The sequence below is a fragment of the Paraburkholderia sp. GAS348 genome, assembly GCF_050434205.1.
Taxonomy (GTDB): Bacteria; Pseudomonadota; Gammaproteobacteria; order Burkholderiales; family Burkholderiaceae; genus Paraburkholderia.
In genome coordinates this window covers 230687-346029 of record NZ_JBNPVT010000006.1, presented here as the reverse complement: position 1 = coordinate 346029, position 115343 = coordinate 230687, and the positions used below count along the sequence as shown (strand labels likewise).

Below are 115343 nucleotides of genomic sequence, written 5' to 3'. Positions count from 1 at the left end.
GAAGCAGCCCGCCTTTCCGACACAACGGACGCGCCTTAGATCGCTCCCGCGACAACAAGCGCGATCGGTGCGTGCATGACGACGAGCACCGCATCGGCGAGCCCGATCGCGAGTTACTTTTGGCTATCCACGGAGGCCATTCGAAAGACTGAGATGCCCTCCATAGGGTCCAGTGTTTCGCGCCAGGGTGCACGCTCCAGTAAGCGGATCGTGTCTTCATACCCTACGGCCCAGCGCCGCTCGATGCCATGCGACGAAAAATCGATATCCCTGTTCAAATCGTCGTTATCGAATGCCGGCGCGTCGAGTTCCAATACTTGCATCGTCGTGCCACAGCCCCAGCCGAGGAGCGCCTGAACCTCCGGCGTAGCGCGCTTTTCTTCCGGAATGTGCTGGCTGAGTTCGCGAATCACGTGACGCAGCCGGTGAATCTGCTTCTGTCGATCGAGATGGCTTTCCGCACGGCTTGAATACTGAATGTCGCGCTGCCGGCTCATGACCTGCAAGATGGATTCGGGTTCCGGCCCGCTTGATGGCCACAACTGCACCGAAAAAATCACCGAGCTGCATCGCGGCCGATCATCGAGCACGGCTTCGAGCGGCGTATTCGAGTAGATGCCGCCGTCCCAGTACGATTCGCCTTCCAGTCGCACCGAAGGGAAGCCGGGCGGAAAAGCGGCGGATGCCATCACGTGCTCGACATCCATTGGCGCGTCGCGATTGGTGAAATAGCGCATACGCCCGCTGCGGACGTTGACCGTGCCAACCGTCAATCGCGTCGCCTTGCGGTTCAGGTAATCGAAATCGATCAGTGAAGACAGGGTGTCACGCAGGGGCTCCGTTGAATAGAATGCCGCCCGCTCCGAGCCGACGCGCGCCTGAATATTCGCCCATGACCCCAGCTGTGGGGTGAAGAACGACGGCACGCCGTGTGTGACGATCGCCAGGTCGCGCGACCAGTTTGCAAGCCCCGGCAACAACCAGCTGGCCGCATCGACGCCACGACGCGCCACGCCGTTCCAGAACTGGGTTAATCGCGCAATGCGGTTCTCCGGCGGATTGCCAGCGATGATCGCGCCGTTTATCGCACCGATCGACGTGCCGATCACCCAGTCGGGGTCGACCTTGCGGTCATGCATCGCCTGATAGACACCAGCCTGGTACGCTCCGAGGGCACCGCCTCCCTGAAACACAAGGACAATCTGTCCGGGAATGTCCGGTGCGGCCTCTGACCGGCCGGCCGCGTTGGCCGCGTTGGCCTTATGCTCGCCGTGCGTCTTCTTACCCATAGCAGGTCTCCCGGACGAATGCCGCGGTGCCGGTGATTTTGCCACGGGTGGGGGCGAACTGGCACGAAAACCGATTCTGCGCTCAGAGGCGCGGCCACAAGCGAACGCATCGCATGAGGAGGAGGCCGCTTACCGTTGGGGCGCGACCGACTGAACCCGATTGCGTCCAGCACGTTTCGCGTCGTAGAGCGCGGCATCAGCCGCCTGAACGAGCGCGTTGGGCGTGCCGGGCGTGTTCTGCTCGTTCGTTGCGCACCCGGCACTGATGGTGACCTGACCGCCAGGTATTGGCCCCGTCATGCCCAGATCCATGACCGCGAGCCGGGCCTGCTCGGCAATGACCGATGCTTCTTCCAGTCCCGTGTCGGGTAACACCAGCGCGAACTCTTCGCCGCCATAACGGGCGACGAAATCGCTTGACCGACGTGCTGTTCCTGCGAGCGCTTTCGCAATGGCGCTAAGGCAGCCATCGCCCCGAAGATGGCCGAAGGCGTCGTTGTAATCTTTGAAATTGTCGACATCGACCATGACGAGCGAGAGCGGCTGGCCGGTGCGCCTCGCCCGATCGAATTCCCTGTGAAACTGGTCGTTAAAGTAGCTACGGTTGTAAACGCGCGTCAGGGCGTCGTGTGCGGACGTATGCAGCAGGGAAGCGTGCGCCTCGGACAACTCGCGGTAGAGCACGGTCACTTCCCAGACCAGCACGCATACCAGGACGCCGGGCGCCAGCATGCTGAAGACCCGTGCGACGTACCAGCCAAGGGTGAACTGGGCCATGCTCAATAGATTCAGGCTGGCGTCCGCAAAGGAGGCCAGCAGGGCAATGGTGACCCAGAGATCGAGCACGGTCCGCAGGCGCCCTTTGAACAGGACTACGACGATCGCGAGCAGGTCGAACAAGCAGATGGCGAGTCCGGTTCGGCTGCCCGAAAGCGGGTTCGTCTCGGTCGCCGTTTGAAAAGGCATCGACAGATTCGCATGAATGGCGAGGACGCCAAGCGCTGCAGCAAGCGCAGTTGGAATACCGATAAACGCCCACGTCCAGCGATCGATATAGGGCAGCGCGATTGGCTTGCTCGGGAAGCGGTCGCGTATGAGCGCCGCCAGAATGACGAGCAGCGGAAATCCCGCATGCCAGAAAACCCACATCCACGCCGCACTGTCAGGCTCGGCGCCTAACAGGCCGGTGCGCGTAAAAACACCCGGGAACATCAGCAGTTGCAAAGCGACGGTAATTGCCGTGAATGCGTACGCACCGCCGAGCGCGCCGAGTATCGGTTGTGGCGTTACGGTAAAGCGGGCGCCGAGAAGGAACGCGGCGATGCACGACGTGGTGAACACCGTGAGCGCACACATCGGCATGAAGGGCGTGATGGCCGGCAACGCATGGTGCGCGCGCGGACCCGCGATCAACAACGTGAGCAGAATGAACAACGCACATGACCCAGCAAAAACGACCTGTTTGCGTGTCGTCGGCCCTATAAGCAAGCTGTTCATTCTGACCCGTTCGGTTGGTGTTCGGTCGTCCCGGCGTGTCGGTATCGCCAACGGCACACAGTGTATGCCTCGCCGGACGATACATCGCGGAGTTTGCTACGCACCACATTGATGCTTTTCCGGCAAAGCGCGATGGAGCGTTGCAGCCGGTCGGAACATATTGTCCTACAAATTTTCTCCGATGATTGCGTGATCACCGTTCGCGATAGTGCTCGACCGTATGGTCGGTGAAAGCTCGCCGCCTGGATGTTACATATCGCGTTTGCAGGTCACCCGCGTGTCGCCGGTGGCGCGGCGGCTTGAGCACGAACGTCCCATGATGTGTCGGTGCGCATGGCGGCGACAATCGGTCCAAGCATGGCTTCGTCTTCGAGGTCGGCGAGCGCAAGGACCGCGATGCGGCGCACTGCGGGCCTGTCCTCGCTCATAAGGTTATGAGGTTTGCTTGGTTGCCGCGTGCTCCGCGGCGCGCTAACGTCGACCCGTTTGGCATCTGGCACGCCCGACCGTTCATCGGGCCGATCGGCGCAGTGCGGGATCTACCCGTCAATTCTCCTTCGCGAACTTCCATGAGCAAACGTAGCGGGCACCTGCGCCTCGGCGCCTTTCTTTACCCTTCCGGGCACCACATTGCGGCGTGGCGGTATCCCGAGGCACAGGCGGACGCCGGCGTTAATTTCCGTCATTACGTACAGCTCGCGCAAGCGGCCGAGGCTGCGAAGTTCGATCTGATCTTTCTCGCCGACGGCGTGGGTACCCGCGGCGATAACGTCGACTTTCTCAGTCGCACGGCGCACAGCTACGTCGCGCAGTTCGAGCCGATCACGTTGCTTTCGGCGCTCGCCGCAGTGACTGAACGTATCGGTCTGGTGGGCACGGCCTCGACGAGCTTCAACGAGCCTTATCACATTGCCCGCAAGTTCGCGTCGCTCGATCACATTAGCGCGGGACGTGCGGGTTGGAATCTGGTCACCTCGTCAAGCGAGCATGAAGCGAAGAACTTCAACCGCGACCGGCATTTCGATCACGCCGAGCGCTATTCGCGTGCTGCCGAGTTCGCGGAAATCACCGGGGGCCTGTGGGACAGCTGGGAAGACGACGCGTTCGTTCGCGACAAGGCCGAAGGGCGTTTCTTCGACCCGGTCAAACGGCACGTGCTGGATCACAAGGGACGTTTCTTTCAGGTCAAGGGGCCGCTAAACGTTGCCCGTTCTCCGCAGGGCCATCCGGTCGTCGTGCAGGCCGGGTCGTCGGAAGCTGGCCGGGACCTTGCCGCGAGGACAGCCGAGGTGATTTTCACGGCACAGCAAACGCTGCAGGACGCGGTGGATTTCTACGCGGACGTAAAGGGCCGCATGCAGCGCTATGGCCGTCATCCGGACGATCTGAAGATCATGCCGGGCGTGTTTCCGATTGTCGGCCGTACCGAAAGCGAAGCTAGAGAGAAGTTCGAGCACTTGCAGTCGCTTGTCGATCCGAAGGTCGGACTAGCGCTGGTATCCGGGCTGACCGGCGGGTTCGATCTATCAGACTATCCGCTCGACGGCCCAATCCCGGAACTGCCCGAAACAAATGCGAGCAAGAGCCGGCAGGCGTTGACGCTTGAACTGGCCCGCCGCGAAAACCTCACGATCCGCCAGATCTATTTGCGGGTCGCGGGTGCGCGCGGTCATTGGCAACTCGTCGGTACCGCGGCCCAGATCGTCGATCAACTCGAAGAGCGATTCGTCAATCATGGCGCGGACGGTTTCAACGTGATGCCACCGGTACTGCCCGACGGTCTCACCGATTTCGTCGAGCTGGTCGTGCCTGAACTGCGGCGACGCGGGTTGTTCCGCGAGGACTATGAAGGACGCACGTTGCGCGAGAATCTGGGTTTGCGGCGGCCTGAAAACCGCTATGCGCGGTCGTCGCCTACGCTGAAACGATAGGCGCATGCGTTTACTGCCGCCACGCGAGCGTGCCGCACCCACACCGGCACGCTCGAAGTGGCAATTTTCAACGCCGCTGGCGCGACGCGTGCGCCTGCGCTCGAACTGGGCGCGGAGCAGTTCGAGGCGGCATGGCGTGTCACTCAGTTCAACGCGACTGCCGCGGCGGCGCTCACCGGCGAGCCTTCGATCGCCACTGATGGCGCACTGTCCGGGCCAACGGGCACGTCACCGACAAGCGTCGTGCGATACAGTTGCCGGTCGAAGTCGAGATCGAAAATATCCGTGGGCGCGAGGTGAGCTGTCGCGCGGTTGTCCCAGAAGGCGACGCTGCCGGCCTCCCATTTGAAACGCACCGTGAACTCGGGCCGCGTGACATGTTCCCAGAGCAGTTCGAGCAGTACCTGACTTTCGCGTGGCGTCACGCCGACAATCGACTTCAGGAAGCTCGGGCTGACATAGAGTGCCCGCTCGCCCGTTTCCGGATGAACTCTGACAAGCGGATGTTCGGTGACGAGAGTACGTTGCTCGACGGCTTTAACGAATGCTTCCGTTCCACTTGCGCCGGCAGGTGGCGTAAAGCGATGAAGCCCGCGCAGGCCGTCGGCGAACGCGCGCAACGGCGCCGAAAGCTTCTGATAGGCGGCCACGAGGCTGGTCCACTGCGTGTCGCCACCGTAAGGCGGAATCGTCACCCCGCGCAGGATCGACCCCCAAGGCGGATTGACTGCGGCCGTCACGTCCGTGTGCCAGCCCGTCCACGGTCGTAACAGCGCCTGCCCCTCGAAACGCGTCGCCTTGCGGTACTTCGAGATCGAATAGATCTCCGGATGACCGTCGACGTGGCCGAATACCGGATGTCCCACGGTCAGCTCACCGAACTGCGCCGAGAAAGCGACGTGCTGCTCATGCGTCAGGAACTGCTCGCGAAAGAACACGACGCGCCACTTGAGAAGCGCCGCACGAATGTCTGCGATCTGGCGTGCGTCCAGCTTTTGCGTGAGGTCCACACCCTGAATTTCAGCGCCGATGTGCGCGGAAAGTGGGGTGACCTGAATGGACTGTATTTCCTGTAAAGCTGCTGCACTCATGAGAGGCTCCTGACGAAGAGAACTGAAGGTTTGGTGCGCATGAGGGATGCCGTGCGCGTCACCACGCAAGCCGCCATTCTGTGATCGGCGGACTCGCCACTGGAATGCGCGTGCCGCCGTGTGGCGCATCGTCTTTGCGAGGGTCGCGGCGCTCGCCGTCGTGCTCGGCGAAATCGGCCAGCACTTCATCGCGCAAACGAATGAAACGGGGATCGTTGCGCTCGCGTGGACGCGGCAAGGCGACATCGACGATCCGTTTGATGCGGCCCGGTCGCGGCGCCATCGTGACGACACGGTCGCCGAGGTAAAGCGCTTCGTCGACGTCGTGCGTGACGAGAATCATCGTGATGCGTTCGTGTTCCCAGATGCGTTGCAACTCGTTTTGCAAGCGGCCACGCGTGAGCGCATCGAGCGCACCGAACGGTTCGTCGAGCAGGAGCACGCGCGGGCGGTTCACGAGACCGCGCGCGATCGCCACGCGCTGCGCCATGCCACCCGACAGGTGGTGCGGATAGGCATGTTCAAAACCGTTCAGGCCGACGAGTTCGATGTGCTGTGCGACCGCATCGCGCTTTTCGCGCGCCGAAAGTGGCGCATTGCGCAACGCGGCGAGAATGTTTTGCGATGCCGTCAGCCACGGAAACAGGCGGTGGTCCTGAAAGACGATCCCACGTTCGAGCGACGTATCGCGCACCTTTTCTCCGGCGACGACGATATCGCCGGTGTAATCGGTATCCAGTCCCGCGATCAGCCGCAGCAAGGTCGACTTGCCGCAACCGCTGGATCCGAGCACGCTGACGAATTCGCCGGGACGCACCCGCAGGCTGATGTCGTCGAGTACCGCGAGCGACGCACCGTCTTGCTGCGCATAGCGCTTGCTGACGTGAAGAATGTCGATGCTTTCGGAAAGCGTGGAAGAAGTCATGAGCGGATCTTGATCTGTATTCAGTGCAAATTCAGAGCGCAGCCGATGAATATCGGGTGCGTGTTTATCGTGTGGCCACCTGCGAACGGCGCGCAAAGATCGCTCGTTCCACCGCGCGCGCCAGCGCGTTCAACGCCCAGCCAGTGACACCGACCACGATTACGCCGAACAGCACCAGATCCATGCGGAACTGCTCGCTGCCGTCGATCAGCGTATTGCCGATCCCGCTGCCCGCCACCAGCAGATATTCCGCGCCGAGCGTGGCTAGCCACGAATAGATCAGCGCGAGATAGATGCCGGTGAAAATCGACGGCAGCGCGGCCGGCAGAACGACGGCACGGATCAATTGCCAGCGCGAATAGCGAAAAGTGCGCGCGACTTCGATATAGGCGCGCGGCACGGCGTGAATGCCGTCACACGTGTGCGCGGCAACCGGCAGCAACGCCGCGAGCGAGAGGAATACGATTTTTGCCGCATCGCCGAGACCGAACCACACCGAGATCAACGGGATCCATGCGAACAGCGAGATCTGCTTGAACGTGTCGAAGCCTGGGCCGATCATGCGCGTGGCGAGCCGCGAAAAGCCGAGCACGCTGCCGAGCAGCAGGCCGCCTAGCGTGCCGATCACGAAACCGCTCGCTTCGCGCGCGAGCGAAGCGGAGAGTGCCTTCAGTAGCGCGCCGCTGACGATCTGTTGACACGCCGTGGCGAAAACCTGTTCAGGACTGACCAGCAAGCCGCTTTTGACGACGTGCGCCTCCGAGGCGGCCCACCAGATCGCAATGGCGACGGCGGGTAATACGGCGCCGCGCCAGTCGATGCGTGCGGACAGTGGCCGGCGCGGTCGCGCCGCGCGGCGGAAGGCGGCGGGCACGTTGCAGTCGCAGGATGCATCGGCCGACTGCTTCGATCCGGCGGAGCGCTTGAAAAGAGCAAGACTCATCGTAGATTCCTCCTGGGCGGCGCGTAGCACGCGTTGGCGAGATCACTCGCGAAATGCCGACGGTTGACCGCGCCGCAAACGCGCTTCGAGTGCGTCGAGTGAACGATTGATCGCGTAACCGATGGTGCCGACAACGACCACCGATGCCATCACCAGGTCGAGCTGAAACAGTTGCCGGCCGTAGACGATCAGATAGCCGAGCCCTTCGGACGACGCCACCAGTTCGACAACCACTAGCGCAAGCCAGGCTTTGGTGAACGCGAGCCGCACGCCGGTGGCGAGCGTCGGCACCGCAGCGGGCAGCACGAGGTAGACGATCCGCTGCCAGCCGTTGTATTCGAATACGCGCGCGACTTCATCGAGCGAAGCGGGCGTTTGCCTGAATCCTTGCAGCGTGCTCAACGTGACCGGAACAAGCGCGGCATGCGCGATCAGGATGTATTTGAGCGGCTCCCCAACGCCTACGAGCAGCAGCAGAAACGGCAGCCAACCGAGTACCGGAATCTGCACGAGCGCATTGAAGCTCGGCAACACGTAGGCTTCGAAGGTGCGCGACAGACCGAGCGTGGCGCCGAGCACAAAACCGAGCAAGGTGCCCGCAGCGAAGCCGAGCAGCACGCGTTGCAAACTGATCAGCGTGTTGCTGGCGAGATCGCCGCTTTTCGCCAGTTCGACGAAGGTGTCGAACACGCGCTCGGGCGGTGGCAGGATCTGCGGCGCGATCCAGCCGCGCTCGCAACCCGTTGCCCACATGGCGAGCAGGACAGCGGGCAATACCCACGGTGCGAGGTGCCAGGCGAGCGTGCGCAATCGCGCATTGCGATAGAGCGGCGCCGCTCGGACCTCAGGTGCCGCGGCAGCGTGGCCGAGCCTTTCGCTCTCGGCCGGGAGTACGGTTTCGCTCATCGTGATCGCTCCTGTGTTAGCTGAGCGGTTTGCCGGCGGCGTCGTAGCGCGTCCAGTAGTGGTCGAGTTTCTGGGCGCGCAGCGCGTTGTCGAGATACTTCGTTTCGAACCAACCGTCGACCTGGACCGGCTGACGGATCAGTTTGAGTTTCAGTGCGTCCGCCGCGACCGCTTTATAGCGCGCGACGATGAACGGGTCGATTAACGGCGAATTGCGGTCCTTCAGACTTTGATTCGCGAACTCGGCCTGCCATGAGGAATAGGGCACGCCGCTTTTAGCCCACAGCTTGAAGAGCGCATCGCGGTTCGCTTCATCCGACGACCATTGCGAGCCCTGGACGAACACGTTGACGACGCGTTGCACGATATCCGGATGCGCGTGGTCGAAATCGTCGAGTACCAGCAGATGCGATTGACGGGTGAATTGCGGCCCATCGTTCTGCGATTCGTAGACGACTTTCGCCAGCCCCTGGTCGCGCAGCTTGTACACGTGGTAATCGTTGACCGATGCGTCGATCCCCTTGGACGCCAGTGCGGCGAGCGAGCTGGCGGTGTCGAGATTGATCACGCGCAGGTCGCGCTCGTCGAGCTGATTGGCGGCAAGCGCGTTGTCGGCGACCAGTTGCAGATTGGTGCCGCGAAAGATGGATACGCGACGGCCTTTGAGATCTTTGATCGAACGCACGTCCGAATCCGGAGGGACGGCAACCTTGATGCCGGTGCGCACGCCCGAGGCGAGTAGAAGATGCGTCTTCAGGCCATTGGCGCGGGCCAGTACAGCGGGCAGATCGCCCTGAAAGGCGAAGTCGAGCGCGTTGTCGGCGATCGCTTCGTTGACCGCGGGGCCGGCGCCTTTGAAGAACAGCCATTCGACCTTGATGCCGTCGGCGGCGAATTCCTTTTCCAGCGACTGCTGCAATTGCACGGTAGCCGCAGGCGACCCGCCGAAAGAAGGGGGATCGCCGGTACCTTGTTGTGCGACGCCGATGCGAATCACCGCGGGCTTATCGGCATACGCGTGAACCGCGGCGAACGACAGGGCCGCCACGGCGACGAAAGATTTCAGCAGACGAAAATAGCGCATGCGGCAATACCAGTCGAGGGAAGGAATGGGGTGCAAATGCTCAGGTAGACCAATAGCTGGCACTACACGTTAGATTCGCAAGCGCTCGAATCCAACCAATCATTGCTGATAAGAAAATCTGCAGGAGTTCGAACCTGCTGCCTGGCTTGCTATGGCGTTCGACATGCAGGTTCGGCGGGGTAACGGTTAGCGCGATCTTTCTCGTACGCAGCCGCTATACAATAATGTCGCCGCCACATTGTTAATGGTCGCTTGAAACGGGACCGGAATTCGAGGCATAAGGATCCAATGAATCCATCGGAAAGCATTGACCAACTGATCGCAGGCATCACAGACTGGCGTGGCAAAACGTTCGCCAGCATCCGCAAGGCCATCCTTGAGGCCGACCCGGAGATCATCGAGGAATGGAAGTGGATGGGAAGCCCGGTGTGGTCTCGCGACGGAATGATTGCGGTCGCCAACGCCCACAAAGGGAAGGTGAAGCTGACCTTCGCCCACGGGGCGAATCTCCCGGATCCCGACAGGCTCTTCAACGCGGGTCTCGAAGGCAACGCGAGACGGGCGATCGATTTTTTCGAGAGCGATAAGATTAATGAGCGTGCGCTAAAGAATCTCGTCCGTGCCGCTATCGAACACAATCAGACCAAGTTGAAGAAGAACGCGCCGGCGAGTGCCCGAGCGAAAGTGCCTAGTAGGAAAGAGACGTGAAGCTGTAGCGCTATCGTTTTTTGCTCGCGCATTTTCGCGTCGAGATATTGCCTGGTATCGCCTCGATGCATCCAGCGATCGAGCGTTTTTCAGCGCGACAGCAACGAAACAGTTGCGATGCCGAGGATAGTCATCACGAGCGAAGCCGTCACGTGAATGACGATCTCGCCTGCCGCCCAGCCGAGCCGGCCGTCCTGCAAGCGCTGCACGACTTCCGCCGAGAACGTCGAGAACGTCGACAGGCCGCCCATCAAACCCGTGATAACGAAGAGCCGCCATTCGGGTGCGATCTGCGGCGCCCGCGCGAACCCCGCGACCGCGACGCCGATCACGTAGCCGGCGATCACGTTAGCGGCGAAGGTGCCGAGCGGCAGACCCGTGAACAGGCCGTTCAGACGGATACCGAGAAACCAGCGGAACAGCGAACCGAGTGCGCCGCCAATGCCGACCGCGAGAATGGACAGATACATGCAAAAGTACTCTGGCGTAGCCAAAAAGGTCGACAAACCGGGCTCAAGCGGGAGGCGCGATGCCGCGTCCGCGGTTGTCCGGGCGAAGCAGGCATCACCAGCCATCAAGGGCGGCGAATGGAGCATGTGGAGAATGCCATCCCCAGCGCGCAAGTCTAGCATCGGCGGGGCATTGGGGCCAGGTGAGCGCAGTTGCGGCGCGCGTGCGGGCGGCATGGCTTGGGGCGTGATCTAGAATAAACAGAGGGCCTGCGAGCGTTTGCCGTGGGTTTATTGCAACCGCGCGGGAGGCCGACATGACGAAGGGCTGCCAGCTTACGTTCTATACCGAGAAGAACCGGCGCCACGGCCATCAAACGGTCGTGGAATGTTTGCTGTCGATCGCGAAGCTCGTCGGCATCCATGGCGCGACTGTCGTGGCGGCGGCCGAAGGGGTCGGCCACGCGGGCGCGCGGCATGCAGCGCGCTTCTTCGAGCTGGCGGATCAACCGCAGCAGGTGATTTTCGCGGTCACTGAAGGGGAGGCGGAAGCCTTGCTCGAGGCGGTGCGCGCGGGCAGCGTCCCAGTGTTCTACACGCGTTGCCCGATCGAATTCGGCCTGATCGGCGAGCACGGGGACGCGAAACATCCGGCGCGCCGCTAACCCTGTTTTCGGCTAATCCTTCAGCCGACGCGTTCGCGCTGCAGCGTCGCCGTTGTGCGCGGCCAGCGACTCGGCGCTGCCGAAGAATTGCATGCCATAGGCAATCGTGTAGCCGATGAAGAAATACGCGATCGTCGAGACCGAGAAGTCCAGCAGAATTTTGACCAGCGCATTGACCTGATTCTTTTTGCGTACCGTGCCGAGTTCGAGAAACCCGAATCCCGCACGCATGGCCAGCACCATGGCGCCGCCCAGCCATAGGCAAAATATTCGCTTTTGTTTACGTTTAATTCAAAAGCCTGACGTTATATGCGCATTCGTTGTGCGCGGCTCCGAATTTGACGGCAGATGCGCGGTCCGCGGCGCTTCGTCTTTGTCTTCCTGCGCAAACGCCGACATAATGTGCCGTCCCCGTGCACGATCTGCCGGCCATCGACCTCCAATGCGTACGCATGAGACTGACCACCAAAGGCCTGTTGCTGATCGCAATTCCGGCCCTCTTCGAACTGGCGCTGCTGTCCGGCCTGGTCAAAGCGCAGTCCGACGCGGCGCAAGCCGAGCGGTGGGCCATCCATAGCGAAGACGTGCTGCGCGAGACCACCGCGATTCTCGATCCGGTGCTGGGTGAGTCCGTGGCGCTGCGTGGCGCGGTGCTCGCCAACGATACCCGCTTTACGACGCCGGTCACATTGTGGATGGACGTCGACCGTCGCATCGATCAACTGGCCGAGCTGGTTGCCGACAACCCGGCGCAAGTCGAGCGCGTGGCGCAGGTGCGCGAGGCGGTGCAGGGGTATCGCCAATGGTCGGACCGCGTTCAGGACATGCTGCATTCGGGGCGGCGGCGCGATCTGCTCGATCGCTTCCGCGAACTGGCCCAGGCCGACGTGCTCGATCGCTTCCGTCAGCAGGTGACGGCGTTTCAGACCGAAGAGCGGCGCCTCGACACGTTGCGCTCGAATGCTGCCGACGCCGCGCGTGAACAGCAACAGACGCTGGTCGTCGCGGCGGTGTTCGGCTCCCTGCTGTTCGTTGCGCTGGCCGTCTGGTTGTACACGCGCGGCGTGCGCGGCCGGCTCGCGCTGCTGTCCGATAACGCCGGGCGCCTCGCGGGCAACGAGCCGCTGGCGCCGATCGGCCCGGGCGGCGACGAAATCGCCCGGCTCGATCTGACCTTGCATGAAACGAGCCGGCGCCTGCTCGAAGCTGAGCGCATCCAGGCGCGCTTCCAGTCCGATCTCGCGCGTCGCACCGGTGAGCTGGCGCGCATCAACGAGACCTTGCGGCAACAGACCCAGGAAAACGAAATGTTTATCTACAGCGTGTCGCACGACCTGCGTGCGCCGTTGGTGAATCTGCAAGGCTTCTCGAAAGAACTGACCCGCGCCTGCGACGAATTGCGCGCAGTGCTGCGCCAGTCTTCGCTCGCGGCGGAACCGCGGCAACGCATCGAACGGGTGGTGGACGAGGATATCGGCGAGGCGCTGCACTTCCTGCAGACGGCCGTGCTGCGGGCGTCTCATATCATCGACGCGTTATTGCGGCTGTCGCGCGTCGGCCGTGTCGAGTACCGGCGGCAAAAGGTCGAGGTGCGCGATATCGTGCCGCGCGTGGTCGATGCCATGCAAGGGTCGATCCGGGCGCGCCGGGCACATGTGATCGTCGACGAATTGCCGGCGGTGTGGGGCGACCCGACCGCGCTTGAGCAGGTGTTCGCGAACCTGATCGGCAATGCCGTCAATTATCTGGACCCGGCGCGCGAAGGCCAGATCGAAATTGGGACGACACCGGCGCCGCCGGGCGTGCATTCGCTACGGATTTTCTACGTGCGGGACAATGGCCTGGGCATTCCGGCGGTCGCGCTGCCGCGGCTTTTCAACGCGTTCCAGCGGCTGCATGGCAATGTGGTGGCGGGGGAGGGTATCGGCCTTGCGCTTGTGCGGCGCGTGGTGGAGCGGCACGGCGGGCGCGTGTGGGCAGAGTCGAAAGAGGGTTTGGGCACGACGTTTTATCTGTCACTGCCCGAAGCGGAGGCGCGGACGGCGCAACGGGCTGTCGAAACGCATGTCATGCCGGCTGATGGTGTTCCGGCGGTTCGTGGCGCGCGCGAAGTGCGCGCGGCTCCTGGTGATCGTGATGGCCCTGACCTGAACGGCGGTGCGGCGGCGCATGCCGCCAATGCTGCCGATGCCGCCGATGCCGCGCCCGGCATCAATACGCGGTAAAGAGCCGGCGCGGCTTGAGCAGTTTGCTGCCGCGAATCGACCAGTAGCAGCCGCAGGCGAGCAGGACCGCAACGCCGGTCAGCGCCTCGAGCGGCGCCGGGTGCAAGCCGGGCAGGCCGTCCAGCACGAACAGCCCGCGCGCGACGATCAACAGCGCCGCCCACAACGAGCACGCCGCTTGCGCCAGCATGCGCGCGCCGGCCAGGCGTCGCGCGCGGTTTTCTCTCGACCAGCCGGTCGGCGTGCGGGCGCAGAAAAAAACAATTGCCATCAGCGTGACGGCGAGAATGACGATCCAATCAGTCAGTTCCATCGAAAAGGCTCCCAAGTCAACCGGCGACTATAGGAAAGCCTTGCGCTGTGAACTATCGGACTAGTCTCAAATGCGAATGTGTTTTGGCGAGCGCGTATTGCCGCGAAGGCAAGGCGCTCGCCTTGGGATCAGAGTTCGATTCGCGTGCCGAGCAACACGAGGAATTGACGCAGCCACTCAGGGTGAGCCGGCCATGCGGGGGCGGTGACGAAATTGGCGTCGGTGATCGCCGCGTCGACTGGAATGTCGGCATACTCGCCGCCGGCCAGCTTCACTTCGGGCGCGCAGGCCGGGTAGGCGGAAATGCGTTTGCCGCGAATCACGTCGGCGGCAGCCAGCAGTTGCGCGGCGTGGCAGATCGCGGCGATCGGCTTGCCCGCTTCGGCGAACTGCCGCACGAGTTCGATCACCTTGTGATTGAGCCGCAGATACTCCGGCGCGCGGCCGCCTGCGATCGCCAACGCGTCGTATTGACGGGAATCGGCGTCGTCGAAGCTTGCGTTGAGCGTGAATTGGTGGCCCGGCTTTTCGGTGTAGGTCTGGTCGCCTTCGAAATCATGGATCGCGGTCTTGATCTTCTCGCCCGCTTTCTTGTTCGGACAGACCGCGTCGACCATATGGCCAACCGCCTGCAGTGCCTGAAACGGCACCATCGTTTCGTAATCCTCGGCGAAGTCGCCGGTCAGGAACAGAATCTTCTTTGCTGCCATCGCATGCCTCCAATTGATCAACGGAACACATCGAAACGCTCCGGGAGTCTACTCCAACGCGTTTGACAGAACCGCGACGGCGTATCATGGGCGCGTTTTCGCATGCGGAAGCCGCTCGGTGCGGCTCACACCCAGACATGACTTTATCTATACGTTCACCGTTGTTGCGCCGCGTCGCGGTTGTCGCCCTCGTGTTCGGCGGCCTCGCGGCTTGTCAGAAGAATGATGCATCGGCAGGGCAGGTCGCCGGCAAGCTCAACGATGCAGCGCAAGCCGCCGGTCAGAAGCTCGATCAGGCGGCCAGTTACGTCGACCAGCAGGTCGATGCGACCAAAGACGCCGCGCAGCGGAATCTGGAATCCGCTGCCTCCGCACCGTCGATCAAGATCGATCCCGCCGCGCTGGCATCGACCGCGCAAGCCAACCTGCAAGGCGCGGCGAGCGCCACGAATGCGCAACTCGGCAAGGCGGCGGCGCTGACTGGTCAGGGCCTCGAGACGGCCGGGCGCAAGCTGCAGGAGTGGTCGGCGCAGAGTTCGGCCTCGTCGGCTGGCGGGTCGGCTTCCGCGTCGGCGTCCAGCGATTCCGGCGACGCGCAAAAGCAGATGGACAAGTGAGGTGGCGGCCCCTGCGGCCGCTCGGGTGACGAGGCCGGCTCGCTAATCGATGAATTCGCGCAAGCGTCCTAACAATCGGTTACGCATGTTCGGTCGCAGGCGGTAGAACTGCGGCTACACTGGCGTCTCCCGTTTTCTTACGGATCGCCATGCAGTCATGCCCAATGCGGCGTGAGCCAGGGGCCGCGCCGTCTAACGGCGGGCAACCGGCGACTCACGCAAGCTTTCATTTTTCTTCCAGTCATGTCGGATGCAACGCTCGACGCGGCATGCGCGCTCACGTCGCGGCGTGGCTTGGCGCGTGGGTGGCCACGGCCTGCCTCGCGCTGATTCTGGGCATTGGATGGATGCCCGCGAGTGCCCAGGCCGCCGGCACGGGCACGCCAGTCATTCCGGCCTTGCAGAGCCTGATCAATAGTGCCACGGCAACGCCTGCGTCTGCCGCCTCGGGCGCCTCGGCCGCGGAAGCGGCCTCCGCCCCGTCGCCCGCGAGCCAGGCGGAACTGGCGCGCTCGCTCGACAGCGTGATCGCCACGCTCGACAACGACCGGCAGCGCACCGCGCTCGTCGTCCAACTCAAAAAGCTGCGCGAGGTCTCGCAAAACGTCGCGCCGCCCGCAGCCGCGCAGCCGAGTCCCGGCTTGCTCGGGGCGATCGCATCGGGCATCGCGTCGTTCGAATCCGGCGTGCATCAGGGCCGCACGCCCATGCGCTATTGGGCCGGACGCTTCAACGCGGCCGGCAACGAGCTCTACACGATCATTTCGGGTCAGGGGCAAGAGAAGTTCGCGCGCATCGTCTTTTCGATGATTGCCATGCTGGCCGGCTGGGGCGCGTGCGCCGGCGCGCTGATCTATGTGCAACACCGGCTGTACCGGCGCTTCGGTATCCTCATGGGGCTCAACCCGAATCCCACCACGCGCGAACTGCTGATCTTCGCGCTGCGCCGCGTCGGCCCGTGGATCATCGCCTTTCTCGCGGCGGTGCTGTTCGTGCGCGCAATGCCCGACGCGCTCGGCCGCACGCTCGGCCTCGTGGTCACCTACGCGATCGTCGCGGGTGCGGTGTTTTCGGCGATCTGTCTGATTATGTTTTCGCTGTTTGGCTCAGGGCATCGGCGGGTGGCGGTGCGCCTGCTGATCGATTACGCGCGGCGCGTGCTGTTCGTGGTGGGCATATGCGCTGCGCTCGGCGATGCGGCCGTCAACTATGACGTCGCGCATCAGCTGGGGTCGAATCTCGCCGCGCTGATTTCGACGGCCGCCAACATGACGGCCGCCGTGCTCACCGGCTATTTCGCGCTGGCGTTCCGCCGGCCCGTCGCGCATCTGATTCGCAACCGGCCTTACGAGCAGCGCCACGATCACAGGGCCGCGACCGACGCGTTCGACGTGCTCGCCTCGCTCTGGCACGTGCCGGTGCTGGTGCTCGCCGGGGCGTCGGTGGTGGCCACGCTCGGCGGCTCGGGTTCTAGCGAAAACGTGCTGCAGATTTCGGTGGTGACCGCGCTGTTGCTGGTGTTCGCCTTCTTTCTGTCGGCCATCGTGCTGCGCATGACGCGCCCGCGCAGCGCGCGCTCGCGGCGCCGCTCGCCCTATCTGTCGCGCTTGCTGCGCTTTTGCGGCACGCTGCTGACGTTGTTCATCTGGCTGTTCTTCTTCGAACTGGCGGCGCGTTTGTGGGGGGTGTCGCTCGCGGCAGTCGTGGAGGAAAACGTGGCGGCGCGCGGGATTGCGCACGCAGTGACCGCGATCATCGCGACGGTGTTCATTTCGTGGCTGCTGTGGATTCTGGTCGACACCGCGATTACCGAGGCCCTCAATCCGGGGGGGCCGCGCAACAAGTCGCGCAATCCGAGCATGCGGGCGCGCACCATGCTGCCGCTGCTGCGCAACGTGCTGCTGGTGTCGATCATGACGATTGCCGGCATCGTCACCGCGGCAAACCTCGGCATCAATGTGACGCCGCTCTTGGCCGGCGCCGGCGTGATCGGCCTCGCGATCGGCTTCGGCGCGCAGTCGCTCGTGACCGACCTGATCACGGGCCTGTTCATCATCATCGAAGACACGATTTCAGTTGGCGACTGGATCGACGTGGACGGTGGGCATGCGGGCACCGTCGAGCATCTGTCGATCCGCACCGTCCGTTTGCGCGATGGGCAAGGCGCGATTCACGCGATCCCGTTCTCGCAGATCAAGATCGTCAAGAACCTGTCGCGCGACTTCGCCTACGCGGTGTTCGAAGTGCGGATGTCGTTCTCGACCGACGTCGATCAGATCACCCAGCTGATTCGGGAAGTCGGCGCCGATCTGATGGCCGACTTCCGCTATCGGCGCGAAATGCTCGGGCCGATCGAGGTGTGGGGGCTCGACCGTTTCGATCCGAACTGGATGGTCGTGAAAGGGCAGATCAAGACGCGGCCGTTGCAGCAATGGAGCGTGGCGCGCGCCTTCAATTTGCGGCTCAAACGCAAGATGGACGAAGCCGGCATCGAGATTCCGGTGCCGCAGATGCGTGTGTACACGTCGTCGAAGGATAGCGAAGGACAGCCTTTGCAGGACGATGAGCTGCGCGAGACCGGTCCGCATGGGCATGGGCACGCGCGTGCTGCCGAGACGGGCGCCTCGGCGCGGTCCGCGCACGCTGCGGTGGCGATGGCACGCGATGTGTCGCACGAACCGCGTCCGGCGCCGCCGCCAACCGGGCAGACCGCGCCGATTCCGCCACAGATTCCGACGGCGGGCGAAGCGGGTGGCAAAAGCTGATTGCGCTACAAGCCGGGTGAGCGGACCTTCGCGCGGTTTGCGTCTTTACGCAGGATGAACGGGTCTCAGGAGATTGCCGGTGCGTTGGCTGCGCGTACGATGTCGTTGACATGCGTGGCCATCTGCGCGCCCGCGACACCGTAGATATGCAGCGAGACGGCGGGCGCGTCGCTGCCATTGCCCAGCTGGTGAATGCCGCCGCCCTTGCCGCCGCGCGCAAACGACACGGCTCCGGCATTGCGCGCTTGTGTACGTGTGGCGCTTGCGCAGTGTTGTGCGCCGTTCCATTCGAAGACCGTTTCGCTCAGTGTGCCGTCGAGTACCGCGTAGCCGCACCACGTGTGGTGCGCATGCACCGGGCTTGCCTGGCGCGGCAGCCACACCAGCGAGGCGATCGCATAGCGGCCCTGCGGATCGGCGGCCAGCAGATGACGCCGGTAATTTTCAACGGAGCCTTCGCGTTGCGCCGGCGTGAGCAACGCGGGACTCGCCGCGGCTTCGGCCAGCGCGAGGCGCATGCTGCGCGCGAAGAAGGTCGAATCCGACGGTTTAGGGAGTTCCACGCAGGCTTCGAACAACGCGTCGAGCGCGTCGCACAGGTGCGCGAGCGGCGCGCTGCGGTGCGCGCGCGAGGGCATTTCACTCGCCCCGGCAAACTGCGCGGCGTGGACGGAGGAACGGGCGACGGGTCTGGAAGGAATGTCTTGGCTCATGATCGCGGCGCAGCGGTGTGGCTGCTTATCGGCTATTTTTGGATAGACACATTTATACCCGTTTGCCTGGAGAAAGAGTTTCCATATAATTCCACTCAAAGTCTTAAAAGTAGAATAATTTCCTATGGGGGTGTGACGATGGGAATGGATATCATCGATCGGCGGCTGCTCGAACTGCTGCAGGAAGACGCAACCATGCCGATCGCCGAACTGGCGCAGCGCGTGAATCTGTCGCAAACGCCGTGTTGGAAGCGGCTGCAGCGTCTGAAAGAGACGGGCGTGATTCGCGCCCAGGTGGCGTTGTGCGATGCGCGCAAACTCGGCGTGGGCACGACCGTGTTCGTGGCGGTGCGTACGAATCAGCACACCGAGGCTTGGGCGCGGACCTTTACGCGTGCGGTGCAGGAGATTCCGGAGGTGGTGGAGGTGTACCGGATGAGCGGCGAAACCGATTACCTGCTGCGCGTGGTGGTGTCCGATATCGACGACTACGATCGCGTCTATAAACTGTTGATCGCCGCCGTGCCGCTGTATGACGTGAGCTCGAGTTTTGCGATGGAACAGATCAAATACTCGACGGCGCTGCCGGTGCGGCCTTCGGCCGTGGTAGAGGGGCGCTGATTGCAAGCCGTGTGCAAGCTCGGTGGGCGTAGAATGCCGCCTTCCCAGACACTATCCGCGACCGCCTCGCGAACCGAGCCCGCCTCATGAACAAACCGCCGCGCAAGAAGAACCCGACCTTTGGCATTGCTGTTTTCATCGTGGTCGCGGTACTGCTGGTGATCGCCACGCTTTTCTATAACGCCATCACGGAAAAGCGCGATTTCGACCGCCAGAACGCGCCGGCGCCGACGATTTCATCGGACGCGACTGCGGCGGCGGCTGCGGCTGCCGAAGCGAAGCCCGCAAGCGGCGCCGCGCAATAAGAGGGCGCGATCGTTTTCACTCTTCTGGCAGGCGAATCAGGCTCGCATCCTTGCGAATCTGCGCCGACGCCGTCAGCATCTGTTTGCACTGATGGGCGAGCAATTTCATGTCGTGGACGGTGTCCGCCGAGTGGCTCGGCGATTTCTCCGTCTCGACCACCATCGCATCCAACTTGCGCATCAATAGTTTGACCTGCTCGCCTTGGTCGGCGGGCGGCGCGCTACCGGCTTCGGCTTCGGTCAGATTGTCGCGGACCACGCTCAGGGCGCGTTGCAACGGCTGCAGCGAGACGCTGTCGGCCTGCTGCGCCGAGGTGCGCAGCAACGGCGCGGCTGCTGTGATCTGCGAGGCGAGCACGTGGCTGCGCACCAGCAGGTCGTTCAATTCCGGCACGAACCTCTGCGCGGACTTCGGCTCGAGCATCATGCGCTGGAACGCCTGGCCCAGATTGGCAAACGCGACGTGGACGTTCTTGCGCGCAAGCCGGTAGCGATAATCGCGATCGAGCGCGGTTGCAGCGGCTACGGCGGCAGGGGACGCGCCGCCGGCCGGCTTGCTGGATTCGATCGCCGGATCGGCCATTGCCGCGACGGGCGCAAACGCGCCGGCCTCAGTGACCGTGGCGACCACCGCGGCGGCCGGCTTGCCGCTCCACCACCAACTCGCCTCCAGATATTGCCGCGTCGCATTGATCATGTTGTTGACGAGCTTGCCCATCAACCGGTATTCCCAGTAGGGGAACAGATGGCTCGCCGCAATCGCGATCGCGCAGCCCACCACGGTATCGATTGCGCGCTCGCCGATGATGCGCATGCTGCCCGGCGCGAGCAGGTGGAACATGAGCAGCACATACGAGGACGTGAACACCACGCTCGCCGTGTAATTGAACAGCAACAGGCTGTAGCTCATCACCATCGACGCGAACATCACCACCAGCAGGATATGCGGCTCCTTGACGAAGATAATCAACGCGATGCTCGCCGCACAGCCAATCAGCGTGCCGACTATCCGCTGGCCGTTGCGCTGCTTGGTCAGCGAATAGCCCGGCTTCAGGATGATGACGGTGGTCATCACGATCCAGTATGCGTTGGTGAGCGGCAGCAGACGGCCGAGCCAGAAACCCACGGCGACCGCAATCGTCACGCGCAGCGCATGGCGGAAGCTCGGCGAGGCCATGGTCAGATTCGAGAAGATCTGCCCGAGCGGCACGCGGCGGCTCGATACGAAGCGGGAGAGCGCCTTGTCGAGGCGCAGTTCGGTCTCGGTCTCGGTCGCGCCGGGATCGCTCGACAGGCTTTGGTGCATCTTGTCGATCAGGCGCGTGGCGCTCCAGATACGCCGGAAGGTGGACGATATCGCCGAATAAGCCTCAGGATTTTTGGCAGCCAGGTCCTGCTTGCGCATTAGTTCGATCTCGAACTCGATGGCGCGCAATTCGGCTTTAACATTCACGCGCTTACGCGGCGGCTGATTTTGCAATACCGCGAGTCCGATTTCTTCGAGATCGGCTGCGCATTTGCGAATCAGATCGCGATAGAACACCACCAGGTCGGAGGCGCCAAACGTGTTACGTACCAGCGAGTAATCGACATGCGTGCCAACAAACAGTTCGTGCAGATCGACCGTATTGATGAACAGATTGAACAGCATCGCCCGGCGCGGCTCGAGCCGGCCGGTTTTCAGCTTCGGCAGATTGCGCAGCACGATGTCGCGCGCGGCATCCTGACGATCGACCGCAGCGATCTGCTTGTCGACCAGATTGCGATAGCACTCGTCGAGATCGTTATCGAGATCGTAAAAGGCGGCGCGCGCGAGCAGGTAATCCGCGCATGCGAACACGCTTTCGGCGAGCGCCTGCTGTTCGATGCGATGCATCATCCAGTGGCTCACGAAAGTCGACCAGTACGTGTACCAGAGACCGCCCACCAGAATCCATGACGCATTGACGAGCGCTTGCATCGGCGTGAAATGCTCTTCCAGCGTCATGATCATCATGAACAGCGTGGCGAAGCTGATCTGCGGCCAGCGGTTGCCATACACGACGATCAATGAGAGCACAAACGTGAGCGGCACGACCGTGCACCATAACGCCACCGGGTTGACCGTGGCGAGACCGGTGGCGAGCGCGGACAGGAAGCCGATCACCGAGCACGCCAGCATTTCGTTGTGCTTGTACTTGAGCGGGCCCGGCATATCGACCACACATGCGCCGAGCGCGCCCGTCGCGATCGTGAAGCCGAGTTCGTGATCGTGAAACACGATCAAACACAATATGGGCGGCAACGACACGCCGACTGCGATGCGCAGGCCGCCATAAAAGTATTGGCTGTAAAGGAATTTTTTTATTTCAACCGAATAGCGCATCGACTGCCTGGATTCCATTCACTGAGAGAACGCGGTTGAAAAGGTCGACCCGGGACAGACCCAAACTGCCGTCGAGTCTAACTGATTTTGTGCCTGATCTGACCTCGTCCATTCGGCCAGGTTCTGCCCTGGGAGCGCGTTTGTTATGCTGTCGCCTCAATGTCTGTTGCGGCCCGGGCGTTCCGCTCGCGTCGCCTGCTTCCTCGAGATCCATGCTCCAGCTCTTCTACTCGAACCGCTACGAAACCCTTGTCGGCGCACTGCTCGACGATCTGGCGCAAGCGCCGTCCGATCCCTGGACCGCGCGGCCCGTGATCGTCCCGAGCGCGGCGGTGCGGCGCCGGCTCGAGCTCGACATCGCGGTGCGCCAGGGTATCTGCGCGAATGTCAATTTTGGTTATCTCGCGCAGTGGCTGTGGGCGCAAATCGGCGGCGTGATCGAAGTGCCCAGGCATTCGCCGTTCGCGCCTGACCGCCTCGTCTGGCGCTGCTACCGGCTGCTTGGGGAGGCGGATGAAGGATTGCCGTGGAACGCCTCGCCGCGTCTTCGTACCTATCTCGATGCGGCGGATGCGTCGATGCGTTACGAACTGGCGCGCCGCGTGGCCACCGTGCTCGACCACTATCTGACCTATCGCCCGGAATGGCTGCTGCAATGGCAGAAGGGCGGTTCGATCTTCGCAAGCGGCGCTGCGGACGACACCGGTCCGCGTCTCGTCGGCGCGAGCGTTGCGGCGCGTGAGGACGAGCGTTGGCAAGCGGCACTGTGGCGCGCCGTGCTTGCCGAAGTGGCGGGCAATGCGCAAACGCCCGCGGTCGCCTTGCCGCCCGCTTATCGCTTTCTCGAAGAAATCGGCAAGCTCGATCTGGAAGCCATCTCGAACGCGCAGTGGCCCGAAGCCGTCAGCGTGTTCGCACTGCCGACCATGCCGCCGTTGCACGTTGCGTTGCTGCGCGCGTTGTCGCGCTGGGTCGATGTGCGTCTGTATGTGATGAATCCGTGCCGCGAGTTCTGGTTCGACGTTGTCAGCGCGGGCCGCGTCGAAGCGCTCGATGCCGCAGGCCAGCTCGACTATCAGGAAGTGGGCCATCCGCTGCTGGCCGAGTGGGGCCGCCAGACTCAGGCGCAACTGCACATGCTGCATGAGCTGACCGAGAGCGCCGCGTCCGGCGAGACTGGCGACTTCACCGAGAATCCGGAACCGAGCTGGCTCGCCGCCGTGCAGAACGGCATTCTCGATCTGCGGGCGGAAACGGACACGGACGAATTGCCGGTCGAGAACGGCATCGAAGTCCATGTGTGTCACAGCCTGTCGCGGCAGCTTGAAGTCCTGCATGACCGCCTGCTCGGGTGGTTCGACGAGTTCGGCGATCTGCAGCCGTCCGACGTGCTGGTTGCCGTGTCCGATCTCGCGGCGGCCGGGCCGTTGATCGATGCGGTGTTCGGCACCGCGCCCCTTGGCGATACGCGCCGCATTCCGTATCGCATTACCGGCTTGCCGCCCTCGCAGGCCAATCCAGTCGCGCGTTTACTGCTGGACTGGCTGGCCTTGCCTGAGCGGAGCGTGGGTGCGCCGGATCTGATCGAATGGCTGCGGGTCGATGCGATCGCCGCGCGCTACGGGATCGATGCCAGTGCGCTCGAAGCCGCGCAGGAATGGCTCGCGGCCGCCGGTGCGCGGCGCGGGCTCGTGCCCGGCGAGCCGACGGGCGAGCACGTGCCGGTGGCGCGTCATACGTTCGCCGACGCGCTGACCCGGCTGTACCTCGGTTATGCGATGCCGGATGGCGGCGAGCCGGTCGATGCGTGGTTGCCCGTTGAGGGCGCCGATGGATCGGCCGCGGAGCTGCTCGGCCGCCTGTCACGTTTCGTCGACGATATCGAGACCTTCGCACAGCGCTGCGCGGCCGAACAGACACCTGCCGAATGGACGCAACTGCTGCTCGAAACACTCGCGCAGTGTTTCGACGGCGGCGTGGAGTTTGCCGATTCGCTGGCGGCGGTGCGTGACGCCATTGACAAGATGGGCGACGCGATGCAAGCGGGCGCAGAAGACGTCGTACTGCCGGCCGCCGTGGTGCGCGGCGCACTCACCGAGGCGCTCGACGACCCGGCGCGTGGCGGCGTGCCTTGGGGTAGCGTGACGTTTTCGTCGCTGACCAGCTTGCGCGGGTTGCCATACCGGATCGTCTGCCTGCTCGGCATGGACGACGGCGTGTTGCCGAGCCTCGCCCGCGCCGACGAATTCGACCTGATGGCCGCGTTCGGCAAAGCAGGCGACCGGCAGCGCCGCGACGACGAACGCAATCTGTTCCTCGATCTGCTGCTGGCGGCGCGCGACCGGCTGTTTATCGCCTATACGGGCCGCAGCATTCGAGACAACGCGCCGTTGCCGCCGGCTGCGCTGGTCGACGAATTGCTCGATCACCTCGCGCAAGTGTCGGCGGGGGAAGGGGCGAGTCCCGCGGAAATCGAAGCCGCACGGCATGCGTTCATTGTCGGTCACCCGCTGCAGGCGTTCGCGTCGGACTATTTTTCGTCGCAGCGAGGCCTCTTCACTTACGACATGGATCGTGCGGAACTGGCCAGTTTGCTGGCCGCACCGCAGCATCCGGTCGCGGCGCCATTCTTCGATCAACCGTTGCCCGCCGAAGACGCGGCCCCCGTTGCATTCGACGAATTCGTGCGCTTCTGGCGTCATCCCGCGCGTGCGCTGTTGCGCGACCGGTTGGGTATCGTGTTGTCGGATGCGCAGGGCGAATTGCTCGACACCGAACCGTTCGAACTTGACTGGGCCGGCCGCGATGCCCTGGCGGAACGGCTCCTGCCTGTCCTGTTGAATAGCGAAACCGAAGACGAGGGCCTGTTCGAGCGCGTGCGCCGAGTCGCCGCAGCCAGTCCCGAGCTGCCGGGTGGCGCGACCGGCGCGGTATGGCGCTCGCGCGAACTCGGCGCGCTGCGCCAACTCGCCGACAGCGTGCGCCGCGAAGTCGCTTCAGGTGTCGAGCGTTTGCCGTTCGTGCTCGATATCGTGCCGCGCTGGCCCGATCGTGCCGACATCGCCGATACGCTTTTCGGCCCTCACGACGCGGCGCTCCGCAAAGCGGCCGAAACACCGCTGCAACTGCACGGCACCTTGAATTTGCTGACCGAAACAGGACAAGTGATTTTCCGCTACGCCAAACCTACTGCACGCGACTATCTGTCGGCGTGGCTTGCGCATCTGGTCTATTGCGCGGCGCAGCCGAACGGCCCACGCCGCACGGTTTGGCATGGCAGCGGCGAGAGCTTCGAGCTTACGCCGGTCGCCGCGCCACTCGATGAACTGGCGCCGCTTGCCGCATTGTTCAGAGCCGGGCGCATGCTGCCGCTGCGCTTTTTCCCGAAGAGCGCGTGGGCGAAGGTCAGCGAGAGTGATTCCGCGGCGCAGGGCGTATGGATCAACGATCGGGTGCGCGGCGAATCAGATGACCCCGCTTTGCGCATCGCGCTGCGCGGCACGCCGCTTTCGCTCGACGAACCGTTCGGCAGTCTTGCCTCGATCGTCTTCAAACCGCTCGTGCAGCATCTGCGGAGCGCATCATGAGCGGCGCCGTTCACCATCACGCGCTGGTCGCGCAAGAGCTCGACGTCTTCGCCTGTTCGCTCGACGGCGTCAATCAGATCGAGGCGTCGGCGGGAACCGGCAAGACCTGGAACATCTGCGCGTTGTACGTGCGCCTGCTGCTCGAAAAGAACCTGAACGCCGATCAGATTCTTGTCGTGACCTTTACGAAGGCGGCGACCGCGGAGTTGCACGAGCGGATTCGCGGGCGGCTCGCGGAACTGGACCGGGCTATCGATACGGACGACGACGGTGGCGATCCGTTTATCCGGCGCCTCTTTGAAACGACCCTTGCGCCGGAGCGCGGCATCGATCGCGAGACCGCGTTGAAGGTCGTACGCCGCGCACTGCGCACGTTCGACCAGGCCGCGATTCACACCATTCACGCGTTCTGTCAGCGTGCCTTGCAGGAGGCGCCGTTCGCCGCGGCCATGCCGTTCGCCTTCGAAATGGAAGCCGACGACGCTGCCTTGCGTTTCGACATGGCGGCCGATTTCTGGCGCGAGCAGGTAGAACCAGTGGCCTACGCGCATCCTGCGTTTGCCGCATGGCTGGTGGCCAAACGCGCCGGCCCCGCGTCGCTCGATGAGCAACTCGCGCGGCGCCTGAAGAAGCCGTTGGCGCAGTTGCGCTGGGGCAAGATCGATTCAGGTGGAAACGATGCCGATCCGCAGGCGGGTTTCGATGCTGCCTGCGCCATGTGGCAGGCGGAACGAGACGCGATCGTCAGTCTGCTTGGAGAAGCGCAAGACCGTTTGAGCAAGACCTCGCACAAGCCCGACCTCGTGAGCGCCGCGATCGCCGCGTGGACCGAATACTTCGCCCAGGGCGATTGTCATGCGCCGCCGCCCAAGGCTGCGTTGAAGCTGACGGCTTCGGCGTTGAAGAAGGCCACCAAGGTCAAGTTCGAACCGCCTGAACATCCGTTCTTCGAGCACGCGGAAGCGCTGGCCGCAGCCGTGGTTGCCGCCGAAGCCGCGCAACGTGCGCGCTGGCTCTCGCTCGTAGAAACCTGGCTCGACTACGCGCCCGCCGAACTGGTGGCGCGCAAACGCACGCGCCGGGTGGTGTCGTTCGACGATCTGCTGTCCAACCTGTATCGCGCGCTCGCCGCCAACCCCTGGCTTGCCGATGCTTTGCGCACGCGTTATCCGGCCGCGCTGATCGACGAGTTTCAGGATACCGATCCGTTGCAGTTCGCGATCTTCAGCCGCATTTTCGCGCCGGCCGGCCCGTTGTTTCTGGTCGGCGATCCGAAGCAGGCGATCTACAGTTTCCGCGCGGCGGATTTGCATACCTATCTGGCGGCACGTGCGGCGGCTTCGGCGTGCTACACGCTCGCGGTCAATCAGCGTTCGACCGCGCCGATCGTCGAGGCCTGCAACCGGCTGTTCGAAGCCAATCCCCAAGCGTTCGTGCTCGACGGTCTCGACTATCAGCCGGTGCGGGCTGGCGAGCGGCGCCGTCCTCCTTTTTCCGAACCCGCGGCGAGCGCGGGCGACTTTCGCATCTGGACCCTGCCACAAGGCGACGCCGCGTCGACCAAACGCGAAGCACAGCGTGCGGCGAGCGAAGCCTGCGCCGCGGAGATCGTGCGGCTCCTGCGCGGTGCGCGCGAAGGGTCGGTGACGATCGGCGACGCGCCGCTCGCGCCGGGCAATATCGCGGTGCTCGTGCAAACGCATAAGCAGGGCAGTCTGATCAAGCGTGTGCTGGCGTCGTGGGGTGTCGGCAGCGTCGAACTGGCGCAGGCCTCGGTGTTCGCGACGCTCGACGCCGAGCAGATCGAACGCGTGCTGGCCGCGGTCGATACACCGGGCGATCTGCGCCGTTTGCGCGCCGCGCTCGCCACCGACTGGCTCGGCCTCGATGCCGCCGCGTTGTGGCACCTCGAGCAGGTCGCCGACGCGCCGGCGCCAGCCGGCGATCCCGCGCATGCCGCGGACGCGATGGGTTGGGTCGAACGTTTCTCGCGCTATCGCACGCTATGGCACGAGCGCGGCTTCGCCTTGATGTGGCGCACGCTGATGCGCGAACTGCGAGTCGCACAACGCCTGGTGGCCGGACCGGACGGCGAGCGCCGTCTGACGAACGTGAATCATCTGGCCGAACTCGTACAGGCGCGTGCCGCCACGCAACCCGGCATCGCACCGACATTGCGCTGGCTTGCCGCGCAACGTACGCAAGGTGGTGGCGAAGATGCGCAATTGCGGCTCGAGTCGGATCGCAACCTTGTGCAGATCGTCACCGTGCACAAGTCGAAAGGGCTGGAATATGCGGTTGTGTTCTGTCCGTTTCTGAACGACGGTGCGCTGCGCGAGCCGCCATCCTCCGGTTTGCCCGATGCGCGCGAGTATCACGACGAAACGGGCGGCGCCGTGCTGCACTACGGTTGCGATGACGAAGAGGCCGAACGCGCGTCACGTTACGCCGCGCGCGAACAGGCGGCGGAGCGGGCGCGGCTCGTCTATGTGGCGCTGACGCGCGCGGTGTATCGCTGCTATCTGGTTGCCGGTACTTATCTTTCGTCGCGCTCCACCAAGGAGTCGCGCCGCAGCGTGTTGAACTGGCTGGTGGGGGGCGGCGGTCACAGCTTCGACGATTGGCTCACCGATCCACCCGACGAAGCCGCCTTGTCCGAGCGATGGCGCGCATTGGCGGGCGGCCCGATCACGTTGCAGGCGTTACCGAAAGTGGAGCGCCGTGTGCCGTTGGAAAGCCTTCAGGATAGCGGCGCGCGGATGCAGGCGCGCGCCAGCCGGCGGCTATTGCGCGATCAGTGGCGCATGGCGAGCTTCAGCGGCTTGATCGCCGCCGGTGGCAAAGCCGAAGAGGCGCATACGCCGGTGGAAGAGGTGCGTCCCGATCACGATGAGATCGCCGATGCGCTAGTACCTGTGCCGTTGCCGGTGCCGCAAGCGCCGACCTACGCGGAGGACGACATTCTCGCGTTTCCACGCGGCGCGGCGGCGGGCGACTGTCTGCACCGCATGTTCGAACTCGCGGATTTCACCGATCCGCATACGTGGCCGGATGCGATCCGGGGCGCTTTGCGCGAGCGCCCGGTGCCGGCCGTGTCCGAACTCGCGGCACGTTTGCCCGCCATGATGCATAAGCTGATCGCGGACGTCGTGACCACCGAGCTCGTCCCCGGCATGGCGCTCGCCAGGCTGAATCCGCGGCGGCGCCTGAATGAACTCGAATTTCTGTTTGCCGCGCCGTCGCTCGATTTTCCGGCGTTGCGCGAGCTGCTGATCGAACACGGCTATCCCGACGTTGCGCTGGAACCCGGCGTGTTGCGCGGTTTCGTCAAAGGATTTATCGACATGATCGTCGAGCACGACGGACGCTTCTGGATCGTCGACTGGAAGTCGAACCATCTGGGCGACACCGCCGCCGACTACGCCGCGGCGCCGCTCGAAGCGGCCATGGCGAGCCACGCGTATCACCTGCAGGCGCTGCTCTATACGGTGGCGCTGCATCGCTATCTGAAAACGCGGGTGCGCGATTATGCGTACGACACGCACATCGGCGGCTATCTCTACCTGTTCGTGCGCGGCGTTCGTCCGCACTGGCGCGATGCCGACGGGGCGGCGGGCGTGCATATGCGGCGGCCTGCATTCGAACTGGTGGCGCTGCTCGATGCGGCGATGATCGGAGGTGTCGCATGAGCACGTTCGAGCGGAACTCTTCCGCGCCGCCGGAGCTGGATGACATCGGGGTGAATTTACCGGCGCCGGCCGACTTCAGCACCGCGCTTGCCGAAGGGTTCGCGCGCCGCATCGGCATTTTGGCGCGGCGCGGCGGCGCGTCGGGCGAGGCGGTGAAGTGGGCGGCGCGGGCCGCCTTCGCGGCGAGCCGCGCGACGGCCGAAGGGCACGTGTGCCTGCCGCTTGCCGTGCTGGCGCGACGCTTCGATGCGCCGAGCGCACAAGTGCGCGCGGCGCTGTTCGCGAGCGGCATGGTCAGCGACGGTTCGCAAAGCGCCGCGGCGTTGCGGCCGCTGGTGATCGATGGGCAACAGCGGCTGTATCTGGCGCGCTACTACGACTACGAGCGGCGTCTCGCGCGCTCACTGGTTATGCATGCGGACGGGGGCTCCGGCGCAGGTGTGAGCACGGACACGGACACCCAAACGCTGCACGAGCGTCTGCTGCGCTACTTCGGGCCGCCGCAGGACGACGAGGTAGACTGGCAACGCGTCGCGGCAGTCATGGCGCTGTCTGGGCGGTTGACCATCGTCAGCGGCGGGCCGGGCACCGGCAAGACTACGACGATAGTCGGCGTGCTCGCCTGTTTGCTCGATGCGCGGACCGATCTGCGCATTGCATTGGCGGCGCCCACCGGCAAAGCCGCGCAACGGATGCAGGAAGCCTTGATCGCACGTGCCGGCGATTTGCCCCCCGAACTCGCCGCGCGCTTGCCGCAGACGTCGTACACCTTGCATCGGCTGCTCGGTTCCGGGCCGGCCGGGCGCTTCCGGCATCATCGCGACAACCCGCTGCCTTACGACGTTGTCGTGATCGACGAGGCGTCGATGATCGACGTCGCGATGGCGGCGCATCTGCTCGATGCCATTGCGCCGCAGACCCGTCTGGTGATGCTGGGCGACAAGGACCAACTTGCCGCCGTCGAGGCCGGCGCGGTGTTCGCCGAGCTCAGCGCACGGCCTGCTTTTACGCCGAATGGACTGCAGCGGATCGCCGAGGCGCTTGGCATTGAAGCGGCGCGCTTGTCGCAAGCACTGCCGGGCGTATCGAGCGGCTTTGACGGGGAGGCTGACGATCTTTTCGCGCATGCGGATGCGCCGGACGATTTCGATACACTGCCTGACGACTTGTTTGTCGACGCCGATGCACGGCGCGCATTCGGCGGACTACCCGGCGACGATCTCTTTGCGAGCAGGCCGGCGCCGGCTACCGGAGCGCAATTGTCGCGGTCGTCTTCGCGATCGTCATCGGGATCGCCTTCGCCGGCTCAAAACCCACTCGCCGATTGCGTCATCTGGCTCGAGCGTAACTATCGGTTCGGTCTCGAATCGCCGATCGGTCGCTTGTCGCTCGCGATTCGCAACGGCGCGGCCGGCGTGGCGCTCGAAGTCCTGCGCATCGATCCTGCCGAACCTTGCGCAGCGGCGTTGTACGAAGACACGCATGCGACGCTTGCCGAGCGCACCGTCGCGCGGCTTGCCGCCGGTTTCGCGGCGTACGCGGAGGCGCTCGCCGAAGCGCTAGCCGCTGAAACACCGGACCCATTGCCGCTCTTCGATGCGCTGAACCGCTTTCGAATTCTGTGTGCGACGCGTTCGGGGCCGCGTGGCGTCGATCAGGTGAATGCCGCAATGGCCGCGCAGGTGCGGCGCTCGGCGAGCGTGACACTGGCTGTAGGCGCGCATTGGTTCGCCGGACGCCCCGTGATGGTCACACGCAACGATTACGCGCTCGGGCTGTTCAACGGCGACATCGGTATTGCACTGCCGGGTGTGGGCGGTGCGTTGCGCGTCTATTTCCGTACCGGCGACGGCGGTCTGCGAGCCGTATCGCCTGCTGCGCTGCCGCCGCACGATACGGCATTCGCGCTCACGGTCCATAAGTCGCAGGGTTCGGAGTTCCAGCATGCGGTGTTGATGCTGCCGTCGGTGTTCAGCCGCGTGTTGTCACGCGAACTCGTGTACACGGCAATTACCCGCGCGCGTGAGCGGGTGGAGGTGATCGGCGCGCGCGCCGTGCTGGCGCAAGCCATTGCGACGCCGACGCAGCGTGATTCGGGTTTGGCCGCGCGAATTGCGGAGGTGTGGCGCGCCGCCTAGCAGCATGGCGTGGGCAACGCGCGTGTTCGTTCGCGGGCTCAGCAAGGAGTGCGGGCGAGTCGGACAGTCCGGGTGGCGCGAGCAGGCGAGGCAACGTGGGCAACCGGGCAACCGGGCAACCGGGCAACCGGGCAGCCAAGCAGCCAAGCAGCCAAGCAGCCAAGCAGCCAAGCAGCCAAGCCCCCTCAGCTCGCGATCCCGCCCGGTTGCACGCGCACCTCGACCCGGCTGCGCATGGTCTTGCGGTACCACAGCGTCCATAGCGCCAAGGCGCCGTAAATGCCATAGCCGATGAACGGCGAGACCACCAGAAAGCGCTCGATCGGCCAGGTGAGCGCCATCCATGCGCGCAGCGCCGTTTCACCGGTCAGGCCGACGCCCCATACCAGCGTCATGAACCGCATTGCACTGACGAGAGCCGGCCGCTCGCGCCACAACGTTTCGAAGCGCGCGGCGCCGCCTTCCATCTCACGGGCGACGGTGGCGCGTGCGAGATAGAAGATCAGCGGGCGGCGCATCGGCAACGACAGCAGAAACACAACGCCCACCGCGCCGGACACCAGCGACTCGCGCAGCAACAGCATGCGGGGACTGCCGCCCAGCGCCATTGCCGCGACCGACAGCACGATGCCTGCCACGACCATCACGCTGAGCGCGTCGACGCGTCGAAAGCGAACCAGTTCGATCAGGCTCCAGGCGATCGGCGGTACAGCGGAGGCTATCAGCGCGCCGGTTTCGCCCAGGTGCGGCAGCGCAAGGCGGTAAGCCAGCCACGGCAGCAGAAAGTTGACGGCCAGTTCCAGCACAAGACCCGGACGGAGCTTCATATTAATTTACGCTGTAAGCGAAAACTGCAGTATCGGTGAACCGGCTGGGCCGAGGCAAATAGTTTTTCGCATCGACGGGCGCGCCCGATAGTCCGTAGTCGGTAATCGGCTACGCCCTGTGTACACTTGTGTCTCCTAGCTCAATCCAGTCATGACATCCCGCTATCCAATCCCGCCCAACGAAATCGAATTGACCGCAGTGCGCGCGCAAGGAGCGGGCGGTCAGAACGTCAATAAGGTCTCAAGTGCCATCCATCTGCGTTTTGACGTGCAGGCGTCGTCGTTGCCGGAGGTGCTGAAGATGCGCCTGCTCGCGCTGTCCGATCATAGGCTCACGCGCGACGGGGTGGTGATCATCAAGGCGCAGGAGCATCGCACTCAGGAAATGAACCGTGCGGCGGCGCTGGCGCGGCTCGATGAACTGATCGAAAGCGTCAGCGTGACGAAGAAGCCGCGCGTCGCGACCCGGCCGACGCGCGCCTCGAATCGGCGCCGCCTCGACAGCAAGACCCGGCGCAGCGAGATCAAGTCCGGCCGCGGGCGGGTAGAGGATTGAAGGGACTAAAGGGACTAAAGGGGCTAAAGGGACTAAAGGCGGCTGACCCGGTCAGGCTCAGCGTTTGCCGCCGCGTTCGCCAGAACGCGTATCGGCCGGCGCCGTCGCCGGCACAAAGTCGACGCAAAGCACATGCGTGCCATCACGGTCGAATGCGATTGCCGCGGTATAGCAGTCCTGGCCATCCGCGAGCGAATAGTGCGGCCCCATCATGGCGACGCGCCCCGGCGCGGCGAGCGCATGCTTGAAATACGCCCGCCGCGACCAGTTGCAGTGCGTATCGGTGTAGAGCGGCGCGAGCCGCAGCGGAGGGGGAGGCACCGAGGTGGCCGTAATCGACGCTTGCGTCTGTTCGCCTTGACCGTCGGTGATGAACACCCGGCGCGCTTCGCGCAGATGCCACACTTTTTGTGCCGCCTGCCGTAGATCGCCGGTGGCTTTGAAGGCGTCCGCGGCGGCGAGCACGGCTTCGGCGAACCCTTCGAAGCCAAGCCGCTGGTGGCCGGCATGGTCGAGTTCAAAAGCGGCGAATTTGCTCCACATCGACCCGATCAGCGCCGGTACCCTGGCGCACGCAGCCTGCACCGAACTCTGCGGCTGGCCGAGCCAGAAGCCCTGCACGAAATCGACGTCGGCCTGCATCAGAATCATCAACTCTTCGTCGGTTTCGACGCCTTCGGCCAGCACCAGCGTACCGGACTGATGGAGCATCGCAATCAGATGGCTGATCATCGAGTCGTCGCCTTCACGCTTGCCCGCACGGGCGACCAGCGAGCGGTCGAGTTTCACGATGTCGGGACGAAAGCGCCACACACGGTCGAAGTTCGAAAACCCGGTGCCGAAGTCGTCGATCGCAATCAGGAAATCGCGTGGCTGTGACGCCGCGAGCATGCTGGCGACGGCGGATTCATCGTCGGCAGGTTGTTCGAGTACTTCGATGACAATGCGCTCCTGCGGCAGGCCGAAGTGCGCCGAGAGCTCATCGATGAAGGTGCGCTGCGGCCAGCCGGTTTCGAACACCTGCGGACGCGTATTCAGAAACAGCCACCCGGTACTGATGCCTTGTTCCATGAAATTCGCCACATGCAGGCAGCGCGCGATGCGGTCGAGTTCGCGTGCGTCGGCGGCCGAGCGTGTGCCGGAGAAAAGCACTTCCGGCGACACCGGCAAGCCGACCGGATCGAACGCGCGCAGCAGGCCCTCATAGCCGACCACACGCTGATACGTGACGGACAGCACCGGCTGGAACACGCTGTGCAAGGTCAGCGCGCGCCATGTCGCGGTCCAGCCGGACTTGTCCCGGACCAGATGTGGGAGCAGGCCGCTCAGGGTCAATTCGCTGACGGTTGGCATAAAGGCGGGCATGAGAGCGGACATAGTGCCATCGCGGCAAGCGGGTGACGGGGCGCGCGAACCGATTCAGCGCGCAACGGATGCACAGCCCGGGCGTCGGCAGGGTAAGGTAGGTACAACCTGGGAACGCGGAGAGCAATGCCAGCCATGCTGGACTCCGGCGGGATTAGTCAAAACCAGTCTAGCAGTTTGCACTTTGCATGAATGTGCGGGCTATCACAGACGCGGGACGTGGCCGATTGCCCGGCAAACCGGCCGTAGCGCGGTAGCCGGCCTGGGCGTCGCGGGTGTTTCGCGTGAGCTTCGCACCCGTTTGCGGCGCGCAGGATCGATCATTTCGAACGCAATCAATCGCGCATATGAAGCCGAGGGTAGCAGGGCGGTGAGTGGCCACCCGCCAAACTCCAGGCAAGGACGGTGCACAGACGTTTCTCGCACGCGAAAGGCTTTGCATCAGGGTAAGCCAGCCGCCACGCTCGCTTGCCCGCCGCGATTGCCCGCCGCGCGTGGCCGCCTGCAGGTTTGGCGGGGGGCGCGTATGCTGCTGCTTTTCGTGAAAAAAACGGACGGCAGGCATGGCGGAAATCGCGGTGGTCGCAATCTCGGTGGCAAAGCCGGGCTATGAAGAGCAAGTACGCGAAGCGCTTGAAGGCATCGTGGGCCCGACGCGCAAAGAGCAAGGTGCGCTTCAATACGATCTGCATCGTGACGTGCAGGAGCCGCGCCGGTTCGTGTTTGTCGAGCGTTGGGAAAGTCAGGAAGCGCTGGCCGCGCATGCCCGATCCGCGCACATTGCGGCTTATATGGAAACGGTGGCGGATTGGGTCGAACACGCGGAAATCCGGGTCGTGTCGAAGATCGCGTAGGCGCTTAAGGGGTGAACAACGGGAGCGAACAGCGAGGGGGAATAGCGAGGGGCGAACAGCGGGGGGCGAACAGCGGCGAGCGCCGCACAGGCCGGATCCGGCCTGTGCGGCGCTCGCCGTTTATCTTTAGTGCGTGGCCTGCGGGACGTCGAGGATCAGGATGATGGTCCAGTCGGCATCGCCATCGTGGTGATACTGGCGCTCCGCGACGATGAACGGTTGCTGCTTGCCGTCCGGGCCAAGAAACAGCACGTCGCCTTCCATCGGCAGGCATTCGACGGGCGGCAGCGCGAGGAACGCTTCCTGACCGCCGCGCGGCATCAGTTTTTCGATTTTGCGAGATGCTGCTTCAGTCCATTCGATATCTAGCTGAATGTTGCTCATGCTGTCCTCCGCACCAAGGTGCGCACAGGTTAGGGGGATGCCGGCTGGGCGCCGGCCGGTGCGCGACTTTAGCATAACGTCAGCGGTGCGCAGCGGGCCTGCAGCAAGTTCATTAGACAACAAAAAAGCCGAAACCGGCGGTGCCAGCTTCGGCTTTTCACCTTCGCGGCGAGACAACGGGTGATGCTGTCAGTTGCGCTTACGAACTGGCGGCCATCGGTTTGGCGGCCTTCTTGTGATGCGGCGCCATCTTGTGATGTTTTTCCGGCATAGCCGGTGCGCTTTCCATTGCTTGCTGGCGGTTTTGCAAATCTTGCGCGCGTTGCTCGACGTCGGCGGCCTTAGCCGGATCGGTGCTCATCATGACGCCGCTGTCCTGCGCATAGGCCGCGCCCGTTACGGCACCGAGGGAAACCAGGATCGCCAGGGACACTTTCTTCATTGTTACCTCCGCAGAGTGGTTATGGACCCGAATATGTGCCTGTCCAACAGGAAAGACAATGCATTCTAGCCAGCAATATCCGCCCCAGCGGACGTTTTGTAACTGCAATGACAATTAGTTACATCTTGTTACGTTCAATCCACAGTCGTTGTCGATAACGATCTCGCGTCGAGCCGATAGTGCGTTGTCGATAGAAAGAATATTCGTATCTCTAAATAAATTGATTCGTCACGGCGTGTGAGATTCAGAACCATCCGATTGCACGATAGACATGAAATTGCGCGATTCCAATCAGTTCGTGTAGCGCAATCTCCGCACTCGCCAGATTGTCATAATGCGGTAGTACACCGAGACGTGCGCGCCGCGCGTTCGAGATCAACGGCTGTGGCGAGAGGCCGAAACAATGGAAGTCGAGCAAGGCGCGCGGCATCTGATACGCGGAAGTGACGAGGATCAGGGAATCGTAACGTGACCGTTCGAGAATAGCCGAGACGTTGCGCGCGTTTTCGTAAGTCGTGCGGCTGCTGTTTTCCAGCACGATGTCCGTACGCGGTACCTGTTTGCGCAGCAGGTAAGGCAAATAGGTATCCGCTTCGGTGGCGGCACGCCGCTGCGGATTGCCGCCGCTCACGATCACCTGACACGTGGCTGCCGTACGCTTGCAGGCTGCATAGTTCTCGGCGCTCACTGCGATGCGCGCGAGCACGTCGGGCGGCGGCACGAGGACGTCGTTGGCGTCGTAGATGGTGCCGCCGCCGAGCAAGATGATCGCGGTGCGCGGCGCGAAGCTGGCAGGCGTGTCGGTCTGCCGATACGGCTGCGCCAATTCCAGCAATGGAGCAGTCAGCCAGCCGGCGGCGAGCAGCCAGAACAGGGCGATCGTGACAATGGCGAGAGGCCGGCGAGCGCGTTTCCATAGCACGATTGCTGCAAAAAAAAGCGCTAATAAAGTGAATAGAATCAATTTAAATGGGGTAACGTATGACTTTCGGGATGAATCTATGGGCCTGCTATCGCGCCGCAGCGGTTGCATCGCCGGCCTGTAGAGAGAACGCTAACATGCCGTTCAGACGGGGGTTCCGAAAACGAGACGAGGCAGCACCTGGCGGAATTCGGCGGCGTGGCACGCCGCCTGCTACCAGCCAAGGGCGGGTGCCATGCGCGTCACTGGTGGCGCGGTGATGCGTTGGGCATTGATGTGTCATAGCTGCACTTTAAGAAAGAAGTGAGATGACCACGTATTCCAACGAAGCGGTACTTGAAGCGCTGCGGCGGGCGCAATATCGCCAGGTCCCATGGGCCAGACGGCCGAGTGTATTCCAATATCTTCGCGCGTTAGGCCTGATGGACACTGTTCGGCAGCGAACTGTCGCTCCGGCTCCGGGTTTTCACGCGCCTGTCGATATCGCCGTGCTCACCGAGCGCGGCAGGGCCGAGTTTGCGAGACTCGCGCACGACGAACGCCAGCTGAGCTGGACCGCACAGCGAATGAACGACTACGTCGTTGCGACAGCCGAAGCGCGCCCCGCGGCCGCTCTCGAAGCCCGGCCTTAGGACGGCGGGCAGCTGGCGCTATTTTTCCGGCCGCTTTACGCGGCTGGCGGTGATTTTATTGCTCCGCTTATTGCTCGGCTTATGCGCCTCGGGGCAGTGCGCATCGGCCGCCCGTTGATGCAAAAAAAAGCCCGTATCGCAAGGATACGGGCGTACCGGAATTACTACTGCCACGCTGTGCTAATGGCGTTTAATCAGACTGACGTTGCGCCGGGTGGTTCCCCCGATCGTTCAATTCGCCATGCAGCGGTTTGTTTCGCGGTTATGGTGAACGCTAGCGCTAGCGGACAACAGGAGCGGTCTCCGATACACGCGATCATCTGAAGCACGCCGCCGCTAGGTATGCGCTAGCACTCGCGCGTGTTAGCGCATATCTAGCGGCGGCGCGCGGGATCTTCGCGCGGCGGTTCCTGGCGCGTGCGTACATTGCTCGCGATATCGCCGCGCAGGTCGCCACGCGGCGCCGGCGGCGTGAAGTCGCGGCTGCGTGGATTGCTTTGCTGCCAGGCTTGCATCGTGACCGTGTGGTCCGGACGCCAGTTCCCGCCTTGTGGGCGCTGCTGTGCGAGCGCCGGTGCGGCCATTGATGAAACGACAATGCCGCACAGAAGCAGTGACATTGGTTTCATGTGAGCTCCCGTCAAGCCGATCGACTCAAGGCCTGTTTGCATACATATAAGGTATGCCGAGTAACGAAAGCACGCTGTAAGCAATAGTAAATGGATGTTTCGCCGGCGCCCATCGAGCCGCTTCAGGCGTCTGAAGCGACTCGGCAGTGAAGTCGGCGAAGCGGGGAGAGACGACTGCGCTGGGCGCGCCGAGGAGCGGTGCCCATTGCAGGCCGGGCGGGCGCCCACCTATGGCGCACGGCGGCCCAGATACTGCCTGGCGCCCGCAGGCGCCCGGAGGCAAAATTCGCGTCAGGCCATCTTGATCGGCGCGCGCCACGATTCCGGATTGGTCCAGAATGCGCCACGCAGGCGGTCGCGGCTCGGCGGTGCCGGCGGTTTCGCCGCGGTCGCGCCAATGCGGCCGCGCAGCGAAATTTCACGGCCGCTCGTGCCGAGTCGCTTAACTATTTCGGCGAGCGTACCATCGGCTTGCCATTCGTCGAAGCGACGGCGGCAAGTCGGCGGCGACGGATAGCGGCCCGGCAGTTTGGACCAGCCTTCGCCCGTCGACAGCACCCAAAGCACAGCGTTGACAACCGCGCGTGCTTCCACGCGTGGCCGACCGCGCCGTTCGCTCCGTGCAGGTTCCGCACAGAACAACGCCTCGACCAGCGCCCACTCGTTGTCTCTCAAATCGTCGAACAGCATCATGTTTCACCTCAGCGAAGCTAACTCCGGTGCGCTGCCCCGCGCCGCGCACTCTCCATGCACTCGATAGGCGAGTGCCAAGGGGGTCGGGCTTGCCACGGTTTCATGTCAGTCAGAAGTCATGGCGCCGACCCTGTGTGCATGTAAATGCAGGAAGTGTGCCAAGTCGAGTCCAACACCTGAAAGTCCCGTGACAGCGGGCCAGCGCGGGCGCTAGCTAGGGGCGTATAAGAATCCAAAAAACCCGTCTCGCAAATCGGGACAATCACCAATCTTGTGCAATCAGGCCCGGCCAGCGTGCGTTTGCGCCTTATTGCTGCATTGCAGCGAGGCCGTTCAATACGACTGTGGTGCGCATTTCGCCGTACAATACGCATCAAACGAGGTTATTGATGAGGTCTGTGAATGAATGTGACGCTGCGTCAGCTAAGGGTTTTCATTGAGGTCGCCCGTTTGCAGAGCTTCAGCCGGGCCGGCGATGAGATCGGTCTGACGCAATCCGCGGTCAGCCGCTGTGTGCGCGAACTGGAGGGGGAGATCGGTCTGAAGTTGATCGACCGCACCACGCGCGAGGTGCAACTCACGGACGTCGGCGGCAACCTGGTATCGAGCGTGTCACGCCTGCTGACGGATCTGGACGACGCGCTGCGCGAGATCCGCGAAATCGGCGAGCAGCGCCGCGGACGCGTGGTGGTGGCCGCGAGCCCGACAGTCGCCTGCCGGTTGATGCCTGGCGTAGTGGCGTCGTGCGGACGCCAGTTCCCCTACATCGTGTTGGGTCTGCGCGACGATGTGCAAAGCGACGTGGTGCGCAAGGTGAAGTCGGGCGAAGTCGATTTCGGCGTGATTATCGGCCCGTTTTCCGCCGACGACCTGCTTTGCGAATCGCTCATGACGGACTCGTTTTGCGTCGTTTCGCGCGACGACCACCCCTTGGCGGCGCAGGAGCGGGTGGCATGGACCGACCTGCAAGGTCATCAGCTCGTCATGCTCGATTACGCGTCAGGCAGCCGGCCGATCATCGACGCCGTGATGCAGGAGTACGGCGTGAGCGCCACCGTGGTGCAGGAGTTGGGGCATTCCGCGACCGTTTTTGGGCTGGTCGAAGCGGGTGTCGGCGTGAGCGTGTTGCCGTGGCTGGCGCTGCCGCTGCCGGCGGGCGCCTCGCTGGTGGCGCGGCCACTCGTGCCGCGCGCCGAGCGCACGGTCGAACTGGTGCGGCGGCGCGACCGCTCGCTGTCGCCGGCGGCGGAGGCGGTGTGGAGCCTGATTCGTCAATTGCCGGCGCGGGCGGAGGATCTGGGCTGATGACCCGGCCGCGCGTCGTCACCCGGTGACTTCGCCGTTCTAAAAACAGGTGCCGCGCTAAACTGTCGGCTCTGCCGGGCGTCAGCCTTGACTCATTACCCGTCCATCACCGTCTGGAAGCCTCGATGAGCGAATCGGATCTGCCTGTGTCCTCCGTCCCCAATGCGCGCGATGCCGTGCGCGCACTACGTCCTTCGCAGATTCGCGAAGTCGCGAACGCGGGTTTCGGCGTCGCAGACGTGCTGCCGTTCTGGTTTGGCGAGTCCGACCGGGTGACCCCGGCCTTCATCCGCGACGCCGCCAGCGCTGCGTTGGCCGCCGGCGCTACCTTCTATACGCATAACCTGGGCATTGCGCCGCTGCGCGAGGCGCTCGCGGGCTATGTCAGCGAGTTGCACGGGAGCACGTCGCCTGAGCACATCGCGGTGACGAGCGCCGGTGTCAACGCGTTAATGCTGGCTGCGCAGCTAATCGTGGGCGCGGGCGACCGCGTCGTCGCGGTCACGCCGCTGTGGCCGAATCTGGTCGAGATTCCCAAGATTCTAGGTGCGCATGTGGAAACCGTCGCGCTGGGCTACGGCGAACGCGGCTGGCAACTCGATATCGAGCAGTTGCTGGCGGTGTTGACGCCAGACACGAAGATGCTGCTGATCAACTCGCCGAACAATCCGACCGGCTGGGTGATGAGCCGCGACGAGCAGCGCGCCGTGCTGGCGCATTGCCGTCGCCACGGCATCTGGATCGTCGCCGACGAAGTCTATGAACGTCTTTACTATGCGGGCGACGATTCCGCTGCGCGCGGCGCCCATTCGCGCACGGCGCCGTCGTTTCTCGATCTGGCCGCGCGCGACGAGCGCGTGATCTGCGTAAATTCGTTTTCCAAGGCGTGGCTGATGACCGGCTGGCGGCTCGGCTGGCTCGTTGCGCCGGCCTCGCTGATGGACGATCTGGGCAAGCTGGTCGAATACAACACGTCGTGCGCGCCGGCTTTCGTCCAGCAGGCAGGCATCGCGGCCGTCCAGCAGGGCGAGCGCTTCACGCAGGAGCTGGTGCTCGACCTGAAGGCGTCGCGAGACCATCTGATGCATGCGCTGTCCGTCGTGCCTGGTGTCGACGTGAAGGCGCCGCCCGGAGCGATGTATCTGTTTTTCTCGATGCCGGGTGCGTCGCGCAGTCTCGAGCTATGCAAGGCCATGGTGCGCGAAGTGGGCTTGGGCGTGGCGCCCGGCAGCGCCTTCGGCCAGCAAGGCGAGGGCTTCGTGCGCTGGTGCTATGCCTGCGACACGGCCCGGCTCGACGCGGGTGTCGAGCGGCTGAAGACGTTTCTGGCGAAACACGGTACGCATTGAGCCGCAGCGGAGCGGGCCGGCGGCCCGGCTTATGAGGCGGTTTCGGGCCCATTCCGCTCCGATTCCTGTTCATTTCCGCCAGCTTTCCCTTTTTAGCGGGTGACTTGAGGCAGCGCTGAAAAATGCGCCGGGGATTTCGTCTTTACGCACCGATTGTTTTTGCGTAATATGGCGCTCAGTCACGCGATTCCTTTCAGGAACATCGCTGCTCCGTCCGGCTGGGTTTGGCTCGATTGCCTGTTTCGCCTCCCCCCGGTGCGTGCTCCCATCAATATGACCGATCAGAATCGGGCGAGCGCGTCTTCAGTTCCACATCGTCTGTTTGATCCGGTTCTTTGACCACAGGGTCTGACCTAGCTGCATGAATACCCAAGAGGCGAAGATCGTCCTCGAGACTGCCTTGATCTGCGCGCAGGAGCCGTTGAAGCTCGGCGATTTGCGCAAGCTCTTTGCCGACGGCGTGTCGGCAGACACTGTTCGGAATTTGCTCGAAGACCTCAAGCAGGATTGGTCTGGGCGCGGTGTGGAGCTGGTCGGGCTGGCGTCGGGCTGGCGATTTCAAAGCAAGCCCGCGATGCGGTCGTACCTGGATCGTTTGCATCCTGAGAAACCGCCGAAATATTCGCGCGCGGTACTCGAGACGCTCGCGATCATTGCGTACAGGCAACCGGTCACGCGCGGCGATATCGAAGAGATTCGCGGCGTCACGGTGAATACGCAGGTCGTCAAGCAACTCGAGGATCGCGGCTGGATCGAAGTGATCGGCCATCGTGATGTGCCAGGCCGTCCGGCGCTATATGCGACCACGCGGCAATTTCTCGACGACCTCGGTTTGAAGGCGCTCGACGAATTGCCGCCGCTCGCCGATCCGTCGGCGCAGCTGAATGCGGATTTGCTCGGTCAGCATGCGATCGAATTTTCCGAGGTCGAGGCCGCACAGGCTTTGGCTTCGGATGATGAGAACCCGCTCGAAGGGCCGTCGGAATCTGCCTTTGGCGAGGCAGGTGCTGAAGCAGGTGAGGCAGTTGAACTTGCCGAGGCAAGGCATGATCCGGCGGATGCCGCGCCGGCGCCTGAGTCCCATCAGGACGCTTCTGCAGCGCCGAATGGGCAAGAACATGCCGAAGCGGCAAACATTGAACCGCAGGCCGGCGCTGCCGAGCCTGCACTGAATCACGATCCGGTCTCCCAGGCCGATCCGGCAATACCCGCGCACGACTTGGGCGTACTCCGCAATACGGAGCGCGCCGCCGAGCCGAACCCGACCACGGCATCGCGGCGATCCTGAGGATCGCCGCGATGCCGCGCAGGACGCAGGCATTCTGACCGACGACGAACCCGAGTCGCGCAGCGCCTGACGTAATCGAACTTTTTTGCCACGCCCGCAATGGGCGTGCGCGACCTGACATTTTGAGGTTGTTTTGACACATACCCACGACACCGATTCGTCCGAATCCGAGCGCGCCGTGCCGTCGGCACGCGCCGACGAAGCGCGCACCAAGCAAGCGTCGGCAGGCGAGGGCGAGCGCCCGGCGCAGACCACGGAAGCAGACGGCGAAGACCGTCCGCGCCGCGGCCTGCGTCGCGGACCGCGCAGCCTGATCGCGCGGCGCCGCGCCGGCGCGAAGACGAAGGGCGCCGAAGGCGCGCCCGCGCAAGGAGCGCCGGTCGTCACCGAAGCGCCGCCGGACGGCGAGGTGGTCGCGCAGGTGCGCATGCCGCGCAAGGATGCAGGCGCCAAGGGCCCGCGCCGCAATGCGGGCGGCGCGAAGCGCGAGGGCGGTCAACGTGAGGGGGCGCCCCGCGAGGGCGGACCTCGCGAAGGTCAGCGCGATGGCGGCCCTCGCGAGCGTCAGCCGCGCGAAGGCGGTCAGCGTCAGAATCGCCGGGGCGGCGAAGCACCGGTGGCAGCCGCGACCGAAGCGAGCCCGGACGACCTGTTCTCGTACGTCACCTCGCCCGCCTTCGACGCGGACAACAGCGCCACCGGCGGCGTGCGCGCGCCGATGCTGCGCCGTGGCAAGCCGGCTGCGCCCAAACGCGTCCTCGCCGCGGACGACGACGCGCCGAAGCTGCACAAAGTGCTGGCCGAGGCCGGCATGGGCTCGCGCCGCGACATGGAAGAACTGATCGTCGCCGGCCGCGTGTCGGTGAACGGTGAGCCAGCTCACATCGGCCAACGCATCATGCCGACCGACCAGGTCCGTATCAACGGCAAGCCGGTCAAGCGCAAGCTGGCCAGCAAGCCGCCGCGCGTGCTGCTGTATCACAAGCCGACCGGCGAAATCGTCAGCCACGCCGATCCGGAAGGCCGCCCGTCGGTGTTCGACAAGCTGCCGCCCATGAAGACCGCCAAGTGGCTCGCGGTTGGCCGCCTCGACTTCAACACCGAAGGTCTGCTGATGCTGACCACCTCGGGCGATCTGGCCAACCGTTTCATGCATCCGCGTTACAGCGTCGAGCGTGAATATGCGGTGCGCGTGGTCGGCGAGTTGGCGGAAGGCATGCGTCAGAAGCTGTTGCACGGCGTCGAGCTGGAAGACGGCCCGGCGAACTTCCTGCGCATCCGCGATGGCGGCGGCGAAGGTACCAATCATTGGTATCACGTCGCGCTCGCCGAAGGGCGTAACCGTGAAGTGCGCCGTATGTTCGAAGCAGCCGGCTTGATGGTCAGCCGCCTGATCCGCACGCGTCATGGCCCGATTTCGCTGCCGAAGGGCCTGAAGCGCGGTCGCTGGGAAGAACTCGAAGACAATCAGGTGCGCGCGCTGATGGCATCGGTGGGCCTGAAGGCGCCGTCGGAAGAAAAGGGCGGCCGCAGAGAGGCGCCGGAGCGCAAGCAGCCGGATCCGATGCAAACGTCGATGGGCTTCATCAGCCGCGAACCGGTGCTGATGTCGCATGGCCGTTTCGATCAGCAGCAGCCGCGCGGTCAAGGCCGTCGCGGTGCGGCGGGTGGTGGCTTCGGCGGCGGTGCGGGCGGTGGTTTTGGTAGCGGTGGCGGCTACGGCAATCGCGGCGCTGGCCGCAGCGTCGGTGGCTTCAGCGGCCCAATGGGCGGCGGCGCGCCTGGCCCGCGTGGCGGCCGAGGTGGTGACGTCGACGGCAATCGCGCGCCGTCGGGCGGTGGCAATCGTGCGGCTGGCGGCGGTAAGCGCGCTGGCGGTCCTGGTGGCAATCCGGGGAGTGGCGGTGGCAGCCGCGGGCCGGGCGGCAATCGTGGCGGTAACGCCAACCGCGCCGGTGGTGGCAACGCCAACGCGGGCGGCGCCAATCGTAGTGGCGGCGCGCCGCGCGGCCGCTCGCGTGGCCGTTAAGCAGCAAGCGCTGTAAGCATGACGGTGGGCGGCTGATCGTTTCTCAACGATTCACGCCTCGCCACCGTCGGAATCGATCGACGGGCGTTGCGGATTCATCGCAGGTTTCATAGAACGCATAAAACCGCGGTGCGTGCATAAATAGGGGCGGCGTTTCCTGGCCCTGCTTGCCCGGCGCGGGTCCGAGGCCGTGCAAGCCGCCTTGCAAAAGGCCCGCAGCGCTGCTATTTCGTTGAAAGATTCCCATGAAATCAAGCGGAAATGCGCTTCGCGCGGCGTTCTGCGGTTTGCGTTTGTCCCGAAAAATGGCTACAATCGCGGAGTCGCTGGGCGTGCGGCTTTTCATGTGCGGCTCAGGTGCGACCACCGGCAATAAGATGATGGGCGTTTAGCCCATTTTTTTTTGCCGCTCAGTTCTCAGTGGTTCGGCATCTCGGGTAGCACGAACGTGCGCCGGCTTGGCGCGCGGCCCGCATTGGTGTTTGCAGACAAACCCGGCAGGTCTCGCCGCGCGAACATCTTAGAGGGCACTGTGCAACTGACGGAACTGATTGAAACCACGGTCGTGGGACTCGGCTACGAGCTCGTCGATCTCGAGCGCACCGGGCGCGGCATGTTGTGTATTTATATCGACCAGCCGGCCGGCATCGCGATCGAAGACTGCGAGAAAGTCACGCGTCAGCTCCAGCACGTTCTGACGGTCGAAAATATCGATTACGAGCGGCTTGAAGTGTCGTCGCCGGGTCTCGACCGCCCGCTGAAAAAACTGGCGGATTTTGAACGCTTCGCAGGCAGCGAAGTGGTAATCACATTGAAAAAGCCATTGGACGGACGGAAATCGTACCGGGGCATTCTGCATGCTCCGCAAGGCGAGACGATCGGTCTGGAATTTGAAGGGAAGGAAGGCGCCGCGATGCTCGATTTCACCGTCGCGGATATCGATAAGGCACGCCTCGTTCCGAAAGTTGACTTTAGGAGCCGCAAACAATGAGTCGCGAAGTGTTGATGCTGGTGGATGCGCTGGCACGCGAGAAGAACGTCGATAAAGACGTGGTATTTGCCGCGCTCGAGGCGGCCCTCGCTTCGGCCTCCAAGAAACTCTTCGAAGAAGACGCGGACATCCGTGTCCAGATCGACCGTGAAAGCGGCGAGCACGAAACGTTTCGCCGCTGGAAGGTGGTGCCGGACGAAGCCGGCCTGCAAGAGCCGGATCAGGAAATCCTGCTGTTCGAAGCACGCGAACAGAAGCCGGAAATCCAGCTCGACGAATACATCGAAGAACCGGTGCCGTCGATCGAATTCGGCCGTATCGGCGCGCAGGCCGCCAAGCAGGTGATCCTGCAGAAGGTGCGCGACGCCGAACGCGAGCAGATCCTGAACGACTTCCTCGAGCGCGGCGAGCACATCATGACCGGCTCGGTGAAGCGCCTGGATAAGGGCAACTTCATCGTCGAAACCGGCCGTGTCGAAGCGCTGCTGCGCCGCGACCAGCTGATTCCGAAGGAAAATCTGCGCGTGGGCGACCGCGTGCGCGCCTATATCGCCAAGGTCGATCGCACCGCTCGCGGTCCGCAGATCGAGCTGTCGCGTACGGCGCCCGCATTCCTGATGAAACTGTTCGAAATGGAAGTGCCGGAAATCGAACAGGGCCTGCTGGAAATCAAGGCGGCGGCCCGCGATCCGGGCGTGCGCGCCAAGATCGGCGTGGTCGCTTACGACAAGCGCATCGATCCGATCGGCACCTGCGTCGGTATCCGCGGTTCGCGGGTACAGGCCGTGCGCAACGAGCTTGGTGGCGAAAACGTCGACATCGTGCTATGGTCGGAAGATCCCGCACAGTTTGTGATCGGCGCGCTCGCGCCGGCAGCCGTCCAGTCGATCGTCGTCGATGAAGAAAAGCATTCGATGGACGTCGTCGTAGACGAAAACGAACTGGCGGTCGCGATCGGCCGAAGCGGCCAGAACGTGCGTCTTGCCAGCGAACTCACCGGCTGGCAGATCAACATCATGACGCCGGACGAATCTGCGCAAAAGCAGAATCAGGAGCGCGGCGTACTGCGTGACCTGTTCATGGCGCGTCTCGATGTCGACGAAGAAGTTGCCGACATCCTGATCGACGAAGGCTTTACGAGCCTCGAAGAGATCGCCTATGTGCCGCTCAACGAGATGCTCGAAATCGAAGCATTCGACGAAGACACCGTTCACGAACTGCGGAATCGCTCGCGCGATGCATTGTTGACGCAGGCGATCGCGAATGAAGAAAAGGTTGAGAATGTTGCACTCGACCTGAAGAGCCTGGACGGCATGGACGCCGACCTGCTCGCCAAGCTTGCCGAACATCAGATCCAGACGCGCGACGAACTCGCCGAGCTGGCTGTGGATGAACTGGTCGAGATGACCGGAATGGAAGAGGATGCCGCTAAGGCGTTGATCATGAAAGCACGTGAACACTGGTTCCAGTGAGAAATGACCATGGCGCACTAAATTGAACGCGGCCGTCAGGCCGCATGACCCGATGCTAACCGCAAGGAATCGGTCCTTGCATTAAGAGGAATGAATGGCGAGTAACAACGTAGCCCAATTTGCCGCGGAACTGAAAATGCCTGCAGGCGTGCTGCTCGAGCAGCTGCAGGCGGCGGGCGTCACCAAAGCGAGCGAAGATGACAGCTTGTCCGAAACGGACAAGGCGCGTCTGCTCGACCACTTGCGCAAGTCTCACGGCTCGACTGATGCGGACAAGCGCAAGATCACGCTGACGAAACGGCATACGTCGGAGATCAAGCAATCCGACGCGACGGGCAAAGCTCGCACCATTCAGGTCGAGGTGCGCAAGAAGCGCACTTTCGTCCGCCGCGACGAAGCCGCCGGTGAAGGCGGCGATGCATCGAATCATGTGGCCGAGGCCGACGTCGACGTCGACGATCTCGAACTCCAGCGCCGTGAAGAGGAAGCTCGTCACGAAGCCGAACTGCTCGAACAGCAGGCTCAGGAGTTGAAGGCGCGTCAGGAGCAGCTCGAGCGCGAAGAAGCCGAACGTCAGGCGCGCGAACAGGCTGCTGAAGCCGAGCGCCGTCGTGCGGAAGAAGAAGCGGCGAAGAAGCGCGCGGCGGCTGCGGCCGAAGCGGCGGCTCGCGAGCAGGCTCAAGCTGCGAAGCCGGCGCAGGCTGCCCAGCCGGCGGCGGCCAAGGCTGAACCGGTCGCGGCCAAGGCTGCGGAGCCGGCGGTTGCCAAGGAAAGCGAGCAGGACGACGAGCGGGCTGCGGCAGAACGCGCGGCGCAACGCGAAGCGGCGAAGAAAGCGGAAGACGCAGCGCGTCAGGCGGCCGAGAAAACGCGCGCCGAGCAGGCAGAAATCAGCAAACGCCGTGCTGCGGCGGAAGCCGAAGCGCGTGCGATTCGCGAAATGATGAACACGCCGCGCAAGGCGCAGGTGAAGGCGCCGGAACCGGCGCCGAAGCCCGCTGAGCCGGCCAAGGCCGCGGAAGCCAAGGGCACGTTGCACAAGCCGGCGCGTCCGGCGGGCGAAGCGCCGGCACGTCCGGCAGCCAGGAAGCCGGCGGCTGCGGCTCCGGCTGCCACGACCACGCCGTCGGCTGGCGACAAGAAGAAGCCGGGCGGCGGCAAAGGCGGCTGGCAGGACGACGCAGCGAAGCGCCGCGGCATCAAGACGCGTGGCGACACGAGCGGCGGTGTCGATCGCGGCTGGCGCGGCGGCCCGAAGGGTCGCGGCAAGCATCAGGATCAGAACACCACGTTCCAGGCGCCGACCGAACCGATCGTGCGTGAAGTGCACGTGCCGGAAACCATCACGGTCGCCGATCTGGCGCACAAGATGGCGGTGAAGGCCTCGGAAGTCATCAAGTCGATGATGAAGCTCGGCCAGATGGTCACGATCAACCAGATGCTGGACCAGGAAACGGCGATGATCATCGTCGAGGAACTGGGTCACCACGCGGTTGCGGCCAAGCTGGACGATCCGGAAGCCATGCTGGTCGAAGGCGAAATCACGGACGCGGAAGCACTGCCGCGTCCGCCGGTCGTCACGGTCATGGGCCACGTCGACCACGGCAAGACCTCGCTGCTCGACTACATCCGCCGCGCCAAGGTTGCAGCGGGTGAAGCAGGCGGGATTACGCAGCACATCGGCGCCTATCACGTCGAAACGCCGCGTGGCGTCATCACGTTCCTCGATACGCCGGGCCACGAAGCATTTACGGCCATGCGTGCTCGCGGTGCGAAGGCAACCGACATCGTGATTCTGGTGGTGGCAGCCGACGACGGCGTGATGCCGCAAACGAAGGAAGCCATTGCTCACGCGAAGGCAGGCGGCGTGCCGCTCGTCGTCGCGATCAACAAGATCGACAAGCCGGATGCGAATCCGGAGCGCGTGAAGCAGGAACTCGTCGCGGAAGGCGTCGTGCCGGAAGAATACGGTGGCGATTCGCCGTTCGTGTCGGTGTCGGCCAAGACCGGCGCGGGCATCGACGACCTGCTCGAAAACGTGCTGCTGCAAGCCGAAGTGCTGGAACTGAAGGCACCGGTCGAAGCGCCGGCCAAGGGTCTGGTCATCGAAGCGAAGCTCGATAAGGGTAAGGGTCCGGTCGCAACGATCCTGGTCCAGTCGGGTACGCTGAACCGCGGCGACGTGGTGCTGGCAGGCAGCGCTTACGGTCGCGTGCGAGCCATGCTCGACGAAACCGGCAAGCCGACCAAGTCGGCGGGCCCGTCGATCCCGGTTGAGATTCAAGGTCTGTCGGAAGTGCCGCAAGCTGGCGAAGAAGTCATCGTCATGCCGGACGACCGCAAGGCGCGTGAAGTCGCGTTGTTCCGTCAAGGCAAGTTCCGCGACGTCAAGCTGGCCAAGCAACAGGCCGCGAAGCTCGAGAACATGCTGGAACAGATGGGCGAAGGTGAAGTGGCGTACATGCCGCTCATCGTCAAGGCCGACGTGCAAGGTTCGCAGGAAGCTTTGGTGCAGTCGCTGCTCAAGCTGTCGACCGACGAAGTGCGTGTGCAGATCGTGCATGGCGCAGTGGGCGGGATCAGCGAGTCGGACGTCAACCTGGCTACGGCTTCGAAGGCGGTCATTATCGGCTTCAACACCCGTGCGGATGCACAGGCGCGCAAGCTGGCGGAAAGCAACGGCGTCGATATTCGCTACTACAACATCATCTATGACGCAGTAGATGATGTGAAGGCCGCGATGTCGGGCATGCTGGCACCGGAGAAGCGCGAAGTCGTGACGGGTACGGTCGAAGTCCGCCAGGTCTTCAAGGTGCCGAAGATCGGCGCGGTGGCCGGCTGTATGGTCACGGACGGTTTCGTCAAGCGCTCCTCGTCGGTACGCGTGCTGCGCAACAACGTTGTGATTCATACGGGCGAGCTCGATTCGCTCAAGCGTTTCAAGGACGACGTGAAGGAAGTCCGTCAGGGCTTCGAGTGCGGTATGTCGATCAAGAACTTCAACGATATCGTCGAAGGCGATCAGTTCGAAGTCTTCGAAGTTACCGAAGTCGCGCGTACGCTGTAATTCACGCGGCATTGGCTCAACGGGCGGAGCGGGCTTAAGCGCCCGCCCCGCCCGTTGTTTTTGGGCCGGCGCATTTGTCGCGTAGTGCGCCCCGCGGTGGTGTGCAGTCGCTATCAAGCCGCTTCATTGCCGTCCCGGCAACCACCACCACGGCTCGCGCGAACAACTTTTTTGCATCCGTCAGAACGGATCACACAAACACCATGCCTAAAAAACGTTCTTCTCCCAATCGCAACGTGCAGATTGCCGATCAGATCCAGCGCGATCTGTCCGAGCTGCTGCGCGAGGTCAAGGATCCGCGCATTGGCCTCGTCACGATTCAAAGCGTCGAGCTGACGCCCGACTACGCGCACGCGAAGGTTTACTTCACGACGCTGACCGGCGACCCGCAACAGACGCTCGAGGCGCTCCAGCACGCGGCCGGCCATTTGCACAATCAGCTGTTCAAGCGGCTGCACATCCATACCGTGCCGACGCTGCATTTCCATTACGACCAGACGATCGAACGGGCCGTCGAAATGTCCCGTCTGATCGACGAGGCGAATGCCAATCGCGCAAAAGAAGACTGAGCGCGCCGTGGCAATGCCTCAGGCGCAGTTTATCTAGCGCTGTTTCCGACCACTTCGAAGACCCTGTCTTTCTGACATGACCGCACCTCAACGCCCCCGCGTGCCGCGTCGCGCGCTCGACGGCGTACTGCTGCTCGACAAGCCGCTCGGCCTGTCGAGCAACGACGCGCTGATTCGCGCGAAGCGTCTCTACCTGGCCAAAAAGGCGGGCCACACCGGCACGCTCGATCCGCTCGCGACAGGGCTCTTGCCGCTGTGTTTCGGCGAAGCGACCAAGTTTTCGCAAGATCTGCTCGAAGCCGACAAGACCTATGAGGCGACCATGCGCCTCGGTATCCGCACGACCACCGGCGACGCCGAAGGCGAACCGATCGACACGCGCGACGTGACCTGCGATCAGGCTGCTGTCCAGGCGGCGATGCAGACATTTCTCGGCGAGATCGTCCAGGTCCCGCCGATGTATTCGGCGCTCAAACGCGACGGCAAGCCGCTGTACGAATATGCGCGCGCCGGCCAGACGGTCGAGCGGGAAGGGCGTCTGGTGACGATTCACGCGCTCGAGATGCTGGCCTGTGCATTGCCCGATGTGACGTTTCGCGTGACGTGCAGCAAAGGCACGTATGTGCGCACGCTTGCCGAGGATATCGGCGAAGCGCTCGGCAGTGGTGCGCATCTGGTCGCCCTGCGGCGTACGGGCGTCGGCGCGCTGACGCTGGAGAATTCGGTGACGCTCGACGCGTTGTCCGATGCGACGGAGAGCGAGCGTGATACGTGGCTGCAGCCGGTCGATGCATTGCTGTCCACCTTCCCGCTCGTGACCCTGGACGAAGACGCGACCCGTCGCTTCCTGCACGGTCAACGTCTGAAACTCTCGGAGTTGACCGTCACCGGCGACGCTGTGAATGCACCCCGCGTGCGCGTGTATGCAGCAGAAGGGCGTCTGCTGGGTGTCGCAAAGCAAGGCGAGGGCGTATTGGCGCCCGAGCGGCTGGTCGTTACCGCGGCGAGCTAGCCCGAAGATCGGCATCGTCGCCGCGACGAGCGGTATCTGCATCGCCGCGGCAGCAAGCTGAGCATCGGCCTCATCACCGCAACGGGTCAGGCCGACACATCAGTGGCAACAAAAAGGCGGAACCGCTCAACAGCGGTCCCGCCTTTTTTCCTGCACCTGCATACAGCCCGCGTCGCGGACGGAAGCTAAAACTTCAATGCGCCGCCGCCGCCGCTGCGCCAGCATCACCACTGGCGCGTTCTGGCCTCGCCATCCAGATCAGTGCGATCAGCGCGACGAAGATCCCAGCCGATACGAAGAACAGATCGTTCACGCCCAATTGCGCGGCCTGCTGCGTAGTCATCGTATTGAACAGACCATACGCCTGCGGCTGACTGAAGCCCGCCGCACCCATCTGCCGGATCGACTGATCGAATACCGGGTTGTACGCGCTCGCCTGTTCGGCGAGTTGCGCGTGATGCATGATGGTGCGGTGATCCCACACGGTCTGGAAAATCGACGTCCCAATCCCGCCGCACATGATCCGCACGAAATTCGACAAGCCCGACGCCGCCGGAATCCGGTTGCCCGGCAAACCCGATAGCGTGATCGACACCAGCGGGATGAAGAACCCCGCCATGCCAATCCCCTGAATCAAGGTGGGCAGCAGCAGCGAATAAGTATCGACGCCGGTCGTATAACGCGAGCGCATCCAGAAGCACAGCGCGAACACAAGGAACGACAAGGTCGCGATATAGCGCGGATCGGTACGCGGCAACACCTTGCCGGTGATCGGCGACAGCAGCACGGCGAACAGGCCGACCGGCGCCATCACGAGACCCGCTTCCGTGGCGGTGTAGCCGATATCGGTTTGCAGCCACAACGGCAACAACACGAGGTTGCCGAAGTAGAGCCCGTAGCCGATCGACAATGCAATCGTACCGCTCGTGAAATTGCGCCGGCTAAAGAGCGACAGATCGACCACCGGATGCTCGGCCGTCAATTCCCACACGATGAAGAACGCGAGCGAAATCATCGCGACCAGCGCCAGCACGACAATGGTGGTCGACGAGAACCAGTCGAGGTCCTTGCCCTTATCGAGCATCACCTGCAACGAGCCGACCCAGAGGACCAGCAGGCCGAGGCCGACGCCGTCGATCGGCGCTTTTTTGACGACCGAATCGCGGTTGCGGAAGATCGTCCACGTTGCCACGGCAGCGATCGCGCCGACCGGAATGTTGACGTAGAAAATCCACGGCCACGAGATGTTGTCCGAGATCCAGCCGCCGAGAATCGGGCCGGCCACCGGCGCGATCAGCGTGGTCATCGCCCACATCGAGAGAGCCATCGGCGCCTTGGCGCGTGGATAGCTGGCAAGCAGCAGCGTTTGCGACAGCGGAATCATCGGGCCGGCCACGGCGCCCTGCAGCACGCGCGAGGCAAGCAGGAACGGCAGGGTGGGCGCGAGGCCGCACATCCACGACGAGATCACGAACAGGATGATCGACGCCATGAACAGGCGCACCTGGCCGATCCGGTCGGTGAGCCAGCCGGTCAGCGGCACGGAGATCGCGTTCGCCACCGCGAACGATGTGATCACCCATGTGCCCTGGTCGGACGAGACACCGAGATCGCCCGAAATGGACGGGATCGATACGTTCGCAATCGACGTGTCGAGCACGTTCATGAACACGGCGAGCGACACCGCGAGGGTGCCGATCACCAGTTGCGCGCCCTCGAGCGGCGGATGAGGGACTTGCGCCTGAGCCTGAGCCATTAAAAAAGCCTTCTATGAATCGTTTCGCCGCTTACATCAGCTTCGCAGCGGGCTTGGGGGCGCCGGCTTGAGTCGATTTCTGCGAGCCGCCGTTCGGACCCGCGTTTTCCGAAATGATGCGGGCGATTTCCGCGTCGGCTTCGTCGCCGTACTTGTCGAACACATTGGTCTGATAAACCGTGTTCGGCGCCTGGCCGAGCTGGCCGCCGTTGTCGTCCTTGATGCTGACGTCGGCTTGCATCGACAGGCCGATGCGCAGCGGATGCTTTTCAAGCTCTTGCGGGTCGAGCGCGATCCGTACCGGCAGACGTTGCACCACCTTGATCCAGTTGCCGGTTGCGTTCTGCGCGGGTAGCAGCGAGAACGCCGAACCCGTACCCGCCGAGAAGCCGACCACTTTGCCGTGGTACACCACCGATGAGCCGTACACGTCGGCCGTCAACTCGACCGGCTGGCCGATGCGCATGTGCTTCAGCTGCACTTCCTTGAAGTTCGCGTCGACCCACACACCGCCCAGCGGCACGATGGCCATCAGCGGGGTGCCCGGCGAGACGCGCTGGCCGACCTGCACCGAGCGCTTCGCCACGTAGCCCGTGACCGGCGCCGGCAGGTTGTTACGCGCGTTGGCCAGATACGCGTCGCGCACCTTCGCGGCCGCAGCCTGCACGTTCGGGTGATTCGCGATCGTGGTGTTGGCGGTCAGCGCACGGTTCGACGCCAGTTGTTGCTGGGCGGCGTCGACGGAGGCTTGCGCGCTCTTCACGGCGTCGCGGGCGTGCGAGATTTCTTCCGCCGACACGGCGCCGGTTTGCGCGATCGTCATGCGGCGCTTCAGGTCGTCCTGCGCGCGCGACAGATCGGACTGACGCTGGGCGACTTGTGCCTGGTATTGATTGTCGTCGGCGAACAGGCCGCGCACCTGGCGCACCGTCTGCGCGAGATTCGCTTCGGCTTGTTGGAGCGCGACGCGCGCGTCGGCCGGATCGAGCACGACGAGCGGGTCGCCGGCCTTCACGGTCTGCGTGTCGTCCGCGTTCACGGCAATCACCGTGCCGGTGACTTGCGGCGTGATCTGTACGACGTTGCCGTTCACATATGCGTCGTCGGTGTCTTCGTGGAAGCGCGCGTCAAGGAAGTAGTAGAGGCCGTAGGCGAGCGCGGCGATCAGGATCACGATGACGAGCAGCGTCATCATGCGCTTGCGTTTGCCGCTGTTCGCCGGCGGTTGTTGTGCCGGTTGCGTCGGCTGTGGGGCCGGCTGAGTCGGCTGTGTAGTAGCCGCGGGCTGCTGGGTGGTGCTCATTGATGTGCTCCGGGTTCTCTCAAGCGTCGTCATTTATTCGTATGTTCGTGCAAGTGTGGGTCGCGTCGATGTGGCTTCAGTTTGCAGCGGCGGTCGCGGCGGTGGCCGATGCCGCGGCGGCCGATGCCGGGGCATCGGCCGGCACCACGAGGCCGGTCTGCGTTGCATCGAAACCGCCGCCGAGCGCCTTGATGAGGCCGATCTGCAGATCGCGGCGGCGCATCTTCAGGCCCGTGACCGTCTGTTCGGCGGCAAGGCGGTTCTGGTCGGCGGTCAGCACCTGCAACTGCTCCGACAAACCGGCCTTGTAGCGGATCACTGCCAACTGATAGGCCTTGGTCGACGCGTCGAGCGCGCGCTGGGCGTCGCCCGATTGCTGGTCGATCGAGCGGATCGACGACACTTGCGTCGCGACATCCGAAAGCGCATTGATCAGCGTCTGGTTGTAGTTCGCCACATCGAGGTCGAAGTCTGCGTAGCGGCCCTTCAGCTGCGAGCGCAACGCGCCGGCGTCGAAGATCGGCAGGTGAATTGCCGGGCCGAACTGGATCTGCCGGCTTGCCGAGGTGAGGAAACGGCCCCAGCCGAACGCATCGAAACCGAAGCCGGCGGCAAGATTGACGTCCGGGAAGAATTCGGCTTTTGCTTCCTTCACATCGTGCATCGCGGCTTCGACCTGCCAGCGTGCGGCGACGATGTCCGCGCGGCGTGCCACGAGGTCGGCAGGCAAGTTGTTCGGCAGCACTACCGTGTCGCCGGTGGTCAGAACCGGTTTGGCGATCTGCAGGCCGCGATCCGGACCCTTGCCGAGCAGCGCGCCCAACTGATAGCGCGCCACGGTGATCTGGCCGTCGAGATCGGTCAGGTTCGCCTGGCTGGTCGCGATGTTGCCGTTGGCGGTTTCCCGTTCGACGTTGGTGTCGAGCCCGGCGGTTACGCGGCCGTTGGTGATGCGGCTGATGTCCTGGCGGTTGGCGATTTCGCGCGCGGCGATGTCGCGGAATGCGTACAACTGGGCGAGCTGGTTATAGGTGCTCGCCACGGAGGAGGCAAGCGTCACGCGCGCTTGCTGCATATCGGCTTCTGCGGCCTTTTCCTGCGACACGGCCTGGCCGAGGCGCTGGCGGTTCTTGCCCCACAGGTCCAGATCCCATGACGCGCTCGCCAGCACATTATTCTCGCTGTACCAGGTGCCGCCGTACGGCGGCGGGTAAAGCGCGTTTGCCGAGAACAGCTCGCGGTTCCATGAGTAGCTGCCGTTGACCTTCGGGTACAGCGCCGAGCGCGAGCTTTCAATGTACGACGAAGCCTTGGCGAGGCGTGCCTGCGCCTGCGCGATCGAGGGGTTGCCGTCCAGCGCTTCCGCGATCAGCTTCGGCAGTTGCGGGTCGCCGAACTGGTTGGCCCAGTCGAGCGACGGCCATTGGCCACCCTGGCCGGGCAAACTCTGGCTTGACTCGTACTGAGCCGGCGACGAGATCTGCTTGTCGCTCTTCATACCGAAGTAGTTCGCGCACCCCGTGAGGGCGAGCGCCGTCACCGCGGCGGCGACAGCGGCCCGGCTCGAAAACGCGGGCGCGGACAGGGAAAGGGATTTCATCGCTCGACTCTTGAGTGGAATGTAATGATGGACGCTGCAAGCAAGTTATTACGATTTGCTGTCAGGATTGCTTGCCGCATCACGGGTTAGACCCGTTGCCTGTTCACCGGAATTGACAAGCACGCGGCGCAGCATGCTCTTCAGGAAGCCCACCTCTTCCGGGGTGAAGCCGCCCAGAAGACTGTCCAGCACACCGTTGAAAATGGCCGGCATTTTGGCCGCGATCGCATCGCCTTCCGGTGTCAGCGCGAGTCGTACGACCCGTCGGTCCTCGTTGCTGCGCACCCTTGTCAGCAGGCCGCGCTTCTCCAGCCTGTCGACCAGACGCGTAACGGCGCTTGCGTCAATGCCGTATTCACGCGCCAGTTCGGCCGCCAGCAAGCATTTGCCGCTGGCCACCATGAACAGGATGCTGCCTTGCTGGCTGGTGATGCCCAGTTCAGCCATGCTGCGCTGGGTGACCAGGTTCGACACGGTCGATTTCACCCGCGAGATCAGATAGCCGACGCTTTCGCCTAACTGGTATTCGCTGACGACTGAGTCGGGTGTGGAGGACGGATCCGTCATGATTCTCGTGCGAATGCAATGGTTGACTAGGCAGGATTATAGACAGCGGTTGATTGACGCGGCAAGCGTTATTGCAGCTTAGGCAAGGAACTCTTGCCGCTCAAGACACAATGCGCGCAGTTTTGCGTAGGGTATTGCTGAGGTATGGCGAGTTCATTTCCTACGCACCGCTGCATGGAGGATGGCGGGGTTATCAGGGAATACCAGAAAGCTTCATTTGGGCGTGCTATAATGTTGGGTTCCCAAAAGTGCGCTTTGGGCTTTGTTGGCTTCGTACACAATGCTGCTGCTGGCGCACTCAACTGTCTCCAGGTTCCTATGACTCGCGCCCTACGCAACATCGCCATCATTGCTCACGTCGACCACGGCAAGACCACGCTCGTCGACCAGCTGCTCCGCCAGACCGCCACGTTCCGCGACAACCAGCAGGTTGTCGAGCGCGTGATGGACTCGAACGACATCGAAAAGGAACGTGGCATCACGATTCTTTCGAAGAACTGCGCGGTCGAGTACGAAGGCACGCACATCAACATCGTCGACACCCCGGGCCATGCCGACTTCGGCGGTGAAGTGGAGCGCGTGCTGTCGATGGTCGACTCGGTGCTGTTGCTGGTCGACGCAGTCGAAGGCCCGATGCCGCAAACGCGCTTCGTGACCAAGAAGGCGCTGGCGCTCGGCCTCAAGCCGATCGTCGTGATCAACAAGGTTGACCGGCCGGGCGCGCGGATCGACTGGGTGATCAACCAGACCTTCGACCTGTTCGACAAGCTGGGTGCAACCGACGAACAACTCGACTTCCCGATCGTCTACGCATCGGGTCTGAACGGCTACGCCGGCCTGACGCCTGATGTGCGCGAAGGCGACATGCGTCCGCTGTTCGAAGCCGTGCTGCAACACGTGCCGGTCCGCCCGGCCGATCCGGCAGCGCCGCTGCAACTGCAGATCACGTCGCTGGATTACTCGTCGTACGTCGGCCGTATCGGCGTCGGCCGCATTACGCGTGGCACGATCAAGCCGGGCATGGCTGTCGCCGTGCGCTCGGGTCCCGATGGCGCGATCCTGAACCGCAAGATCAACCAGGTCCTGTCGTTCAAGGGTCTGGAGCGCGTGCAGGTCGACTCGGCTGAAGCCGGCGACATCGTGCTGATCAACGGTATCGAAGAAATCGGTATCGGCGTGACCATCTGCGCGCCGGAACAGCCGGAAGCGCTGCCTATGATCACCGTCGACGAACCGACCTTGACGATGAACTTCCTCGTCAACTCGTCGCCGCTGGCCGGCCGCGAAGGCAAGTTCGTCACGAGCCGTCAGATTCGCGACCGCCTGATGAAGGAGCTGAACCACAACGTGGCGCTGCGCGTGAAAGAAACGGGCGACGAAACCACGTTCGAAGTGGCGGGCCGCGGCGAGCTGCACCTGACCATTCTGGTCGAAAACATGCGTCGTGAAGGCTACGAGCTGGCCGTGTCGCGTCCGCGCGTGGTGATGCAGGAAATCGACGGCGTGAAGCACGAGCCGTACGAAAACCTGACGGTCGACATGGAAGACGGCCACCAGGGCGGCGTGATGGAAGAGCTGGGCCGCCGCAAGGGCGAAATGCTCGACATGGCGTCGGACGGCCGTGGCCGTACGCGTCTCGAGTACCGTATTTCGGCGCGTGGCCTGATCGGCTTCCAGTCGGAATTCCTGACGCTCACGCGCGGCACGGGCCTGATGAGCCACACGTTCGACTCGTACCAGCCGGTCAAGGAAGGCGCGGTGGGCGAGCGTCGCAATGGCGTGCTGATTTCGCAGGACGACGGCGCGGCAGTGGCGTACGCACTGTGGAAGCTGCAGGATCGCGGCCGTATGTTCGTGTCGCCGGGCGAGCCGCTGTACGAGGGCATGATCATCGGCATTCACAGCCGTGACAACGACCTGGTCGTGAACCCGATCAAGGGCAAGCAACTGACCAACGTCCGTTCTTCGGGTACGGACGAAGCGGTGCGCCTCGTGCCGCCGATCCAGATGTCGCTGGAATACGCCGTTGAATTCATCGACGACGACGAACTGGTCGAAGTCACGCCGCAATCGATTCGTTTGCGCAAGCGCTACCTGAAGGAACACGAGCGCCGCAGCGCGAGCCGTAAGGGCGCTGTGGACTGATGGGCGCTGGCGCATTGAGGGAGCGATGTTCCTGAGATGCGCGTTGCGTGCATGACGAAAAAAAGCCGTTCCGGGCATGCCCGGAGCGGCTTTTTGTTTGGGTTAGATATCTGTGCGGGATTGCGTTTTCGGACGCCGGCCGGTTTTCACCGTGGCGCGATTAGAGTTCATCGTGTCCCAAGTGCGGGCGTTGCCCCACTTCCGGGGGCTCGCCCGTCTCATCGTCGGTACCGTGCCTGGAATGTGAGGTGTATGGTGGGTCGCCATGTCCGGGATTGGGAACGTACAGCCGGAGCAGATCCGGCGCAGCGTTGTATCCATCCTCGTTAAATGCTGTGTGCATGTAGTTTCGCAAGGCGGCTTCCGTATGCTGCCAGTCCGGGTATGTGAATACACCGTTGTTAGGATCGAAGATGGCATATCGAGATGCGTCGCCATGTGCATCGGACGGAAGGCGCTGTACTAGCAGTGCATGACCATGGCTCTGCGGAGCCTCGCCAGGACGTTGTACGCGCACGCCTATGTATGCGATCCCCCCGGGTGGCATGCCCGGCGAGGTACCCATGTTGTGTATAACACCGTCTGTGCGCTCCTCCTGCGTCGCCCCGCCTTGGGGGTTCCACTGCCGCGTTGTGGAACGGTGGTAATTGTTTAGTCCGAGGCTTTCCGGGCGGTCCTGGAAAGCTTGGATTCTGTCGAGCGTGCTTTGTGCTGCTGTTCCGCCGCCATTGATCTCGCTCCTTATGTAGGTGACCGCAGACGGTAAGTCAGTCGTCGCCCCCGCGGCACTTCGGTCAATGCGGCGCATTGTTTCGTGAATGATGCCGTCGCACGTTCCGCGCCCTTCCTCGCCCCGAGTCTCTTTTTTGTCGAATTGATCGAACGCCAGGTGCGACGATGCACCGTCTTTGAGAGCCTCGCCACCCCGGCATTCCCGGAATTCCGATTTCGCGCATGCGCCTAACGCTGCGCCGCGCTTTTCTCGGCTGAGTGTTTGGTCGGCGCTTGCGGCGTTTTTGCCGACCCCGTGCTGGGGAGGGGCGTTCGTGTTGGGAGGCGGCCTTACTGACTGGTCATGTGGCGTTGTTGCAGATTGATGTATGACATCGGATTCCGGGAAAATCTTGGGTTGAACGGGCCGCGCGTCCGCGGGCGGCGATATGTCTGCGAATGTGTCCGAAGGCATGGTCTGCGCGGATGTGCTCGTGTATTGGGTGTTAAATTCCATTGGCTGCTCCATCGAGGGTCAAAAGCCGCATGAAAGCGGACACCGTGCCGATACGCAGCGGTCTCGGCGATTCGAACTCCTTGGCGCCAATGCCGCCGCATATTGCGCACATTCAGTGTGTGGATAATTTCGCGGGCGAGGTGCTGAATAGATACGACGGCGGTGCGGTGCTCGCGGTTGGCGGGCCGATTGCAAGTGTTTGCCCCCGTTTCCCGCAGAAGACTGTTGCGAGGACTGGCAATACCCCTGAAAGCCCGTCGCCACGGGCTTGAGCGGCATTCCGTCTGCTATCTGCACTATCCGTTCTGTGATATGCTCCCTGGGTGCAAAGTTTTAGGTCCTTCCAAGCAAGACTTGATTCGCGCAATCCGCCAAACGGTCAGGCCGTGTCGCGGAAGGTTCTGTAACCCGCTATTTCTCGAGAAACTCGAAGAAAGGTGAGCGTAAAAATGATGAAGCAATTCCAGTCGAACTCTTATCTGTTCGGCGGCAATGCTCCGTACGTAGAAGAAATGTACGAAGCGTATCTCGACAATCCGGCGTCAGTGCCCGAGAACTGGCGCAGCTATTTCGACGCGTTGCAGAACGTCCCTGCATCGGATGGCAGCAATGCCAACGACGTGGCCCATGGCCCGATCGTCGAATCGTTTGCACAACGGGCCAAGGCTAACGCCTTCATCCCGCGCACGGCGGCCGGCGGCGAAGACCTCGCTACCTCCCGCAAGCAAGTCTATGTGCAGTCCCTCATCGGCGCATATCGCTTCCTCGGCTCGCAATGGGCCAATCTCGATCCCCTGAAGCGCCGCGAACGTCCCGCTATCCCCGAACTTGAACCCGCGTTCTACGACTTCACCGAAGCCGACATGGACCAGGAGTTCAGCGCCACGAATCTGTATTTCGGATTCGAGCGTGCGTCGCTGCGCGAGATCGTCAAGGCCCTGCGTGACACGTACTGCGGCACGATCGGCGCCGAGTACATGTACATCAGCGATCCGGAACAGAAGCGCTGGTGGAAAGAGAAGCTCGAGTCGATCCGGTCGACGCCGAGCTTCTCCAATGAAAAGAAGAAGCACATCCTGAATCGCCTGACGGCCGCTGAAGGTCTCGAGCGCTTCCTGCACACCAAGTACGTCGGCCAGAAACGCTTCTCGCTCGAAGGCGGCGAAAGCTTCATCGCGTCGATGGACGAAGTCGTGCGTCATGGCGGCGCTAACGGCGTGCAGGAAATCGTCATCGGCATGGCCCACCGTGGCCGTCTGAACGTGCTGGTCAATACACTCGGCAAGATGCCGGCGGACCTGTTTGCCGAATTCGAAGGCAAGCACGTCGACGACCTGCCGGCCGGCGACGTGAAGTACCACAAGGGTTTCTCGTCGGACGTCTCGACCGATGGCGGCCCGGTTCACCTGTCGCTCGCGTTCAACCCGTCGCACCTCGAAATCGTCAACCCGGTGGTCGAAGGTTCGGCGAAGGCCCGTATGGATCGCCGCGGCGACGACAGCGGCCTGCAAGTGCTGCCGGTGCAGATTCACGGCGACGCGGCTTTCGCAGGTCAAGGCGTCGTGATGGAAACGCTGAACCTCGCGCAAACGCGCGGTTACGGCACGCACGGCACGCTGCACATCGTTATCAACAACCAGATCGGTTTCACGACGTCGGACCCGCGCGACTCGCGTTCCACGTTGTACTGCTCGGACGTCGTCAAGATGATCGAGGCGCCGGTGCTGCACGTGAACGGTGACGATCCTGAAGCGGTCGTGCTGGCTACGCAGCTGGCTATCGACTTCCGGATGCAGTTCCACAAGGACGTCGTCGTCGACATCGTCTGTTTCCGCAAGCTGGGTCACAACGAGCAGGACACGCCGGCTGTCACGCAGCCGCTGATGTACAAGACGATTGCGAAGCACCCGGGCACGCGCGCGCTGTACGCTGAAAAGCTGGTGCAACAAGGCGTGATCACGGCGGCAGAAGGCGACGAATTCGTCAAGGCCTACCGCAAGGCGATGGACGAAGGCCATCACACGATCGACCCGGTACTCTCGAACTACAAGAGCAAGTACGCGGTGGATTGGGTTCCGTTCCTGAACCGCAAGTGGACCGACGCAGCCGATACGGCAGTGCCGCTGGCTGAGTTGAAGCGCCTCGCTGAGCGCGTCACCACGATCCCGGAAAACTTCAAGGTTCACCCGCTGGTCGAGCGCGTCATCAACGACCGTCGCGCGATGGGCCGTGGTGAAGCGAAGCTCGACTGGGGCATGGGCGAACACCTGGCATTCGCGTCGCTGGTCGCATCGGGTTATGCCGTGCGTCTGACCGGTCAGGACTCGGGCCGCGGCACGTTCACGCACCGCCACGCGGTGCTGCACGATCAGAACCGCGAACGCTGGAACGACGGCACCTACGTGCCGCTGCAGAACATCGCCGAAGGTCAGGCGAAGTTCACGGTGATCGACTCGGTGCTGTCGGAAGAAGCGGTGCTGGGCTTCGAATACGGTTACTCGACCGCGGAGCCGAATACGTTCGTCGCGTGGGAAGCGCAGTTCGGCGACTTCGTGAACGGCGCGCAAGTCGTGATCGACCAGTTCATCTCGTCGGGCGAAGTGAAGTGGGGCCGCGTGTCGGGTCTCACGATGCTGCTGCCGCACGGCTACGAAGGCCAAGGTCCGGAGCACTCGTCGGCACGTATCGAGCGTTTCCTGCAACTGTGCGCAGACCACAACATGCAGGTCGTTCAGCCGACCACGCCGGCGCAGATTTTCCACCTGCTGCGCCGTCAGATGATCCGCCTGTTCAGGAAGCCGCTGATCGTCGCTACGCCGAAGTCGCTGCTGCGCCACAAGGAAGCCGTGTCGGATCTGTCCGAACTGGCGAAGGGCGCGTTCCAGCCGATCCTCGGCGAAATCGACGAAGCGATCGAACCGAAGAAGGTCAAGCGCGTGGTGGCCTGCTCGGGCCGCGTGTACTACGACCTGCTGGCACATCGCCGTGAATCGAAGTCGAACGACGTCGCGATCATCCGTATCGAACAGCTCTATCCGTTCGCGCATAAGCAGTTCGAAGCGGAAATGAAGAAGTACGACAACGCGACCGAAGTGGTCTGGGTGCAGGACGAGCCGCAGAATCAAGGCCCGTGGTTCTACATCGAGCACCACCTGAAGGAAGGCATGAAGGACGGGCAGAAGCTGGCATACAGCGGACGTCCGGCTTCGGCCTCGCCGGCAGTCGGCTACTACGCGAAGCACTACGAGCAGCAGAAGGCGCTGATCGAAGGCGCTTTCGGCCGCTTGAAGAGCGCGTCGATCGCTAAATAAACACGAGAACCGAACCGGGAAAGCGCAGGGCGCTTTCCCGTGCCGCGTCCGAGTGATCATTCACGGCATTCGAGGTTCGCAGGCGGTCGTCGAGTACATAGATCGCGCGCCGTCACCCGATACGTATTCAGGATATTCATAATGGCTATTGTTGAAGTCAAAGTTCCCCAGCTTTCCGAGTCAGTCTCGGAAGCCACCATGCTGCAGTGGAAGAAGAAGCCCGGTGAGGCTGTTGCACAAGACGAAATTCTCATCGAAATCGAGACCGACAAGGTCGTGCTCGAAGTGCCGGCACCCTCTGCCGGCGTGCTCGCACAAGTGATCTCGAACGACGGCGACATCGTCGTTGCGGATCAGGTGATCGCCAAGATCGATACCGAAGGCACGGCAGGCGCCGCTGCTGTCGAAGCCGAAGTGAAGCCGGCGCCCGCCGCCACATCGGCACCGGCTGCTGCTCCCGCCGCTCAGGCTGCATCCGCAACGGGTGCGAACACTGCTGCTTCGCCGGCTGCCGGCAAGCTGATGGCCGAGAAGGGTCTGGGCGCAGGCGACGTCGCCGGCACGGGCCGCGACGGCCGCATCACCAAGGGCGACGTGCTGAGCGCAGGCGCACCGGCTGCCAAGGCTGCCCCGGCACCGGCTGCCGCACCGAAGGCTGCCAAGCCGTCGCTGCCGGACGTCAAGGCGCCGGCATCGGCCGACCAATGGCTGAAGGACCGCCCGGAACAACGCGTGCCGATGTCGCGTCTGCGTGCGCGTATCGCCGAGCGTCTGCTCGAGTCGCAGCAAACCAACGCCATCCTCACCACGTTCAACGAAGTGAACATGGCGCCGGTGATGGACCTGCGCAACAAGTACAAAGACAAGTTCGAAAAGGAACATGGCGTGAAGCTGGGCTTCATGTCGTTCTTCGTGAAGGCGGCTGTTCACGCGCTGAAGAAATACCCGCTCGTAAACGCGTCGATCGACGGTAACGACATCGTTTATCACGGCTACTTCGACATCGGCATCGCGGTCGGTTCGCCGCGTGGCCTGGTGGTGCCGATCCTGCGCAACGCAGATCAGCTGAGCCTCGCCGAAATCGAAAAGAAGATTGCTGAATTCGGCCAGAAGGCCAAGGACGGCAAGCTGTCGATCGAAGAAATGACGGGTGGTACGTTCTCGATCTCGAACGGCGGTGTGTTCGGCTCGATGCTGTCGACGCCGATTATCAACCCGCCGCAATCCGCGATTCTGGGCGTGCACGCCACGAAGGAACGCGCTGTGGTCGAAAACGGCCAGATCGTGATCCGTCCGATGAACTATCTGGCGCTGTCGTACGACCACCGGATCATCGACGGTCGCGAAGCAGTGCTGTCGCTGGTCGCGATGAAGGATGCGCTGGAAGATCCGGCTCGCCTGCTGCTCGACCTGTAAGCGCCGGTTCGGCCCGGGCCGGCTTGTCATCGCGCAAGCCGGCCCCACCTAAGCAGCACGTCTTTCGCATTCCGCAGTATTGGAACGACGCCCGCCACGAAGCGTGGCCGCGCGTCGCTCCGTCATCAAAAGGATTGTCATGTCCAAAGAATTTGACGTCGTCGTGATCGGCGCAGGCCCCGGCGGCTACATCGCCGCAATCCGCGCAGCGCAACTCGGCAAGACCGTCGCATGTATCGAAAAGTGGAAGAACCCGGCCGGCGCGCTGAAGCTCGGCGGCACCTGCCTGAACGTGGGTTGCATTCCGTCGAAGGCGCTGCTCGCGTCGTCGGAAGAATTTGAAAACGCGTCGCACCACCTCGCTGATCACGGCATCTCCGTGTCGGACGTGAAGGTCGATATCGCGAAGATGCTGGCCCGCAAGGAAGGCATCGTCGAGAAGATGACCAAGGGTATCGAATTCCTGTTCCGCAAGAACAAGATCACGTGGCTCAAGGGCCATGGCAAGTTCACCGGCAAGACGGACGCCGGCGTGCAGATCGAAGTCAGCGGCGAAGGCGAGACTGAAGTCGTGACGGCGAAGAACGTCATCATCGCCACGGGTTCGAAGGCGCGCCATCTGCCGAACGTTCCGGTCGACAACAAGATCGTCGCCGACAACGAAGGCGCACTGACATTCGACTCCGTGCCGAAGAAGCTCGCCGTGATCGGCGCGGGCGTGATCGGGCTGGAACTTGGCTCGGTATGGCGCCGTCTGGGCTCGGACGTGACCGTGCTCGAAGCGCTGCCGGAATTCCTCGGCGCGGCTGACCAGGCGCTGGCTAAGGAAGCCGCCAAGCAATTCAAGAAGCAAGGTCTGGACATTCACGTCGGTGTGAAAGTCGGCGAAGTGAAGACGACCGACAACAGCGTCACGATCAATTACACGGACAAGGACGGCAACGCGCAAACGCTCGAAGCCGACCGCCTGATCGTGTCGATCGGCCGCGTGCCGAACACCGAGAACCTCGGTCTCGAAGCCATTGGCCTGAAGGCGAACGAGCGCGGCTTCATCGACGTCGACGACCACTGCGCAACGGCTGTGCCGAACGTGTACGCGATCGGCGACGTAGTGCGTGGCCCGATGCTCGCGCACAAGGCTGAAGACGAAGGCGTGATGGTTGCAGAAATCATCGACGGCCAGAAGCCGCATATCGACTACAACTGCGTTCCGTGGGTGATCTACACCGAACCGGAAATCGCATGGGTCGGCAAGACCGAGCAGCAACTGAAGGCTGAAGGCCGCGAGGTCAAGACGGGCCAGTTCCCGTTCATGGCGAACGGCCGCGCGCTGGGCATCAACAAGGCGGATGGTTTCGTCAAGATGATCGCCGACGCGAAGACCGACGAGCTGCTGGGCGTGCACATCATCTCGGCGAACGCATCGGATCTGATCGCGGAAGCCGTGGTGGCGATGGAATTCAAGGCTGCGTCGGAAGACATCGGCCGCATTTGCCATCCGCACCCGTCGCTCTCGGAAGTCATGCGCGAAGCGGCTCTCGCCGTGGACAAGCGCGCGCTGAACATGTAATCGCGCACGCCTGACTGAACGCAACTCTGGCATCACCACGAAGGCGGGCGGGTTCACTCCCGGCCGCCTTTCTTTTTGCAGCAACACGATGAACGTCACCGAATACTACGAAAAAGAACTGCAGACGCGGGGTTATCAATCGGACCCGGCGCAACTCGCGGCGGTCGACCGCCTGCAGCGGTGCTATGAGGAGTGGGTCGAGTACAAGTCGCGCCGCTCGAACGCGTTCAAGAAGCTGCTTATCCATCCGGACCTGCCGCGCGGCGTGTACATGTGGGGCGGCGTAGGGCGGGGCAAGAGCTTCCTGATGGACAGCTTCTACATGATCGTGCCGGTGCAGCGCAAAACGCGGCTGCATTTCCACGAGTTCATGCGCGAGGTGCATCGCGAACTGGAAGAGCTGAAAGGCACAGCCGATCCGCTCGACGAACTCGCGCGCCGTATCGCCAAGCGCTACCGGCTGATCTGTTTCGACGAATTCCACGTCTCGGATATCGCCGACGCGATGATCCTCTACCGTCTGCTCGACAAGCTGTTCGAGAACGGCGTGCAATTCGTGATGACGTCCAACTACGATCCGGACACCTTGTATCCAGACGGTCTGCATCGCGACCGCATGCTGCCGGCAATCGAATTGATCAAGGCGAAGCTCGACGTGATCAATGTCGACGCGGGTACCGACTACCGCAAGCGCACACTGGCCCAGGTGGAGGTGTATCACACACCGCTCGGCGCGGCTGCGGACAAAGCGTTGCGCGACGCATTCTCGCGCCTTGCAGCGGTTCCCGATGAGAGCCCGATCCTGCACATCGAAAAGCGGGAGCTGAAGGCGCTACGGCGTGCCGACGGCGTCGTGTGGTTCGATTTCGCGACATTGTGCGGCGGTCCGCGCTCGCAGAACGACTACCTGGAACTGGCGAGCCGTTTTCACGCGGTGATCCTGTCCGGCGTGCCCCAGATGTCGGCGCGCATGGCCTCGGAGGCGCGCCGCTTCACCTGGCTGATCGACGTGTTCTACGACCACAAGGTCAAGCTGCTGATGTCGGCAGCGGTGCCGTCCGATCAGCTGTACGTCGACGGTCCGATGGCCAACGAATTCACCCGCACGGTGTCGCGCATCGTTGAAATGCAATCGAAAGAATATCTCGACGCACCGCGCCGGATCGTCGATACGTCGCTGACTTAAGCCGCCGCGCGACGCGGGCGCGGATGCTTTTGCGATAGATCACGGTCTGCCCGCCGAAGAGGCGAAGTCCGAAGGCGTATTTTCAAGATTCGGATTGGTCTTATGTTCCGTCCGCGGACGACTGGATATCTTCTTTGTCATGGTTCTGACAAAGGAGTGACCATGAATCCCTACCGTGATATCAATGATGAAGAATGGCAACGTGTTGCACCGTTGCTCCCTGAGCTGCGTCCGCGCTCCGAACTGCGTGGCCGGCCGCTTGCCAACACGCGCTCGGTGCTCAACGGCGTGCTGTGGGTGATGTATAGCGGCGCGACCTGGTCCGCCATGCCGCGCAAATATCCCTCGTATCAAACCTGCCATCGCCGCTTCAAGGCATGGTACGAATCCGGCGTGCTCAAGCGCGTCATGGACCAGTTGTTCGGTGCGGCAAGCGAAGAACTCTGTAACCTGATGGAAGCACGCATGCGTACGCATGTGAGCGCTGAACAGAAGAGCGTTGACGCGGAAAAGGTTCCGGCCACGGCGCCCACGGCGTATAGCCCGGCATCGGTCACGCCGTTACCGTCTTCGCCGTTCGCGTATGCGTCGCCCTTCAAGCACGCTGCATGACGACGCCAAGCAGCCGAACTCAAACAAAAAAACGGCCGGACGATGGCGATCGTCGGCCGTTTCCTCTGGTTCCATCAGGGCAGCGGTAGCGGCCTTGATGGAGGCCCTGATGGAACACCACCTTCGCACCTCAGGCATCGACGCCTGAACGACTCGCCTACTATTGCTGACGAATCCAGGTTTGCGAGCGGCCCAGCAGCGAAACGCCAATATAGCCACGCACCACCAGCTTGTTCCCGCCATCTTCCAGGTGCATCTTGCACTTGTAGACCTTGCCGTTTTCCGGGTCGAGAATCTGCCCGTGGTCCCAGCCTTCGCCGTCTTTTTTCATATCGCTGACGATCGTCATACCGAGAATCAACTGGTCCTTGCGCGCGTCCGTACATTCAGTGCAGCGGCGATCCGGCTGATCGTTCGCATTGAGCCCCTTGATCACCTTGCCGCTCAACGAGCCGCTGCTGTCCTGTGAAATCTGCACGAGTGCTTTGGGCTGGCCGGTGTGATCGTCGATGGTTTGCCACGTGCCGATCAGGGAATCGGTTTGCGCCATTGCCGTGACGGCGCTGACGAGCAGCACGCCCGCGAGGGCGGCATGTTTGGCTGTGCGAAGTGCGATTGCGCGTGCGCGTTGAGTGAATTGCATCATTGTCTTCCTCCTTGATTAAAGACAGCGCGATCGTGGTCGCGCGGCGTTATCGGCATCCCGGGCCCTCTGCAATTGCCGGCCGCCGTGATGCCTGGCACTGCCTCTCAGATTCAACTTCGGCTCCCTCGGTCTGCGACTCGCGGCTTGAGTGCCGCGGTTCGCACATCGTCAGCGCAGAATACGTGAAAGTGCGCGCGCCGTTTGATAGTGGACCCTCTAATCAGGACGCGGCACTTTCGAACGTCAGTTCAGCTGATACGAGTACGTCGCGTTGATGCGGGGGCTGCGCGACGCGCTTTCCACCGGTGCGTCGCCGATCGGCTTGGCCACCGACAAATCCAGGCTGTAATACTTCGAGTCGGAGATCCGGAAGCCGAATGCAATCGACGACAGCTTCGACGGCGAGGGCGTTCCCGCATGCAGATAGACGCGAGCCATGTCGAACGAGACGTAGGGGGTGAAGGTGCGCAGATAGGTGAAGCCCGGCGTGAACGCCCGGTTGACTTCGAACGTGGCGCCCCAGCCCGAATCGCCCGATGCCTCTCCTGGCTCGTACCCCAGCGCAAAACGCTGTGCGCCGAACGAGATCTGTTCCGACGTCGGCAGCGAGACGGCGCTGTATTGGCCGGTCAACGAAATCGCGGTGCCGATCTTCAGCGGCCACTCATTGGTTTGCGAAAAGCTTGCGCCGGTCCGCACGAAGTTGATCGACGCCGGATTCGCGACGGTCGTGCCGGGAACGTTCGAGTCGCCGGATTTCGATGCGCCAAGGATATCGAATGCCTTCGCCACCGAGATACTCGCGCGGCGCACCTGGCCGGTTTCCGCGCTGGCGTAGTCGGTCTGCAGTTGCATCACCCGCACCTGCGAGCGCAAGCCGATCTGTGCACCGGTCTGCTGATTGTTGTAGCGGTCCTCGTCATGCGAGGCATAGACCGAGGCGGTGCCGATCACGCTTTGCTTGTTGTTCAACAGGATCGGATAGGCCAGCGAGCCGCCGACCTTGTCGTTGATGACCGTGCGCTCGATGTAAGAGGGCAGGCCGGGATTGTCGACCGGATTGCCGCGATAGTGCGACGCGTCGATCTTCCCGGTCAGTCCATCGCTGCCGACCGGTACCGCGGCGTGCGCGGCAAGATAGGTGACGTTGTCGCGGCCCTTCGGCAGCAAGGCGGACACGCTCAGTTGTTCGCCGAGCGCGGTCAGGCCGTTCTCGGTGGCGGTGAGCAGGCCTTGCACGCCGGGGTGATTGAAGTCGATACCCGCGCTGACGTCGAACGGTTTGCGCTCTACGTTCAATTCGAGCGTGGTGGCGCCGTCGGTGTTTTGCGGTGGCGCCACGTTGGCCGCGACTTTGACGCCGGGCAACAGCCCCAGCACGTTGATGTAACGCTCGAAGGTGGCGCGCTTGAGCGGCCGGTCGGCGACGATGTGGTCGGCGATCGAGCGGATCTTGTCTTCGACCATGCCCGGCTTGCCCGTCACCTTGACCACGGACACGTAGCCTTCCACTACGGTCACTCGCACCACACCGCCTTCGAAAGTTTGCGCGGGAATGAACGCGAACGAGAGCGCATAGCCGCGCTCCTGATACAGCTTCGTCACGCCGTCGGCGACCTGAATCAGATCGCCGATGGTGGTGTCTTTGCCGACGAGGGGTGTGAAGCGTTGCGCGACTTCATCGAACGGAATGGACTTCACGCCCTCGACCTGAATCTTTGAAGGCGTCAGATGGCGGGCGAGCAGTTCCTGAAGTTGGGGGGCTTGCGGCGCGACCTGCAGGGTCACGTTCGGGCCTTTGTCGGGCGCCTTGATCTGCGGCAGCGAATCGAGTGGATTACCGCCGACTGCCGGGCCGGCCGGGCGTGACTGCGCTTGTGCTTCTACCTGCATCGCGCTTGCCGCAATTGCAGCGAGCAGGAGGGTCCATTTGCTAACGTACCCGAGTTTCATCGGATTTTCCTCGTATGCCGTTCTTGTATTGCGGGCGCGCCGCCTGGCCGGGCTGGTCGCGATCGCTTATGTGTGGCTCGACGCATACTGCCATGCTTGCATGTATAACGTCACGGGCTCCGTCGGGCTTGAGCATCGGCTGCAAAAGCGCGGAGCACGTGATGAGACGGACTGCTTATGCGCGTTGCGCAGCGGGACGTCCGATGGGACGCCTCGTGCGCGCGGCATTGATGAGCGACTTATGCGGACTACTTATGGCTCACCGGCACCAGACCACCGAGCAGTGTCGTCAAGCCGCCCGCCGGACTGCTCGAGCTGCTCGTCGATCCGGCTGCCGAGCTGAGCGTGCCGGTCAGCTGGCCGACGAGGGCGGTGACGGGGGCGAGCGGACCGCCGCCGCTGCTGCCCGAGGCGCTGCTGGTGACACCGGAGAGCGCGCCGGTCACCGTCGACAGCGGACTCGATGCGCTACCCGAGCCGCCCAGCGCCGAAGTCAGCGAACCCAAGGGCGTGCCGCCCAGCGCCGAGGTCAGCGAACCCAGCGGCGAGCCGCCCGTAGCCGAAGTCAGCGAACCCAGGGGCGTGCCGCTCAGCGCCGAGGTCAGGCCTGACAGCGGTGTGCCGCCGAGCAGCGTCGACAGCGAGCCGAGCGGGTTGTTGCCGAGCCCGAGACTCGCGAGCGAGTTTTGCAGCGGGCCGGTCGGGCTGCCGTTAGCAGGCGCTCCATTGACGACGGCCGTGTTCGGGCTGCCGACGAGGCTCGTAAGCAAGCCGGGAATCGGATTCGCGCCATTCGGGCCGTTCGGATTGACGAGGCCGCCGGCGTTCGTCACCGTGTTGCCGAGCGAGCTGACCAGTGTGCCGAGATCGGCGCCGACCGGATTATTCGTTGCCCCGCCGACTTGCGAGCCGGCCGAGCTCAACGCTCCGCCGATTTGCGCGAGCACGCCGCCGACTGGCGCGCCGAGGCCGGTCTGCGTGCCGACCGTCTGCGTCACGAGTCCGGCGGTCTGCGTGATCGGCGTGATGGCGGTGCTGATCGGCTGGGTGATCTGTTGCACCGGCGCGGAAGCTAGCGAATTGCCGAGCGTTGCGCCACCGGCGTTCAGTGCGCCGGCGGTCGTGGAGAGGACCGTTGCAAGCGGCGTGGTGAGCGGCGATAGCGGCGCGAGATTGCCGGTGCCGAGGCCGCCGACCGCGGTGCTCAGACCTTGCACGACGCCGCTCGTCGAGCTGACCACCGAGCCGAGTCCGGCGACCGTGGTGCCGACCGGATTGGAGGTCGTGCCGGTTTGCCCGACGCCGTCGCCTATCGCGTTGGAGAGGGCGCCCAGTGTGCTGCTCGTACTCGACACCGCGTTGCCGAGACCTTGCGTGACTTGCGGGCTGAGGCCCGGGATGGTCTGCGAGGCGATCGTGTTGCCGAGGTCGCCGGTGGTCTGCGCTGCGGCAGTGGCGAGGCCGCTGGTCCCCGACGTCGCCGTGGTGGGCGGCCCGCCGCTGGTCGAACCCCCGCCGCCGGCGCTACCGCTGCCAGATACGCTCGGCGGCGCAGTGACGCCATTGCCGCCACATGCCGCGAGCAAGCCGGCGGCCGCTACGGCGATCAACGGTGCGCGCAACGACGACACGGTCGCGCACGCCGCATAGAGATTAAAAAAACGTTGGGTGGACATATGTGCTCCTCAGTGTCTTCCAGGTGTCGTGTGCGTTGATTTCGTGCGCCGGGACAACGGGTGTCTGAGCGGCGCGGCTCAATTCAGCCAGGTTCCGGAAGGGCCGGGGCGCGGCTGGCGGGCCACACTCCGGTTTCAGGTTGCTGCACTTCTTTCGATGACGGCGACGGCATTGCTTACTTCTTCGACAGACCGCCGAGCAGGCCGCCGAGGATCGACGTCACGGGCGCGAGCGGGCTGCTGCCCGTTCCCTTGCCGCTGGTGCTCGACAGCGACAGGCCAGGGCCCGAGCTGGTCGAGGCGGTGGTGGTCGTCGTGGCTGGCGTGGCGGCCGCCGTGGTCGTGACGCCGCCGAGCGCGCCGGTGACACTCGACACCAAGCCGGCGACTGGGGCGAGCGGGCTGCTGCCGCCGGCCGTGCTGTTCAGGCCGCTGGTCACGCTCGAAAGCAGGCCGGTGACAGGCGCCAACGGGCTGCCGCCGCTCGATGCGCCGCCGAGGCCACCTGTTACGCCGGTGAGCGGAGCGAGCGGGCCACTGCTGGCGCCGCCGGTCAAGCCGCCAAGTGCGCTGGTGAGCGGGGCCAGCGGATTGCCGCCGGTGCCGCCGGTGAGCAGGCCGCCTACCGATGCGGCCGTGGTGCCCGTATCCGCGACCGTATGACCAAGTGCGGCCGTGATCGGATTGCCGCCGGTTGCACCGATCAGCGTGCCGGCCTTGCCCAGGCCGCCGCCAAGGGTCGAGAGCAGGCCGTTCAACGGTGCGCCGAGGCCCGTGGTGGTGCCGACCGTCTGCGTGGTCGCTGCGACCATCGACGTAATCGGCGTGATAGCGGTGCTGAACGTTTGCGTGACTTGCTGCACCGGACCCGTCGAGAGCGCAGTGGTGAGCGTGCTGCCGCCGTTGGTCACTGCGCCGCCGAGCGTATTGACGGCGCCGCCGAGTGGTGTGGTGATGGCCGCCAACGGCGCGAGCGGGCCGCTGCCGAGACTCGTCACAAGGTTGCCTGCATCCGTCACGGCGCCGCCGGCATGACCGACCACGCCACCGAGGCTCGAGACCGTCGTGCCGATCGCGTCGCCGCCGGTACCGAGTTGGCCGAGTCCTTGCGCTACGCCGTTGCCGAGCGTCGAGACCGCCGAGCCGGCTTGCTGCACGATGCCGCCGGCGGCCTGGGTGGTTTGCGAGCTGACGCCCGGCAGCGTTTGCGAGCCGATCACGGTACCGATGCTCGAGACCGTCGAACCGGCATCGCTGACCACACCGCTGGTGTTGCCGATTGTTGTGCCGAGCGCATTCGCGACTGCGCTCGTGCCTGTTCCTGTTCCCGTTCCCGTTCCTGTTCCAGTATCCGTACCGGAGCCGCCTTCCGAACCGGTGCTGATGCCGGAACCGCCCGAGCCCATCGAACCGCTGCCGGTGGTGGAAAGTGCGCTGCCGACGGAGCCGCTACCGCTGCTGCCGGTGCCGGAACTCAGGGCTCCGGAGCCTCCGCAAGCACCAAGAGAAAGCATCGCTGCCACGCTGGCCGCAATCAGCGTTGTTCGTCGTATGGTGTTGGCCGTTTGAATTTTCATGTCGCCCTCGCATCGCATGTGTTTTTGGGTGTTGCTGCGTGCTTATCTCTGCACGAGCCGTGCCATTTCGACTGAGTAATGCAGAATATTTGTTGCCGAGAGGCGTGAGGCTATGCGTGATATGGCTTTGCGAGGAATTGATGGAGTGCCCGTTAACTCAGATATACCGCGCGAAAATGAATTCGCTAAACGTTTGCGAGGGCTGCGTAACGTAACGAGCCACGCGCGCCGTTACGAAACACGGCGTAACGCAAGCGCAAAGGGAGGGGCCGCGCGCTTGAAACGTTCTGTTCAAACAAATAATTAGTGTAGCGAATCTAACTTATGGTTATTCCTATGTGCTGCAACGCACGAACTGCCGTTAACCTGAGCACGACGCGAAAATGCATATGGCGTCGCGCCAAGGGCAGCGGACAATTGCTTAAATATGTTGATTCGGCTATAAAACCCGAATGCATCGAGGATTGACGTGGGAGGTGCGTAATCGAACAGACAGCTCGTAGACATCTGTTTTATTGAAGCCAGCTGCCAAACGGTACTTCTGCAGCGCAACACGCAGGACCAGGAATTGAGAGACCAATGGTCCGCAGCGCCCAAGACTCCGTCATCCGAAGCAGCGCGTAAACGAACGAAATAAATGAAAGTCCGAGGGTAAAAATGAAAAAGTTCACCAAACGCTTCCTGAGCGATAACAAGGGCGTGACGGCCATCGAGTATGGTTTGATCGCGGGGTTAGTAGTACTCGTCATCGTTGCGTCGGTGACGTCGATTGGGACGAATCTCAAAGACGCGCTTGGCAACGTTGCGGCCGCGATCCCGACTAGCGCCCCAGGCGCCTAAAGGGCAACCTGCAAACGTCCTGCGAATCGGCTGGCGTGATTACGTTCGCTCGCTTCGCAGGCGTTTTCTAACGCATCGCCAAATTGGCTAGAGCGAATTGCATTGCAATTCACATGGCGTTGCTTTGCCTGCCGGGTGCGAAATGAGTGTCTTCGTTGGTATTTTATTATTTATCGCCTGGGCTGCACTGGTCGCTATTAGTGACTGCGCCCGCCGGCATATTTCCAATTCAGTTGTCGTCGCTGGTTTGGCGGCGGCATTCGGCTGCGCATTTCTGCAATGCGGGCCTTTCGGCGTTTCGGCGACCCAGGCGAGCGTTGGCGCGTTGATTGGTCTCGTCGTGCTGTTGCCGTTTTTCGCGCTCGGCGTAATGGGGGCTGCGGACGTCAAGGTGTTCGCCGTGCTGGGCGCGTGGTGCGGCATGCACGCTTTGCTAGGCCTATGGATGGCGGCTAGTCTCGCCGCGGGTGTCCATGCGCTCTGGCTGTTGATTACGACGCGCACGCGGCTCGCTGGTTTGGTCCGTTCCCACGGCGCGACTTTCGAACTGGCTGGCAAAAGCTCTACGCCTTACGGCGCATGTCTTACGGTGGCCGCAAGTGCATGGCTCGTGCTGCAAGGACTGGCTGGGGGGCTGCGATGAAACCGCTAGCAACCCAGCCTGCGTGCGCGTCGCTCAAGCGCATCCAGATGCGTCACGCGAGGGCGCAACGGGGCTCCACGGCGGTCGAGTTCGCGTTGCTGTTCCCGCTGTTCTTCACCATTCTGTACGCGGTCGTTACCTTCAGTTTGATCTTCGTGGCGCAGCAGAACCTGACGCTCGCAGCAGAGGAAGGCGCGCGCGCCGCGCTGAACTGGCAGAGCAATACGTCGCTGCAAACCGCGCTCCTCAATCGCGGCAACGCCGCCTGTGCCGCGGCAAAACTGATGATCGCGACACTGGTGCAATCCGCGCAATGCACGCCGACTTCCGCGCCCTGCGGCCCGAATAACACGATGCAGTGCGTGAACGTCCTGCTGACTTACAACTACCAGGCTAACCCGCTGGTGCCGACCTTGCCGCTGATGAGTTTCACGTTGCCCGGCACATTGGCGAGCAGCGCCACGGTGCAACTCAACCCGGAGAACATTCAGTGACGTACGCGCCGGCTCCCAGCCTTTATGTCCGTCGATGCTGTTTTGAACGCTCGTACGGCACGGCATCGTTCAACCGAAGCAGTGAGTCGTCATGCCGACTCTGACCAAAATTCTTGCCGGCGTGCTGATCGCTGTCGCGTTGCTCCTCGGTCTGTTCGCGTGGACGCTGTCGCGCCGTCCGGCACCGGTGGCTGTGACCGCCGCGACGCACGCAAGCTTCCCGGTGGTGGTCGCCACCCGCATGTTGCCGGCAGGCAAGCCGATCACCGTCGACGAACTGCGCGTGCAGACGCTGCCGATCAATCCGAACGGCGCCTTCACCGATCCGGCGCAACTGGCCGGCCGCGTGCCGAACGCCGAGATCGGCGCGGACTCGCCGGTGCTCGAGGCTCAGTTGTCGTCAGGACTTGCCGAGCGTATCGAGCCGGGCGAACGCGCTCTCGCCGTGCGGGTCGACGAGGGCAATGCGGTCGGAAACCGGTTGCGGCCAGGTAATTTCGTCGACGTGTTTTTCACGCTCAAGCGCGACGGCGTCGTGGGCAACGGCAGCGAAATCGATCGTACTCAAGCGCGTCTCCTGATGTCGAAAGTGCGCGTGCTCGCGTTCGGCAACGCAACCACCAACGGCGACAGTGCCGGCGACCCGAACGGCATGGTGCGCACCGCGGTGCTGGCGGTGCCGGTCGCAGATGTGGACCGTCTGACGCTCGCCGAAAGCGCTGGCCGTCTGATCTTCGCGCTGCGTAATCCAAAGGATGCCGAAGTAGTCGATCAAGACGCGCTGCCGTCCTATCCGGGCGTATTGAAAACGGTGGCCCACACCGGCGCGGCTGAGCCGCTGCAGGATTCGACCCGTGCCGCGGCCGGCGTGTCGCTCGACGCGTTGTCGGGAAGCACCAGTTCGGCAGGCGCCGGTGCACGGCCGCCGCTGCCGCATATGCCGCCGCCGCCGACGCGCGTCGCGGGTAACACAAATAGTACAAAGAGCGGTATCGAAGTGATACGGGGTGGGCGCGCCGAGTCGGTCGCCTGGTAAGCAGTTTCAGGGAGCGGGCGGCCACGCGCGTCCACAACTACATGACACAACGGATTTTTGTATTCGGGAAGGCGGCGTGGCTTGGGTTGGCTTTGCTCGCCGCATCGGCTGCGACTGACGCGGCCGGTCCGGTGCAGCGGACGTACTCCGCACAGGCATCCCAGACAGCTCAGGCTGCGTCCTCGCAGACCATCGACCTGACGGTCGGTGCGCAGCAACCGCTCGTGACCGGCCATACGCTGCAGCGTGTCGCGATCGGTGACCCGGCAGTGGCCGATGTGCTGATCATCAAGGGCGACAAGCGCGGCGGCGTGCTGTTGGTCGGCAAGGCGGCGGGCACGACCAACCTGATGCTCTGGGCGCGCGATCGCGAGACGCCGCTGACCTATACGGTCAACGTAACCACGCCGGCCGCGGCTTCGCTGCTCGGGCCCGATACGCCGGCCGTCAAGGTGCTCGGCAGCACGGCGGTGGTCTCCGGCTCGTCGGCGACCATGGAGGCGCACCAGCGCGCCGTGGTCGCGGCGGAAGGCTCGCTGGGCAAGGATGGCGCCGTGTTCGACACGTCGACTGTGGCGAGTCGCGCGGTGGTGCAGGTCGATGTGCGGGTAGTCGAGTTCAGCCGCTCGGTGCTCAAGGAAGTCGGCTTCAACTTCTTCAAGCAGAACAACGGATTTTCGTTTGGCTCGTTTGCGCCATCGGCGCTGACCTCGGTTTCCGCGACCGCGGGGCAGCAGCCGCAAACGACGGCCACGATGCCGATTTCGTCGGCGTTCAACCTGATTTTCAACTCCGCCACGCATGGCCTGTTCGCGAACCTGAGCCTGCTGGAGAGCAACAACCTCGCGCGCGTGCTGGCCGAACCGACACTCGTGGCCTTATCCGGGCAGAGCGCCAGTTTCCTCGCCGGCGGCGAGGTACCGATTCCAGTGCCACAGGGGCTCGGTTCCACAGGCATTGAGTTCAAGCCGTACGGCGTTGGACTCACGCTGACGCCGACTGTATTGAGCCCGCAACGCATTGCGTTGAAGGTGGCGCCGGAGGCAAGCCAGCTGGATTTTGCCAACGCCGTGACGATCAGCGGCGTGTCGGTGCCCGCGTTCACCACGCGCCGTGCCGACACCACGGTCGAGCTCGGCGACGGCGAGAGCTTCGTGATCGGCGGCCTGATTGATCGCGAGACCGCATCGAATGTTGCGAAAGTGCCCTTGCTCGGCGATCTGCCGGTGATCGGCACCTTCTTCAAACAACTGAATTACCAGCAGAACGAGAAGGAGCTGGTGATCATCGTGACGCCGCATCTGGTGTCGCCGCTTGCGAAGGGCGCGACCTTGCCGACGACGCCGGGCGAGCAATCCGAGCAGCGCAATGGACCGGTGTGGCGGTCGCTGATCGGCGGCGTGACGGCAGGCGATGCAGCGCCGGGATTTTCGAAGTGAAGCCGGCGGGCGGCCAGGGGGCGCGCCGGATCGGTGGAGCAGTGAGCCAGTGTGTACGCGAACCGCGCGGCCCCGCTGGCAAGCAGGACGACGCGGGGGCTTCGCAGCCGATGCCGCATAAGGATGTCCAACATGAACGCGAGAACGCATTCATTGACTGAACGGGCGGTTACCGATTATTTCGTGTTCGCGTCGCTGGACGACGAACACGTGCATTGGCTCGCCGATACGCTGGTGGATGCCGGCGTGGTCGAAGCAGCCACACTCGATCCCTCGATGCTGATGCAGCGTATTGCAGTGCTGAATCCGTCGCTGGTGTTCGTCGACTTTTCCGGCGGCCGCGCTGCTGCCGCGAGCGCTGCGGCGAGCGCGGTGCGCACAGCCTATCCGGGCATGCAGATCGTCGCGCTCGGAGCGCTCGCCGAGCCCGAAAGCGCATTGGCCGCGCTGCGTGCCGGCGTGCGCGATTTCATCGATGTGTCCGCGCCCGCCGAAGACGCGTTGCGTATTACGCGCCAGGTTCTGGACAACCTCGTCGAACCGGTCAGCCGCCATGGCCATGTCACCGCGCTGCTGGGCGCGCGCATCGGCATGGGCGTGAGCACGCTCGCCGCGAACCTCGCGGTGATGTTGCAGCGGCGCGACGTCGCGCAAGGACGGCAAGCCGCTTTGCTCGATCTCGGCTTGCCGGCCGGTGACGGCTCGCTGCTCCTGAACACGCGCAGCGAATTCAATTTCGTCGAAGCCGTGCGCAACCTGCGCCGCTTCGATCAGACCTTCGTGCACACCGCCTTGTCGCATCATTCGAGCGGTCTCGCGCTCACCACGCTGCCGCCCAATCTTGCCGACATGCGCGAGGTGTCGTACTCGTCGTCGATCGGCTTGCTGAACCGGCTGCGCGCGTTCTTCGACCAGCAGATCGTCGATCTCGGCGGCTTCACCAATAGCGAGTTCATCGCCCACGTTGTGCAAGCTGCCGACGAAACCTGGTTGTTGTGCGATCAGGGCGTGGCCTCGATCGTGTCGGCAGTCGGCGTGCTTGACGCGTTGCGCGAGGAGGGCGTGGACACGGCGAACGTGCGGTTGATCGTCAACAAGTTCGACGCCGACCTCGGCCTTGCCGCCGCGCAGATCGCGCAGCGTTTGGACGTTCCGCTGCTGGGCACCTTGCCGGAGCGGCGCGTCACGCTCGGTCAGGCGGTCAACCAGGGGCATCTGCTGGCCGAAATCGCGGCGCGTGACCCCTACGTGCGCGCACTCGAACCCTTGATCGAACGGCTCGGCGGCGCCACGCGCGCGGTCGCGCAAGTACGCAGCAAATCCGCGTTCGGCGCGCTCAAGCGCTTCATTCCAACCACTTACAAGCGGTCATAGACGATGGCAAAAGAAATCGAATTTGCCGACGACGCACCTTCGTTCGCGCATAGCCAGCAGTTCCAGGACATTAAGAACGCCGCCCACGAACATCTGCTCACGCGTATCGAGGAACTCGGCTCCGAGTTCGGCCGCTGGTCGCGTAATGCGATCAACCAGTTCGTCGATCTGGAGATGGACAGCTTTGTGCGGCTGCGCCGGATACCGATCAACGAGAGTGAAGTAAGGTTGATCGCCGAGGCGCTGACCAAGGAGCTGGCGGGCTTCGGGCCGATCGAGGATCTGCTCGCCGATCCGGCCGTCGAAGATATTCTGATCAACGGCTACAACGACGTGTACGTGTCGCGTCACGGCATCCTGACCAGGATTCAGGTGCGCTTTGCCGACAATGCGCACCTGCTGCGGATCGTGCGGCGCATTCTCGCGCCGATCGGGCGGCGTCTGGACGAGTCGAATCCAATGGTCGATGCACGCTTGCCGAACGGCGGGCGTGTGAATGTGGTGATCGAACCGCTGTCGATCGACGGGCCGATCGTCTCGATCCGTAAATTCCGCAAAGATCCGATGCGTCCTGAGGATCTGCTCGCCAACGGCACTTACAACCCGGAAATCGGCGCGCTGCTCGAAGCGGCGGTCGCCGCGCGCTGCAACGTGCTGGTGTCGGGCGGCACGAGCTCGGGCAAGACCTCGCTGCTTAACGCGCTGGCGTTTCACATCCCCGAGCCGGAGCGGGTCGTGACAATCGAGGACACGGCCGAACTGTCGCTGAACCACCCGCACGTGGTGCGGCTCGAGAGTCGGCCAGGCGGCTTCGACGGCGCGGGCGTCGTGACTATTCGGGACCTGTTGCGCAATACCTTGCGGATGCGGCCGGACCGCATCATCGTCGGCGAAGTGCGCGGCGGCGAGGTGCTCGAAATGCTGCAGGCGATGAACACCGGCCACGACGGCTCGATGGGCACCGTGCACGCCAGTTCGCCGCGCGAATGTCTGTACCGCCTCGAAATGCTGGCGGGCTTCGCGGGCTTCCAGGGGACCGAGTCGAGCTTGCGCCGGCAGATCGCCAATGCGATCGACTTCATCGTGCAGATCGGCCGGCTTTCGAACGGGCGCAGGCGGATTCTGTCGATTACCGAAGTCACGGGGCTGTCGGACAACATCATCGCAACCCAGGAGCTCTATCGCTACGAGCCGGTCGCGACCGCGGAAGGCGACGAACTCGATAACTGGGTCTCGCTAGGCATCCACCCGCACTCGCCGAAACTGGCGCGTTTCCGCCAGGCGTTGGGCGGGGGCGAGGTGCAGAACGGATTCGGCAACGCGGGTTTCGGCGGCGGTGGCGGCTTCGGAGGCGGCGGCTTCGGAGGCGGCAGTGGCGGCTTCGGCGGAGGCTTCAATGTCTAGCGCGGTACTGGTCTTCGCGGCGCTCGCGCTGCTGTGCGCGGCGTTCGCGTTGCTGTTATGGCAGCGCGGCGCGCAACGCAAAGACCAGGCGAGCGCTGAACGCTATATCGATAGCCGGATGGCGGTGGCCATGCCGGCCGGCGCGGGTGCGGGCGGGTCGGCCGGCGGTGCGGGGGGCGGTCCGCGCGTCGCGCCCGCGCGCGCGGCTGCTGCGCCGGCCGTGTTCGCGCCGCAAGCTCCGCCGGCCGATGCGGGCTGGCTTGCGCAATGGCGCTACCTGCAAGCGCGTTTGCGCTTCATGCTGCAACACGCGATGGCGCGCGCGGGGATTGCCAATGCAAAGGCTCCTACCGCGGTCGCCGGCTCAATCGTGCTGCTGCTGTGCGCCTGGGCCGCGCTGGTAGGCGGCGTGCTCGCCGCCGGTGCGACGCTGATTGCGTGCGCGATGTTCATCTATTTTCTGCTGGCGGTGCGCACGAACAAGCGCCGTCAACTGATCGTGCGGCAACTGCCGCTGTTCCTCGACGGCATCGTGCGTCTGATTACGCTTGGCAACAGCGTTCCTGCCGCGTTTCAGTCTGCGTTGCAAAGCACCGAAGCGCCGCTGCGCGAATGTCTGGACTATGTGTCGCGGATGTTGCGCACCGGCGTCGAAATCGATCGTGCGCTTTCGCAGGTCGCGGTGATCTATGGGGTGCGCGAGCTCGAACTGGTCGGCGCCGTGCTGCGTCTGTCGGTCAAGTACGGCGGCCGTGCCGACGTGATGCTCGACCGCATGGCCTCGTTCATGCGCGATCTCGAACAGGCCGAGCGCGAACTTGTGGCAATGTCGGCGGAAACGCGGCTGTCGTCGTGGGTGCTGGCGATGCTGCCAATTGGCATTGGCGGTTTTCTGATCCTCTCGAATCCTAATTATTTCGCTTCGATGTGGTTTGATCCGACTGGGCGGCAGCTGGTCTATCTGGCGTTCGGCTTACAGGTGATCGGCGCCTATCTGCTGTATCGCCTCGCAAATCTGAGGACATGACGATGCGAGTTCATCAACTCGTGGCTCTCGCGCTCGCTCTGGCCGCGCTCGCGCTGTTGCTGCTTGGCGGCCTGGTATTGGCGCGCGTCGCCGCCGTGCGGCGCAGCGAACGCACGCTAAGACAAGCGCTCGACGGACGCGCGATGCAGACCGCGGCGCTCGCGGCCGCGGCGGCCGCACGTGGCGCGGACGGTGCTCAGGGCGGTTCGAAAGCGGTCTTGCGAAACGTGCAGCCAAAAGGGTTCAAGGGCCTGCTCGAGCGCTTCGCGCATACCGGGATTCGGTGGCTCGACACGCCGTTTGGCCGCCAGGTCGTGGCCGAGGAAGACCGCCGCTTGCTTGAACAGTGTGGCTTCGTCGATACGCGCACGCGCGGCCTGTTTTTGGTAGCGCGGCTTGCAGGCGCGCTGCTGCTGCCGGTGCTGGCAGGCACCTTGGCGCGCGGCTATCTGGGCGGTACGCGCTACATCGTGCTGGTGGCGATCTCGATGGTGGCGGGCTTCCTGCTGCCGAAGATCGTTCTGATGCGGCGTGCCGGCAAGCGCCGCACGGGGGTGGTCGACGAATTGCCGCTGCTGGTCGATCTGCTGCGCTTGCTGCAAGGCGTGGGCTTGTCACTCGATCAAAGCTTGCAAGTGATGGTCAACGATTTCCGGACGATGCTGCCCGTGCTCTCGAGCGAGCTGGAAATCGCGCAGCGCCAGTTTGCGGCGGGCCGCACCCGCGAGCAGTCGCTGAACCGGTTGGCTGCGAGTTACGACAACGAAGATTTGCGCGCGGTCGTGCGCATGCTGGTGCAGGTCGACCGCCATGGCGGTGCAGTTCAGGAACCACTCAAGCAGTTCGGTGACCGCCTGCGCGAATCGCGCCGGGCGATGTTGCGCGAACGCATTGGCCGTCTCGCCGTGAAAATGACTGGCGTGATGATTGTCACGTTGCTGCCCGCGCTAATGATCGTGACAGCCGGCCCGGGCGTGCTCGCTGTCCAGCATTCGTTGCTCTCGATGCACCGCCGGTAAGGATTTTGCAATGGCTCACTGTCTACCATCGTTCGAATTTCCGATGCGTGCCGCTCGAACCGGCCGCCGCGCCGCGTGCTGCTCCGTGGCGCTGGTCGCCTTCTCCCTGCTCGGCGCGTGCGCGTCCAAAGACATCGTGGGTTATGGCGTCGGTGCCCAGGCGGAGCGTGCGGCGCTGACCCAGCAGGCCAATCGGGATCCCGCGCCGGACACCCCCGGCATGTACCTTGGACTGATCGACCAGATGCAATCGCAGGGGCTTTATTTTGCCTCGCTTGCGCATATCGACGCCTACGAAAAGCAGTACGGTGCGAGCCCCGACACGATTTTGCTGCGTGCCGACGCGTTGCGTATGACCGATCAGCCTGACGCCGCCGCGACCGCTTACGGACAACTGCTGAAGACGCCGCTCGCCGCGCGCGGATATCGCGGGCTCGGTCTGATCGCGGGCGCGGCCGGCGACTTTGCGCGTGCCGCGCAGGAACTGCAGCGGGCCGCACAACTCGCGCCGACCGATGCGGTGACCCTGTCGGATCTCGGCTACGCGCGACTGCGCGATGGCGACGTGAATGGTGCACGCGTGCCGCTCATGAAGGCGGCCGAACTCGATCAGAACAATCCGAAGATCGTCAGCAACATGACGCTTTATCTGCTCGCCCATGGCGACCAGGCGCAGGCGCTGGCAGTGATGAATCAGCAGAAGTTCACGCCGGACGTGCGTGCGGCGATTCGCAACGACGCGGCGCGGGTAGCCGCGGCGGGACGCTCGCAGGCCAGCGGGTCGCAGGCGCAACCGCAACCATCGTTCGGGCAGGCGGGCGCAGGCGCCGGCATGGTCGCGAGCGCGCAAGGTATCGAGCCGGCGCCGCGCGTGTTGCAGCGTTTCGCGCAGTAAGCGCGCAAAGACCGATCAGGCAATCAGGGGAATCGAGATGAATAGCAGAACAACGAAGCGGAGCTGGGCGGCATCGGTGCTGTGCTTCGGTGTGGCCATGGGGGTGGCCGAGTCAGCGCTTGCGCAATCGAGCGCAACCGCCCCGCCGGCGGATGCCACGCCGCCACTGGTCCGGACAAGTGAAGTGGGGCACTCGACCCGCGCGTGGCTCGACCTGCAAAGCAGCAACACAGAAGCCGCACCCGCTCTGCCGACGCTGGGCGCCGAAGCCGGGCTTGCCTACCGTCGCTACATGGAATCGTTCAAGAGCAAGATTCCCGATCTGTACGGTTCCGCGCTGAATACCGGCAGCGGCGGCAGCGGCGGTGGCGCGATGGGCGCAACCAGCGGCACTGGCCCAGGCGGCGGTTCGAACTGACATGCGCAAACCCTCGACCTTTACCGTCGCCGCTCGCTATCCGCGCTCGCTATGCGCGCGGCGCGGCGGCGCGTCGATGCATGGCGCGCGCCGCCAGCATGGCGTGGTCGCGGTTCTGGCGGTGATCTGGCTGAGCATCGCGATCGCGGCGCTCGGCGCGATCGATATCGGCAATGTGTTTTTCGTGCGCCGGCAGTTACAGCGTGCGGCGGATCTGGCTGCTGTGGCGGGCGTGCAACTGGTCAGCAGCGCGGGTGGTTGCTCCGCGGCGACCGCGGCGGCAACGCAAAGTGCGGCGACCAATGGTCTACCGGCCAGCGGCACCGTGACGGTGTCGTGTGGCAGATGGGACACGGCGACCAGCACGACGCTGACGACTCCCCCGGCCGATGGAACGGGCTCACCGATCAACGCGGTGAAGGTAACCGTCGGCCAATCGGTCCCGTACTTTTTTCTTGGGCCGGCGCGTAACGTACAGGCATCGGCGACGGCGAAAGCGACGAATATCGGCGCATTCACGATCGGCACTTCGCTGATTTCGGTGGGTAGTAACGGTTGCACGGCCTCCAGCAGTACCCTGAACAACGTGCTCGGCGGTTTGCTAGGCATGAACCTGCAACTGGACGCGGTGTCGTACTGCGGCTTGGCGACCGCGCGGATCAAGATGCGTGATCTCGTGGTAGCGGCGAATGCGGGCACGGTCGACGGACTACTCGCCCTTCCGGTCACGGTGAGCAGCCTTGCCAATCTGATGGTGTCGGCGCTGCAGCAGACGTCGGTTGTCAATGCCAATCTGAGCTCCACCATCGGCGCGCTGCAGACAGTGGGGAGCGCCAACGTGCCAGGCGGATTCAACATCGGTGACAGTTCTTCGGCATCAGGCCTGTTATCGCTCGGTCTGGCCAATACGCAGGCTGCGCTCGATGCAACGATCAGTCCACTGGATGCGTTGATTGTGTCTGCCGAAATCGCCAGGAAAGGACAGCCGCCTATCAACATTGCGGCCGGCCTGAATCTGCCTGGACTCAGCACCACCTTGAATTTGCAGATCATCCAGCCGCCGGTGCTGGCGATCGGTGAAGCAGGCACGCCAGCCGGCGACTCGACGGCATGGGTCACCACAGCACGCTCCGCGCAGGTGCGGGCTTACCTGAAACTGAATCTGGGCACGGCTTCGTTGCCGATCGGCTTCCTCGGGGCGCTGCTTCCGATCAATGTCTCTCTGCCGATTTATCTCGAGGTGGCGCCGGGGCGAGCCGGACTAAGCTCGACACAGTGCGCTTCGACATCTCAGGCGAGTCAATCGGTGGTTGGCGTACAGACGGGGCTCGCGAATCTCTGTGTCGGCGACTGGCCGAACGATTTGTCCGCCACGCAGGCATTTAGCTGTACAAATCCCGCCACACTTGTGAACGTTTCGCAGGTGACCGTTACGGGCGTGGCGTCAGTTTCCGCAGTGAATCCGCAGACCGGCTCGCTTACTTTCGACGGTGTCGTCGACAACGAATATCAGTCGACCAATTCGAACAATGTAGGCGGTGTGATTTCCAATGCGCTATCGGGCCTCGGCGCTCAACTGGCAAAGCCGAACGCATTGACCGTTCAGCTCAGCGGCTTGAGCCTGCCGCCAGGCTCGATCGCGTCGCCTATCGTTACACTTCTCGGTAACGTGTTAGCGCCCGCGCTCGCCGGTCTCGACACGCTCCTCGTTCCTGTGCTGCAACTTCTCGGCGCGCAGATTGGCGTCAGCACAATTCACGACCTGTCGCTGACATGCGGCGTCTCGCAACTGGTCAACTAGCGTAACCACGACAAGATGAGAACCAACCCCAAAATCGAGGAACTCGATATCTACGTCTGGGAAGGCAAGGCCGACATCGTCGACCGGGTCGCGCGCTGCATGGCGAGCTTCGACGTCGAAGTGATCCGCGCGGACGATATCGCGATCTCGCCTGAACGGACGGCGCTGCGGCCGTCGCTCGCGATCATCAGCGTCTCGGTGATCGACAGCGGCGCGCTGCTCATGCGCGACTGGCAGGCCGCGCACGGCATTCCCGTCGTGTGGGTCGGCGCCGCGCCGCGCGATCACGACCCGGCGACTTACCCGGCCGACTATTCGCACATTCTGCCGCTCGACTTCACCTGCGCCGAATTGCGCGGCATGGTCATGAAGCTGGTGCTGCAACTGCGCGCGCACAGCGCCAAGACGCACGCGTCGGATGCGATGATCGCCAACTCGGAGTGCATGCAGGCGCTGCTCCACGAAGTCGACACGTTTGCCGACTGCGACACGAGCGTGCTGGTGCACGGCGAAACCGGCGTCGGCAAGGAGCGCATCGCGCAACTGCTGCACGAAAAACATACCCGCTACGGCAAGGGGCCGTTCGTCGCGGTGAACTGCGGCGCGATTCCGGACGGCCTGTTCGAGTCGCTGTTCTTCGGCCACTCGAAAGGCTCGTTTACCGGCGCGGTGGTCGCGCACAAGGGCTACTTCGAACAGGCCGACGGCGGCACGCTGTTCCTCGACGAAATCGGCGACTTGCCGCTCTACCAGCAGGTCAAGCTGCTGCGCGTGCTCGAGGACAGCGCGGTTACGCGAATCGGTTCGGCCACGCCGGTGAAGCTCGATTTCCGGCTGGTGGCGGCGACCAACAAACATCTGCCGCAACTGGTCAAGGACGGCACCTTCCGCGCCGATCTTTACTATCGGCTTGCGGTGATCGAATTGAAGATTCCGTCCCTCGAAGAGCGGGGTGCGGTCGACAAGATTGCGATCTTCAAGGCGTTTATCGCGCAGATCGTCGGCAGCGAGCGTCTCGCCGGCTTACCGGACCTGCCATACTGGCTCGCCGACGCGGTGGCCGACACCTACTTCCCGGGCAATGTGCGCGAACTGCGCAACCTGGCCGAGCGGATCGGCGTGACGGTCCGTCAGATCGGCGCATGGGACGCGGCGCGCCTGCAGCGGCTGCTCGCGCTTGCGCGGACCAGCCAGCCGGTGCCGGCCGAGAGCGCCGCCGAGGTGCTGGTGGATCGCAGCAAATGGGACATGGCCGAGCGCAGCCGCGTGCTGGCCGCGCTCGACGCAAACAGTTGGCGTCGTCAGGACACGGCCCTTTATCTGGGCATCAGCCGCAAGGTTTTGTGGGAGAAGATGCGCAAGTACCAAATTTTTGATGAAGAGCCCGAAACACGCGAAAGTGAGTAATAATGAGACGGTTGTACTAAAACAAAAACTGTTCGAGCAGGATTTACATGGACCGAAAGTCGAAACTACGGCAGATTGCCTTGGCCGCAATCATCGCGATGGGGGTCGTGCAGGGCGTGAATGCGCAGGCTCTGCCGGATAGCGGATCGAGCGCTGGCGTCGTTTCCCAGCCGGGCACGACGGCGGCGCTGCCGGCCAATTCAGTGGCTGGACAGGCGCAGACGAGCGCATTGACGCCGGACGAAGCAAAGCAGTCCGCTGCGGGCAATGTGGCGGAATTGCAGCAGATGATCCGCGGCTCGGATCTGAGCGAATTGCGCACGACGTACAACGGCAGCTACGGCGCGAGCTTGCTGTTTTACGGCAAGGAGATGACGTACTACGTGGCGTTGTTCCAGCAGAAGAACTTCTGGCGCGTCATCAAGACGCAGGACGCCACGCGTGCGGACATGATCTACAAGGATTTTGTGCGCCAGACGCTACAACTGTCGGACGTCGAGATTAGCCGCACGCAACTGGAAGCGCAGAAGGCGTTCACGGAACGGATGATCGCGTTGTCGCAGGATCGTGCAAACCGCTTGCAGGCTGACCTCGACGTCGCACATCAGCAGCAGACGATTGTCGCGAATCAGCAGCAGCAGACCCGTGCCGAAGCAATGGCGCTTGCGCAGCAGAAGGCTGCCGCACAAGACCAGCTGCGCGCTGCGCAACGCCAGGTTCGCGAACTGCAGCGTCAACTGGAAACCGGCCTGCCGTCGCACTGACCGGAAGACCCGAAAACCGGGGAGGGCGGCGCGAACGCGCCGCCCTCCCATCGGACATACAAGCCGTTTAGTAGCGCAAGTCACCTATCCCCGCGGCACGAAGCCCGTTGCCGAAGCCTGTTTGCCGCCGAGCGGCACCCCTCGGCGCCCCGTTGGTTTCCTTCGCAAACCCATCCGCGACGCACGCAGTGCGCAGTGGGAGCTGACGACTCCTTTGTCACTGACGCAGCAGATGCGAGGACACGGATTCCAGATGCGACACTAAGGTCAAGAAAAGGCCAGCGCCGCAGGCATCCGCACGAACAAGCGCCGAGCAGCCAACCAGGTCAAGAAAACGCCAGCGCCGCAGGCACGCAGACGAACAAGCGCCGCGCAACGCAAAAAAACCACACCTCTAATGCCGCTTCTTCCCCGCCGAAGGCGCCTCATCCGCTGGCGCGTGATGCGGCTCAGCCATATCGACGGCGATCGGATCACTGGCGGGAAAACTCTCATCGAGTGCCTCATCGAGCCGGCTCTCGGCGGACTTGGCGGACTCGGCGGCCTGGGCTGCTTCCTTGGGGTGAGGTGCCTGATGCTTCTGCTTGGTCATGACGTGCTCCGTTAGAAGAAAGCCGACAATTCAGCATAGCGCAAAGCGGGCCTGCGCGAGCATCGACCGAACGATCTGGGCACTCGCGCCGTAAGCGTTTCTTTCAGGTCCGAAACCCCAAAAATCAGATCGGGAAACAACGGGAAAAAGCAAAACTTAAAACCATCCCGCATCAAGTCGTTTTCCGAGTGTCGCCTGACAACAAAAGCATCCGCCGGCCACATCGACCGGCAGACCGCACGGCAGACCACACGGCAGACCACACGGCAGACCACACGGCAGACCACACGGCAGACCACACCTCATACCGTGAACGGGCAACACCCAGCTCGGAAGGGGAGCACAACCAAAGCAGCGAACAACAAGGCAGCGAACAACAAGGCAGCGAACAACAAGGCAGCGAACAACATGGACCGAACAAACCCTGCACGCGTGCAGCGCTTCAACGCATCACATGTGGTGGAAGCCGAACTGGAACATCTGGATTGGGCGACGCGGCAACCGGCGCTGCGCATGCTGGACGCCGTGTACTGGCGGCGCCGCTTGCTGGCGGTCAAATGCGGATTCGAACTGACGAACTTGCAGGTGATGCGGCTGGAGAAGATTTTGCAGCGGCTCGGCTATTCGTCGGAGTAGCCGGCCGCGGCGGAGGCGGTTTATTCGTTGCCGCCGCTGCTGGTGCCACCATTGCCACCATTGCCATCGGTGTTGCCACCATGATTGCCGCCGCCATGGTTGCCGCCGTCGCCGCCGCCCGTGCCGAACAGACGCCGGCGGCGTGTGACGACAACCGGCCCGTCGGACGTGCTGCTGCTACGATCGGACGCAGGGCGATCCGAGGCCGGCGTGCCGTACGAATCGCGCGGTTCGCGCGGCTCGCGATGGTCGCGCGGCTCACGCGAGCCGTGCGGGCCACGCGTGGTATGTTCACCGTGCGAAGGCCGTCCGGCTCGCGGCGCCGGACGCGTGCCGGTGTCGAGCTGGATCGTCGAGATCGCGCGCTTGTAGATGCCTTGCAGGCCGACAGGCGTGCGCAGCATCACCAGATACTGATCGAACGACTCGATGCACCCCGTCAGGCGAATGCCGTTGACAAGGTAGATCTCGACGCGCTTTCGTTCTTTGCGCGCAGCGTTCATGAAATCGTTTTGCGGATGCGATTCTGCGGAAGCCATGGACAATTCAGGTTAGTAATACGGTTGTTCGCCGCGATTCTACCCTGTGTGGGGGTGGAACGCGTCGGCGGCCGACTGCGTCCACTATAACGGCTTGCGCGCACATAAGCATCTGATAACTTTTAGCTGTAACGTTGAGTTACGAATCTGCGGACGAAAAGCGCCTTCTTCGGCCACGTTCGAGCGCGCCCGATGGGGATGGCGGAAAAAGCGGGGGGCCTGCCGCTGCCGCGCGTGGAATAAATCACAGCCCGCTCACGTTAATTCAGACATGGCGGCGCTGCATTTCGCACGCGGCCGATCGGATTCCCGGCTCGCAGGCACCGGCTGGGCGCTCATCAGGAGACTCACCATGAAAGTATCCCGGATTCTTTCCGCCGCATTCGTGCTGCTGGCGCTCGCGCTAGGCTCGCTCGCAACGAGCGCCTGCACCTCCGCGACTGACAACAGCGCCTCGGGCACCAGCGGCAACACCGGCAGTGGCGGCGGCTACTGAGCGTTGCCACGCCGGGTGAGTTTCGAAGCAGAAGTGATTTCGTGGCTCCCGCAGCTGCGCCGCTATGCGCGCGCACTGACGGGGGACCGCGCCTGGGCCGACGACCTCGTGCAGGATACGGCGGAGCGTGCGCTCGCGCGCTGGGCGGCGTTCCGCCCGAACAGCAACCTGCGAGCGTGGCTCCTGACGATCCTGCGGCATCTCTACATCGATCAGTTGCGCGGCCGCCGCGAGATTGCTGTCGACGACGAAAGCGCGCCGTGGCGCAATCTCGAAGCGCCACATGGCGAAGTCGACGGTCTGGTGTTGCGCGATCTGCAGCGCGCGCTGTATTGCCTGCCGGTCGAGCAACGGGAGGTGCTGCTGCTCGTATGCGTGGAGGAACTGTCTTATCAGGAAGCGTCGAAGGCGCTCGGCGTGCCGATCGGCACGGTGATGTCGCGGCTGTCCCGCGCGCGGGAACACATGCGCGTGCTGATGACGGAGGGGCCGCTCGAAGGGGGCGCTGTGGGGTTGGCGCGTAAAGTCCCGCCGTTGAAAGTAGTGAGAAATCCGTGATGAATAACGACCACGATTCCAGCTTGCCTGAGGGGCCCGATCTGCGAGCGCTGTCGGCGTTTGTCGACGGCGAGTTGCCGCCTGTCGAGCGCGCCGCGATCGAGGCGCAACTGCCGCAGCAACCGCAGGCTGCCGCGAGAGTGGCTGCGTGGCAGGCGCAGAAAGCGGCGCTGCAGGCGCTGTGCGGTGCGTCACAGCGCAACGGCGAGCGCAGCGAGCACAGCGGTAGCGTCGGGGGCATCGGGGGCATCGGGCAGAGCGACGCCGACGAGCCGGCCTTCATCGTGGTGCGGCGGCCGACGTCGTGGTGGCAACGCGTCGGGCTTGCGGCGTGCTGGCTCGCGGCAGGCGCGGGTCTCGCGCTCGCCTTGGGACCGCTCGCGCCGCGTCTGACGGGCGGCGCATGGAACGGACTGGGCGGCCAGCCGCCGAGCTTTGCCGAGCGCGCCGACATCGCCTATGCGGTGTACACGCCCGAGCGGCGGCATCCGGTCGAAGTCGCGGCGAGCGAGGAAGAGCATCTGATCAACTGGTTGTCCAAGCGCCTGAACCGGCCGCTGTCGGTGCCGTCGTTGCAGGAGTACGGTTATTCGCTGGTGGGTGGGCGTTTGCTGCCCGGCGAAGCGGGGCCGGCCGCGCAGTTCATGTACGAGAACCCCAGCGGCGCGCGGCTTACGCTGTATATCACGGGTATTTCTCGCGACGAAACCGCGTTTCGCCTGTTCCGCGAAGGTAACCGGCGGACTTTCTACTGGGTCAGCGACCGCATGGGCTACGCGTTGTCCGGGCCGATTGCGGAAGGCAAGCTGCGCTCGATTGCGATCGAGGTGTGCAGCGCGCTCGGCGGCAAACCGGAGGCCTGGCAGTAGCGCTGAACGCAGGGCAAGCACCTGGGGCCCGCGCAAAACGCAGGCCACACCAGCCGGCTGCAACACGCTGTAACAGAACCGCCTGGCACTCGCGCGCGCTGTCGGAATAGCGTCGCGCGGCGTTTCGTTTACTCGCTGCAGGATCATGCTGTCCCGCCTTGCCTGCGCGGTGGGACGGCACGGTCTCGTGCGAGGCGAACCGACGGGGTCTTTACGGTGTCGACACGCTTTTGCGAGTCGCAACGCCGGCGCGTCGAGGCAGCGAAATCATGCTTACTTTTCATCAGTTCGGCACGGGGCTGTGTTCCGGCGTAGCGTGTCTGTGCCTGTGCGCCGCAAGCGTTGCGCCGGTCGAGGCGCAATCGGACGTGGATGCGCCGTTGAACGACACTTCGACGTGCCGCTTAGTCGTGGGTCAGGCGGAAATCGATGGCGTCATGCAACAGGTCAGCGGCCGCGCGTGCCTGCAGCCCGACGGCAGCTGGCAGATAGTCGAAGACGATGCCGCGGCGCTGGCTTTGGCGCCGGCTCCGGTGTATTACTACGATCCATGGTACTGGGGGCCGCCGGTGGTATTCGCTGGCGGCGTGTCGGTCATTTTCGTCGACCGCTTTCATCATTTTCATCACATGGATCATGTGCGTTATGCGCAGGGGCCAAATGGAATGGGTGCGCACGGTAACTGGCATGGCGGCGCGTCGACGCACATGTGGAGCGGCATGTCGCACGGCAGCAGCGGCGGCGGTGGGATGCACCGCTAGCTTGCCGCCAGCCGCACGGGTGGCCGCAAAGGAGAGACCTTGACGCGCAGCTTGCCGCCGAAAGTTTCCGCCGCCGGGTTCGATCGCGCGCTCGACGGTTGGCGCTCGATCGTCGGTGAGCCGCAGGTGGTCACCTCGGCCGCCGGGCTCGCCGCGTATCTCGATCCGTTCGCGCCCGGCGAGCGAGAAGCGTTCTCCGCGTCCGCCGCGCTGCTGCCCGCATCCGTCGACGAGATCCGCGCGGTGTTGCGGATTGCCAATCAATTTCGCATTCCGCTGTGGACGGTCTCAACCGGGCGCAACTTCGCGTACGGTGGCGCTGCTCCGCGGCTGGCGGGTTCGGTGGTGCTCGATCTGCAGCGGATGAACCGCATCATCGAAGTGAACGAAACACTCGCCTACGCGCTGGTCGAACCGGGCGTCAGCTACTTCGATCTCTACGCGCATCTGCGCGACAAAGGCTACAAGCTCTGGGTCGATCCGCCCGCGGCGGGTTGGGGCAGCGTGGTCGGCAATACGCTCGAGCGGGGCTTCGGCTATACCGCGTACGGCGATCACGCGGCGGCGCAGTGCGGCATGGAAGTGGTGCTCGCCAACGGCGACGTGCTGCGCACTGGAATGGGCGGAATCGAAATCGGCACCACGTGGCAACTGTATCAACCGGGTTATGGGCCTTCCTTCGACGCGATGTTCATGCAGTCGAACTATGGCATCGTCACCAAGCTCGGTGTCTGGCTGATGCCCGCGCCGCCCGCGTATCTGCTCGGCGAAATCCAGTTTCGGCACGAAGCGGATCTCGAAACGATCGTCGAACGCTTGCGGCCGTTGCGGCTCGATGAAACGATCCGCAATAACGCGGTGATCGAAGGCGGTTTGCGCCGGGCCGCGGGACTGTCGGCACGTCAGCAGTGGTACGACGGCAAAGGTGCGATGCCCGAGAACGCGGTCGCGGCGATGCTCGACAAGCTGAATGTGGGCCGCTGGAATCTGCATTTCGCGCTGTACGGGACGCCTGAATTGATCGACGCGCGCTATGCGATCGTGCAGCGCGCGTTCGCCCGCGTGCCGCAGGCGAAACTTTCGGCAGCTCGCTATGCGGGCGATGCGCAACCCACCGCGGGCGGCGATCGCAATCTGGCCGGCATCCCCGCGATGAGCGCGTTCCGCATGCTCGACTGGCGCGGCGGCGCGGGCGCACATGTGGACTTCGCGCCGGTGTGCCCGGCGACCGGGCGCGACGCGCTGCGCCAATACACGATGGTGAAGACGCGAGCGGCGGAATACGGCTTCGATTACTACGGTGGTTTTACGGCGGGTGTGCGTCATCTGCATCACATCTTCGCGGCGATCTTCGACCGCGACGACGCGAACCAGGTCGAGCAGGCCGGTGCTTTACTGCGCTCGCTGATGAGCGACGCACGCGCGGCGGGTTACGGCGAATATCGCGCGCATCTCGCGTATATGGATTTCGCCGCGGCGCAGTACAGTTTCAACGATGGCGCGTTGCTGCGGCTCTCGGAAACGATCAAGGACGCACTCGACCCGAACGGCATTCTCGCGCCGGGCAAGCAGGGGATCTGGCCGGCGGCGTGGCGCGACCGGCGGGGTTATACGTGAGGTGCGTGACGGAGGTGACGGATGTGACGGAGGTGACGGATGTGACGTGTGCGAGAGGCAAATGTCGTGGGTGGCATTCGCGAGCTGATGGCGTAACCAAACAATGGACCGACGCACTTTCATGATGACCGGCGCATGGCTTTCGACCGCGGCAGGTGCTGCGTGGCCATGGCTCGCGCATGCAGCCGCCCGCCGCGACACGCTCGCCGTGATCGACTCCACGCTCGCGGGCGGCCCTGCATTCGCCGACTACGTCGCCCATATGAAGCTGTCTGCCTTCGAAACTGGCGACGACATCGGCGTGCTCTGGTACACCACACTTGCGCCGCGTCTCAGGCAAACGCCCGCGCAATCGCCGGCGTCGCTGATCGGCCTCATACGCGCATCCGATTACTTCGTGCTCAGGGAACTGGCCACCCGCATAGGCCACATGGGCGAGCACAGCGTCGAGCAGGGCGCCGGGCCCATCGGGCATGTCGCCTTCGCGCTGACGCCGCGCCTTCTACGCTAGAACTTATAAGCCTTGTTCTTCGGATCGAAGGTGGAGTCGTCGAAGGTTTTCGGCGTGATGCTTTCGAAGACGATCTTCTCGAAGATCTTGCCGTCGTTGTTATATGACTCGACCGTGCGGAAATACGGATGCCGCAGATCCAGCCCGAGCGTTTCCTTCTTCGCATAGAACTGCGGCTGGCCGGTCGGCGCTTCGACGGTGAAGGCCAGCACGCGCACGCCGTCGATCGTTGTCACTTCCACCTGGGTCGAGCGCGGCAAGCCGGCTTCGATGTATTTCTTGCCTTCGGAGAGATACTGGCCGGCAATGTACTCGGTGCCGAGATCGCGCACCTGGTGGTTCGACTGCGCACGGGCGAGGGCGCCGTTCAGCGAGGTCCACAGCGGCAGCACGTTCATGATGCCGCCGAGGTGGCCATACATTTCGTCGGTGCGTCTGGATTCGTCGTAGATGATTTCCTGACCGGCGTGCGCACCGTCGGGCAGCCACTTTGCGTAGATCCGCAGCGGATCGTGGGCGATGCGCACCAGCATGTGATCGGGCTTGTCGGGCCACTGGCCGTGAATGCGTTCCGAGCGCGACATGACGAACTCGTACGACGGGTAACCGTTCGGCCCTTCCTTGATGTAACGCGGCAATGCAAGCGGATCGAGCGACTGGAACAGGGCGACCAGTTGCGCGTCGTCGAGCTTCTCCATTGCGCCGCTTTGTTGCGCGGCGCGCAGCCACTTGACCTGCTGATCCAGCGTGAGCTTGCCGACCTGCGAGGGCGGCGTGGTCGGCGCCTTGACAGCGCTGGCGGTATCGAGCGCGGGCGGTGTGGCGTCGTTCTGCGCGAACGCCGGTGGCGCGAGCGCAGCGGCGCTGGCTACCAGCACGCCGATCAGGAGTCCCCGCGACGAAACCGCAGGTAATGACGCAGTCAGGGACGCATTCAATGTGGCGTTTTCCGACAAAAAACGGGCGAGGCGCATGAAGGCCGGTGAGCGGCGCGAGCGTACGAACAGGCTGTGCTTCATGAAACTCTCCGAAATGATGGCGGCGCGTGGTATCGAGCGCCTCGCCTGTCAGGCAGGTTTTTGCTTTGCGAGTTCCTCGTCGCGCAGCGCGCGGCGCAGAATCTTGCCGACATTGGTTTGCGGCAGCTCGTCACGGAACTCGACGAGCTTTGGCACCTTGTACCCGGTGAGGTTCTTGCGGCAGTGGGCGATCACCTGTTCCGCGGTCAGCGACGGATTGCGCTTGACGATGAACGCCTTCACCCGTTCGCCTTGCGCCGCGTCGGGCACGCCGATTGCGGCGACTTCGCGCACGTCCGGAAGCATCGCGATCACGTCTTCGATCTCGTTCGGGTAGACGTTGAAGCCCGACACCAGGATCATGTCTTTTTTCCGGTCGATCAGGCGGATGAAGCCGCGCGAATCCATCACGCCAATGTCGCCGGTGGCGAGCCAGCCGGCGTCGTCGATCACCTTGGCGGTTTCTTCCGGGCGATTCCAGTAGCCTTTCATCACCTGGGGTCCCTGCACGCACAGTTCGCCCGGTTCGCCGATGTTCGCCCATGTACCGTCGTCTTTCCTGAAGCGCACTTGCGTGGACGGCGCGGGCAAACCGATCGAGCCTTCGAAGTCGTGCAGATTGGTCAGGTCCACCGGATTCATCGACACGATCGGCGAGCACTCGGTCAGCCCATAGCCTTCGATGATCGGCTTGCCGGTGACCGCCTTGAAGCGATCGGCGACCGACTTCTGCGTGGCCATGCCGCCGGCCATCGCGAGCTTCAGGTTCGAGAAGTCGCGCTTGCAGAACTCCTCGTTGTCGAGGAACGCGTTGTAGAGCGTGTTGACCGCCGTCATGCCGGTGAATTTCTCGTGACGGATGATCATCATCACGCGCTTCATGTCGCGCGGATTGGCGATCAGGATATTGCGCCCGCCGAGCCCCATGAAGATCAGCGCGTTCACGGTCAGCGAATAGATGTGATAAAGCGGCAGCGGCGTGAGCACCGTTTCGATCTCGCCGCTCAACTGGCCTTCGGACCACGCCTTCGCCTGCAACAGATTGGCGATGATGTTCCTGTGCGTGAGCATTGCGCCTTTGGCCACGCCGGTGGTGCCGCCGGTGTATTGCAGGAAGGCGATGTCGTGGTGCGTGGGGCGCACGGGCGTCAGCGGCCGCGTGTAGCCGATCGAGAGCGCTTCGAGCAGCGGCACCGCTTTCGGCAGGTTGTACTTCGGCACCATCTTCTTCACGCGGCGCAGCATGAAATTGAGCAGACGTCCCTTCAGATTCGGGCCGTCGGCGAGCAGATCGCCGAGCCCCGTCACGATGACGTTCTGTATCCTGGTGCCCGGCAGCGCATCTTCAACGGTCTTCGCGAAGTTCTCGAACACGATGATAGTTTGCGCGCCGCTGTCCTTCAACTGATGCGCAAGCTCGCGCACCGTGTAAAGCGGATTGACGTTGACCACCACACCGCCCGCCTTGAGCACACCGAACAGCGACACCGGATACTGAAACGTGTTCGGCAGCATGATCGCGACGCGCTCGCCGGGCTTCACACCGATGCTTTGCAGATACGCGGCGAACGCAGCCGCCTTGCGGCCGAGCTCGCCATACGTCAGGTTCGCGCCGACGCTCACATACGCGACGCGCTCGCGGAACTCGGCGATGCATTCGTCGAAGAACTGCACGAGCGATTCGTACTGGTTGACGTCGATCTCCCGCGGCACGTCGGCCGGATACGACGCGTACCAGATACCGTCGGTGTTGGGCGCGTGATTTGCCGCCTGACCGGGCGTCTGACTGCGCATTTGACCGGGCGTCTGGCCCGCTCTATTCGCGAGCGGTGCGGATCCGGCGGTGGGCGAGAGCGGGGCTTGCGTGGGCTGGGTCATCGTTCGTCTCCTGAAGCAGGCGCTTCATCTGTTTGTGTGCTGGTCTTGCAGCCAGTCATGCAGTAATCAAGGTAGTAATCAACGCGGTCATTGCAGCAGCCTTCAAAGCCAGGCATGCATTGAAGCACGTGCTGAGCCAGCGGCGACGCTCAGCGTTCCAGCATCGCCACCACGCCCTGGCCGCCCGCTGCGCAGATCGAGATCAGCCCGCGCGCGGTGCCGGCCGGCTTGTCGAGTTGTGCGAGCATTTTCGCGAGTCCGGCGACGATGCGGCCCCCCGTGGCGGCAAACGGATGGCCGGTGGCGAGCGAGCTGCCGTTCACATTCAATTTTGTCCGCTCGATCGCGCCGAATGGCCCGGGCATGCCGAGCTGCGTGCGGCAATACTCGTCATCCTGCCACGCCGCTAGCGTGCACAACACCTGCGCGGCGAACGCTTCGTGAATCTCATACAGATCGAAGTCCTGCAAGGTGAGCCCGGCGCGCGCCAGCATGCGCGGCACGGCGTAGGCGGGCGCCATCAGCAGGCCTTCTTTCTTGTCGAAAAAGTCGATGGCGGCGGTTTCGGACCAGCTCAGATACGCCAGCACCGGCAGGTCATGTCTGGCCGCCCAATCTTCGCTCGCTAGCAACACGGCGGAAGCACCGTCCGTCAGCGGGGTCGAATTGCCGGCGGTCAGCGTGCCCGCGTCGCGATCGAATACCGGCTTCAGACCGGAGAGTTTTTCGAGCGTCAGGTCCGAACGCAGATTGTTGTCGCGCGCAAGGCCACGGTACGGCGTCATCAGATCGTTGACGAAGCCGCGCGCATACGCGTCGCTGAGCTTGCGGTGGCTGTCGTAGGCGAGCACGTCCTGCGCTTCGCGCGAGATGTTCCAGCGCTTGGCCATCAGCTCGCAATGCTCGCCCATCGACAGCCCGGTGCGCGGCTCGACGTTGCGCGGCAAAAGCGGTTTGAAAAACATGCCCGGCCGCAATTTGGCCAGCGCACCGACGCGTTGGCCGGTGCTCTTGCCGCGATTCGCTTCGAGCAGGATCTTGCGCATGCGCTCGTTGACGCCGATCGGTGCATCGGATGCCGTATCGACACCGCCAGCAATGCCGGCCTCGATCTGCCCGAGGGCGATCTTGTTGGCGACGAGAATGGCCGCTTCCAGCCCAGTGCCGCAGGCCTGCTGCACATCGTAAGCCGGCGTTTCTCTCGCGAGTGTGGTGGACAGCACGGATTCGCGTGTCAGGTTGAAATCGCGCGAGTGCTTGATGACGGCGCCGGCTGCCACTTCGCCCAGACGTTCACCGTGCAGGTTGTAGCGGTCGATCAGGCCTTGCAGCGTGAACGTCAGCATGTCCTGACTCGACGCGGTCGCGTAAGCGGTGTTCGAGCGGGCAAACGGAATCCGGTTGCCCCCGATGATGGCGACGCGGCGCACGGCGGGCTGCGGGTTGGACATGCTCGGCTCCTTTAGAGTCGTTCCCTGGTTCAACGGTGCGAATGATACGAATCGTGAGTAAGGCTTCTTTGCGTCGGTGCGTCTGTTAGCTCAACAACGATTTTCAGGTGGCTTCAATTCCATGCGGTCACGAAGACAGGCACGTCCCTGCGGGTGCCTGCCGGTGTCTCATAACAGCTTCCACTGCATGCGGCCGCGCAAATGCGGCTTTTCTCCGGCAATGTCGCGTACCTCGATGTCGCGCTCGATCAGCGAGGGCGACGCGCTCCACAGCGACGCTTCGCCCGGCAGCAGCATCGGCAGCTTGAATTCGGCGCAGAGCGTGGCTTCGGCGAGCGGCTTCGGCGGTTGCAGCGCGGAGGCGGCGCGCGCCAGCGTCCACATGCCATGCGCAATGGCGCGCGAGAAGCCGAACGCTTTCGCGGATAGCGCGGTGAGGTGAATCGGGTTGTAGTCGCCGGACACGCTCGCGTAGTCGCGACCCAGTTGCGGCGCCAGTTGCCAGCGCGAGATGCGTTCCAGCGCGTCGTGCCCGAGTTCCAGCGGATCGAACGGACTGCCGCTCGCCGGCACGCCACGCTTCAGATAGACGCTGTCGCCGTCCCATACCGCTTCGCCGCGGCGGTACATGCGGGTATGCAGCACGAACGCCTGGCCCTTGTCGTGACGCAGCAGCGCGCCGAATTCCACCTCGACGCGCAACATGTCCTTGTAAGCGAGCGGCCGGCGCAGGCGCACGTGGTTCGCCAGATGCACGAGGCCGAGCGCCGGCCAGGGAAACGCCGGGTCGGTCAGCATCAGCAGATGCAACGGGAAGGCGAGCAGATGTGGATACGTGAGCGGCACGCCGTGCTCGGGGATGAAGCCGCAGACCCGCGAGTAACGCCAGATCGGCCCGGGGTCGAGGGCCACGGCGGGGCGCACGAGGCGCAACGCCGGCAAGTGCGTGTCGCGCCCGCGTTTGACGATGCCGGACAACGCGCGCCCATACAGCTTCGCGGGCGCAGGCAACGGCTCGATGACGACGGTCTTCGGACGGGCCGCGCTCGCTGCGTGACCACTCGTGAACGGATTACCCGGCTCACCCATGCTCACGCTCCAATCAGGCTTTGTCCGCACACGCGCACAACCTGGCCGCTCACACCCGCCGATCCCGGGTGCGCCAGCCACGCGATGGCCTGTGCGACGTCCACCGGCTGGCCGCCCTGGCTCATCGAATTCATCCGGCGGCCGGCCTCGCGGATGGCCAGCGGAATCTTCGCGGTCATCTGCGTTTCGATAAAGCCGGGCGCGACCGCGTTGATCGTGATGCCGCGCGCACGCAGATGCGGCGCCATGCTTTGCACCCGGCCGATCACGCCGGCTTTGGATGCGGCGTAATTGGTCTGGCCGGGATTGCCGGCAATGCCGCTGATCGACGACACGCCGACGATGCGGCCGCCGTCGCGCAAGATGCCGGCCGCGAGCAGCGCGTCGTCGATCCGTTCCTGCGCGGACAGGTTGATGTCGATGACGCTTTGCCACGCGGCGTCGGTCATCTTCGCGATGGTTTTGTCCTTGGTGATGCCCGCGTTGTGCACGACGATATCCACGCCCTGTTCGTCGAGCGCCGCGGCGATCTGCGCGGGCGTTTCGGGCGCGGCGATGTCGAAGGCGAGGGCGGTGCCGTTCAACTGGTGCATGGTCGAATCGAGCGCGTCGCGCGCCGCTGGGATGTCGATGCCGATGACGTGCGCGCCTTGCGCGGCGAGCACGCTCGCAATCGAGGCGCCGATGCCGCGCGCCGCGCCGGTCACGACGGCGCGCCGGCCGGCGAGCGGCTGATGCCAGTCGAACGCCGGCAAGGCGTCGGCGCCGGCGCGCACGCCGATGCGCACCACCTGGCCCGACACGTACGCAGAGCGCGGCGATAGAAAGAATCGCAACGTCGCTTCGATGCCGTTCTCGGCGCCTTGCTCCACATAGACGAGATTCGCGGTAATGCCGCGCCGCGCTTCCTTGCCGAGCGAACGCGCGAAGCCTTCGAGCGCGCGCTGCGCGGTCCATTGGCGCGGGCTCGCGCAGGCCTCCGGCGGCCGCCCCAGCACGATGATGCGGCCGCATTTGCCGAGCGAGCGCAACGTATCGTGGAAGAATCCGTGCAGCGGTTCGAGCTGGCTGCTGTCTTCGATACCGCTCGCATCGAACAGCAAGGCGGTGAGCTTGCCGGGCGAACCGGACTCCGCTGGTTCGAAACGGCCTGTCATCAAACCGTGGCGATTCGCGAGCGGCACCCACAGGCCCGCGCTTTCATGCGCCACACTCGTCATGCCGATGCTCGTCACGAGATTCGCGAGCGCGTCGAGCAGATGCGGCTCGCGGCTCGCACCGATCGCGATCAGGCCGTCGAACTCGGGCTGGTCCGCGCGATAGCGGCGCAGCACCTCGGGCTTCGGTAAGCCTAACGAACGCGCAAGGCGCGCGCCGAACGGCGAATTGACGAAGTTCAGATAAGAGTCGTTCATATTATTCGTTGCTCCGCTGGCCACGCCCGAAGGAAGTCCCTTGGGAGATTGGGGGATTCGGGGACGTCGGACGTGTGTCAGTGTGCACCCAGTTTGGGGCACTGAGTGTGCCCTGTCTGGATGTTTCTTTTAAGGCACTCAGGCCGCGAGTTCCAGCGCTTTCTCGAGCGCGTCCTTGCGCTTTTGCAAGTTGGCGAGCATGTCGAAGTCGGGCGGGAAGTCGTCGACCTTCACGACTTGTTCGCCATACCGCGCGTAGTCCTCAAGCACGCGGCGATCGTCGGCATCGATCAGGCCTTTTCGCTGGGCCGCTTCGGTCCACGCGGCCAGGTGCGAGAGGCTCTGCGGCAGCGGTTCGAGCAGGCCTTGCTTGACTGCATCGCGCAGTTTCTGGTCGATCTGCGTGAAGCGCGGGTTCAACTCGAACACGAGTTCGCCATAGCCGAGCGCGTCGACATCCGGATGCGGCACGTACGAGTCGGACACGAGGCGGTTGCGCGCCGCGCCCGGCGTTTGCATCAGCTCCGCGATCTCGGTGCCGAGCCGGTCGGACGGCTCGCGATACGGCAGGCCGAATGGGAATGCCAGCACGCACACGAGACGCGCGGCAAGGCGGTTCGGGTAGTTCGCGAGCACGCCGTCGAGCGCGTGCTGCGCCCTGTACAGCGAGTCTTCGACGCCCCAGCGCACTAGCGGCAGGTCTTCCTCTTGACGGCCTTCGTCTTCGAAGCGCTTGAGCGTCGCGGAAATCAGATAGAGCTGCGAGAGCACATCGCCCAGACGCCCGGAGATGCGTTCGCGCCGTTTCAGATCGCCGCCGAGCACGAACATGGAGACGTCGGCGAGCAACGCGAATGCTGTCGAGAGACGGGTCGCCGCGCGGTAGTACGGCAACAGCGGCGCGTACGCCGTGCGCGGCCTGGCGATGAACGCGCCTCCCGTGATGCCATAAACGAAACTGCGCACCACATTGGAGAGCGTGAAGCTGACGTGGCCGAAGAAGGCGGCATCGAAATCGCGCAGCGCCTTGGTGCGGTCCGTTTCGAGCGTGGCGGTCATTTCCTTGAGCACATACGGATGGCAGCGAATCGCCCCCTGGCCGAAGATGATCAGGCAACGCGTGAGGATGTTCGCGCCTTCCACGGTGATCGCGATCGGCACCTGCTGATAGGCGCGCGCGAGGAAGTTCGACGGCCCCATGCAGATGCCCTTGCCGGCGGCGACGTCCATGCCGTCGTTGATCACCATGCGGGCGCGTTCGGTGATGTGATACTTCGCGATCGCCGAAATTACCGACGGTTTTTCGCCGAGGTCCACCGCCTGTGCGGACAGGCGGCGCGCGGCGTCCATCACGTAGAGATTGCCGCCCATGCGGCCGAGCGCTTCCTGTACGCCCTCGAACTTGCCGACGGCGGTGCGGAACTGACGGCGAATCGCGGCATAGGCACCGGTGCCGCGCACGGCGATCTTCGCCATCCCCACGTTCGACGACGGCAGTGAAATCGCGCGGCCCGCCGCGAGGCACTCCATCAGCATGCGCCAGCCGTTGCCGACTTGCGCGCGGCCGCCGATCACCCAGTCGAGTGGAATGAAGACGTCTTTGCCCGAGTTCGGACCGTTCTGGAACACCGCGTTCAGCGGCCAATGGCGGCGGCCGATGTTGACGCCCGGATGGTCGGTCGGAATCAGTGCGCAAGTGATGCCGGGTTCTTCATTCGAGCCGAGCAGATGGTCGGGATCGAGCGCACGGAAGGCGAGGCCGAGCACGGTCGCGATCGGTCCGAGCGTGATGTAGCGCTTGTCCCACGTGACGCGAAAACCCAGCGTTTCGCGGCCCTCAAACGTGTCTTTGCAGACGATGCCGACGTCGGGAATCGCTGCCGCATCTGAACCCGCGTATGGGCTCGTCAACGCGAAGCAGGGGATCTCGTCGCCGCGGGCGAGGCGTGGCAGATAGTGGTTCTTCTGCGCTTCGGTGCCGTAATGCATCAGCAGCTCGGCGGGGCCGAGCGAGTTCGGCACCATCACCGAAACGGCGGCCGCCGAGCAGCGCGTGGAGAGCTTCATGATGACCTGCGAATGCGCGTAAGCGGAGAACTGTTTGCCGCCATACTGCTTCGGAATGATCATGCCGAGAAAGCCGCGTTCCTTGATGTATTGCCAGGTTGCCGGCGACAGGTCCTGCCACACCGCGGTGGTTTCCCAGTCGTTCGCGAGATCGCACAGATGCTCGCATTCGACATCGAGAAACGATTGTTCCTCGGCGGTGAGCGTGGCCGGGCCGTAGCCGAGCAGCGTGTCCCAATGTGGGCGTCCGGAGAACAGTTCGGCGTCCCACCAGACGGTGCCGGCTTCGATTGCGTCGCGCTCGGTCGGCGACATCTCCGGCAGGATTTTGCGGAAGACCTCGAACACCGTTTTTGTGAGCCACGCACGGCGCAGCGGTTTGATCGCGAGGACGAGGGCGGGGAGGACGAAGACGATCGCGAGCGCCGTCGTCACCACCGGACCCGCCGCTCCGCTGACATGCGCGGCCGCCACCCAGACGATCATGAAGGCAAGCCACCATGAGGCGCGCGCCTGAAAGTAGACCAGCGCGAGAGCGGCAATGACGAGCACCAGGGTGAACCACGGCATGACGTTTCCTCCTGTTTCGATGGTGCGTGCGAACGCATCCACGGGGCGCGGACGGCTTATGGCAGCGCCGCCCGCACCGTTGGCTTCAAGCTGTGCCGTGCAACGCGGGCTGAAACGAACTCGCCTCCACGTCGCCACCGTGGCGTTCACCGTCCGAGGCTGCCGGCACCGACGGTTCAAACCCGCCTGACGCCGGCTGCGTACCCGCAACCCCCGCAGGCGGATTCGCGCGTTCCATCTGGCCTTCGGGGCCGCCTTCGGTGGCGTCGCCCAGCACGGCGGCGAACGTGGCCAGTTGCGAGCCGTCGGGCAAGGGCGCTTTCAGCGCGGCCACCATGAGCGAAGCGAGACGCGCGATCAGTTGCAGGTCGTTCATCGACTTGCCTTGCGAGAACTCCGAAATCAGGCTGTCGGTATCGGCGCCGGCCAGCACGCCGGACAGCGCGCCGATCGAGAAGTGCAGACGCCAGCCAAGCTCTTCACGCGGCAGATGAGGCAGCGCAAGCTGGAAAGCATCGAAAAAACGCACGGCCACAGACTCGTAATGCGCATTCAGAAAGTCCCGAATGAATGCCGACGGGTCCGTATAAGCGCGCCCCAGCAAGCGCAGAAACGCCTTGCCGCCGACGCGCGGATCGCGCGACAGCCGCAGCGCGGGAATGAACATGGCGCCGAGCACGTGCTCGCAGGTCAGACGCGCGCCGAGCATTTCGTCGAAGCGGTCGAGCAGCTTGAGGCGCTCCTGGTTGAGGCGGTCGAGCCGGCGCGCCAGCATCGAGTGAATCAGCGATTCCTTGCTGCCGAAGTGATAGTTGACCGCCGCGAGATTTACTTCGGCACGCGAAGTAATCTGGCGCAGGGACATGGCCTCATAGCCGCATTCGATGAAGAGTGTTTCGGCGGCGTCGAGGATGCGGGACTTCGTGTCGCCGGCATGCCGGCCTGTTGTTCGAACTGCCATTTTGCGTCTCCCAGTTGCCGGGCATCCGGCCCGCAAACAAGCGATTCAAATGACTATTTGAAACAGCCGTTTTTTTCAGGATAAAGAAGGATAGGGACTGCGATCAAGGGCTCGGTGTGGATTAACTCCTCTAGAAGACCTGACGAAGGTCCGTCGTTCCAATGCGCGCGGGCGCGTCAAACCGCGCGGAAATAAAAAAGGCCGTTCCGATCGAAATCGGAACGGCCTCGTATTGCTTGCTACCTGTGTTTGGCCCTGCGTTTGTTTTCTCGCGCCAGCTTCGCGTGGGTTCTTACTTCTTACGCTTGCTTTGCGTCTGCGTTACCTGGTGGCGGATCGAGCCGCCTTTGTAGCTATTGTGCCCCATAACGCGCCGGCGAAATAGCTGTTTAGTTCGAACGCTTAAAGCTCTGCCTCAATCCACCAATCACCCCAAAGGGACTCCTTCGGGGCGGGGACTTTCTTAGGCGTGCGTTGCGACCTGTTTCGCCGACTGCGTCATGTCGATGCCACGGCGTTCGCGGCTGAACGGAATCAGCACGGCGATCAACACCGCCACGATACCGATCACGACTGCCATGATCAGCGCGTAGTTGTTGCCGTGCGCTTCGGCGGCGCTCGCTTGCAGCGGTCCGTTCACCGACGCGATCAGATTGCCGAGTTGATACACGAGGCCCGGGAACGTCGCGCGAATTTCATCGGGCGAGATTTCGTTCAGGTGCACCGGAATCACACCCCATGCGCCTTGAACGGAGATCTGCATCAGGAAGGCACCGGCCGCGAGCAACACGGGCGTGGACGAGAAAGCCCAAAGCGGCAACACCGGCAACGCGATCAGGGCGGCGATGAAGATCGCGCGCTTGCGGCCGATCTTCTCCGAAATGAAACCGAAGAACAGACCGCCGCAGATCGCGCCGATGTTCAGCGTGATCGTGATCCACGACACGGTATGCGCGTCGAACCCATGTTGCACGCGCAGGAAGGTCGGATACAGATCCTGTGAACCGTGTGAAAAGAAGTTGAACGCGGTCATCAGCACGATCGCGTAGAGCGACAAGCCGATGTTCTGCTTGAGCGTGGCGACGAGACCCAGATGCGCTTTCTTCTCGAGCGTCTTGAAAGCCGGTGACTCCGGCACGTGCGCACGCACATACAGCACGAGCAAGGCCGGCAGCACGCCCACGAAGAACATGCCGCGCCAGCCGATGTATTGATAGAAGACGCCGAACACGACGGAGGCGAGCAGGTAGCCGCTCGGATAACCGGCCTGCAGGAGACCCGAAACGATGCCGCGCGATTTCGGCGGCACGGTTTCCATCGTCAGTGCGCCGCCCACACCCCATTCGCCGCCCATCGCGATGCCGAACAGGGCGCGCAGCACGAGCAGGGTGGTCAGGTTGGGTGAAAAGCCGGACAGCAATTCCAGCAGCGAGAAGCACGCGATGTTGATCATCAGCGTGGGACGACGGCCGTATTTGTCGGCGAGCCAGCCGAAAATCAATGCGCCGAGCGGACGCATGATCAGGGTCAGCATAATGCCGAAGGCAACCGTGGGGATTGTTGTATTGAACTCCGCCGCGATATCTTTCAATACGAACACCATTAGAAAGAAATCGAATGCGTCCAGGGTCCAGCCCAGGTAGGCGGCGATCGTGACGTTTCTCTGTTCCCGTGTCCAACTCATTGATTGTTCTCCTGACTCTCCGATAACCCGTGTTCGACGACGGGTGGCTCTGCAGCCCCATGCGCCCTGTGCTCTGGGCTTCGAGCGAGTGTACGCCGAGCGTTAAACGCTTGCATGATTGAAGCCGCGTTTATCCGTATTAATCCCTGGAGCGAGTTTCATGCTGAATCTCGCTGCATGGGGAATGTTTGGGTAATGTAATTATCGTATTGATCTAGTTTGCTATATTGTTTGTTATTTGTAATGTTGGTTTGCATCCGCGAGTGGTAATCCTCTCAATCCGGCTTCAGGGTTGAGCGTGCGGGTTCCTGTTCCATCGCGGCATTCCGCGTTCGTGCTGTGGCCGAGCAGTAGTTCACGCCTGGCCGGCACCTATGACAAAATAGGCCATCGACGGCCACGCCAGTGCAAGAGCCGTTAACTGAGAATGAGAACTGACTGAGAACTGAGCGGCAACTGAGCGGCAACTGAGCGACAACTGCGTGGCAACTGCGAACCCTTGAATCCCCTTTCCGCCACCGTACCCATATCGCTCGTCAACGGCTTCCTGGCCGGCGCTGACCAGGCGGCGGTTGTGCGTCTGGCCGGGCAAGCGGGGATCCCGCACGAGTTACTGCACGAGCCCGCAGCCCGTGTGACGCAGGAGCAGTTTTCCACGCTTTATCGCCTGCTGGCGAACGAACTCGACGACGAAATGCCGGGTATCTTCAGTCGGCCGTTGCGCAATGGGACACTGAAGTATCTTTGCCTGAGCCTCCTCGATGCGCCACGACTCGAGGTTGCGATGAATCGGTTCGGCCAGTTTTTTCACCTGATTCTCGACGAGTTCAGACTCGAATCGCGACGCGAAGGGGCTGTCTGCCGCGTTGAACTGGTGCCGAACCCAGACTACCCGGCCGTCAGCGTGCTGGGTCGCGAACTCGTGCTAAAACTCGCGCACGGGGTCGCCTCGTGGCTGGTTGGACAGAAGATTCCGCTGTCGGAAGTGGAGTTCGATTTTCCGCGCCCACCACGCGCGAGCGACTATCTCTATCTTTTTCCAGGGCCGGTGCAGTTTGGCCGCGCGCGCACCTTCATGTCGTTCGACGCCACGTACCTCGACATGCGCATCAGGCAACACAAAACCGACCTGAAAACATTTCTTGCGCGCGCGCCGGAAGGCTGGATTTTCGTGTCGTTCGCGGAACAAATGGTCTGCCACCGCGTTCGCCAGTCTATTGCCGCTCGTCTTCCGACGATTCCAACCATCGAAGTCGTGGCGCAGGACCTGCATTTTTCCGTCCGGACGCTGTGCCGCCGGTTGTCGGCTGAAGGCACGACGTTTCAGGCGATCAAGGACGAACTGCGGCGCGATCTTGCCATTCAGCGGCTCACGCGGTCGGCCGACGCGATCGGAATGATCGCCTATGACGTTGGCTTTGACGACCCGAGCGCGTTTCATCGGGCCTTCCGGCATTGGACGGGCAGCACGCCTCAAGCGTATCGCAAGATGGCGTGAGTCAGGACATCGACGTCCCGGTCAACGGCGTCCTGGCGTGACGCGAGCGAGCCGCGCGAAGCGGCAGCTTTTGTCAATGAATGGGCAGGTTTGGACATTGGGTGGGGCTGGCGAGGGCGCTACGATGCGGCATGTGGATCGCGGCGTGCCGGAGTCAGTCCGTCACGGGACGCGTATCTGTGCCTGAAAACGTACCGTGAGGAGACACGCGATGAGCTACACCGCGCCCGTAAAAGACATGCTGTTCGTGATGAAAGAATTGGCCGCGCTCGAAGACATCGCGACCTTGCCTGGCTTCGAAGACGCAAACCTCGACACGGCTCAGGCCGTGCTCGAAGAGTCGGCGAAACTGTGCGGCGAAGTGCTGGCGCCGCTGAACGTCGAAGGCGATCGCAATCCGAGCAGCTGGAAGGATGGCGTGGTCACCGCGACGCCCGGCTTCAAGGAGGCGTTCCGCCAGTTCGTGGAAGGCGGCTGGCAAGGCGTGCAGCATCCGCTCGACTACGACGGCCAGGGCCTGCCGAAGCTGATCGCCACGCCGTGCATCGAAATGCTCAATGCGTCGAACCTCTCGTTCGCGCTGTGTCCGCTGCTGACCGACGGCGCGATCGAAGCGCTGCTCACCGCCGGCACCGAAGCGCAAAAACAGACCTACGTGCCCAGGCTGATTTCCGGCGAGTGGACTGGCACGATGAACCTGACCGAGCCGCAGGCCGGTTCCGATCTCGCGCTGGTGCGCACGCGCGCCGAACCGCAAGGCGATGGTTCGTTCAAGCTGTTCGGCACCAAGATCTTCATTACGTGGGGCGAGCATGACATGGCGCAGAACATCGCCCATCTCGTGCTGGCGCGCACCCCGAACGCACCGGAAGGCGTGAAGGGCATTTCGCTCTTCATCGTGCCGAAGTTTCTCGTCAATGAAGACGGTTCGCTCGGCGAGCGTAACGATGTGCACTGCGTGTCGATCGAGCACAAGCTCGGCATCAAGGCGAGCCCCACCGCGGTGCTGCAGTTCGGCGACCACGGCGGCGCGATCGGTCATCTGATCGGCGAAGAAAATCGCGGCCTCGAGTACATGTTCATCATGATGAACGCGGCGCGTTTCGCGGTGGGCATGCAGGGCGTGGGCGTCTCGGACCGGGCGTATCAGAAGGCCGTGGCGTACGCGAAGGATCGCGTGCAAAGCCGCCCGGTGGACGGCTCGGCGAAGCAATCGGTGGCAATCATCCAGCATCCGGACGTGCGCCGCATGCTCGCGACGATGCGTGGCCTCACCGAAGCATCGCGCGCATTGGCGTATGTCGCCGCGGCTCACTGCGATATCGCGCATCGTCATCCTGACGAAGCAAAACGTGCCGGACATCAGGCGATCTACGAATACCTCGTGCCGATCGTGAAGGGCTGGAGCACGGAGCTGTCGATCGACGTGACGAGCCTCGGCGTGCAGGTGCACGGCGGCATGGGTTTCATCGAAGAAACGGGCGCCGCGCAGTACTACCGCGACGCGCGCATTCTGCCGATCTACGAAGGGACGACCGCGATCCAGGCCAACGACCTGATCGGCCGCAAGACTGTGCGCGACGGCGGCAAGGTGGCGAAGTCGCTGCTGGCCGGCGTAGCAGAAACGATCGAGGCGCTCGGCACGCAGCAGGGTGCGGCGTTCGAATCGATGAAGAAGTATCTGGCGCAAGGTCATCGCTCGCTCACCGCGGCGGTCGATTTCGTTGTTGCCAACACGAAGGACGATCCGAACGCGGTGTTCGCCGGCAGCGTGCCATATCTGAAGCTCGCGGGCATCGTGCTGGGCGGCTGGCAGATGGCGCGTGCGCTGCTCGTGGCGGCTGAAAAGCGCGCCGAAGATCCGTCGTTCTACGGCGCGAAGATCGCGACCGCGCAGTTCTATGCCGAGCATGTGCTGCCGCAGGCGTCGGCGCTCGAAGCGTCGATCGTTACCGCGAAGAGCGGGGAGAGTGTGCTGGCGCTGGCCGAAGACCAGTTCTGACTGAGGGATCTCACATCAATGACCCCCGCAAGTCTCATTGAGCAAGCGTGCACTGCAAGACCTGCGACATCAAGGACCCGACCCAGAACATCGTCTGGGTGACGCCTGAGGGCGGCGGTGGGCCGAATTACCCGAATATGTGACCTGCGAAACGGACTCGAAAGCCGTCGAAGCAGGCTTGCACATTAAAAAAGGAATCCGAAATTAAAAGAGAAGTCGTCGTTGTGAGCGGAGTTCGCACTCCCATCGGCTAGTTCGGAGGTAGCCTGAAAGATATCGCCCCGACGGAACCGGGTTCGCTTGTCGTGCACGAGGCGCTGGCGCGTGCTGACGTTGGTGGCGATCAGGTCGGCCACGTCGTCTTCGGGAATGTCATCGCGACCGAGCCGAAGAACCTGTATCTGGCCCGCGTCGCGGCGCTCAACGCAGGTGTGTCCGAGGCAACGCCGGGCTTTACGGCGAACCGTCTCTGTGGCTCGGGCCTGCAGGCGATCATCTCCGCCGCGCAAACAATCTTGCTGGTCTACGCAGACATCGCGATTGGCGGTCCCATCCAGTAGTCGTCCACAACACAAGCATTCAGGTCAAAACATAGATGAATGTGCCGTGCGTCATTTACTATTGTCCGATCGCAGACTAGGATTAATTGACCGTTTGGTTCTATCCGACTGCGGAAGTTTTAACCGAATCTATCCTCGGGCGGGCAGTGCCCGATTCCGCTGCTAGTCATTCACTGAATAAACAGAAGGATAATGCGCTGTCATGGAGACGACCCGACAGACCGCCCGTGAGGCAGGCCGGGGCCGCGCAATCACGAGGGAATCATGATTCTGCATGCCCAGGCCACTTTGCAAGATCGGGTGGCGGCAACCGGCTTCCGGGTTATGGCGCATTGCATTTCGTCGAAATCCAGAGCGAATTTTTTCAGCACGTCACCCGGCACCAGCCTTTGAGATGGAGTCCGGCCATGAGCATCGTCATGCCCGTGATAGTCGTGCTGGAAGCGACCATCATTCTGTGGTTGCTGGTGATGTTGGCGCGACGCCACGGGGCGGCGGCATCGATCGCCAGTATTAAACCGCTGGGTAGTTCTGCGCACGCAGAACGCGCTCTGGCCAGCCTGGACATGGTGTTTGCACGCATTGCGAGAACGGTGGTCGAGGCGGGTGGTGCTTCCCATTCACCGGTGAAAGCTGGTCCGTCACGCGACACCTGCGTGGAGGCTTCTCGCGTCGCGGAAGTGTCTGGTGTGACGGAAGCCGGCCAACGTGGGGCGCGCGCAGGGCATCCACCTGCAGGTGCACCCGGCGCGGCGGCTTCCGCGAGGGTGGTTCGCCGGGAGGCTTGTACGAGTGGCGGACGATCGATGGACATACCGCATGCTCAGGCCGCCGCTCCGGAACGAAAGAGCGGCGAGACGTGCTTTCGCGAAGCGCTTGCATTATTCCCGTTTGCGATTCTCATGCTGGGCGAGCGTGGCCGCATGGTCATGGTCAATCCGCAAGCTGCGAAGCTGTTTGGATACGAATGCGAAGAAATGATCGGCAGACCTGTTGAGTTGCTGGTGCCCGACCTGCATTTCGAAGGCAGCACGCCCTTTTGGACGGACAGGTTCGCGCTACCCGACGTGCGCGGCGCGGCGCCTTTGCAGGAATTATCCGCACGGCGCAAGGACGGCGTGGTGTTTCCCGTGGAAATAGGGCTGAATGCGTTTCGCTTCGACGACGATTGCATCATGCTCGCTTTTGTCATCGACAGGACAGATCGCTATGAACTGCACCGAAACCGTCAGGAGCTCGCCCATCTGACGCGCGTCTCCACCATGGGGCAGCTCGCCTCTTCGCTCGCCCACGAGCTGAACCAGCCGCTCACCGCGATTCTGAGCAATGTGCAGGCAGCACAACGGTTCATGACCGCCGACCCGATCGACCTGGCGGAAGTGCGGGAAATCCTCAATGACATTGTTCAGGATGACTATCGTGCCAGCGAAGTGATTCGACGCATCCGCGCAATCGTCAAGAAGGGCGATCTTGACGTCGTGCCGCTCGATCTCGCGGGGGTGGTCCGCGACGTGATTCTGCTGGTGCACAGTGACGCGATCGTGCGAGGCACGCGTTTGAGGCTCGACATTGACGACACCCTGCCGCCCGTGCGCGGCGACAGGGTGCAACTGCAGCAGGTCATGCTCAATCTTCTGCTCAACGCATTCGACGCGCTGAACGATGTGCCGCCCGTCGACCGGATGGTAGCGGTAACGCTCAAGCCTCAGGGTGGCGACATGGTGTGCATTGCGGTTCGCGACAACGGGCACGGATTGACAGCGGACAAGCTGGATAAGATCTTCAAGCCATTCTTCACATCAAAACCCCAGGGGCTCGGTTTGGGATTGTCGATCAGCCGCTCCATCATCGACATGCACCGCGGGCGACTCTGGGCCGAAAACAACACCGATCGAGGCGCGACCTTTTATGTCACGCTGCCCGCGAATGATGCGATGCAGCACGACGAGTCGCGATAAAGGCCATGACACATTCTGATCTGCTGGTGTTCGTCGTCGACGACGACGAGTCTGTGTGCCGAGCGTTCGCGCGTCTGATCCAGTTCGCTGGCTATCGGGTAGAGACATTCGGTTCGGCCCGCGCATTCCTGGACAGGATCCGTGCCGAAACCTGTCCAGCGTGTTTGATACTGGACATCCAGCTGCCGGATGTCAGCGGTCTGGAACTGCAACGCGAACTCAATGCGGCGATGCCTATCATTTTCATCACGGGGTATGGCGACATCCCCATGACGGTGGGCGCCATGAAAGCCGGGGCAACCGATTTCCTGCCGAAGCCGGTGCGTGATACGGATCTGCTTCGTGCAATCGACCAGGCGTTCGAACAGGTGGCGCAAACGCACGCAGTCCACCGCGAACTGGACGCGATCCGTCTGCGTGTCGGAAGACTGACACCTCGCGAGCGGCAAGTGATGGCGCTCGTCGTGAGCGGCCGTCTGAACAAGCAGGTCGCCGGCGAACTGGGCACGGTCGAAAAGACGATCAAGGCTCACCGCGCGCGCGTCATGGCGAAAATGGAAGTCTCGTCGCTGGCCGAGCTGGTCCGCGTCGCCGAAAAGGCCGGCCTCGGCACCGGTGCCGAAACACACGCATCGCACTAGGCTGCATGCTGGCGCGAACGGCGGACGGAAACAGAACTTCACGCGCTCTGGATCTTGGCTTCCTTGCGATAGTCGCTCGGTGAAACGCCTTCCCAACGTTTGAACGCGCGCGTGAAGTTGCTCGAGTCGCTAAACCCTAGCAAGAACGTGATTTCGGTAATCGACAACGCCGATTGCTGTACATAGCTGGAGGCCAATTCCTTGCGTGTCGCGTCGAGCAGCTCATTAAAATTCGTATCGTGCTGCGAGAGCTTGAACTGCAAGGTGGTCGGACTGATACACATGGCGCTGGCGACTTTGTCTCTCGAGCAGTCGCCATTGGGCAGATACTCAATGATTTTCTGCCGCACTGTGCTTACCACATCGTGTTTGTCGAGACGGGCGATATAGCTGGTGGCGAGGTTGTCGTGCAATTGCGCCAGCTCAGCACACGCGCCGGTCAGCGGTTTTTGCAAATCCGGTTTCGAAAACACGAGTTCAGGTGCAGCCTGGTCAAAATCGACAGGTGAGCGAAATAGTTTCTCGTAGGGGCCGCCCCCTTCGCGCGGCATCGGGTGAGAGAACGCCACGCGGACCGGCTTGAAATCGGCGTGGTAGAGCTGGCGCATGGACAGCACGACAAAGCCCAGCAACGCATCTTCCGTCTCGGCGCACACGGGCACCAGCAGTTTCATGCGCAGCGAGACCTCGTCGCCGTTTTCAACAATGTTGATTTCGCAGGCCTGAGAAGCGAGTCTGAAGAATCGTTCCAGCCGTTGGCAGAATGCCATCAGGTTGGAACTGGCCGCGAGCGCGTAGCCGAGTGCGTGCAGATTCGAAACGTGAATGAACCTGGCGACCGTCAATCCGAAGTAGGGGTTGTGCGTCACGTCCACGCAGACCTTATACAGCCTGGCCATCGTGGCGACCGGGAGCCGCGTCATGGGATCGTTCTTCATCAGC

Annotated in this window: 94 protein-coding genes and 5 pseudogenes (2 of these 99 running past the window's edge); 57 read left to right on the top strand and 42 right to left on the bottom strand. The window is 63.3% G+C overall.

Annotated features, from left to right (window positions below; genetic code table 11):
* Positions 1 to 39: the 3' end of a tetratricopeptide repeat protein gene (locus P3T22_RS13885; protein WP_429325248.1), read on the top strand. Its footprint begins 1716 nt before the window's first position; only the last 39 of its 1755 coding nucleotides appear in the window; the start codon falls outside the window, past its left edge; its stop codon occupies positions 37 to 39.
* A gap of 74 nt (positions 40 to 113) precedes the next feature.
* On the opposite strand, the gene P3T22_RS13880 is transcribed toward P3T22_RS13885, so the two are convergent.
* From P3T22_RS13880 to P3T22_RS13870, 3 genes are all read right to left on the bottom strand, one after another.
* On the bottom strand, positions 114 to 1289 hold the full coding sequence (locus P3T22_RS13880; RefSeq protein ID WP_429325247.1) for a patatin-like phospholipase family protein: 1176 nt from the start codon (positions 1287 to 1289) through the stop codon (positions 114 to 116).
* A gap of 129 nt (positions 1290 to 1418) precedes the next feature.
* Positions 1419 to 2786: a sensor domain-containing diguanylate cyclase gene (locus P3T22_RS13875; RefSeq protein ID WP_429325246.1), complete on the bottom strand. Its 1368-nt coding sequence runs from the start codon at positions 2784 to 2786 to the stop codon at positions 1419 to 1421.
* Between the two features lie 269 nt (positions 2787 to 3055).
* Positions 3056 to 3214 carry a hypothetical protein gene (locus tag P3T22_RS13870; protein WP_429325245.1) on the bottom strand — a complete coding sequence of 53 codons (159 nt, stop codon included), beginning with the start codon at positions 3212 to 3214 and terminating at the stop codon, positions 3056 to 3058.
* A 141-nt stretch (positions 3215 to 3355) separates the two neighbouring features.
* On the opposite strand from P3T22_RS13870, the gene P3T22_RS13865 reads away from it, so the two are divergent.
* Positions 3356 to 4717: an LLM class flavin-dependent oxidoreductase gene (locus P3T22_RS13865; RefSeq protein ID WP_429325244.1), complete on the top strand. Its 1362-nt coding sequence runs from the start codon at positions 3356 to 3358 to the stop codon at positions 4715 to 4717.
* Positions 4718 to 4860: 143 nt separating this feature from the next.
* Here P3T22_RS13865 and P3T22_RS13860 read toward each other — a convergent pair whose 3' ends face one another.
* From P3T22_RS13860 to P3T22_RS13840, 5 genes are all read right to left on the bottom strand, one after another.
* Positions 4861 to 5808, bottom strand: a complete 948-nt coding sequence (locus P3T22_RS13860; protein ID WP_429325243.1) for a TauD/TfdA dioxygenase family protein — start codon at positions 5806 to 5808, stop codon at positions 4861 to 4863.
* A 58-nt stretch (positions 5809 to 5866) separates the two neighbouring features.
* A complete protein-coding gene (locus tag P3T22_RS13855) occupies positions 5867 to 6733 on the bottom strand; it encodes an ABC transporter ATP-binding protein (RefSeq protein WP_063497905.1) in 867 nt (288 codons plus the stop codon).
* A 64-nt stretch (positions 6734 to 6797) separates the two neighbouring features.
* Positions 6798 to 7676 carry an ABC transporter permease gene (locus P3T22_RS13850; RefSeq protein ID WP_429325242.1) on the bottom strand — a complete coding sequence of 293 codons (879 nt, stop codon included), beginning with the start codon at positions 7674 to 7676 and terminating at the stop codon, positions 6798 to 6800.
* 42 nt (positions 7677 to 7718) lie between these two features.
* Positions 7719 to 8582: an ABC transporter permease gene (locus P3T22_RS13845; protein ID WP_429325241.1), complete on the bottom strand. Its 864-nt coding sequence runs from the start codon at positions 8580 to 8582 to the stop codon at positions 7719 to 7721.
* A 16-nt stretch (positions 8583 to 8598) separates the two neighbouring features.
* Positions 8599 to 9666: an ABC transporter substrate-binding protein gene (locus P3T22_RS13840; protein ID WP_063495722.1), complete on the bottom strand. Its 1068-nt coding sequence runs from the start codon at positions 9664 to 9666 to the stop codon at positions 8599 to 8601.
* A 288-nt stretch (positions 9667 to 9954) separates the two neighbouring features.
* On the opposite strand from P3T22_RS13840, the gene P3T22_RS13835 reads away from it, so the two are divergent.
* Positions 9955 to 10374 (top strand): DUF1801 domain-containing protein, encoded by a 420-nt coding sequence (locus P3T22_RS13835; protein ID WP_063495723.1) that lies wholly within the window; start codon positions 9955 to 9957, stop codon positions 10372 to 10374.
* A gap of 89 nt (positions 10375 to 10463) precedes the next feature.
* On the opposite strand, the gene crcB is transcribed toward P3T22_RS13835, so the two are convergent.
* On the bottom strand, positions 10464 to 10844 hold the full coding sequence (crcB, locus tag P3T22_RS13830; protein ID WP_063497906.1) for a fluoride efflux transporter CrcB: 381 nt from the start codon (positions 10842 to 10844) through the stop codon (positions 10464 to 10466).
* Between the two features lie 296 nt (positions 10845 to 11140).
* Between crcB and P3T22_RS13825 the strand changes: the two genes are divergently transcribed.
* Complete coding sequence (locus tag P3T22_RS13825) at positions 11141 to 11488, top strand: DUF190 domain-containing protein (RefSeq protein WP_063495724.1); 348 nt, start codon at positions 11141 to 11143, stop codon at positions 11486 to 11488.
* 33 nt (positions 11489 to 11521) lie between these two features.
* On the opposite strand, the pseudogene P3T22_RS13820 reads toward P3T22_RS13825, so the two are convergent.
* Positions 11522 to 11731, bottom strand: a pseudogene (locus tag P3T22_RS13820) (ammonium transporter); the annotation flags it as partial.
* Between the two features lie 209 nt (positions 11732 to 11940).
* Between P3T22_RS13820 and P3T22_RS13815 the strand changes: the two are divergent.
* The gene (locus P3T22_RS13815; protein ID WP_063495726.1) at positions 11941 to 13713 is read left to right on the top strand and encodes a sensor histidine kinase; all 1773 of its coding nucleotides are present in this window, start codon (positions 11941 to 11943) and stop codon (positions 13711 to 13713) included.
* Here P3T22_RS13815 and P3T22_RS13810 read toward each other — a convergent pair.
* Both P3T22_RS13810 and P3T22_RS13805 read right to left on the bottom strand, forming a co-directional pair.
* The gene (locus tag P3T22_RS13810; RefSeq protein ID WP_063495727.1) at positions 13700 to 14026 is read right to left on the bottom strand and encodes a hypothetical protein; all 327 of its coding nucleotides are present in this window, start codon (positions 14024 to 14026) and stop codon (positions 13700 to 13702) included. The genes P3T22_RS13815 and P3T22_RS13810 overlap by 14 nt on opposite strands.
* A 128-nt stretch (positions 14027 to 14154) precedes the next feature.
* A complete protein-coding gene (locus tag P3T22_RS13805; RefSeq protein ID WP_063495728.1) occupies positions 14155 to 14736 on the bottom strand; it encodes a DJ-1/PfpI family protein in 582 nt (193 codons plus the stop codon).
* 137 nt (positions 14737 to 14873) lie between these two features.
* On the opposite strand from P3T22_RS13805, the gene P3T22_RS13800 reads away from it, so the two are divergent.
* Together P3T22_RS13800 and P3T22_RS13795 are read left to right on the top strand one after the other, a co-directional pair.
* A complete protein-coding gene (locus P3T22_RS13800; protein WP_063495729.1) occupies positions 14874 to 15353 on the top strand; it encodes a hypothetical protein in 480 nt (159 codons plus the stop codon).
* Between the two features lie 149 nt (positions 15354 to 15502).
* A complete protein-coding gene (locus tag P3T22_RS13795; protein WP_429325240.1) occupies positions 15503 to 18118 on the top strand; it encodes a mechanosensitive ion channel family protein in 2616 nt (871 codons plus the stop codon).
* Between the two features lie 65 nt (positions 18119 to 18183).
* Here P3T22_RS13795 and P3T22_RS13790 read toward each other — a convergent pair whose 3' ends face one another.
* Positions 18184 to 18756, bottom strand: coding sequence for a cysteine dioxygenase (locus P3T22_RS13790; RefSeq protein WP_429325272.1), 573 nt, complete (start codon positions 18754 to 18756; stop codon positions 18184 to 18186).
* Between the two features lie 213 nt (positions 18757 to 18969).
* On the opposite strand from P3T22_RS13790, the gene P3T22_RS13785 reads away from it, so the two are divergent.
* Both P3T22_RS13785 and P3T22_RS13780 read left to right on the top strand, forming a co-directional pair.
* Positions 18970 to 19452 (top strand): Lrp/AsnC family transcriptional regulator, encoded by a 483-nt coding sequence (locus tag P3T22_RS13785; RefSeq protein ID WP_063495732.1) that lies wholly within the window; start codon positions 18970 to 18972, stop codon positions 19450 to 19452.
* Between the two features lie 86 nt (positions 19453 to 19538).
* Positions 19539 to 19757 carry a hypothetical protein gene (locus P3T22_RS13780; protein WP_063495733.1) on the top strand — a complete coding sequence of 73 codons (219 nt, stop codon included), beginning with the start codon at positions 19539 to 19541 and terminating at the stop codon, positions 19755 to 19757.
* 16 nt (positions 19758 to 19773) lie between these two features.
* On the opposite strand, the gene P3T22_RS13775 is transcribed toward P3T22_RS13780, so the two are convergent.
* Positions 19774 to 22122, bottom strand: coding sequence for an FUSC family protein (locus P3T22_RS13775; protein ID WP_063495734.1), 2349 nt, complete (start codon positions 22120 to 22122; stop codon positions 19774 to 19776).
* Between the two features lie 212 nt (positions 22123 to 22334).
* Between P3T22_RS13775 and recC the strand changes: the two genes are divergently transcribed.
* Genes recC through P3T22_RS13760 form a run of 3 tightly spaced genes read left to right on the top strand, consistent with a single transcriptional unit; the run spans position 22335 to position 31536 of the window.
* Positions 22335 to 25709: an exodeoxyribonuclease V subunit gamma gene (recC, locus tag P3T22_RS13770; RefSeq protein WP_429325239.1), complete on the top strand. Its 3375-nt coding sequence runs from the start codon at positions 22335 to 22337 to the stop codon at positions 25707 to 25709.
* Positions 25706 to 29398 carry an exodeoxyribonuclease V subunit beta gene (recB, locus tag P3T22_RS13765; protein ID WP_429325238.1) on the top strand — a complete coding sequence of 1231 codons (3693 nt, stop codon included), beginning with the start codon at positions 25706 to 25708 and terminating at the stop codon, positions 29396 to 29398. The genes recC and recB overlap by 4 nt, the downstream gene beginning before the upstream one ends.
* Entirely contained in the window at positions 29395 to 31536 is a 2142-nt protein-coding gene (locus P3T22_RS13760; protein ID WP_429325237.1) for an AAA family ATPase, read from the top strand. The genes recB and P3T22_RS13760 overlap by 4 nt, the downstream gene beginning before the upstream one ends.
* A gap of 185 nt (positions 31537 to 31721) precedes the next feature.
* Here P3T22_RS13760 and P3T22_RS13755 read toward each other — a convergent pair whose 3' ends face one another.
* On the bottom strand, positions 31722 to 32363 hold the full coding sequence (locus P3T22_RS13755; protein ID WP_429325236.1) for a VC0807 family protein: 642 nt from the start codon (positions 32361 to 32363) through the stop codon (positions 31722 to 31724).
* A 151-nt stretch (positions 32364 to 32514) separates the two neighbouring features.
* On the opposite strand from P3T22_RS13755, the gene arfB reads away from it, so the two are divergent.
* A complete protein-coding gene (gene arfB, locus P3T22_RS13750) occupies positions 32515 to 32919 on the top strand; it encodes an alternative ribosome rescue aminoacyl-tRNA hydrolase ArfB (RefSeq protein WP_063495739.1) in 405 nt (134 codons plus the stop codon).
* Positions 32920 to 32976: 57 nt separating this feature from the next.
* On the opposite strand, the gene P3T22_RS13745 is transcribed toward arfB, so the two are convergent.
* Positions 32977 to 34296, bottom strand: coding sequence for an EAL domain-containing protein (locus tag P3T22_RS13745; protein ID WP_236720923.1), 1320 nt, complete (start codon positions 34294 to 34296; stop codon positions 32977 to 32979).
* A 551-nt stretch (positions 34297 to 34847) separates the two neighbouring features.
* Between P3T22_RS13745 and P3T22_RS13740 the strand changes: the two genes are divergently transcribed.
* A complete protein-coding gene (locus P3T22_RS13740) occupies positions 34848 to 35138 on the top strand; it encodes a putative quinol monooxygenase (protein ID WP_063495741.1) in 291 nt (96 codons plus the stop codon).
* Positions 35139 to 35264: 126 nt separating this feature from the next.
* On the opposite strand, the gene P3T22_RS13735 is transcribed toward P3T22_RS13740, so the two are convergent.
* The 3 genes from P3T22_RS13735 to P3T22_RS13725 form a co-directional block, all read right to left on the bottom strand.
* Positions 35265 to 35522: a hypothetical protein gene (locus P3T22_RS13735; RefSeq protein WP_007182306.1), complete on the bottom strand. Its 258-nt coding sequence runs from the start codon at positions 35520 to 35522 to the stop codon at positions 35265 to 35267.
* Between the two features lie 199 nt (positions 35523 to 35721).
* A complete protein-coding gene (locus P3T22_RS13730) occupies positions 35722 to 35964 on the bottom strand; it encodes a hypothetical protein (RefSeq protein WP_063495742.1) in 243 nt (80 codons plus the stop codon).
* Positions 35965 to 36208: 244 nt separating this feature from the next.
* Complete coding sequence (locus tag P3T22_RS13725; RefSeq protein WP_429325235.1) at positions 36209 to 36928, bottom strand: YdcF family protein; 720 nt, start codon at positions 36926 to 36928, stop codon at positions 36209 to 36211.
* Between the two features lie 266 nt (positions 36929 to 37194).
* On the opposite strand from P3T22_RS13725, the gene P3T22_RS13720 reads away from it, so the two are divergent.
* Positions 37195 to 37518 (top strand): hypothetical protein, encoded by a 324-nt coding sequence (locus tag P3T22_RS13720; protein ID WP_063495743.1) that lies wholly within the window; start codon positions 37195 to 37197, stop codon positions 37516 to 37518.
* A gap of 374 nt (positions 37519 to 37892) precedes the next feature.
* On the opposite strand, the gene P3T22_RS13715 is transcribed toward P3T22_RS13720, so the two are convergent.
* Together P3T22_RS13715 and P3T22_RS13710 are read right to left on the bottom strand one after the other, a co-directional pair.
* On the bottom strand, positions 37893 to 38147 hold the full coding sequence (locus P3T22_RS13715; RefSeq protein WP_063495744.1) for a hypothetical protein: 255 nt from the start codon (positions 38145 to 38147) through the stop codon (positions 37893 to 37895).
* Positions 38148 to 38441: 294 nt separating this feature from the next.
* Positions 38442 to 38837, bottom strand: a pseudogene (locus P3T22_RS13710) (transposase); the annotation flags it as partial.
* A gap of 405 nt (positions 38838 to 39242) precedes the next feature.
* Between P3T22_RS13710 and P3T22_RS13705 the strand changes: the two are divergent.
* From P3T22_RS13705 to rluB, 4 genes and pseudogenes are all read left to right on the top strand, one after another.
* Positions 39243 to 40145, top strand: coding sequence for a LysR substrate-binding domain-containing protein (locus P3T22_RS13705; protein ID WP_429325234.1), 903 nt, complete (start codon positions 39243 to 39245; stop codon positions 40143 to 40145).
* 125 nt (positions 40146 to 40270) lie between these two features.
* A complete protein-coding gene (locus tag P3T22_RS13700) occupies positions 40271 to 41494 on the top strand; it encodes a pyridoxal phosphate-dependent aminotransferase (RefSeq protein WP_429325233.1) in 1224 nt (407 codons plus the stop codon).
* Between the two features lie 361 nt (positions 41495 to 41855).
* Positions 41856 to 42852: pseudogene (gene scpB, locus P3T22_RS13695) on the top strand (SMC-Scp complex subunit ScpB).
* A 63-nt stretch (positions 42853 to 42915) separates the two neighbouring features.
* On the top strand, positions 42916 to 44811 hold the full coding sequence (rluB, locus tag P3T22_RS13690) for a 23S rRNA pseudouridine(2605) synthase RluB (RefSeq protein WP_063495749.1): 1896 nt from the start codon (positions 42916 to 42918) through the stop codon (positions 44809 to 44811).
* Between the two features lie 43 nt (positions 44812 to 44854).
* Here rluB and P3T22_RS13685 read toward each other — a convergent pair whose 3' ends face one another.
* Positions 44855 to 45157, bottom strand: a complete 303-nt coding sequence (locus tag P3T22_RS13685) for a hypothetical protein (RefSeq protein ID WP_063495750.1) — start codon at positions 45155 to 45157, stop codon at positions 44855 to 44857.
* A gap of 186 nt (positions 45158 to 45343) precedes the next feature.
* Here P3T22_RS13685 and rimP point away from each other — a divergent pair, with 186 nt between their 5' ends.
* The 5 genes from rimP to truB all read left to right on the top strand — a co-directional run bounded on the left by rimP (position 45344) and on the right by truB (position 51922).
* Entirely contained in the window at positions 45344 to 45802 is a 459-nt protein-coding gene (gene rimP, locus P3T22_RS13680; RefSeq protein ID WP_028199738.1) for a ribosome maturation factor RimP, read from the top strand.
* On the top strand, positions 45799 to 47274 hold the full coding sequence (nusA, locus tag P3T22_RS13675) for a transcription termination factor NusA (protein WP_063495751.1): 1476 nt from the start codon (positions 45799 to 45801) through the stop codon (positions 47272 to 47274). The genes rimP and nusA overlap by 4 nt, the downstream gene beginning before the upstream one ends.
* 94 nt (positions 47275 to 47368) lie before the next feature.
* The gene (gene infB / locus P3T22_RS13670) at positions 47369 to 50341 is read left to right on the top strand and encodes a translation initiation factor IF-2 (RefSeq protein ID WP_063495752.1); all 2973 of its coding nucleotides are present in this window, start codon (positions 47369 to 47371) and stop codon (positions 50339 to 50341) included.
* Between the two features lie 203 nt (positions 50342 to 50544).
* Positions 50545 to 50910: a 30S ribosome-binding factor RbfA gene (gene rbfA / locus P3T22_RS13665; RefSeq protein ID WP_028199735.1), complete on the top strand. Its 366-nt coding sequence runs from the start codon at positions 50545 to 50547 to the stop codon at positions 50908 to 50910.
* Between the two features lie 76 nt (positions 50911 to 50986).
* Positions 50987 to 51922: a tRNA pseudouridine(55) synthase TruB gene (gene truB / locus P3T22_RS13660; RefSeq protein ID WP_063495753.1), complete on the top strand. Its 936-nt coding sequence runs from the start codon at positions 50987 to 50989 to the stop codon at positions 51920 to 51922.
* Between the two features lie 193 nt (positions 51923 to 52115).
* On the opposite strand, the gene P3T22_RS13655 is transcribed toward truB, so the two are convergent.
* The 4 genes from P3T22_RS13655 to P3T22_RS13640 form a co-directional block, all read right to left on the bottom strand.
* Positions 52116 to 53678: a DHA2 family efflux MFS transporter permease subunit gene (locus P3T22_RS13655; RefSeq protein WP_429325232.1), complete on the bottom strand. Its 1563-nt coding sequence runs from the start codon at positions 53676 to 53678 to the stop codon at positions 52116 to 52118.
* Between the two features lie 31 nt (positions 53679 to 53709).
* Entirely contained in the window at positions 53710 to 54981 is a 1272-nt protein-coding gene (locus P3T22_RS13650) for an EmrA/EmrK family multidrug efflux transporter periplasmic adaptor subunit (RefSeq protein ID WP_063495755.1), read from the bottom strand.
* Between the two features lie 76 nt (positions 54982 to 55057).
* Entirely contained in the window at positions 55058 to 56581 is a 1524-nt protein-coding gene (locus P3T22_RS13645) for an efflux transporter outer membrane subunit (protein WP_429325231.1), read from the bottom strand.
* A 48-nt stretch (positions 56582 to 56629) separates the two neighbouring features.
* Positions 56630 to 57148 carry a MarR family winged helix-turn-helix transcriptional regulator gene (locus P3T22_RS13640; RefSeq protein WP_429325230.1) on the bottom strand — a complete coding sequence of 173 codons (519 nt, stop codon included), beginning with the start codon at positions 57146 to 57148 and terminating at the stop codon, positions 56630 to 56632.
* 318 nt (positions 57149 to 57466) lie between these two features.
* Here P3T22_RS13640 and typA point away from each other — a divergent pair, with 318 nt between their 5' ends.
* Positions 57467 to 59293: a translational GTPase TypA gene (gene typA / locus P3T22_RS13635; protein ID WP_063495758.1), complete on the top strand. Its 1827-nt coding sequence runs from the start codon at positions 57467 to 57469 to the stop codon at positions 59291 to 59293.
* Positions 59294 to 59453: 160 nt separating this feature from the next.
* Here typA and P3T22_RS13630 read toward each other — a convergent pair whose 3' ends face one another.
* Entirely contained in the window at positions 59454 to 60521 is a 1068-nt protein-coding gene (locus P3T22_RS13630; protein WP_429325229.1) for a hypothetical protein, read from the bottom strand.
* Between the two features lie 449 nt (positions 60522 to 60970).
* Here P3T22_RS13630 and P3T22_RS13625 point away from each other — a divergent pair, with 449 nt between their 5' ends.
* The 5 genes from P3T22_RS13625 (at position 60971) to P3T22_RS13605 (ending at position 68616) form a co-directional block, all read left to right on the top strand.
* The gene (locus P3T22_RS13625; protein ID WP_063495760.1) at positions 60971 to 63832 is read left to right on the top strand and encodes a 2-oxoglutarate dehydrogenase E1 component; all 2862 of its coding nucleotides are present in this window, start codon (positions 60971 to 60973) and stop codon (positions 63830 to 63832) included.
* 141 nt (positions 63833 to 63973) lie between these two features.
* A complete protein-coding gene (gene odhB, locus P3T22_RS13620) occupies positions 63974 to 65248 on the top strand; it encodes a 2-oxoglutarate dehydrogenase complex dihydrolipoyllysine-residue succinyltransferase (RefSeq protein ID WP_063495761.1) in 1275 nt (424 codons plus the stop codon).
* Between the two features lie 139 nt (positions 65249 to 65387).
* Entirely contained in the window at positions 65388 to 66818 is a 1431-nt protein-coding gene (gene lpdA / locus P3T22_RS13615; protein ID WP_429325228.1) for a dihydrolipoyl dehydrogenase, read from the top strand.
* An 88-nt stretch (positions 66819 to 66906) separates the two neighbouring features.
* Entirely contained in the window at positions 66907 to 68004 is a 1098-nt protein-coding gene (gene zapE / locus P3T22_RS13610; protein WP_063495763.1) for a cell division protein ZapE, read from the top strand.
* Positions 68005 to 68166: 162 nt separating this feature from the next.
* The gene (locus P3T22_RS13605) at positions 68167 to 68616 is read left to right on the top strand and encodes a transposase (protein WP_063495764.1); all 450 of its coding nucleotides are present in this window, start codon (positions 68167 to 68169) and stop codon (positions 68614 to 68616) included.
* A gap of 160 nt (positions 68617 to 68776) precedes the next feature.
* Here the strand turns inward: P3T22_RS13605 and P3T22_RS13600 are convergent, their stop codons facing one another.
* From P3T22_RS13600 to P3T22_RS13585, 4 genes are all read right to left on the bottom strand, one after another.
* Positions 68777 to 69262, bottom strand: a complete 486-nt coding sequence (locus tag P3T22_RS13600; RefSeq protein ID WP_429325227.1) for a DUF2147 domain-containing protein — start codon at positions 69260 to 69262, stop codon at positions 68777 to 68779.
* Between the two features lie 243 nt (positions 69263 to 69505).
* Positions 69506 to 71215: a ShlB/FhaC/HecB family hemolysin secretion/activation protein gene (locus tag P3T22_RS13595; RefSeq protein ID WP_429325226.1), complete on the bottom strand. Its 1710-nt coding sequence runs from the start codon at positions 71213 to 71215 to the stop codon at positions 69506 to 69508.
* Positions 71216 to 71463: 248 nt separating this feature from the next.
* Positions 71464 to 72891 (bottom strand): collagen-like triple helix repeat-containing protein, encoded by a 1428-nt coding sequence (locus P3T22_RS13590; protein ID WP_063495767.1) that lies wholly within the window; start codon positions 72889 to 72891, stop codon positions 71464 to 71466.
* Positions 72892 to 73067: 176 nt separating this feature from the next.
* The gene (locus tag P3T22_RS13585; RefSeq protein WP_429325225.1) at positions 73068 to 74468 is read right to left on the bottom strand and encodes a collagen-like triple helix repeat-containing protein; all 1401 of its coding nucleotides are present in this window, start codon (positions 74466 to 74468) and stop codon (positions 73068 to 73070) included.
* A 657-nt stretch (positions 74469 to 75125) separates the two neighbouring features.
* On the opposite strand from P3T22_RS13585, the gene P3T22_RS13580 reads away from it, so the two are divergent.
* The 14 genes from P3T22_RS13580 (at position 75126) to P3T22_RS13515 (ending at position 89029) form a co-directional block, all read left to right on the top strand.
* The gene (locus P3T22_RS13580; protein ID WP_063495768.1) at positions 75126 to 75308 is read left to right on the top strand and encodes a Flp family type IVb pilin; all 183 of its coding nucleotides are present in this window, start codon (positions 75126 to 75128) and stop codon (positions 75306 to 75308) included.
* 142 nt (positions 75309 to 75450) lie between these two features.
* Positions 75451 to 75951 (top strand): A24 family peptidase, encoded by a 501-nt coding sequence (locus P3T22_RS13575; protein ID WP_063495769.1) that lies wholly within the window; start codon positions 75451 to 75453, stop codon positions 75949 to 75951.
* The gene (locus P3T22_RS13570) at positions 75948 to 76445 is read left to right on the top strand and encodes a TadE/TadG family type IV pilus assembly protein (protein WP_429325224.1); all 498 of its coding nucleotides are present in this window, start codon (positions 75948 to 75950) and stop codon (positions 76443 to 76445) included. Before P3T22_RS13575 ends, P3T22_RS13570 begins: the two co-directional genes overlap by 4 nt.
* Positions 76446 to 76536: 91 nt before the next feature.
* Entirely contained in the window at positions 76537 to 77481 is a 945-nt protein-coding gene (cpaB, locus tag P3T22_RS13565) for a Flp pilus assembly protein CpaB (protein WP_063495771.1), read from the top strand.
* A 41-nt stretch (positions 77482 to 77522) separates the two neighbouring features.
* On the top strand, positions 77523 to 78920 hold the full coding sequence (locus tag P3T22_RS13560; RefSeq protein ID WP_063495772.1) for a type II and III secretion system protein family protein: 1398 nt from the start codon (positions 77523 to 77525) through the stop codon (positions 78918 to 78920).
* A 132-nt stretch (positions 78921 to 79052) separates the two neighbouring features.
* Entirely contained in the window at positions 79053 to 80294 is a 1242-nt protein-coding gene (locus tag P3T22_RS13555; protein ID WP_063495773.1) for a fimbrial protein, read from the top strand.
* Positions 80295 to 80297: 3 nt separating this feature from the next.
* Positions 80298 to 81698, top strand: a complete 1401-nt coding sequence (locus P3T22_RS13550) for a CpaF family protein (protein WP_063495774.1) — start codon at positions 80298 to 80300, stop codon at positions 81696 to 81698.
* The gene (locus P3T22_RS13545) at positions 81691 to 82725 is read left to right on the top strand and encodes a type II secretion system F family protein (RefSeq protein ID WP_429325223.1); all 1035 of its coding nucleotides are present in this window, start codon (positions 81691 to 81693) and stop codon (positions 82723 to 82725) included. Before P3T22_RS13550 ends, P3T22_RS13545 begins: the two co-directional genes overlap by 8 nt.
* Before the next feature lie 2 nt (positions 82726 to 82727).
* Positions 82728 to 83744: a type II secretion system F family protein gene (locus tag P3T22_RS13540; protein ID WP_063497910.1), complete on the top strand. Its 1017-nt coding sequence runs from the start codon at positions 82728 to 82730 to the stop codon at positions 83742 to 83744.
* A gap of 43 nt (positions 83745 to 83787) precedes the next feature.
* Positions 83788 to 84639, top strand: a complete 852-nt coding sequence (locus tag P3T22_RS13535; RefSeq protein WP_063497911.1) for a hypothetical protein — start codon at positions 83788 to 83790, stop codon at positions 84637 to 84639.
* Positions 84640 to 84676: 37 nt separating this feature from the next.
* Positions 84677 to 85057 carry a DUF3613 domain-containing protein gene (locus P3T22_RS13530; protein ID WP_429325222.1) on the top strand — a complete coding sequence of 127 codons (381 nt, stop codon included), beginning with the start codon at positions 84677 to 84679 and terminating at the stop codon, positions 85055 to 85057.
* A gap of 1 nt (position 85058) precedes the next feature.
* A complete protein-coding gene (locus P3T22_RS13525; RefSeq protein WP_429325221.1) occupies positions 85059 to 86858 on the top strand; it encodes a TadG family pilus assembly protein in 1800 nt (599 codons plus the stop codon).
* A gap of 15 nt (positions 86859 to 86873) precedes the next feature.
* A complete protein-coding gene (locus P3T22_RS13520; protein ID WP_429325220.1) occupies positions 86874 to 88265 on the top strand; it encodes a sigma 54-interacting transcriptional regulator in 1392 nt (463 codons plus the stop codon).
* A 47-nt stretch (positions 88266 to 88312) separates the two neighbouring features.
* Complete coding sequence (locus P3T22_RS13515; protein ID WP_063495778.1) at positions 88313 to 89029, top strand: DUF2968 domain-containing protein; 717 nt, start codon at positions 88313 to 88315, stop codon at positions 89027 to 89029.
* 394 nt (positions 89030 to 89423) lie between these two features.
* Here P3T22_RS13515 and P3T22_RS13510 read toward each other — a convergent pair whose 3' ends face one another.
* Positions 89424 to 89621, bottom strand: a complete 198-nt coding sequence (locus P3T22_RS13510; RefSeq protein ID WP_429325219.1) for a hypothetical protein — start codon at positions 89619 to 89621, stop codon at positions 89424 to 89426.
* 408 nt (positions 89622 to 90029) lie between these two features.
* On the opposite strand from P3T22_RS13510, the gene P3T22_RS13505 reads away from it, so the two are divergent.
* Positions 90030 to 90257 (top strand): hypothetical protein, encoded by a 228-nt coding sequence (locus P3T22_RS13505; RefSeq protein ID WP_063495780.1) that lies wholly within the window; start codon positions 90030 to 90032, stop codon positions 90255 to 90257.
* A gap of 20 nt (positions 90258 to 90277) precedes the next feature.
* Here P3T22_RS13505 and hfq read toward each other — a convergent pair whose 3' ends face one another.
* On the bottom strand, positions 90278 to 90796 hold the full coding sequence (gene hfq / locus P3T22_RS13500) for an RNA chaperone Hfq (protein ID WP_429325218.1): 519 nt from the start codon (positions 90794 to 90796) through the stop codon (positions 90278 to 90280).
* A gap of 352 nt (positions 90797 to 91148) precedes the next feature.
* Between hfq and P3T22_RS13495 the strand changes: the two genes are divergently transcribed.
* The 6 genes from P3T22_RS13495 to P3T22_RS13470 all read left to right on the top strand — a co-directional run bounded on the left by P3T22_RS13495 (position 91149) and on the right by P3T22_RS13470 (position 95608).
* A complete protein-coding gene (locus P3T22_RS13495) occupies positions 91149 to 91292 on the top strand; it encodes a hypothetical protein (RefSeq protein ID WP_181448409.1) in 144 nt (47 codons plus the stop codon).
* Between the two features lie 15 nt (positions 91293 to 91307).
* On the top strand, positions 91308 to 91850 hold the full coding sequence (locus P3T22_RS13490; protein ID WP_063495783.1) for an RNA polymerase sigma factor: 543 nt from the start codon (positions 91308 to 91310) through the stop codon (positions 91848 to 91850).
* The gene (locus P3T22_RS13485) at positions 91850 to 92719 is read left to right on the top strand and encodes an anti-sigma factor (protein ID WP_429325217.1); all 870 of its coding nucleotides are present in this window, start codon (positions 91850 to 91852) and stop codon (positions 92717 to 92719) included. The genes P3T22_RS13490 and P3T22_RS13485 overlap by 1 nt, the downstream gene beginning before the upstream one ends.
* Before the next feature lie 269 nt (positions 92720 to 92988).
* On the top strand, positions 92989 to 93480 hold the full coding sequence (locus P3T22_RS13480) for a hypothetical protein (protein ID WP_429325216.1): 492 nt from the start codon (positions 92989 to 92991) through the stop codon (positions 93478 to 93480).
* Positions 93481 to 93519: 39 nt separating this feature from the next.
* Complete coding sequence (locus P3T22_RS13475; protein WP_429325215.1) at positions 93520 to 95097, top strand: FAD-binding oxidoreductase; 1578 nt, start codon at positions 93520 to 93522, stop codon at positions 95095 to 95097.
* A gap of 103 nt (positions 95098 to 95200) precedes the next feature.
* Entirely contained in the window at positions 95201 to 95608 is a 408-nt protein-coding gene (locus P3T22_RS13470; protein WP_429325214.1) for a hypothetical protein, read from the top strand.
* Here P3T22_RS13470 and P3T22_RS13465 read toward each other — a convergent pair.
* The 8 genes from P3T22_RS13465 to P3T22_RS13430 form a co-directional block, all read right to left on the bottom strand.
* On the bottom strand, positions 95605 to 96582 hold the full coding sequence (locus P3T22_RS13465) for a DUF1571 domain-containing protein (RefSeq protein WP_429325271.1): 978 nt from the start codon (positions 96580 to 96582) through the stop codon (positions 95605 to 95607). The genes P3T22_RS13470 and P3T22_RS13465 overlap by 4 nt on opposite strands.
* A gap of 93 nt (positions 96583 to 96675) precedes the next feature.
* Positions 96676 to 98505, bottom strand: coding sequence for an AMP-binding protein (locus tag P3T22_RS13460; RefSeq protein WP_429325213.1), 1830 nt, complete (start codon positions 98503 to 98505; stop codon positions 96676 to 96678).
* A 149-nt stretch (positions 98506 to 98654) separates the two neighbouring features.
* Positions 98655 to 99956, bottom strand: coding sequence for an acetyl-CoA C-acetyltransferase (locus P3T22_RS13455; protein ID WP_429325212.1), 1302 nt, complete (start codon positions 99954 to 99956; stop codon positions 98655 to 98657).
* 168 nt (positions 99957 to 100124) lie between these two features.
* Entirely contained in the window at positions 100125 to 101045 is a 921-nt protein-coding gene (locus tag P3T22_RS13450; RefSeq protein ID WP_429325211.1) for a MaoC family dehydratase, read from the bottom strand.
* Positions 101046 to 101047: 2 nt separating this feature from the next.
* Positions 101048 to 102460, bottom strand: a complete 1413-nt coding sequence (locus P3T22_RS13445; protein ID WP_429325210.1) for a 3-oxoacyl-ACP reductase — start codon at positions 102458 to 102460, stop codon at positions 101048 to 101050.
* 138 nt (positions 102461 to 102598) lie between these two features.
* Positions 102599 to 105097, bottom strand: a complete 2499-nt coding sequence (locus P3T22_RS13440) for an acyl-CoA dehydrogenase (RefSeq protein ID WP_429325209.1) — start codon at positions 105095 to 105097, stop codon at positions 102599 to 102601.
* 85 nt (positions 105098 to 105182) lie between these two features.
* A complete protein-coding gene (locus P3T22_RS13435; RefSeq protein ID WP_063495792.1) occupies positions 105183 to 106058 on the bottom strand; it encodes a TetR/AcrR family transcriptional regulator in 876 nt (291 codons plus the stop codon).
* Between the two features lie 463 nt (positions 106059 to 106521).
* Entirely contained in the window at positions 106522 to 107742 is a 1221-nt protein-coding gene (locus P3T22_RS13430) for an MFS transporter (protein WP_063495793.1), read from the bottom strand.
* 499 nt (positions 107743 to 108241) lie between these two features.
* On the opposite strand from P3T22_RS13430, the gene P3T22_RS13425 reads away from it, so the two are divergent.
* From P3T22_RS13425 to P3T22_RS13400, 6 genes and pseudogenes are all read left to right on the top strand, one after another.
* Positions 108242 to 109240 carry an AraC family transcriptional regulator gene (locus P3T22_RS13425; RefSeq protein ID WP_236720925.1) on the top strand — a complete coding sequence of 333 codons (999 nt, stop codon included), beginning with the start codon at positions 108242 to 108244 and terminating at the stop codon, positions 109238 to 109240.
* A gap of 211 nt (positions 109241 to 109451) precedes the next feature.
* Positions 109452 to 111242 carry an acyl-CoA dehydrogenase gene (locus P3T22_RS13420; protein WP_429325208.1) on the top strand — a complete coding sequence of 597 codons (1791 nt, stop codon included), beginning with the start codon at positions 109452 to 109454 and terminating at the stop codon, positions 111240 to 111242.
* A 47-nt stretch (positions 111243 to 111289) separates the two neighbouring features.
* Positions 111290 to 111385, top strand: a pseudogene (locus tag P3T22_RS13415) (4Fe-4S dicluster domain-containing protein); the annotation flags it as partial.
* A 123-nt stretch (positions 111386 to 111508) separates the two neighbouring features.
* A pseudogene (locus tag P3T22_RS13410) lies at positions 111509 to 111790 on the top strand (acetyl-CoA C-acyltransferase); the annotation flags it as partial.
* A 344-nt stretch (positions 111791 to 112134) separates the two neighbouring features.
* Complete coding sequence (locus tag P3T22_RS13405) at positions 112135 to 113760, top strand: PAS domain-containing sensor histidine kinase (protein WP_429325207.1); 1626 nt, start codon at positions 112135 to 112137, stop codon at positions 113758 to 113760.
* Between the two features lie 5 nt (positions 113761 to 113765).
* Positions 113766 to 114401 (top strand): response regulator transcription factor, encoded by a 636-nt coding sequence (locus tag P3T22_RS13400; protein WP_429325206.1) that lies wholly within the window; start codon positions 113766 to 113768, stop codon positions 114399 to 114401.
* A 38-nt stretch (positions 114402 to 114439) separates the two neighbouring features.
* Here P3T22_RS13400 and P3T22_RS13395 read toward each other — a convergent pair whose 3' ends face one another.
* Positions 114440 to 115343 carry the 3' portion of an AraC family transcriptional regulator gene (locus P3T22_RS13395; RefSeq protein WP_082855009.1) on the bottom strand. It continues 143 nt past the right edge of the window, so only the last 904 of its 1047 coding nucleotides appear in the window; its start codon lies off the right edge, out of view — the gene reads right to left on this strand; it ends in the stop codon at positions 114440 to 114442.

What these genes read in the sequence shown, in the direction of transcription:
- rbfA (WP_028199735.1), top strand. Translation starts at nt 50,545, where the DNA reads ATGCCTAAAAAACGTTCTTCTCCCAATCGCAACGTGCAGATTGCCGAT.
- P3T22_RS13825 (WP_063495724.1), top strand. Translation starts at nt 11,141, where the DNA reads ATGACGAAGGGCTGCCAGCTTACGTTCTATACCGAGAAGAACCGGCGC.
- P3T22_RS13600 (WP_429325227.1), bottom strand. Translation starts at nt 69,262, where the DNA reads ATGATGCAATTCACTCAACGCGCACGCGCAATCGCACTTCGCACAGCC.
- P3T22_RS13730 (WP_063495742.1), bottom strand. Translation starts at nt 35,964, where the DNA reads ATGAAGAAAGTGTCCCTGGCGATCCTGGTTTCCCTCGGTGCCGTAACG.
- P3T22_RS13445 (WP_429325210.1), bottom strand. Translation starts at nt 102,460, where the DNA reads ATGAACGACTCTTATCTGAACTTCGTCAATTCGCCGTTCGGCGCGCGC.
- P3T22_RS13865 (WP_429325244.1), top strand. Translation starts at nt 3,356, where the DNA reads ATGAGCAAACGTAGCGGGCACCTGCGCCTCGGCGCCTTTCTTTACCCT.
- hfq (WP_429325218.1), bottom strand. Translation starts at nt 90,796, where the DNA reads ATGGCTTCCGCAGAATCGCATCCGCAAAACGATTTCATGAACGCTGCG.
- P3T22_RS13715 (WP_063495744.1), bottom strand. Translation starts at nt 38,147, where the DNA reads ATGAAACCAATGTCACTGCTTCTGTGCGGCATTGTCGTTTCATCAATG.
- P3T22_RS13595 (WP_429325226.1), bottom strand. Translation starts at nt 71,215, where the DNA reads ATGAAACTCGGGTACGTTAGCAAATGGACCCTCCTGCTCGCTGCAATT.
- typA (WP_063495758.1), top strand. Translation starts at nt 57,467, where the DNA reads ATGACTCGCGCCCTACGCAACATCGCCATCATTGCTCACGTCGACCAC.
- P3T22_RS13585 (WP_429325225.1), bottom strand. Translation starts at nt 74,468, where the DNA reads ATGAAAATTCAAACGGCCAACACCATACGACGAACAACGCTGATTGCG.
- P3T22_RS13685 (WP_063495750.1), bottom strand. Translation starts at nt 45,157, where the DNA reads ATGAAAAGCCGCACGCCCAGCGACTCCGCGATTGTAGCCATTTTTCGG.
- cpaB (WP_063495771.1), top strand. Translation starts at nt 76,537, where the DNA reads ATGCCGACTCTGACCAAAATTCTTGCCGGCGTGCTGATCGCTGTCGCG.
- P3T22_RS13400 (WP_429325206.1), top strand. Translation starts at nt 113,766, where the DNA reads ATGACACATTCTGATCTGCTGGTGTTCGTCGTCGACGACGACGAGTCT.
- P3T22_RS13470 (WP_429325214.1), top strand. Translation starts at nt 95,201, where the DNA reads ATGGACCGACGCACTTTCATGATGACCGGCGCATGGCTTTCGACCGCG.
- truB (WP_063495753.1), top strand. Translation starts at nt 50,987, where the DNA reads ATGACCGCACCTCAACGCCCCCGCGTGCCGCGTCGCGCGCTCGACGGC.
- P3T22_RS13785 (WP_063495732.1), top strand. Translation starts at nt 18,970, where the DNA reads ATGGGAATGGATATCATCGATCGGCGGCTGCTCGAACTGCTGCAGGAA.
- P3T22_RS13760 (WP_429325237.1), top strand. Translation starts at nt 29,395, where the DNA reads ATGAGCACGTTCGAGCGGAACTCTTCCGCGCCGCCGGAGCTGGATGAC.
- nusA (WP_063495751.1), top strand. Translation starts at nt 45,799, where the DNA reads ATGAGTCGCGAAGTGTTGATGCTGGTGGATGCGCTGGCACGCGAGAAG.
- P3T22_RS13590 (WP_063495767.1), bottom strand. Translation starts at nt 72,891, where the DNA reads ATGTCCACCCAACGTTTTTTTAATCTCTATGCGGCGTGCGCGACCGTG.
- P3T22_RS13800 (WP_063495729.1), top strand. Translation starts at nt 14,874, where the DNA reads ATGACTTTATCTATACGTTCACCGTTGTTGCGCCGCGTCGCGGTTGTC.
- P3T22_RS13840 (WP_063495722.1), bottom strand. Translation starts at nt 9,666, where the DNA reads ATGCGCTATTTTCGTCTGCTGAAATCTTTCGTCGCCGTGGCGGCCCTG.
- P3T22_RS13440 (WP_429325209.1), bottom strand. Translation starts at nt 105,097, where the DNA reads ATGCCGTGGTTCACCCTGGTGCTCGTCATTGCCGCTCTCGCGCTGGTC.
- P3T22_RS13435 (WP_063495792.1), bottom strand. Translation starts at nt 106,058, where the DNA reads ATGGCAGTTCGAACAACAGGCCGGCATGCCGGCGACACGAAGTCCCGC.
- P3T22_RS13850 (WP_429325242.1), bottom strand. Translation starts at nt 7,676, where the DNA reads ATGAGTCTTGCTCTTTTCAAGCGCTCCGCCGGATCGAAGCAGTCGGCC.
- P3T22_RS13530 (WP_429325222.1), top strand. Translation starts at nt 84,677, where the DNA reads ATGAATAGCAGAACAACGAAGCGGAGCTGGGCGGCATCGGTGCTGTGC.
- P3T22_RS13570 (WP_429325224.1), top strand. Translation starts at nt 75,948, where the DNA reads ATGAAACCGCTAGCAACCCAGCCTGCGTGCGCGTCGCTCAAGCGCATC.
- P3T22_RS13640 (WP_429325230.1), bottom strand. Translation starts at nt 57,148, where the DNA reads ATGACGGATCCGTCCTCCACACCCGACTCAGTCGTCAGCGAATACCAG.
- P3T22_RS13790 (WP_429325272.1), bottom strand. Translation starts at nt 18,756, where the DNA reads ATGCCCTCGCGCGCGCACCGCAGCGCGCCGCTCGCGCACCTGTGCGAC.
- crcB (WP_063497906.1), bottom strand. Translation starts at nt 10,844, where the DNA reads ATGTATCTGTCCATTCTCGCGGTCGGCATTGGCGGCGCACTCGGTTCG.
- zapE (WP_063495763.1), top strand. Translation starts at nt 66,907, where the DNA reads ATGAACGTCACCGAATACTACGAAAAAGAACTGCAGACGCGGGGTTAT.
- P3T22_RS13515 (WP_063495778.1), top strand. Translation starts at nt 88,313, where the DNA reads ATGGACCGAAAGTCGAAACTACGGCAGATTGCCTTGGCCGCAATCATC.
- P3T22_RS13455 (WP_429325212.1), bottom strand. Translation starts at nt 99,956, where the DNA reads ATGTCCAACCCGCAGCCCGCCGTGCGCCGCGTCGCCATCATCGGGGGC.
- P3T22_RS13525 (WP_429325221.1), top strand. Translation starts at nt 85,059, where the DNA reads ATGCGCAAACCCTCGACCTTTACCGTCGCCGCTCGCTATCCGCGCTCG.
- P3T22_RS13810 (WP_063495727.1), bottom strand. Translation starts at nt 14,026, where the DNA reads ATGGAACTGACTGATTGGATCGTCATTCTCGCCGTCACGCTGATGGCA.
- P3T22_RS13580 (WP_063495768.1), top strand. Translation starts at nt 75,126, where the DNA reads ATGAAAAAGTTCACCAAACGCTTCCTGAGCGATAACAAGGGCGTGACG.
- P3T22_RS13815 (WP_063495726.1), top strand. Translation starts at nt 11,941, where the DNA reads ATGAGACTGACCACCAAAGGCCTGTTGCTGATCGCAATTCCGGCCCTC.
- P3T22_RS13745 (WP_236720923.1), bottom strand. Translation starts at nt 34,296, where the DNA reads ATGTCCGCTCTCATGCCCGCCTTTATGCCAACCGTCAGCGAATTGACC.
- P3T22_RS13545 (WP_429325223.1), top strand. Translation starts at nt 81,691, where the DNA reads ATGTCTAGCGCGGTACTGGTCTTCGCGGCGCTCGCGCTGCTGTGCGCG.
- arfB (WP_063495739.1), top strand. Translation starts at nt 32,515, where the DNA reads ATGACATCCCGCTATCCAATCCCGCCCAACGAAATCGAATTGACCGCA.
- P3T22_RS13460 (WP_429325213.1), bottom strand. Translation starts at nt 98,505, where the DNA reads ATGACCCAGCCCACGCAAGCCCCGCTCTCGCCCACCGCCGGATCCGCA.
- P3T22_RS13845 (WP_429325241.1), bottom strand. Translation starts at nt 8,582, where the DNA reads ATGAGCGAAACCGTACTCCCGGCCGAGAGCGAAAGGCTCGGCCACGCT.
- P3T22_RS13875 (WP_429325246.1), bottom strand. Translation starts at nt 2,786, where the DNA reads ATGAACAGCTTGCTTATAGGGCCGACGACACGCAAACAGGTCGTTTTT.
- P3T22_RS13775 (WP_063495734.1), bottom strand. Translation starts at nt 22,122, where the DNA reads ATGCGCTATTCGGTTGAAATAAAAAAATTCCTTTACAGCCAATACTTT.
- P3T22_RS13630 (WP_429325229.1), bottom strand. Translation starts at nt 60,521, where the DNA reads ATGGAATTTAACACCCAATACACGAGCACATCCGCGCAGACCATGCCT.
- P3T22_RS13880 (WP_429325247.1), bottom strand. Translation starts at nt 1,289, where the DNA reads ATGGGTAAGAAGACGCACGGCGAGCATAAGGCCAACGCGGCCAACGCG.
- P3T22_RS13450 (WP_429325211.1), bottom strand. Translation starts at nt 101,045, where the DNA reads ATGGGTGAGCCGGGTAATCCGTTCACGAGTGGTCACGCAGCGAGCGCG.
- P3T22_RS13740 (WP_063495741.1), top strand. Translation starts at nt 34,848, where the DNA reads ATGGCGGAAATCGCGGTGGTCGCAATCTCGGTGGCAAAGCCGGGCTAT.
- P3T22_RS13720 (WP_063495743.1), top strand. Translation starts at nt 37,195, where the DNA reads ATGACCACGTATTCCAACGAAGCGGTACTTGAAGCGCTGCGGCGGGCG.
- P3T22_RS13420 (WP_429325208.1), top strand. Translation starts at nt 109,452, where the DNA reads ATGAGCTACACCGCGCCCGTAAAAGACATGCTGTTCGTGATGAAAGAA.
- P3T22_RS13605 (WP_063495764.1), top strand. Translation starts at nt 68,167, where the DNA reads ATGAATCCCTACCGTGATATCAATGATGAAGAATGGCAACGTGTTGCA.
- P3T22_RS13835 (WP_063495723.1), top strand. Translation starts at nt 9,955, where the DNA reads ATGAATCCATCGGAAAGCATTGACCAACTGATCGCAGGCATCACAGAC.
- P3T22_RS13705 (WP_429325234.1), top strand. Translation starts at nt 39,243, where the DNA reads ATGAATGTGACGCTGCGTCAGCTAAGGGTTTTCATTGAGGTCGCCCGT.
- P3T22_RS13485 (WP_429325217.1), top strand. Translation starts at nt 91,850, where the DNA reads ATGAATAACGACCACGATTCCAGCTTGCCTGAGGGGCCCGATCTGCGA.
- P3T22_RS13430 (WP_063495793.1), bottom strand. Translation starts at nt 107,742, where the DNA reads ATGAGTTGGACACGGGAACAGAGAAACGTCACGATCGCCGCCTACCTG.
- P3T22_RS13805 (WP_063495728.1), bottom strand. Translation starts at nt 14,736, where the DNA reads ATGGCAGCAAAGAAGATTCTGTTCCTGACCGGCGACTTCGCCGAGGAT.
- infB (WP_063495752.1), top strand. Translation starts at nt 47,369, where the DNA reads ATGGCGAGTAACAACGTAGCCCAATTTGCCGCGGAACTGAAAATGCCT.
- P3T22_RS13480 (WP_429325216.1), top strand. Translation starts at nt 92,989, where the DNA reads ATGCTTACTTTTCATCAGTTCGGCACGGGGCTGTGTTCCGGCGTAGCG.
- P3T22_RS13555 (WP_063495773.1), top strand. Translation starts at nt 79,053, where the DNA reads ATGAACGCGAGAACGCATTCATTGACTGAACGGGCGGTTACCGATTAT.
- P3T22_RS13575 (WP_063495769.1), top strand. Translation starts at nt 75,451, where the DNA reads ATGAGTGTCTTCGTTGGTATTTTATTATTTATCGCCTGGGCTGCACTG.
- P3T22_RS13780 (WP_063495733.1), top strand. Translation starts at nt 19,539, where the DNA reads ATGAACAAACCGCCGCGCAAGAAGAACCCGACCTTTGGCATTGCTGTT.
- lpdA (WP_429325228.1), top strand. Translation starts at nt 65,388, where the DNA reads ATGTCCAAAGAATTTGACGTCGTCGTGATCGGCGCAGGCCCCGGCGGC.
- P3T22_RS13505 (WP_063495780.1), top strand. Translation starts at nt 90,030, where the DNA reads ATGGACCGAACAAACCCTGCACGCGTGCAGCGCTTCAACGCATCACAT.
- P3T22_RS13755 (WP_429325236.1), bottom strand. Translation starts at nt 32,363, where the DNA reads ATGAAGCTCCGTCCGGGTCTTGTGCTGGAACTGGCCGTCAACTTTCTG.
- P3T22_RS13855 (WP_063497905.1), bottom strand. Translation starts at nt 6,733, where the DNA reads ATGACTTCTTCCACGCTTTCCGAAAGCATCGACATTCTTCACGTCAGC.
- P3T22_RS13510 (WP_429325219.1), bottom strand. Translation starts at nt 89,621, where the DNA reads ATGACCAAGCAGAAGCATCAGGCACCTCACCCCAAGGAAGCAGCCCAG.
- recB (WP_429325238.1), top strand. Translation starts at nt 25,706, where the DNA reads ATGAGCGGCGCCGTTCACCATCACGCGCTGGTCGCGCAAGAGCTCGAC.
- P3T22_RS13535 (WP_063497911.1), top strand. Translation starts at nt 83,788, where the DNA reads ATGCGTGCCGCTCGAACCGGCCGCCGCGCCGCGTGCTGCTCCGTGGCG.
- P3T22_RS13735 (WP_007182306.1), bottom strand. Translation starts at nt 35,522, where the DNA reads ATGAGCAACATTCAGCTAGATATCGAATGGACTGAAGCAGCATCTCGC.
- P3T22_RS13655 (WP_429325232.1), bottom strand. Translation starts at nt 53,678, where the DNA reads ATGGCTCAGGCTCAGGCGCAAGTCCCTCATCCGCCGCTCGAGGGCGCG.
- P3T22_RS13795 (WP_429325240.1), top strand. Translation starts at nt 15,503, where the DNA reads ATGCAGTCATGCCCAATGCGGCGTGAGCCAGGGGCCGCGCCGTCTAAC.
- P3T22_RS13625 (WP_063495760.1), top strand. Translation starts at nt 60,971, where the DNA reads ATGATGAAGCAATTCCAGTCGAACTCTTATCTGTTCGGCGGCAATGCT.
- P3T22_RS13650 (WP_063495755.1), bottom strand. Translation starts at nt 54,981, where the DNA reads ATGAGCACCACCCAGCAGCCCGCGGCTACTACACAGCCGACTCAGCCG.
- P3T22_RS13550 (WP_063495774.1), top strand. Translation starts at nt 80,298, where the DNA reads ATGGCAAAAGAAATCGAATTTGCCGACGACGCACCTTCGTTCGCGCAT.
- recC (WP_429325239.1), top strand. Translation starts at nt 22,335, where the DNA reads ATGCTCCAGCTCTTCTACTCGAACCGCTACGAAACCCTTGTCGGCGCA.
- P3T22_RS13495 (WP_181448409.1), top strand. Translation starts at nt 91,149, where the DNA reads ATGAAAGTATCCCGGATTCTTTCCGCCGCATTCGTGCTGCTGGCGCTC.
- P3T22_RS13540 (WP_063497910.1), top strand. Translation starts at nt 82,728, where the DNA reads ATGCGAGTTCATCAACTCGTGGCTCTCGCGCTCGCTCTGGCCGCGCTC.
- P3T22_RS13560 (WP_063495772.1), top strand. Translation starts at nt 77,523, where the DNA reads ATGACACAACGGATTTTTGTATTCGGGAAGGCGGCGTGGCTTGGGTTG.
- P3T22_RS13465 (WP_429325271.1), bottom strand. Translation starts at nt 96,582, where the DNA reads ATGCGCCTCGCCCGTTTTTTGTCGGAAAACGCCACATTGAATGCGTCC.
- P3T22_RS13520 (WP_429325220.1), top strand. Translation starts at nt 86,874, where the DNA reads ATGAGAACCAACCCCAAAATCGAGGAACTCGATATCTACGTCTGGGAA.
- P3T22_RS13700 (WP_429325233.1), top strand. Translation starts at nt 40,271, where the DNA reads ATGAGCGAATCGGATCTGCCTGTGTCCTCCGTCCCCAATGCGCGCGAT.
- odhB (WP_063495761.1), top strand. Translation starts at nt 63,974, where the DNA reads ATGGCTATTGTTGAAGTCAAAGTTCCCCAGCTTTCCGAGTCAGTCTCG.
- P3T22_RS13645 (WP_429325231.1), bottom strand. Translation starts at nt 56,581, where the DNA reads ATGAAATCCCTTTCCCTGTCCGCGCCCGCGTTTTCGAGCCGGGCCGCT.
- P3T22_RS13860 (WP_429325243.1), bottom strand. Translation starts at nt 5,808, where the DNA reads ATGAGTGCAGCAGCTTTACAGGAAATACAGTCCATTCAGGTCACCCCA.
- P3T22_RS13870 (WP_429325245.1), bottom strand. Translation starts at nt 3,214, where the DNA reads ATGAGCGAGGACAGGCCCGCAGTGCGCCGCATCGCGGTCCTTGCGCTC.